This is a genomic window from Paenibacillus bouchesdurhonensis (genome assembly GCF_900155685.1).
Taxonomy (GTDB): Bacteria; Bacillota; Bacilli; order Paenibacillales; family Paenibacillaceae; genus Fontibacillus; species Fontibacillus bouchesdurhonensis.
The window spans coordinates 4,565,343-4,680,685 of the sequence record NZ_LT732548.1; the positions used below are offsets into that span (position 1 = coordinate 4,565,343).

The 115,343-nt window shown below is 46.7% G+C and carries 82 protein-coding genes and 5 pseudogenes (2 of these 87 cut by a window edge); 15 read left to right on the forward strand and 72 right to left on the reverse strand.

All coding sequences use genetic code 11. From position 1 onward, the window contains the following. The 4 genes from CZ379_RS24750 to CZ379_RS24765 all read right to left on the reverse strand — a co-directional run. Positions 1–457, reverse strand: partial view of an FHA domain-containing protein gene (locus CZ379_RS24750; RefSeq protein ID WP_110934056.1) — the 5' portion only. 86 nt of this gene lie to the left of the window's left edge; 457 of the gene's 543 nt are visible here — the first part of the coding sequence; it begins with the start codon at positions 455–457; its stop codon lies beyond the left edge, outside the window. Positions 458–492: 35 nt separating this feature from the next. Then, positions 493–957 (reverse strand): J domain-containing protein, encoded by a 465-nt coding sequence (locus CZ379_RS24755; RefSeq protein ID WP_110934057.1) that lies wholly within the window; start codon positions 955–957, stop codon positions 493–495. A 129-nt stretch (positions 958–1,086) separates the two neighbouring features. Next, entirely contained in the window at positions 1,087–1,518 is a 432-nt protein-coding gene (locus CZ379_RS24760; protein ID WP_110934058.1) for a membrane-associated protease 1, read from the reverse strand. Positions 1,519–1,779: 261 nt separating this feature from the next. Further along, entirely contained in the window at positions 1,780–3,948 is a 2,169-nt protein-coding gene (locus CZ379_RS24765) for a transcriptional regulator (RefSeq protein WP_110934059.1), read from the reverse strand. A 407-nt stretch (positions 3,949–4,355) separates the two neighbouring features. On the opposite strand from CZ379_RS24765, the gene CZ379_RS24770 reads away from it, so the two are divergent. Continuing rightward, on the forward strand, positions 4,356–6,464 hold the full coding sequence (locus tag CZ379_RS24770) for a VWA domain-containing protein (RefSeq protein WP_110934060.1): 2,109 nt from the start codon (positions 4,356–4,358) through the stop codon (positions 6,462–6,464). Here the strand turns inward: CZ379_RS24770 and CZ379_RS24775 are convergent. From CZ379_RS24775 to CZ379_RS24890, 24 genes are all read right to left on the reverse strand, one after another. Next, complete coding sequence (locus CZ379_RS24775) at positions 6,427–7,377, reverse strand: serine/threonine-protein kinase (protein WP_234405012.1); 951 nt, start codon at positions 7,375–7,377, stop codon at positions 6,427–6,429. The genes CZ379_RS24770 and CZ379_RS24775 overlap by 38 nt on opposite strands. Positions 7,378–7,604: 227 nt before the next feature. Then, positions 7,605–10,454, reverse strand: coding sequence for a hypothetical protein (locus CZ379_RS24780; RefSeq protein WP_110934062.1), 2,850 nt, complete (start codon positions 10,452–10,454; stop codon positions 7,605–7,607). 8 nt (positions 10,455–10,462) lie between these two features. Continuing rightward, entirely contained in the window at positions 10,463–11,275 is an 813-nt protein-coding gene (locus CZ379_RS24785; RefSeq protein WP_110934063.1) for a copper amine oxidase N-terminal domain-containing protein, read from the reverse strand. A gap of 26 nt (positions 11,276–11,301) precedes the next feature. Continuing rightward, complete coding sequence (locus tag CZ379_RS24790) at positions 11,302–12,123, reverse strand: copper amine oxidase N-terminal domain-containing protein (protein ID WP_199925766.1); 822 nt, start codon at positions 12,121–12,123, stop codon at positions 11,302–11,304. Between the two features lie 13 nt (positions 12,124–12,136). Beyond that, positions 12,137–14,134 carry an Mbeg1-like protein gene (locus CZ379_RS24795; protein ID WP_110934065.1) on the reverse strand — a complete coding sequence of 666 codons (1,998 nt, stop codon included), beginning with the start codon at positions 14,132–14,134 and terminating at the stop codon, positions 12,137–12,139. Continuing rightward, the gene (locus tag CZ379_RS24800; RefSeq protein ID WP_199925767.1) at positions 14,127–14,795 is read right to left on the reverse strand and encodes a hypothetical protein; all 669 of its coding nucleotides are present in this window, start codon (positions 14,793–14,795) and stop codon (positions 14,127–14,129) included. The genes CZ379_RS24795 and CZ379_RS24800 overlap by 8 nt, the downstream gene beginning before the upstream one ends. A 123-nt stretch (positions 14,796–14,918) precedes the next feature. Continuing rightward, positions 14,919–16,919, reverse strand: coding sequence for an Mbeg1-like protein (locus CZ379_RS24805; protein ID WP_110934067.1), 2,001 nt, complete (start codon positions 16,917–16,919; stop codon positions 14,919–14,921). Further along, entirely contained in the window at positions 16,919–17,650 is a 732-nt protein-coding gene (locus CZ379_RS24810; RefSeq protein ID WP_110934068.1) for a hypothetical protein, read from the reverse strand. The genes CZ379_RS24805 and CZ379_RS24810 overlap by 1 nt, the downstream gene beginning before the upstream one ends. A 23-nt stretch (positions 17,651–17,673) precedes the next feature. Then, positions 17,674–18,837: a hypothetical protein gene (locus tag CZ379_RS24815; RefSeq protein WP_110934069.1), complete on the reverse strand. Its 1,164-nt coding sequence runs from the start codon at positions 18,835–18,837 to the stop codon at positions 17,674–17,676. 15 nt (positions 18,838–18,852) lie between these two features. Further along, positions 18,853–19,173 (reverse strand): WXG100 family type VII secretion target, encoded by a 321-nt coding sequence (locus tag CZ379_RS24820; protein WP_199925768.1) that lies wholly within the window; start codon positions 19,171–19,173, stop codon positions 18,853–18,855. Positions 19,174–19,256: 83 nt separating this feature from the next. Then, positions 19,257–19,547, reverse strand: coding sequence for a WXG100 family type VII secretion target (locus CZ379_RS24825; protein ID WP_110934071.1), 291 nt, complete (start codon positions 19,545–19,547; stop codon positions 19,257–19,259). Positions 19,548–19,583: 36 nt separating this feature from the next. After that, positions 19,584–19,892, reverse strand: a complete 309-nt coding sequence (locus CZ379_RS24830; RefSeq protein WP_110934072.1) for a WXG100 family type VII secretion target — start codon at positions 19,890–19,892, stop codon at positions 19,584–19,586. 38 nt (positions 19,893–19,930) lie between these two features. Beyond that, positions 19,931–23,845 (reverse strand): type VII secretion protein EssC, encoded by a 3,915-nt coding sequence (gene essC, locus CZ379_RS24835; RefSeq protein WP_110934073.1) that lies wholly within the window; start codon positions 23,843–23,845, stop codon positions 19,931–19,933. Positions 23,846–23,852: 7 nt separating this feature from the next. Beyond that, positions 23,853–24,671, reverse strand: coding sequence for a DUF5050 domain-containing protein (locus tag CZ379_RS24840; protein WP_199925769.1), 819 nt, complete (start codon positions 24,669–24,671; stop codon positions 23,853–23,855). Positions 24,672–24,685: 14 nt separating this feature from the next. Continuing rightward, a complete protein-coding gene (locus CZ379_RS24845) occupies positions 24,686–24,916 on the reverse strand; it encodes an EsaB/YukD family protein (RefSeq protein WP_110934075.1) in 231 nt (76 codons plus the stop codon). An 18-nt stretch (positions 24,917–24,934) separates the two neighbouring features. Next, positions 24,935–25,438: a hypothetical protein gene (locus CZ379_RS24850; RefSeq protein ID WP_110934076.1), complete on the reverse strand. Its 504-nt coding sequence runs from the start codon at positions 25,436–25,438 to the stop codon at positions 24,935–24,937. After that, complete coding sequence (locus CZ379_RS24855) at positions 25,435–25,944, reverse strand: hypothetical protein (RefSeq protein ID WP_110934077.1); 510 nt, start codon at positions 25,942–25,944, stop codon at positions 25,435–25,437. Before CZ379_RS24855 ends, CZ379_RS24850 begins: the two co-directional genes overlap by 4 nt. Before the next feature lie 33 nt (positions 25,945–25,977). Then, the gene (locus tag CZ379_RS24860; RefSeq protein ID WP_110934078.1) at positions 25,978–26,205 is read right to left on the reverse strand and encodes a hypothetical protein; all 228 of its coding nucleotides are present in this window, start codon (positions 26,203–26,205) and stop codon (positions 25,978–25,980) included. A gap of 29 nt (positions 26,206–26,234) precedes the next feature. Further along, the gene (locus CZ379_RS24865) at positions 26,235–27,116 is read right to left on the reverse strand and encodes a hypothetical protein (protein WP_110934079.1); all 882 of its coding nucleotides are present in this window, start codon (positions 27,114–27,116) and stop codon (positions 26,235–26,237) included. Next, positions 27,113–28,096 (reverse strand): 6TM ABC transporter family protein, encoded by a 984-nt coding sequence (locus CZ379_RS24870; RefSeq protein WP_110934080.1) that lies wholly within the window; start codon positions 28,094–28,096, stop codon positions 27,113–27,115. Before CZ379_RS24870 ends, CZ379_RS24865 begins: the two co-directional genes overlap by 4 nt. Next, positions 28,074–29,543, reverse strand: coding sequence for a TadA family conjugal transfer-associated ATPase (locus CZ379_RS24875; protein ID WP_110934081.1), 1,470 nt, complete (start codon positions 29,541–29,543; stop codon positions 28,074–28,076). The genes CZ379_RS24870 and CZ379_RS24875 overlap by 23 nt, the downstream gene beginning before the upstream one ends. Positions 29,544–29,560: 17 nt before the next feature. After that, positions 29,561–30,388 carry a CpaE/TadZ family protein gene (locus tag CZ379_RS24880; RefSeq protein WP_110934082.1) on the reverse strand — a complete coding sequence of 276 codons (828 nt, stop codon included), beginning with the start codon at positions 30,386–30,388 and terminating at the stop codon, positions 29,561–29,563. Continuing rightward, positions 30,367–31,242: a CpaB family protein gene (locus tag CZ379_RS24885; RefSeq protein ID WP_110934083.1), complete on the reverse strand. Its 876-nt coding sequence runs from the start codon at positions 31,240–31,242 to the stop codon at positions 30,367–30,369. The genes CZ379_RS24880 and CZ379_RS24885 overlap by 22 nt, the downstream gene beginning before the upstream one ends. Positions 31,243–31,246: 4 nt before the next feature. Then, a complete protein-coding gene (locus CZ379_RS24890) occupies positions 31,247–32,629 on the reverse strand; it encodes a P-loop NTPase family protein (protein WP_110934084.1) in 1,383 nt (460 codons plus the stop codon). A 271-nt stretch (positions 32,630–32,900) separates the two neighbouring features. Here CZ379_RS24890 and CZ379_RS24895 point away from each other — a divergent pair, with 271 nt between their 5' ends. Then, positions 32,901–33,347: a prepilin peptidase gene (locus tag CZ379_RS24895; protein WP_199925770.1), complete on the forward strand. Its 447-nt coding sequence runs from the start codon at positions 32,901–32,903 to the stop codon at positions 33,345–33,347. A gap of 173 nt (positions 33,348–33,520) precedes the next feature. Here the strand turns inward: CZ379_RS24895 and CZ379_RS26430 are convergent. The 3 genes and pseudogenes from CZ379_RS26430 to CZ379_RS24905 all read right to left on the reverse strand — a co-directional run. Beyond that, a pseudogene (locus CZ379_RS26430) lies at positions 33,521–34,684 on the reverse strand (right-handed parallel beta-helix repeat-containing protein); the annotation flags it as partial. Positions 34,685–34,852: 168 nt separating this feature from the next. Continuing rightward, a pseudogene (locus tag CZ379_RS26435) lies at positions 34,853–35,413 on the reverse strand (LamG-like jellyroll fold domain-containing protein); the annotation flags it as partial. Positions 35,414–35,698: 285 nt separating this feature from the next. Further along, the gene (locus tag CZ379_RS24905; RefSeq protein WP_110934087.1) at positions 35,699–36,694 is read right to left on the reverse strand and encodes a Gfo/Idh/MocA family protein; all 996 of its coding nucleotides are present in this window, start codon (positions 36,692–36,694) and stop codon (positions 35,699–35,701) included. A gap of 181 nt (positions 36,695–36,875) precedes the next feature. Between CZ379_RS24905 and CZ379_RS24910 the strand changes: the two genes are divergently transcribed. Further along, the gene (locus CZ379_RS24910; protein ID WP_110934088.1) at positions 36,876–38,825 is read left to right on the forward strand and encodes a BglG family transcription antiterminator; all 1,950 of its coding nucleotides are present in this window, start codon (positions 36,876–36,878) and stop codon (positions 38,823–38,825) included. 104 nt (positions 38,826–38,929) lie between these two features. Further along, positions 38,930–40,960, forward strand: coding sequence for a fructose-specific PTS transporter subunit EIIC (locus CZ379_RS24915; protein ID WP_110934089.1), 2,031 nt, complete (start codon positions 38,930–38,932; stop codon positions 40,958–40,960). 63 nt (positions 40,961–41,023) lie between these two features. Here CZ379_RS24915 and CZ379_RS24920 read toward each other — a convergent pair whose 3' ends face one another. The 6 genes from CZ379_RS24920 to CZ379_RS24945 form a co-directional block, all read right to left on the reverse strand. Continuing rightward, positions 41,024–42,376, reverse strand: a complete 1,353-nt coding sequence (locus tag CZ379_RS24920) for a copper amine oxidase N-terminal domain-containing protein (RefSeq protein ID WP_110934090.1) — start codon at positions 42,374–42,376, stop codon at positions 41,024–41,026. 309 nt (positions 42,377–42,685) lie between these two features. Beyond that, the gene (locus tag CZ379_RS24925) at positions 42,686–43,366 is read right to left on the reverse strand and encodes a stalk domain-containing protein (RefSeq protein ID WP_110934091.1); all 681 of its coding nucleotides are present in this window, start codon (positions 43,364–43,366) and stop codon (positions 42,686–42,688) included. A 101-nt stretch (positions 43,367–43,467) separates the two neighbouring features. Next, on the reverse strand, positions 43,468–44,811 hold the full coding sequence (locus tag CZ379_RS24930; RefSeq protein WP_110934092.1) for an MATE family efflux transporter: 1,344 nt from the start codon (positions 44,809–44,811) through the stop codon (positions 43,468–43,470). A 226-nt stretch (positions 44,812–45,037) separates the two neighbouring features. Then, positions 45,038–46,441 (reverse strand): MATE family efflux transporter, encoded by a 1,404-nt coding sequence (locus CZ379_RS24935; RefSeq protein WP_110934093.1) that lies wholly within the window; start codon positions 46,439–46,441, stop codon positions 45,038–45,040. Between the two features lie 142 nt (positions 46,442–46,583). Beyond that, the gene (locus CZ379_RS24940; protein WP_110934094.1) at positions 46,584–48,539 is read right to left on the reverse strand and encodes an elongation factor G; all 1,956 of its coding nucleotides are present in this window, start codon (positions 48,537–48,539) and stop codon (positions 46,584–46,586) included. Further along, positions 48,536–51,508, reverse strand: a complete 2,973-nt coding sequence (locus tag CZ379_RS24945) for an EAL domain-containing protein (protein WP_110934095.1) — start codon at positions 51,506–51,508, stop codon at positions 48,536–48,538. Before CZ379_RS24945 ends, CZ379_RS24940 begins: the two co-directional genes overlap by 4 nt. Before the next feature lie 182 nt (positions 51,509–51,690). Between CZ379_RS24945 and CZ379_RS24950 the strand changes: the two genes are divergently transcribed. Next, positions 51,691–52,275 (forward strand): GNAT family N-acetyltransferase, encoded by a 585-nt coding sequence (locus CZ379_RS24950; protein ID WP_110934096.1) that lies wholly within the window; start codon positions 51,691–51,693, stop codon positions 52,273–52,275. A 114-nt stretch (positions 52,276–52,389) separates the two neighbouring features. On the opposite strand, the gene CZ379_RS24955 is transcribed toward CZ379_RS24950, so the two are convergent. Both CZ379_RS24955 and CZ379_RS24960 read right to left on the reverse strand, forming a co-directional pair. Continuing rightward, positions 52,390–53,616: an RtcB family protein gene (locus tag CZ379_RS24955; protein WP_110934097.1), complete on the reverse strand. Its 1,227-nt coding sequence runs from the start codon at positions 53,614–53,616 to the stop codon at positions 52,390–52,392. A 61-nt stretch (positions 53,617–53,677) separates the two neighbouring features. Beyond that, positions 53,678–54,502, reverse strand: a complete 825-nt coding sequence (locus CZ379_RS24960; RefSeq protein ID WP_110934098.1) for a nucleotidyltransferase domain-containing protein — start codon at positions 54,500–54,502, stop codon at positions 53,678–53,680. 239 nt (positions 54,503–54,741) lie between these two features. Between CZ379_RS24960 and CZ379_RS24965 the strand changes: the two genes are divergently transcribed. Together CZ379_RS24965 and CZ379_RS24970 are read left to right on the forward strand one after the other, a co-directional pair. After that, positions 54,742–56,052 (forward strand): helix-turn-helix transcriptional regulator, encoded by a 1,311-nt coding sequence (locus tag CZ379_RS24965; protein WP_110934099.1) that lies wholly within the window; start codon positions 54,742–54,744, stop codon positions 56,050–56,052. Next, a complete protein-coding gene (locus tag CZ379_RS24970; RefSeq protein ID WP_110934100.1) occupies positions 56,039–56,863 on the forward strand; it encodes a WYL domain-containing protein in 825 nt (274 codons plus the stop codon). The genes CZ379_RS24965 and CZ379_RS24970 overlap by 14 nt, the downstream gene beginning before the upstream one ends. A gap of 98 nt (positions 56,864–56,961) precedes the next feature. On the opposite strand, the gene CZ379_RS24975 is transcribed toward CZ379_RS24970, so the two are convergent. From CZ379_RS24975 to CZ379_RS25020, 10 genes are all read right to left on the reverse strand, one after another. After that, positions 56,962–58,230 carry an anaerobic sulfatase maturase gene (locus tag CZ379_RS24975; RefSeq protein ID WP_110934101.1) on the reverse strand — a complete coding sequence of 423 codons (1,269 nt, stop codon included), beginning with the start codon at positions 58,228–58,230 and terminating at the stop codon, positions 56,962–56,964. A 74-nt stretch (positions 58,231–58,304) separates the two neighbouring features. Next, on the reverse strand, positions 58,305–59,684 hold the full coding sequence (locus CZ379_RS24980) for a sulfatase family protein (RefSeq protein ID WP_110934102.1): 1,380 nt from the start codon (positions 59,682–59,684) through the stop codon (positions 58,305–58,307). 78 nt (positions 59,685–59,762) lie between these two features. After that, positions 59,763–60,587, reverse strand: a complete 825-nt coding sequence (locus tag CZ379_RS24985; protein WP_110934103.1) for a carbohydrate ABC transporter permease — start codon at positions 60,585–60,587, stop codon at positions 59,763–59,765. Further along, a complete protein-coding gene (locus CZ379_RS24990; protein ID WP_110934104.1) occupies positions 60,587–61,483 on the reverse strand; it encodes a carbohydrate ABC transporter permease in 897 nt (298 codons plus the stop codon). The genes CZ379_RS24985 and CZ379_RS24990 overlap by 1 nt, the downstream gene beginning before the upstream one ends. Before the next feature lie 14 nt (positions 61,484–61,497). Beyond that, entirely contained in the window at positions 61,498–63,009 is a 1,512-nt protein-coding gene (locus CZ379_RS24995) for an ABC transporter substrate-binding protein (protein WP_199925771.1), read from the reverse strand. 299 nt (positions 63,010–63,308) lie between these two features. Next, on the reverse strand, positions 63,309–65,201 hold the full coding sequence (locus CZ379_RS25000; protein WP_110934106.1) for a beta-N-acetylhexosaminidase: 1,893 nt from the start codon (positions 65,199–65,201) through the stop codon (positions 63,309–63,311). 88 nt (positions 65,202–65,289) lie between these two features. Further along, positions 65,290–66,138, reverse strand: a complete 849-nt coding sequence (locus tag CZ379_RS25005) for a helix-turn-helix domain-containing protein (RefSeq protein ID WP_110934107.1) — start codon at positions 66,136–66,138, stop codon at positions 65,290–65,292. 100 nt (positions 66,139–66,238) lie between these two features. Then, positions 66,239–66,961 (reverse strand): alpha/beta hydrolase, encoded by a 723-nt coding sequence (locus CZ379_RS25010; RefSeq protein ID WP_199925772.1) that lies wholly within the window; start codon positions 66,959–66,961, stop codon positions 66,239–66,241. Positions 66,962–67,077: 116 nt separating this feature from the next. Beyond that, the gene (locus CZ379_RS25015) at positions 67,078–68,310 is read right to left on the reverse strand and encodes a GGDEF domain-containing protein (RefSeq protein ID WP_110934109.1); all 1,233 of its coding nucleotides are present in this window, start codon (positions 68,308–68,310) and stop codon (positions 67,078–67,080) included. A 123-nt stretch (positions 68,311–68,433) separates the two neighbouring features. After that, positions 68,434–69,603 (reverse strand): aminotransferase class I/II-fold pyridoxal phosphate-dependent enzyme, encoded by a 1,170-nt coding sequence (locus tag CZ379_RS25020; RefSeq protein ID WP_110934110.1) that lies wholly within the window; start codon positions 69,601–69,603, stop codon positions 68,434–68,436. A 265-nt stretch (positions 69,604–69,868) separates the two neighbouring features. Between CZ379_RS25020 and CZ379_RS25025 the strand changes: the two are divergent. Then, positions 69,869–70,326: pseudogene (locus CZ379_RS25025) on the forward strand (amidohydrolase family protein); the annotation flags it as partial. 67 nt (positions 70,327–70,393) lie between these two features. Here CZ379_RS25025 and CZ379_RS25030 read toward each other — a convergent pair. The 3 genes and pseudogenes from CZ379_RS25030 to CZ379_RS25040 form a co-directional block, all read right to left on the reverse strand. Continuing rightward, positions 70,394–72,979 carry a metallophosphoesterase gene (locus CZ379_RS25030; protein ID WP_110934111.1) on the reverse strand — a complete coding sequence of 862 codons (2,586 nt, stop codon included), beginning with the start codon at positions 72,977–72,979 and terminating at the stop codon, positions 70,394–70,396. Between the two features lie 3 nt (positions 72,980–72,982). Beyond that, positions 72,983–74,250 (reverse strand): annotated as a pseudogene (locus CZ379_RS25035) (class I SAM-dependent methyltransferase). 241 nt (positions 74,251–74,491) lie between these two features. Further along, positions 74,492–75,277 carry a YheC/YheD family protein gene (locus tag CZ379_RS25040; RefSeq protein WP_110934112.1) on the reverse strand — a complete coding sequence of 262 codons (786 nt, stop codon included), beginning with the start codon at positions 75,275–75,277 and terminating at the stop codon, positions 74,492–74,494. A 159-nt stretch (positions 75,278–75,436) separates the two neighbouring features. On the opposite strand from CZ379_RS25040, the gene CZ379_RS25045 reads away from it, so the two are divergent. From CZ379_RS25045 to CZ379_RS25055, 3 genes are read left to right on the forward strand one after another with little or no spacing between them, the layout of a single operon-like run. Further along, positions 75,437–76,660: a phenylacetate--CoA ligase family protein gene (locus CZ379_RS25045; protein WP_110934113.1), complete on the forward strand. Its 1,224-nt coding sequence runs from the start codon at positions 75,437–75,439 to the stop codon at positions 76,658–76,660. A 17-nt stretch (positions 76,661–76,677) separates the two neighbouring features. Further along, complete coding sequence (sbnA, locus tag CZ379_RS25050) at positions 76,678–77,658, forward strand: 2,3-diaminopropionate biosynthesis protein SbnA (RefSeq protein WP_110934114.1); 981 nt, start codon at positions 76,678–76,680, stop codon at positions 77,656–77,658. Between the two features lie 14 nt (positions 77,659–77,672). Then, positions 77,673–78,662, forward strand: coding sequence for a 2,3-diaminopropionate biosynthesis protein SbnB (locus CZ379_RS25055; protein ID WP_110934115.1), 990 nt, complete (start codon positions 77,673–77,675; stop codon positions 78,660–78,662). A 60-nt stretch (positions 78,663–78,722) separates the two neighbouring features. On the opposite strand, the gene CZ379_RS25060 is transcribed toward CZ379_RS25055, so the two are convergent. Further along, positions 78,723–79,559 (reverse strand): YitT family protein, encoded by an 837-nt coding sequence (locus CZ379_RS25060; RefSeq protein ID WP_110934116.1) that lies wholly within the window; start codon positions 79,557–79,559, stop codon positions 78,723–78,725. A 267-nt stretch (positions 79,560–79,826) separates the two neighbouring features. Then, on the reverse strand, positions 79,827–80,009 hold the full coding sequence (locus CZ379_RS25065) for a hypothetical protein (protein ID WP_110934117.1): 183 nt from the start codon (positions 80,007–80,009) through the stop codon (positions 79,827–79,829). Positions 80,010–80,108: 99 nt separating this feature from the next. Between CZ379_RS25065 and CZ379_RS25070 the strand changes: the two genes are divergently transcribed. After that, positions 80,109–80,312: a helix-turn-helix transcriptional regulator gene (locus tag CZ379_RS25070; RefSeq protein WP_110934118.1), complete on the forward strand. Its 204-nt coding sequence runs from the start codon at positions 80,109–80,111 to the stop codon at positions 80,310–80,312. Positions 80,313–80,455: 143 nt separating this feature from the next. On the opposite strand, the gene CZ379_RS25075 is transcribed toward CZ379_RS25070, so the two are convergent. The 3 genes from CZ379_RS25075 to CZ379_RS25085 all read right to left on the reverse strand — a co-directional run bounded on the left by CZ379_RS25075 (position 80,456) and on the right by CZ379_RS25085 (position 83,494). Then, positions 80,456–81,319 (reverse strand): formylglycine-generating enzyme family protein, encoded by an 864-nt coding sequence (locus tag CZ379_RS25075; RefSeq protein ID WP_110934119.1) that lies wholly within the window; start codon positions 81,317–81,319, stop codon positions 80,456–80,458. 200 nt (positions 81,320–81,519) lie between these two features. Continuing rightward, on the reverse strand, positions 81,520–82,155 hold the full coding sequence (locus tag CZ379_RS25080; protein ID WP_110934120.1) for a glycoside hydrolase family 11 protein: 636 nt from the start codon (positions 82,153–82,155) through the stop codon (positions 81,520–81,522). A 484-nt stretch (positions 82,156–82,639) separates the two neighbouring features. Continuing rightward, positions 82,640–83,494 carry a helix-turn-helix transcriptional regulator gene (locus tag CZ379_RS25085; protein ID WP_110934121.1) on the reverse strand — a complete coding sequence of 285 codons (855 nt, stop codon included), beginning with the start codon at positions 83,492–83,494 and terminating at the stop codon, positions 82,640–82,642. Positions 83,495–83,618: 124 nt separating this feature from the next. Between CZ379_RS25085 and CZ379_RS25090 the strand changes: the two genes are divergently transcribed. Next, a complete protein-coding gene (locus CZ379_RS25090; RefSeq protein WP_110934122.1) occupies positions 83,619–85,559 on the forward strand; it encodes a glycoside hydrolase family 127 protein in 1,941 nt (646 codons plus the stop codon). Positions 85,560–85,690: 131 nt separating this feature from the next. On the opposite strand, the gene CZ379_RS25095 is transcribed toward CZ379_RS25090, so the two are convergent. The 10 genes and pseudogenes from CZ379_RS25095 to CZ379_RS25145 form a co-directional block, all read right to left on the reverse strand. Further along, positions 85,691–87,205, reverse strand: a complete 1,515-nt coding sequence (locus CZ379_RS25095; RefSeq protein WP_110934123.1) for a response regulator transcription factor — start codon at positions 87,203–87,205, stop codon at positions 85,691–85,693. Then, positions 87,177–89,021, reverse strand: a complete 1,845-nt coding sequence (locus CZ379_RS25100; RefSeq protein WP_110934124.1) for a sensor histidine kinase — start codon at positions 89,019–89,021, stop codon at positions 87,177–87,179. The genes CZ379_RS25095 and CZ379_RS25100 overlap by 29 nt, the downstream gene beginning before the upstream one ends. Before the next feature lie 96 nt (positions 89,022–89,117). Next, positions 89,118–91,010 carry a beta-N-acetylhexosaminidase gene (locus CZ379_RS25105; protein WP_199925773.1) on the reverse strand — a complete coding sequence of 631 codons (1,893 nt, stop codon included), beginning with the start codon at positions 91,008–91,010 and terminating at the stop codon, positions 89,118–89,120. A gap of 38 nt (positions 91,011–91,048) precedes the next feature. Next, positions 91,049–91,879, reverse strand: a complete 831-nt coding sequence (locus CZ379_RS25110) for a carbohydrate ABC transporter permease (RefSeq protein WP_110934126.1) — start codon at positions 91,877–91,879, stop codon at positions 91,049–91,051. Then, positions 91,879–92,760 (reverse strand): carbohydrate ABC transporter permease, encoded by an 882-nt coding sequence (locus CZ379_RS25115; protein WP_110934127.1) that lies wholly within the window; start codon positions 92,758–92,760, stop codon positions 91,879–91,881. Before CZ379_RS25115 ends, CZ379_RS25110 begins: the two co-directional genes overlap by 1 nt. A gap of 67 nt (positions 92,761–92,827) precedes the next feature. Then, positions 92,828–94,183 carry an ABC transporter substrate-binding protein gene (locus tag CZ379_RS25120; protein ID WP_110934128.1) on the reverse strand — a complete coding sequence of 452 codons (1,356 nt, stop codon included), beginning with the start codon at positions 94,181–94,183 and terminating at the stop codon, positions 92,828–92,830. 329 nt (positions 94,184–94,512) lie between these two features. Further along, positions 94,513–95,220 (reverse strand): DNA alkylation repair protein, encoded by a 708-nt coding sequence (locus tag CZ379_RS25125; protein WP_110934129.1) that lies wholly within the window; start codon positions 95,218–95,220, stop codon positions 94,513–94,515. 68 nt (positions 95,221–95,288) lie between these two features. Next, positions 95,289–96,458 carry a DUF4317 domain-containing protein gene (locus CZ379_RS25130; protein WP_110934130.1) on the reverse strand — a complete coding sequence of 390 codons (1,170 nt, stop codon included), beginning with the start codon at positions 96,456–96,458 and terminating at the stop codon, positions 95,289–95,291. Between the two features lie 253 nt (positions 96,459–96,711). Continuing rightward, the gene (gene srtB, locus CZ379_RS25135) at positions 96,712–97,479 is read right to left on the reverse strand and encodes a class B sortase (protein WP_110934131.1); all 768 of its coding nucleotides are present in this window, start codon (positions 97,477–97,479) and stop codon (positions 96,712–96,714) included. A gap of 22 nt (positions 97,480–97,501) precedes the next feature. Then, a pseudogene (locus tag CZ379_RS25145) lies at positions 97,502–102,714 on the reverse strand (DUF7601 domain-containing protein); the annotation flags it as partial. A gap of 1,757 nt (positions 102,715–104,471) precedes the next feature. Here CZ379_RS25145 and CZ379_RS25150 point away from each other — a divergent pair. Beyond that, positions 104,472–104,873 carry an HIT family protein gene (locus CZ379_RS25150; protein WP_110934133.1) on the forward strand — a complete coding sequence of 134 codons (402 nt, stop codon included), beginning with the start codon at positions 104,472–104,474 and terminating at the stop codon, positions 104,871–104,873. A 104-nt stretch (positions 104,874–104,977) separates the two neighbouring features. Here CZ379_RS25150 and CZ379_RS25155 read toward each other — a convergent pair whose 3' ends face one another. Further along, on the reverse strand, positions 104,978–107,233 hold the full coding sequence (locus CZ379_RS25155) for an ATP-binding cassette domain-containing protein (protein ID WP_110934134.1): 2,256 nt from the start codon (positions 107,231–107,233) through the stop codon (positions 104,978–104,980). Positions 107,234–107,262: 29 nt separating this feature from the next. Then, a complete protein-coding gene (locus tag CZ379_RS25160) occupies positions 107,263–108,276 on the reverse strand; it encodes a tRNA dihydrouridine synthase (protein ID WP_110934135.1) in 1,014 nt (337 codons plus the stop codon). A gap of 507 nt (positions 108,277–108,783) precedes the next feature. On the opposite strand from CZ379_RS25160, the gene nhaC reads away from it, so the two are divergent. Further along, positions 108,784–110,160, forward strand: a complete 1,377-nt coding sequence (nhaC, locus tag CZ379_RS25165; protein ID WP_110934554.1) for a Na+/H+ antiporter NhaC — start codon at positions 108,784–108,786, stop codon at positions 110,158–110,160. 334 nt (positions 110,161–110,494) lie between these two features. On the opposite strand, the gene CZ379_RS25170 is transcribed toward nhaC, so the two are convergent. The 3 genes from CZ379_RS25170 to CZ379_RS27030 all read right to left on the reverse strand — a co-directional run. Next, on the reverse strand, positions 110,495–111,292 hold the full coding sequence (locus CZ379_RS25170) for a sensor domain-containing protein (RefSeq protein ID WP_110934136.1): 798 nt from the start codon (positions 111,290–111,292) through the stop codon (positions 110,495–110,497). 310 nt (positions 111,293–111,602) lie between these two features. Continuing rightward, positions 111,603–112,547, reverse strand: coding sequence for an S-layer homology domain-containing protein (locus CZ379_RS25180; protein ID WP_234405013.1), 945 nt, complete (start codon positions 112,545–112,547; stop codon positions 111,603–111,605). Between the two features lie 125 nt (positions 112,548–112,672). Continuing rightward, positions 112,673–115,343, reverse strand: the 3' portion of a protein-coding gene (locus CZ379_RS27030; RefSeq protein ID WP_199925775.1) for a stalk domain-containing protein. 785 nt of this gene lie beyond the right edge of the window; 2,671 of the gene's 3,456 nt are visible here — the last part of the coding sequence; its start codon lies off the right edge, out of view; its stop codon occupies positions 112,673–112,675.

Consider the following 115,343-nt stretch of genomic DNA (forward strand, 5'->3'; position numbering starts at 1 on the left):
CATCGCTGCGTCCTGCTTTGCGGATGGCTGTCCCGCTGTGCGATTCCGCATCTTCTATGAACCATTGATCGCCGACGCGATTCAGGACAGCATGCTCAGAGCTGACAAGCGACGCATACTCGCTGTCCGCCAAATCTATGTCAACCTCGCCGCCCTGCGTGTTTTTCCCAATTAGAACCGAGATTTCTCCCTTAACGTACCATTCCTTTACGCGCTCTCCGTCATCATCGAGTAGCACGATCTTCGCAACCGCTTCCCTCGTTAGTGTTGTCTTAGCACGAGGAGGACGGCCTCCGATCCAAATCAGCACGCTAGCAATCACGGCCGAGCCCGCGACGATGGACATTTGCCATGTATAATGCAGAGGACGGAGCAGGGCATACAGCACCATACCGGCTAAAATTCCGTATATCAATAGATCGATGAGTGTAATCCATTTGTGTTTCTCCGGTTTCAAGTCGCTCCCCCCGTCAACGTATGTAGAAAAATCTGTTATTTTTTATAGCCAAAAAATTGATTGAACATCGCTGAAGTATCCAGCGGATTCTTCTCATTTGCTTCCTTGCTCTGTGCATCGGTCTGCCCCTTGGGCGACATGCCGAAAAACTGCTCGAATTGCTTGCGCATTGCGGCAGGGTCGAATCCCTCCGCCTCTACCTTCCCCGACGACGCGCCAGACGTCCTCTGCTTGCCTTGCCCTTGCTGCGGACTGCCGCTTCTCTGCCCCGAAGCCGTGTTCGGGTTGGCCAGCTTCTCGTCGTAAGCCGCTCGAAGCTGCTCATCGCTCAAAGTCTCATAAGCCTCGACAATCAGCTTGAACCTCGCTTCCGCTTCCGCATTCCCCGGATTAACGTCAGGATGATAACGCTTGGCCAGCTTGCGGTAAGCCTGCCGAATCTCGGCCGACGCGGCCTGCCGGGATACGCCGAGCTGGTCATAGTAATCGGTAACGTTCAACACGTTCCCCCGCTTTCGATTATGCTTGTGCTTGTGTCTGTGTTTGTGATGCGGCTGCTTATACGTATAGTAAATCTCAAGGGGCCAGGCCCCTTGAGATTACTTGCTACCCTTGTACTATGAGTGCAATTAGTTGCTTGCGTCGTAACCGCCGTTGAGCTTGGCAAGCTCTGTTTTGTCTTTCTTCTGCTTCACGTACAGCTCGAAAGTACCAACGCCTTCCGTGTCGCCGAATGTTTCTTTGTAGTCCACCACAAATGCGTTAGGGAATGTAATTTCCCGAACGACTTGATCCGCGGCGATCACTTCAAGCGTCAGCTTGCGGTAGCAATCCGCCTTCTCTGCAGGAACCAAAGACCAGAGTGCCAGCTTCAGCGTATCGTCTGCCTTGTCTCCATCTGTAGCCGTAATGATTTTACCGCTGATTTTCAGTGTGGAACCAACATCTGTAGATCTAGCGTTGGAATCATCTGGTGTATCCGTGTCATAAATAACCTTCTGAATGTTGTCCATTCCGAGCTCGATTGTTTCGGCTCCTTCTACTTTCAATCTGAATCCCATAAGTAAATCCTCCTTGAAATAAATGAAATTTGGCTCGGGCAGAAAGGCTCGCCCGAAATTTATGTAACGAGACGAACCGATGATGGATCGCCTCTCACATACAAATTATGTTAATGCTTCCTGATAAAAGTGGCACCTATCAAATTCAATAGGTCTCAGTCATTGTTTTCCTAATTCAAAAGTTGCTTTTCGTGATCATTGAGCATCGGAAGTTTCGACTGAATTCAAGATTCGATGCCCACTTCGTGATCAAAAGTTGCCTTAGGCTTTAACTGGACTGGTGCCTTTCGTGATCATAACCTCCAAATTCTTCACATTGCCGTTATAGATCAGATCAATGTGGCAGAGGTTGTTCTTCTCGTCGATCACATAGTTCATGTCATCGCCGTCATGAATAATTGAATTTATGAAACCGCGCTTGGCCAGCCACATGCTCTTCTGGCTGCTCGGATTGTTACTGAAAAATTTAATGATGTTCTCATGCTTGAAATCGGCCGTCTGGAAGCGAAGAATTCGCTCTATGTATGTGCTGACCAGCGTTTTGTATATCGAGTCGAACCCGTCCTCCGACGCAGCCAGGCTTCTCGCCTTGTATACCGTAATCCGGCGAATATCCTTACCTTGAAGCTGAGCGTTCTCCGATGAGAAAATAAAGCCGAAATTTTTCCGGTTGATCGAATCCTTAATCGTATTCGTAAATCCGGTAATTTCTTTAGCCATCGTCGTTACCGCCCGCAGGCTGTTCTCTCCAGCTTCAATGTCGAAGCGAACGCCAGGGAATTCTTTACTCGTGTTCTTATAGGACTCTTTCAAATACTCCGGACATTGATATGCCGAGACGATTCCAGCCGCCACATACGAGGCGCCAACATACACGCCTTCGATCCAGAGCTTGAGAATATCTTCCTTCTCCTTGGAGAGCTGGGCTCCATTCTCGGTTTGAACCATCCGACTGTCGATGACTACGCCCGACTTTTCTTTCGGGATAACCGTAAAGTTCGGAATGCACGGTATGGCGTATTCGCTGTACTCTTTACGGATAAGCGGCGCGCATTTATCGATGTATTTGTCAATTCCTGCGGTTGCCATATTGTTGAACGTCGTTTCTTCTCCCGATTCGAAGCTAAAGAATATTTGCACCTTGAAGTCTTTGACGACCTGCATGAGCATCGACAAGGATTCCATCGTGTTGCCATCCTGCTTGGCGATCTTCTCATTCCCTTTGAAACGCTCGCGAGTAACCTTTACCTTGCCGGCCGTTTCCAGCTCTACGGAAGGCACGATGCCGAACCAGATCGTGTCGGAGAAGTCATTTTTGGAGTTCACTGTGTTCAGATAGGTTTCCAGACGCGGGATATTCGCACTTTTCACGATCATATCGAGCTTCGTATTCGTCACGAGCAGCGAAGGCGCCATCCCTTTGTTCTTGACCGCATATTGATCAAAAAACATTTTGACCCCAAGAATTTTCTCAACCAGCGGCTTCACGGTTTTGACGAAATCATCTTTAGCCGTTTTGTAGAATTCCAGATACGTGTTGTAGTTCTGCACCTCAGTCTCAAGATTCACTTCTGTGCTGACCGCTGGGAGCGGGCTAAAAGTACGTACAACCAGATCCTTCACATAGCCGGATGGCGACTCGGTGATCGAGTTGTAATCCTCCTCGAAGACAGTCGCCAAACCATTGGAGCTGCTTTCGTCCAAGAGCACGAGCTCCGTGCTGTCCCCTTTCGGAGCCTCGATGATTTTTAGCTCACCGCTCTCACCGATCGTCAGCATCCCGATTTGCACGGCCTCGGCATCGCTTTCCTCGTTCGAGTTACCAAGCAAAAGCCGAGTCTTAATATCCTCGATCGCTAGCGGAAGCATCGCCATCACGTTGTTGTAATTGGCACTCGCTTCCTCGAACATGGCATTCAGCTTGTCGCCCATATCCAGCTTCTTCGGATCCTCATCGTCCAGCTTCTCGTACTGTCCGTACATGTAATGGATTTCCTTCCGAACCTGACGAATGTCGTCCATCACTTTCTTCGGCGAGATCATGTCAAGCAAATGCTCGAACTTGAAATCTACGTTTGTCATCCCTTGACTTCGTTTTGTGTCGATCAACGTGAACAGCATTTTCAGGAAGTCATTGTGCTGATCGATCCGAATTTCCGAAATAGCCTCTTCAGCGATCCCTTCCGGCTTCTTCAGCATGTAGACGACCTTTTGATTAGCCGCGTTAAAAAATGAGTACACCGTCGGCGAAAACTTGTCCAAAAACTCATCGAAGCTCCGCACCAAAAGCTGGCTGTTAATCTCCTTGATTTTGTCGTCGCTTAGGCTGTCAATGCCTTTGACATCACCCACGATGGTAATCAGGTCCAGCTTTTCGGGATTGATTTCTTCGAACAGCATCGTTCGATTGGTCTGATTGATAATATCCATTTGTCGTAATTCCTCCTCCCGTTTCTAACAAAAGCGCTGCCGGCCTGATGAAGTCTTCGGAATCATTTCCATGCCGGACGCTTGCACTACTTTTTTTCGACAGTATCCGACTATTGTACGGGATACCTGAGTCGCATAACCGGGACGATTCAGACTATCCCAGGTCTCGAGGGTAATATTAAACACGCCCTATCAAATTGTCAATATATTGAATTGTTGAGGTATTCAGGGACTAAAGCACCTTTCATCCTGTAATTTAAGGCATTTATATCCAATCAAAGACCTATTTTCTGGAACTATATACATTTAACAAGCACTAATTCCGATATAAGTTTAAATATACATATTTGAGCGACTATTTTCGCTCTATTTCAACACTATATAGTACATAAGGCGGGTATCGGTAAATGAGTCAAAAAAAGCAAAAACAAGCTGTACACGTATTTTTCAGAACTAGGACTTTTATCCTGATTTTTATTTCTGTCGTTTTTGCGACAAATTTTAACAATTCAGTTGCTTTTTCTGCCAACTATTTACAAAAAGATCAAGCGGACGCTTTTGATGCGGTGTTTGTTTTGGATACGAGCTATTCTATGAATCGTGCCGATCCAAACAAAATGGCGAATGAGGTCATTCATATGTTCATGGATATGAGCGAAGCCAGCCGGACACGGGTCGGTTTTGTTGCCTACAATCATCAAATTGTAGCTTCCAAACCGCTTACCTCGATTTCTGTAGCCGCGAACAAAACAGAGCTTAAGCAAAAAATAGGCGGTCTCCGCAGAAGCGGATATACCGATTTGGGCCTCGGGCTTAACACAGGCGGGAATTTGATTGCTTCAAAAACGGCTGAAGGGGAGGGGAGCGGACGCAAGCCGTTCGTCATTCTTCTTTCCGACGGGGAAACGGATTTCGGACCCGGATCGCTTTCCAAAAGGACTGCCGCAGATTCAGCCAAGGATGTGGACAAAGCCATCTCCAAAGCACAGAAGGACGGATACCCGATCTACACGATCGGACTAAACCATGACGGCACGGTGAATCCCGAAGAACTGGAGCGCATTGCGAAAGAGACTGGCGGCGCATCCTATATGACGAGCAGCGCTGACGATTTACCTGAAATTTTTAATCGGATTTTCGCGGCGGAGATGAGATCGGTTTTGCTTCCAGTGGCTGGCGTTACGGCTACGGGACAGCTGCAAGAGGTAGAAGTCGAGATTCCCAATTCCAGCATGCGGGAAGCCAACATCATTTTACTGTCCGAGCATTCACTTAAGGAGACGCAGTTATTCTACAGTTCGGAGAACATTCGCATGTTCAAGTCGGGGAGTTATACGCTAATCAAGGTATCTCAGCCGAAAAAAGGTACAGCTAAGCTTAAATTCAGGGGAACGCCTGGGGATCTTGTAAAAATAAATCTGCTCGGAAGCTACGAGTTTGAAGCCAAAACGGCCATTACGAGCAAAGCCGCCATCAAGGGGCAGCCAACCGGAATTGAGGCTTACCTTATACACCCGACAACCAATGAACAGTTAATGGAGCAGGAAGTGTATCAATCCTTGGAAGGTCAACTTATCGTCACCGATCTGGAGACGAATAAGGAAGTTCTTGTAGATATGAAAAACGAGGGCGCTCGCTTTTATGCCGAATATACTTTTCCTGCCTCAGGACAATACTCATGGCAGGTAAAAATGGACGGCCCCAGCTTCTACCGGCATGGCTCAGTTCATGACCAGAATATCGTGAATATTGCTCCTTCCATCCATGGCAGCGAGCGGATCGAGGTCATCAAGGAAGACGGGCAGGTCGTACTGGAAATGAATGATTTATTCCTCGATGAGAACGGGGATGATTTAACCTATACCATGCAAAGCGGAGATCATCCAAACAAAATACTTAACCCTGAGCTTAAGAGCGACAAGCTAGTCTTATCCCCGCATCAGACGGGGCAGACTCAGATCACGCTTACTGCCACCGATTCGGAGGGCGGTTCGGCTACGGCAGTGTTAACCTTTATCATCAAGTCGAAGTACACGGTGCTCAAATGGTCCATCGCTGGAGGCGTTGTTCTCCTTGGCGCCGCTGTCGGTTTGTTCCTTTGGCTGCGACCAAAGCCTGGCTTTGCCGGCAAGCTGGAAGGCTACTTCCTCGCTACGGCTAGCGGCAGTGAAGTTCCGGTCAAGTCGTGGCCGCTCACCTCGTTTGAGGGACGCAAGGTAAATCTGCTGGAGCTGTTCGTAAGCCTCGATGTGCACGAGCCGCTTCCTGAAGCCGAACAAATTATCTTTACTCCGGGAAAAGGCGGCAAACTGATCGTAAAGAACACTTCACGCTGTTCTCTTGTTCGCAACCGCACGCCGCTGCCGAAGAATAAAAAAGAAATCCTCGAATATAATGACAAGCTGTACATTACATTCGAGGACGGCATCACCGAAATCGAGCTTCGCTATAAGGCTATTAAGCCGACGACTAATATTTTTATCCGGAGCGACTCTTCCGGCGAGCAGACGGGCTAGTCACATACTCCATCGTAATCGCCGCCTTGAACCATTTAAGAGAGGTGCAGCGCTTGTCCGGCGCCACGATCAGACCGCGCCGGATCGCTCGGGAGAGAAACGGCCAACGGCGCTTCAACCCCGCGTGAATCGGCTCCAACCGATCATCGAACAATCGTTTGCGGACATCCGTGGGAGCCGTGCCGCGGCAGCAGTAGAACAGCACTGCCGCCAAGCTGTAAATATCGCTTACCGGACCTTGCCTGGACTGCTCGGAATAGAGTTCCAGCGGCGAATACCCGGCGGTGGTCAGGATCGGGTGACCACCGCTGCCGTCAAAACGGACTGCCGAACCGAAATCGAGCAGCTTCGCGTTTCCCTGCCGATCGATCATAATATTGCCCGGCTTCAAATCACGATGAATGATTCCTTGCTTATGGAGATGTTCCAGCGTCTCAATTAGAGGAAGCATTGTCTTGTACAGGAATCCGGGCTCTATTTTATCCGGACGCCCTCCAATCATTTCTGCCAATGTAACTCCTTCTATAAACTCCATGACAATATACACGGTATCATTTTGTTCAAACTGATCAATACAACGTACAATGCCCGGGTGCTCACAGGCCTTCAGAAGCTCTCCTTCATTAATAAACGCATCCCTTAGCGCTTCATATTTGTCATCCGGCATGCCCGATAAACGACGCACGGAACTTCCATCCTTGCCTCTTCGTACTAACGACTTTGGATAGAATTCTTTGATTACGCACTTTATCTCTTGCTTTTCGCATCTGCCCGCATATACGATAGCTAGTTCGCTAGCGGAAATCTTACTACGAACCCTGTAAGTTCGGTGCTCCTTGCCAGACCCTCCGTTCTGCAACCGCGCATTTCGGCGCAACCCTCCTGCCTCATTCCCCATTAATACTCTACTCACTGTCAACCTCCGCGAACGTTTTAAAGAAGCTTGCTAGTATGTTTTTTTTCGATCAAAATAAAATAAACCTATGTATGTTATCCTCATCTTATCAATTTCTCAACTAATTGACCATGCATGCGCTTGATTTCTATGTTTTAAAAAAATGAAACACCCTCCACCTCCCCCGCTTCTTTCTTGGACTAGAAAGAGACATGGGTATAGGTGAAGGGTACATTCGGATAAGATTAGTTATTTAAATCGTCAAACATGGAGCCGGCCACGGTCACTTCGATTTGATCCAGGACTTGAATTCCATTGAGAGTGTTCAGTTTTCTATATTCATGCGTGGAGAGTTTGATATCCTCTACCCAAGCCTTCACATAGTACTTGCCGTTCTGCATGCTAGCATGCGTGTAGACGGGGATATTCTCAGGGTTAATCTGAATCGTGACTTCCGTCGTTTCCGTGATTTTGTACATTTTAGGTTCCGTGTTTTTCACGAACTCCCGATATTTATAGTACATATGGCTGCCTGCTGTAGAGGATTCGCTATAACCCTCGAGTACTTTTTTCCAGAATGCATGGGTCTTGCTCTCATCCTGATCCTGGGAGAAATAGATCGGCTCCACTTCTTTATTATAACGGCTAGGTTCGCTTTTCCGATCCTTTACCTCAAGCAGTACCGCATTGTTTACGCCACGAGGATTCTCGGCCTTCAAGACGCCAGGAACTATTTTAAAGCCTCCGCGCTGCGGATAAAGTTCAACGTTCTGAAGGTTAACCGCCTTCTTATCGCTATTAATATAGATCAGATTCGTCTCGTATCGGAAGGCATTGATCACGGCGTTAACCAGGTCGCGATGATCGGCCGTGTCGTTTTCCGACTGCTTGAAGGTAACGGTCTTGACGGTAAAGGTATAGCTGCCCGCCGGATTGAAGTAATATCCCGATTTGATCGGATAAGCATATTTCTGCAACTCCCGGTCGCTGGCGAATACGGCCTTATCATACATTTTCTTATTGTTGTTGCGATCCTTGGCAGCACTTCTGGCCATCTCATATTGCCGGTTCATAAACACCGTTCCGTTGGAGGACGCTCCCTGATCCTTCATCCACTCGACATTGGCGCTCGCCTGCTGAGTGAAAGAACGAGGATACTGACCCGGCACCGCTACACCATGATCGGCAGCATCGGTCTTCACGCCTTCAGGCTTATAAGGCTTGCCTTCCTCATTCAAATGGTACATCCAGCGGATGACATTATACTTGTAAGACTCATTTTCCCAGTACAAATCTTTCTTGAAAGAGTCTCGCGTGTTGTTGTCGATTTTATTTAAAAAGGTCGGCTTTGTAATGGTCTCTTTACCATTATATACGTAAACTTCGTATGCCTTGGTGTCTAGTCCATTCTGGAAGGAAGCTGTAGCTGTATCGCTCTCGGTCTTCGTGGTGCATACGTCTTTGCCATCTTCACCTTCACTACAGGTCGTGACATTGTAACTATAATTTTTCTGAACACTGCCCTCCTGCGATACCGTACCGATTCTCTGAATCGGAGTGCTCGGACTTGGCGCAGGTTTCATCCATTTCCGGTTCAGCGGGTCATCACCGAAGTCCTCTCTTTTGATGGTCGTCAGGAAGATCGGGCTTCTTGTCACTGTCTCACTTGGCTCGTTGACGGGCGGATTATTCAGAACTTGATGAGCTCTAAATAAGGTAGGCGTATTATTCGTAACCTTAAGAGCGCCCGTCGTATTGCTAGTCCACCAGGCGTCAGGCCTTGGCAGAGTAACTGTTGCCGTATTCGTAATACCCTGATTCAGCGGGAATTTCTCCCTCTTCGATAATACATCGTAATCGAGCCCTACGGGAACGACAAGCTTTACCGCCCTCGGGTTAGAATCCAGGATATTATTACTTAAATCCGCCTCTTCCGGCGACTTCCCGTCCTTGTTAATGTTAAATTGGATCCGTACCTCGCTATCGGGCATCTGAAAATCAGCATACAGAATCCGGCTTTGATTCCGGTTCAGCTTGACAGTGCCCGACTCTGCGGTGCCATGCCCGCTGAATTTCAGCCCTTCCGCGCTGGTCATTCTTCTTCCATCGCTCACGCGAGTGATGATCCATTCATACTTCGAGTTAACTTCCTCGATAAAGGTAGAGTTCACCTTCACGCCCACCCGTACCGGCTCCCCGCGCACTACTTCGACAGGCAGTTCCTCAAACTGGGCGGAAATGTCGTCTTGCAGCATATTGAACGGAGCGATCGGGATATCCAAGTAAGTTATACCAATCGAGCTATCGATATACACCGTGCCGAATCCCCAGGAAATTTCAGTTGGGGGCTGGAGCACGTGCACGTAATCGATCCATCTGCCGGTATTGGTTTTTGTCTTTGGATCCAAGGGTTTGGCGTTTTCGTCATATACCACTTTATCTGCCAAAGTTGAGTTTTGGTTGTTATACATGAATTCCTTGTATGGTACGCCTGCGAAATTAGTATTTAAACCTGCTATTATAGCCGCTTCAAAAGTGCCATCGGGCAGGAATTGGTTGAATGGGTCTTTGTATGCGTCATAACGATTTCCAGTAATCCTATACTTGTCTTTTACACTCTCATCAGTCCAAGGTTCCGAGATTAAGGGAAAATTTTGTATCTTTGTTCCACTCCATCCAGCAAACCAAGGTACATCCTCTGTGGAGATAGCATGACCATCTCTAGAATACCCGCTGTACTCCATCATTTCCTTACCCTTATGATTTAGTTTTCGGCCATGTGATTCCCCATAGACTATTTCATAAGTGTGCAGCTTGATCTTATCTTTTTCTTCTAAACCCTTAATAGGTTTCAAGGCTCTATTCAGTCTATCTCGGATTAAATCCTTCCTGAGATTTAATCGCTTGCTGTCCTTATTAATGTGATCTTTGTAATAATCCTTCTCTCCATATAATTTCTCCATATCTAGATTAATTTTAGCAAGCACTTCTTCAACTGTCTTAGGCACTAGATCATCTGACGAGTAGATAAATTGGTAAGGAGATAAACCGAAAAGAAGTATCACAGCTAATATTATTCTTATAAATCTATTCATGAATACACCTACTTATAATAAATACTAATATCTATACTCGAATTAATATTAGAAGCAACTCGAATTCTATATGTATCATCAGTAAATACCTTTGTTTTTAATTCTGGCTCAGGTGTTTTTTTAGTTTTCACATATTCCATAACAGACTTAACAGTTTTTTCGTCCACTTTTTGCAACAGAATTTCTTCCACCTCTTCTAATTGCATTTCATAGTTCGCCCCTATAACGGTAAACTCTATAAGTAACACCATGAGAGCTTTTGTACCTTCACCTCTTCCTTCCTTGATGCCTAACTGTGAGCCAGTATTGTATTTTATTTTAAAACCATGTAAGTTTTTTTCGAGGGTTTGCTCCGACTCAGGTTTAACTTCACTAGGATCAAAGCCGGCCGTATTAATATAAACCGTTCTAACCGCGGAATCCCATTTGACAGAAGCATCCAAACCTTCGCTAATAAAACGAAGCGGAACGAAAGTTCTTCCTCCAACTCGCGCTGCAGCTGTATCCATTTGTTTCTCCACGCCATTCACTGTGTACTTTTTGCTACCAAGTACCAGAACTACTCGGTTCGAATCCAAGTCTACCGTGACGGTTTTGGTTGCAGCGTTCCAGCCTACTTTTGCTCCCAATGCTTCACTAACAAATCGTACAGGAACCTGAACACGCTGAGCCTTATCTACATATGGCTGCTCGTCCGGGAAATAAATTCGATTCGTATTTACCTCGACTCTCAGCGGTAATGGTTTTGCAAAAGACAAGGTTGGCATTAAGCTCATCAATAAAAGCAGCATCGTAAGTGCTGTTGCAATTCTTTTTTTCATATTTTTTAAACCTCCTATTATATTGTCTACTTATAAAAAACAGTTATTGATATACCGGAATTAATATTTGAACCAACATATATTTTATAGGTCTCGTCTGTGTATATTTTTGTTTTTAATTCCGGTTCTCTGCTAGTCTTTGTTTTTACATATTTCATAATTGAATTTACGATTTCTTCATCTATTTTTTGTATCAGAATTTCTTCTACCTCTTGGATTTGTTTCTCATAATCATTACCTTTAAATGGATAATTTATCAAAAGATCTATTAAAGCATAATTACGTGTTGAATTTGGTTCATATGATTCTCTCGTTATATGTAGCCCTGATCCCGTATTTTGCTTCACTTTGAACCCGTAAATGGACTCCTCTACAATCTGCTCCGCCCCAAGTTTAACTTCACTAGGATCAAATCCCGGCGTGTAAGCTCGTACAGTTCTTACGGTAGAGTCCCAGTTCACTTCCGTTCCCAAGCCTTCGCTTACAAACCGAAGCGGGACAAAGGTTCTACCGCCAACCCGCGCTGCTGCCTTGTCCATTTGTTTGCTTTCCCCGTTCAGCAGATACTCCTTATTACCGAGCACCAAGGTAATCCGGTTATCCTCCAACTCAATGGTCACTGTCTTGGTTGCGGCATCCCAGCCTACCTTTGCCCCCAGCGCTTCACTTACAAAGCGTACGGGAACCTGTACCCGTTGGGCTTGATCCAGATAGGGCTGCTCGTCCGGAAAGTAAATTCGTCCCCCATCCACTTCCACCCGCAGCGACGAAGATTTAGCCATCGTCGCTGCAGGCAGCAAGCTCATCAATAGTATGAATGAAGCGAGCATCGCCCCTGTTTTTCGCAACTCATTTTTCCCCTTAAAAAGATACGCCCGTTGAAACATCCTTCTTAATCATCTGCTCAATCCTTCTATATTGCTCCTCAGCGTGTGTCAGGAATTTCGCTTTACTTTGCAGCTCCGAAGCCACTTTCTTATGGCGCTGTCTCACTTGCTCGCAGGCTCTATGAACCTGGTGAACTTGCCTTTGCACGTTGGACTCACTGTAAGCCCGCCCTGTACTAGAGGCCACCCGTTCCGCCTGAGTGACCATTTGCTGCACACGAGAACCGAGGTAATTCTCAAAATTTTTAAATTTCAATTTCAAGTGGTTTAGGCGGCCGAAATCAACGGCTAACCGCACAGAGGTATGCGAACTGTATCCTTTTATGATTTTATTTCTATAGCTCTTGTTCTTCCCTGAGGACTTCTTCGCCGTAATAAGTCCCGCCGCTCGCTTCGGCAGCTGAGCCAGCAATTTGACATTGCTTTTAAAAGCTTTATAACTTTTGGAAATTTCTGATTTGGCTTTTGTAACCGCGGTACTGACGCCTTTCGAGACATTGTTGACGGTCTTATCCCAGGCTTGCTTAATGGCTGTAAGAATTTTTTTCGTTTTCTCGGCCACACTTTTGAAGAAGCTAGTCACTGCATTCCGCAGCTTTTCTTTAAAACGCTCTATAGCCTGAGCCGCTTTAACTCCAGTAATGACTACATCTTTGGCAAATTCTTTAGCCCGTTCCTTAAATTTCCCCCATTCTATCTTCACTTGTTCCACAAATCTAGTAAAAGCTTCAGCTACCATCTTCCCAGCCTTTACTAACTTGGCAGCGGCAATCGTCAATTGCTTCACAATCCAATCGCCAAACTGATTCAGCTTATCCATAGCATAATTAATGGCGTTCATGATGTTCTTACCCAGAGATTTCAAAAAATCATCGGCAAATAGATAAGGGAAAAGACTTGCCGCTATAAACGTGACCACGAGCTCGGCCTCATCCCCATATTCCTCTGCAATCTTGTTGAACGCGTAATCGTCCAGATGGCTTAGCACCATCACCGTACCGACCCATTTTTGGAAATCGCCTTCTTTTTCAAAGCCCTCCGCTCCGCTTTCCATATGGGCCAACACGCCGTCCAGTGCGTAGCTGCGATACGGCTCCTCCATCGTCTCATTAATATAAATCGTGAAGTCATTAATGAATTTAGGAATATCCCCTCGCTCGGTGAGCTCTCTCATCTGGCCCTTCTCATCAAGCACGATATTAGGCCGGTGGTTATAAATAAACTGCTCCTGCTTCTCTGTATCGATATATTTGATCGTTCCAGCGATAGGATTAAGGAGACAGTTCACAAAATCATCCTTGGCTGAAATCGACGTGATTTTATGTGCATTCGCAGCAATCTGATCTTTATATTTCTCCAGAAATTCCTTGGAAAAACCTTGTCCGTCAAACGATAAAGCCCGGTCGACCTTATCCGACAGAATGGCTACATATTGTGTCTTATTCCCGCCTTTGGAGTGACCCGTCACGGTAATATCGTCGTATTTCAAGCTCTCGATATAGTCCAATGCGGCTTTTTGCTGCTGTGTATCCGATAGATAACCGCCTTGCCCGTTGTCATGCCATTCATAGTCGCCGCCCGTCCCCCGGAAGACGACAGTCGCATCCCCTTGGGGATCGACAAATGTGGCTGCACGCATTCCTGCCTCAAGCGGCTTGCCGTCACTGCCTCGAATCGTCTTTCCGCTCTGGTCGACCATAGCTCCCGTTCTACCGTCAGTGACTTTGAGTGAACGCAACTGCGGATCCTTCTCGATCGCCCGTAAAATAACGAGCCATTCCTCCTTCGACATCTTGCTGGGATATTCGTCGTCTGTGCCGATCTTACTGAGGTTCCGGCTTTTATCGAGACCGTTGCTATATAAAAAAGAATCAACGATATCCCCGACCTTCTTGTCGTTGCTATCAGCCACCCCTTGGAGGTAAATCAAGTTGTTCAGCAGCAATAATTGATTCTCTTCCAATTCAGCCATCCACTTGTACCTCCTCTCCGTTCTGCCTGATCGTCATATCCGGAGTTACCATGACCGATTTATATTCTCCTACAAAATAACCTTCATCCTGCAGGGCACTTAAGTTTTGAGGCCCTGATCCGATAGATTCATATTTGTCATCCACCACGACATACAATCGTACAAACCCAACCAACTTTTGCTCACGCATTTCCCCGGCGATTTGCCGCAAACTTGCCTCAGCATCCTGATCGCCTACCTTGGACTGCTTCACAAAAATGACCGTATCCGAGGAGAAGTTCTCGTCTTTGCGGTAAATCTGATCCACCGTCGTCTCCTTGTTCAAACGATCCGGCAAAACGCCTTCGCCAAATTCCGCATACAATTTAAATTCGTCATATGTGCTGCTGACAATATTAGAGAGAACCTCTTCATATTGAGGCCGAATGAATATTCCGAAATAACCGTCGCTGATGTTATAGGAGCCGTCTTCCATTTTTGTGCCCCATACCTCGAAATGATCCTCTTCAGTACCCTTTTTCGGATAAGCTATTAATCTGTCATAACTGTATGCCCAACTGCTCAAACTGAGGGATTTCGGAACGAACTCCTCCCCATATTTCTCTTCCAGATGTGTCATCATTTGCTCTTTGATCGCTTCCGGGTTCGGTTTCTTATTCATACATCCACTCACTCCCCATAAAATAATGATGCCTAACAAACTTAAGATGATTCGTTTCGTCCACAGGTTCATCATATCCCCCCTCTCTATTGGATTCTAATCCTTCCATTTAGGTAACATGCATTATATAAAAGAGACACCCGCTGAAAGGTTGCTCGAAATCATGCTCTCTACTTTTCTATACTGTTGCTCGGCTAGCTGCAGAAACTTCACTTTACTCTGTAGTTCGGCAGCCACCTTATAATTTCTCTGCCTGATTTGTTCGCATGTCCGGTTAAGCTGGTGAATTTGCCTTTGGACATTGGGCTCACTGTAGGCACGCCCTGTGCTGGAAATCGTTCTCTCCGCTTGAGACAGCATTTGCTGGATCCGTGATCCTATCCGTTCTTCTAAGCTTCTAAATGTCGTCTTTAAATGAGCTAGCCGGCTGAAGTCTACAGTCAGTTGGGCTGAGGTGTACGAACCATATCCCTTAACTACCTTGGTGGCATATTTTTGTTGGCTCGCATCAGGGACTGCTTTCTGAGCACTCAGAGCGCGCTTCCCTCCCACCTGCTTTTGCAACTCTCTAACTAAAGTAATATAGGTTAAAAACACAGCCAACTTGGTGGGATGATCATCCTTCGCTTTGTTGAGCATGTTAATCGCACCCTGCTTGGCGTGATTTACTGCCTTATTCCATGATTCCTTAATGGCTGCAAGAACCTTCCTGGTTCCTTCGGCGACTTGGACACAGAAGTTGGTAACAGCCTTCTTCAGTCGATTCATAAAGTGTTCAATGGTCTGCTTTGTCGTGTCTACAAGCGTGCGTGAAAAAACGACCACACCTTCCTTCAACTTCTCCCACTCGCTTCTTACCCGTTCCGCAAATTTCGCAGCCCCAACAGCTACTATATTTCCCGCCTGCTTGAGTTTGGCGATGGCTTTGTTCAACAGGCTCATCAGCCAATCACCGAATTGCTTCAGCTTCTCAGTGGCATAATCGATAGCATTACTCGCATGTTTAATCAAAACTCTAGCTGCATCATCAGTAAACAAGTAAGGATGCAGCGCGCTTGCGATAATGACAGCGACGAGTTCCGCTCCATCCCCATGCTCTTCAGCAATCCGGGAAAACGTGTAATCATCCAGATGACTTATAGCCATTACTGCGGCAGACAATAGATGAAGTTCACTCTCTTTTGGAAAACCCTCGTCCCCTTTTTTCAATAAGGACAACAGGCCATCAAATGCATAACTACGGAAGGGTTCTTCCATCGTTTCGTGGACATAAATCGTGAACGAATTAATAAATTTAGGGATGTCCCCTTGTTCGGTCTCCCCTCGTAGCTGACCATTCTCGTCTAATAGAATATTGGGACGGTGGTTGTACTTAAATCTCTCTTGTTCCTCTGTATCTATGTATCTAATCTTTTCGGTAATGGGATAAAGGAGACAGTTAACGAAATCGTCCTTGGCAGAAATCGAGGTAATCTTGTGAGCATTCGCTTCAATGCGGTCTTTATACTTGTCCAAGAATTCCCTCGAAAATCCTTGTCCATCAAAAGAGACTGCTTCCTTCACCTTATCCGACAGAATCGCGACATACTGTGTCTTATTACCACCTTTGGAGTGACCGGTAACGGTAATGTTGTCATATTCCAAACTTTCAATGTATTCCAGAGCAGCTATCTGCTGCGGCGTATCTGCTAAATAACCGCCTTGACCGTTATCAAACCATTCAAAGTCGCCGCCCGTTCCCCGAAAAACTACCGTAGCCTCGCCATCTGGATCGACAAAGGTAGCGGCACGCATGCCGGCCTCAAGAACTCTGCCATTTTTCATGATTGTCTGTCCGTTCTTATCGGACATTTCTCCGGTAATACCATTAGTAATAATCAATGATTTTAATTGCTTATCCTTGCTGATTGCTTCTAATATGGCGATCCATTCTCCCCTGGACATTTTACAGGGGTACTCATCTTCTGTCCCTGCTGCTTCTTCATCTCTGCTTTTGTCGAGTCCGTTATGCATTAATAAATCATCAACAATTTTTTCAACATATCTACCATCTTTGTTTGCTACTTCTTGTAGATAAATTAAGTTATTAAGAAGTAGAAGTTGATCTTCGCTTAATTTAGACATCACTTCCACTCTCCATATTCTTTAATTTCTAAAGAGTTTACTTTTACCCAAAGCGTTATCTGGTTTTGAGTGAAGTACTCTTTCTTCTTGACAGGATTAATATTAAGATGTTCAAGCCCTATGGACTCAAATTGATTTTCCTTAACAAGAAATAAATCAATACTTCCCACCAGCTTTTTTTCTTGCATTTTTCTACCTATTTCTCGTAGCGATTCATTTATGTCCTTGTCCACAGCAGATTTTTGATTCACAAATAGAATTGTATCCGAAGTAAAAAGTTCGTCTTTATTATAAATATCCTCAATCTTGGTATCTTTGTTCAACCGATCAGGCAGAACTCCTTCACCAAGATCCGTGTAGAGCTTGAACTCATCAAGAATCTCACTTACAAAACTAGACAAAACAGCCTCATATTCCGGCTTAATGTAGATCCCAAAATAACCGTCACGAATCGCGTAAGTACCGTCATCTTTTTTCGTTCCCCAGACCTCAAAACCGTCATTCTCTGACCCTTTTTTCGGGTAAGCATATAAAGTATCATGACCATAAGCCCAATTACTCGAGCTAAAAGAGAGCGGAACGAACTCTTCCCCATACTTTTCTTCCAAATGCGCTATCATTCGATCTATGATCGCTTCCCGGTTCGGTTTCTTGTTCATGCATCCACTCACTCCCCATAACATGATCAGGCTCATAAAAACTAGAATGAATCGTTTCATCCAAGGCTTCATACTATTTCCTCCTTCAGAGCGGATCACCATTCTAATGAGATTTCGGGAAACATCAGCATATTGTCCATATAATTCTGGAATTCTTGCTCTATTGTATTCGTTATAAACACGATCTCCCTGTCCAGTAGTTCGCCGGTTCTTTCATTAAAGCTCTCCATCACAGGAATGACCGAAATTGTATTCTTATTCATGGCAAACAAAGCAGCTCCCGCTAAAATGGACTCGACGCTTCGATAAATGTCGTATACCATGTCCACCGCTTGGTTCGTCAGTTGCTCTCCGCATTCACGGATAAAATCCTTGATTTGCTCGACCTTGATATGAATAAACTCGTTTTGTAGCGTGCTTCTGTTCTTCTCTAACTGTTGCTCCGTATATCTAATCACTTGTTCGATGGAGCGTCCCGCGCTCTCTTCCGTTAATCCATCCATTTTTAAAAATAAAGAATACAGCCCGTAATCCAATACTGGCTCCTCTTCCCTATTCTCTCCGAAGAAAATATGCCACACATCTGGCCGGATCGTCCCGACCGTATTGTAAAACCAACTTACGAATTTAGAATAATCGCTTTGAACACTTGGAACGGCATTGCCTTCCGAATCAAACTCAACAATTTTGAAATAAGCTTCTTCCAAATCGGTTTCTTCCGTCTGCTGCTTCACGAAAGTCACCTTATCCAAGTAAGCCCCAACCGGATCATGCTCGGCGACGAGATTTCGCACTCGCCCAGGAAGCTCGTCACTCGTAGGCACAGCGAATACAGTCGCCTCCATATCCAGCCGCTCAGCAAGATACGACACGCAGTAGCCCCCGGCTCTCATCCCGGTCAATACACAGTTGCCCTTCTCCTTCCAAAGCTCCACAGATTCCATGACTTCATCCAAAAAATGATGGATATCCAGTTGAATATCCGGGTGCTCCAGCGCATGTGCTACGACTATGCTATTTTCCTCGCAGTCTGCGAATACATACAGATTCATATATTCCAGATTCTTATGCTGCTGCAAAGATAAGCTATGCAGTGCGGGACTCGCGGTAATTTCGCTTGCCAAAAGCTTCAAATCCGGGTTTTCGCCCAGTTCCTTCCCCCAATCGGAGATTTGCTCCAAGGGATGATGAATGAATCGCGTGATATCCCCCGTACTCGCCAGCTCGCATAACAAAATTTTATCCTTATCCCTCAACACGCTAGGTACACCCCTTTATTTCTTCGCATTCCTCTGCTGCTCCAGTCGCAACGCCTTCTCTTGAGCTTCGATGCGCCTTTGTTCATCCGCTCTTCGAACCTCGCTGGCCAACCTTTCCAACCCCGATTGCAAGTCTTCGACTTCCGCATATAATCGATTCAATTCATTTCTCGTTTGAGAACGATAACTGTCCGTCAGCGCTTTACCCGCGCTGCCCTTCCACCAGGAGGTTACTCCGGCAAGCTCCGCTTGATGTCTAGATTCCTCCCGTTTCAAATCAGCCAGCTCATTGCGAATATTTCTGGCCGTGCTGCTGATCGCGCTTGGTGTGCTCATCTCCTCACCTCCATTAAAAAATGACATTGGATTTAGAAAATGGCGTGATAACAGCCGTAAACTGTATACCACGCCGATCTTCATTATTTGCGAAGCGCGCTAGCGATATCTCTCTCGCTTTGCTCTTTGATATCAGCGATTTTATCGAGGTTTTTGCTGATGTTCTCCACGCATTCAACCAACTTTTTCAGGTTTGGCTTCAAATCTCTGAACTCTTGAACGAAAGCCTGGGAAGATTCCCCTTTCCACCAGCCCTCAACAGAATTAATTTCTCTGTCCAGTTGCTCGACGATTTCATTCGCATTTCTGCCCTTGTTCAGAATGGATTTGGCCACGCTGCGGGCTTGTCCAGGACTAAACGTTAAATTTGACATAATCTCACCTCCTTTCAAGGGTATTATTCCGCTCAGCTACTGTTTCATTGCGCTCATGCGCTGCCTCTCCATGGCGTCTCGCCTTCTCTGCTCTTCCGCCCGTTCAACGGCGTTAGCCAAGCTATTCTTCATGTTGGACTCCAGGCTATCCAAATTCCGAAGCAAATTCCCGATTTCATGCTGAATCCCTTGGTATCCCGTCTTGAAGCTCGTTCCAGCCTCTCCCTTCCACCAGGTGGTCACATCGTTGACCATGCTTTGATACTTTGATGATTCGCGCCTTATATCTTCGGCTATCACATAAACCCCCGCTGCTTTTCTGCGAATTTCTCCTGCTGAAGGCATTTACACCCCTCCTCAACTGATTCGTTTGCTTGGATGTTTTATATCATGACCTTCTCGTTTTGATGCAGGAACGTGGCCGTGCGCAAGCCCGTAAATTTGTTCTTTACAATGAAGTAGCCATCACCGAGTTCCATTTCCTTCTCCTGGCTTCCGTAAGGAAAGCGTATGTTAAACAGATTCTGATCCTTGATGCTGCCAAGCAAAAGACCAGTTTGCTCCTCGCGAAGCACTTTACCCAAGCTATCCCAGTTATTGGCGAGCTCCGAAGTCTGATCTGCTGCCATGACGGCGACCTTCATGTTGCGCTCTTGCTTGGCGATGCGCTCAATCAGTTCTTTAAGTGAGTATTGATCCCCGTTCGTCAGCTCGCTTAAATTATCGATGACAAATATGATTTGCTTCCAGGAACGCACGAGTGCGTTCAAGTCGCCGTTAGCCTGTCTCGTAGCCAGAAACCTTGCGCGCCGATCGTCCAGCTCCTGCTTCATCGCATCGATGAAATCATACATATCCTCGATCTGCGACAAGTCTGTCACACTCGGCAGCTTCATCACTTCATAGATTCCCATGGAGCTGGAATCCAGCGCGTAGACATCCAATCGATCCGAACCCAGCTTCTCGTCCAGCATACTGACCCACGAGACGAGCTGCGTACTCTTGCCCGTCATCGCATCTCCCGCAATCATAATAACCGGAGTAAGCGTCAAGTCCACGTAGACCGGCATCAAGTCGTGGTCGGCAAGTCCGATAGCCAGCGGCTCTCCCTCTCGGTTAATCTCCTGCATATCAATTTTGCTAGGCATAATCGGGATCGGGGTCGCCGTAGCGATCAGGTTCTCCCTTACAAAGTACTCGAAGTCCTGAATCATCTCTTCCATATTCCGGGTTCTGAGCTCCGGCACGGCCGTCTGGAATTCCAGCGGCGGCTTACCGCTAACCAGGCCCCTTCCTGGTACTTTGGCCGGTTCCAGCCCTTCCGTCCGCCCGACGATATTGGCGTATTCCCCTTTATCGGTCAACTGCAGCGCCACCGCCATTTTAAAGTTCACGGACAGCTTGTATCGGACAAGAGACGCATTCGTTGCCGTCACAACCATATATATTCCGAATTTGGAGCCTTCCCGGGCCAACGTAACCATCTTCTCGTCAATATCTTCATAGGTCTCCGACAAAGCAAAGTAATTGTCAATGACGAGGACGATAGCAGGAAGCTTCCCGCCATGGTGCCTATAGTCGTTAAATCCGTCGCTCTGGCTCTCTTCAAACAGCTTCTTGCGTTCGTCCATGACTCTGAACAGGAACAAGACAAACTGCTGAATCGTCGATTCCTGCTCCAGCGTCATCACTCCGCCGCAATGCGGCAGCCGCTCGAACAGCTTGAAGGAAGAACCTCCGAAATCCATGACGTACAAATGAACATCCGACGGCGAATATTTATAGGCCAGCGACATGCACAGCGCTCTCAGCAGGTAGGTCTTCCCCGTTCCTGGAGAACCGTAGACGAATAAATTCCCCTCTGCGGCAAAATCGATCGCCAGCGGCTCCTGCAGTTGCCCCCGTGGATCATCCACCAGGCCAATCGGCGCGCTCAGAAGTGCTTCTTCCTTAGCCCAGCCGCTCTCTGAATTCAGGCCTGATCCCGGGGCAAATAGGTCTTCCAAGTACACATCATCCGGTAGAGGCGGCAGCCATGGGCCTTTTAATGCTTGAACACGGCTATGCTCCGAGAAAGAAATAATGTGCTCGACCATGCACTTCAACTGGGAAGGCATCTCCTTCAGCGCAATCTTCTCTTCTTCCAGCGGATAAATTTGTTCCGATCGACCATGAAGGGAAACTTCATAAATGCGTTTCGAGCGATTCTCGCTCTTCAGCATTTCACCTTCCGGGTCGTAATCCGCTCCCGAATACGCCGATTGGAACAATTCAAAGATCTCATCATTGCCCACCTGGATATAGGCGCGGCCCGGCTCTTTGATCATGGCCGCATCCGGCCGTTTGATCACGTCTTTACTGTCTGCCTCATCTTGAACCTTCAGACAGATTTTGAATTTGGAGTTGCTCCAAATCTGATCATCGACAACCCCTGCCGGCTTCTGCGTGGCCAGAATCAGATGGACGCCAAGGCTTCGGCCGACCCGCGCCGTACTCACCAGCTCCTTCATGAACTCCGGCTGATCCTGCTTTAGCTCGGCAAACTCATCGGCAATCATAATCAAGTGAGGAATCGCTGGCATTCGCCCACCGTCGTTATCGCTATAATACAGCTTCTGATATCTGTCTATGTTGTTTACCCCGTATTCGGAGAACACACGCTGTCTTCTCATCAGCTCACTCTTAATGGATAAGAGTGCGCGAGTCGTCTGATTTCCGCCCAGGTTCGTAATCGTACCCACAAGATGCGGCATGCCCTTGAAGATGTCGGCCATACCACCGCCCTTGTAGTCGATTAATACGAAAACAACGTCATGCGGATGATAGTTTATTGCCAGGGAAATGATGATGCTCTGCAGCAGTTCACTCTTCCCGGAGCCCGTCGTTCCCGCGACCAATCCGTGCGGGCCATGCCCGGTCTCGTGCATATCAAGATGGAACAGGCTGCCCCCAGCCTTAACCCCGATCGGTACGCTCATTCCCTTGAAGGGCTTATTCCTTGACCAACGGGACAGCAAATCGACTTCCGCGGTCGTTTTCGTCTGCAGCATATCCAGCAGTGTCAGGGAGGTCGGCAGTGAGAAGCTGGCGCTCGAGTTCTTGATCCGCAGCGGCGCCATCAAGCGAGCAGCCTGCTCCAGCTGCTCCATATGCACTTGATCCGGGATAAACGTCGATTTCTCACCAGACTCGCGATCAGCAAGCTCGCCGTTCTTCCCCTGCATCACAATGACCTGTTTACAGTTCATCGGCAGATAAGCCTGATTCTTCGCGATGTATACGGAAGATACCCCAAGAGCAGCGCATTTGTTATACAGATATTTGTTTATCGGCTCCTCTTCGAGAAGAGACGGATCTTCAATGATGAAGACGAAATGCGGAAGCGGGCTTCCCCCTACTTCTTTGCGCTCTCGTTCCTTTAGCACTTCGTTCAGCCCGCCAAGCACCTGATGGGCGATCGCCTTGCCGCAAAGCAGGAACCTGGCGTCAAATCCGTCCGTCCACAGATGCGGCAGCTGCCGGAGCCAATTCCATTTCTCCAGTCCGTCCTCGGCGGCCAGTACAACGACGCGAACATCATCATATCCATGATGGGTCACAAGCTGCAGCAGCATTTGCGTTACGACGGCGAACGTCCTCTCTTCCTCGCCGGCGATGCCGCAAATTTCCGAAGTCATCAGATTGATCGATACGGGGACATCCTGCACCCGCTCGAACTCAAGAGCAAGTCTTTGCGGCTCCATAATGAGCGGATCGCTCTCCATGATGATAGCCTGCTTCGTATATTTGATCTCCAGCGCCGAAGGAACGCTGCCGACTCCGAGTCTAAGGGATAGAAAATCAGGAGAAGAGGGCGTTCTCTCCCACAGCCGATGATCGATTTCCCGAATCCGCTGCAGGCAAGCCGCAGGCTCCGGGCTCATTTCGTTCATCGCCTTAATTTGCTGTTCTCTTGCCAGTGTCAGCTCGCTGCGGGTATCCGCAATAAATTGCAAATACTTCTGCTCCCGCTCTTTCTTCTTCTTCCGATATTTCTTAATTTGGGAAGCAGCGGTAGCAAGCGATACGACCAGCGTCGTCACAGTCATCGCGATGGACAGCATCATGAACATGGATTGGTGCGTTAATGCGAGCAACAATGTAATGACCAGCATAACCACGGGCGGTGCCAGCAGCGTGAACCAGGAAATTTCCGGTTTCTCGTAGGCATGAGGCGGATTGGGAATTTCAATTTCTCCGCTGGGCATCTCCGGCAAAAAACGGGGCTGGCGGCTAAATACATATTTTTCGTTTATCATATTTACCTCACGACAATGTAATGACTTTCTCCGCTTGTCCACCGTTCAGCGACATCTTATACCATTCGAAACCGCTGCTGAAATAGAGGGTGTCGCCTAAAATATGAATATGATCGGCGCGCTCTCCGCAAATGCGAATTTTATTGCCCGTATCCAAATCAACGCGATATACCGAGCTGTCATTATTGCGGTTGGCACAGTAGACGTAACGCCCATCGCTGTTCAGACTATTTGGCGACACATCAGCATATACGCGAGCTTCGCCCGTTTCCAAATGCAAAGCGGTCAGCAGGTACTGGTTCTTGGTATCCGCAAAGATCAGCGTATCGCCGATTTTAATCAAGTGGATCGCAACGGATTCCGAGAGCTGCTCCCGGTCTTTCCCCGTGACATGGCAGGATCGAATTCCCTGCTGGGTACCGTAATACACTTGATCCCCTTCGACGACAAAGCATTCGACCGGTTCGTCCGTAACCCGGGATTCGTTTCTCCCATTCAATAAACAGCGATACAGCTTATGATCATTCTCGCTCTTGTAATACAGCCAGTCACCGCTTAAGGTTAGGCCGTAGCACGGCCGATCCTGAAGCCGCTCCACGCTTTGCGTGGACAGATTCATTCTATACAACCGATGGCCCTGCAGCTGATCACTGTAATAAATGTCATCTCCGGCTCGGTTCATGAACCAGAACATCCCTTCCAAGAGCGGCTTATCCTCAGAGGACGCGGCTAGCAAGTAGGTGCCGGAATAATGGCGAATATCGGCGAAAAGCAATTTGCCGTCCGCCTCGCAAATCAGGCCGCCGCTATTGATGTTGTAATTCACGATATCCACTCCTCCTAAATGAGAGTCAGCAGCGCCCCGAAGGCAACGCCTTCCTCATGCAACGTTCGGGCGGGATCAAGTATCCGTCCGAGCGGCTCCGCTTGAAGCCGCTGCTCCGGAGCAATGGACAGATTTAGCGCCTCAGACAGCATCGTCAACAATTCCTCAGCCGTAACGAAAGTCGGCACCTTCAATTCCTTGACGAGCCGTTCGCCGGCTTGAAACGTAATCATGATATAGTCCATCCTGCTTCCTCCCTTTCTTCAGTTCTTGACCGACAGAGTGAACTCGCGCTGCGACTCCAGCTGATAAGCAACATCCTGTCCGGCATCCTCGGCAAGCCTCAGATATTTCGTCTGGAACTTATATTCCGATTGCGCCTTGAGCTCAACTTTCGTAGTAATGAGCTCGGTTATTTCATTCTTCTCTTCCGTAAACTCAACAGTTACTGTAAATTCATTGTATTTGTCGTTCGTGGATTCGAAGGTCAGCTCGCGTGTACTCAACCCTTCATTCGTCCAGGTCAGCTTTAGAGCATCACAGAACGCCTTCGCGAAATACGCTACGAATTTTTCTTCATCAACACTCGCATCCAAATCTCGTTGAGACCCATAATTCAAACTGCGATCCCTCGCCGAGCGCGCAGCATTGCTAAGCGCCGAGCCCAGAACGACCTTCTCTTTTCCCAAATACATAAGCTCCACCACAGGCTCCAGGAACACCGACAGCAACAGAAGAAGCAGCATCGCTATAGCTATATTTTTCATAGTCCCTCATCATCTAACCCTAGATACTCACGGTAAACTAAGTCTTTATAATGCTTGAGCCCTGTCGTTGTGAGAGAGAAGGAGACAGGAATCTCCTGCTCGTATTTCTTCCCCCACAGCTTAATGCTTAGCGGGTACACCGCCTCAATCCTTACCGTGACCGGGTTTCCGCGCTGCAAGTAAGGCTTCTCTGCATCCGTGGGAGCGTCCTCATATAACGATGCAGGCCCACCTTCAGCAGAATGTTTGCCCCCTCCATCCTTCTCGGCGGAAATGACGATTTGATCGGCTTTGTCCCGATAAACCGGGCGTTCCTCCAGCCTTTTGAGCGCATAATACTTGTTGTCATCCGTTAAATAATTATCGCTGGCTACGGCCTGCGACAGATGAAAGGTCTCCACCACCAGCGTCATATACCAGGGAAAGAAATAAATGAAATTCGTAAACAACAGGATGGCTACCGAAACGAGAATAGAGATAAGAATCGATTTTGCAAATGCACGCATTTCACTCACCTGTGTCCCAATTAATCGGCTGCTTTAAACCATCATGTCTTCAATCGCCTTCATGAACATTTCCCAGACTTCCTTAATCCATTGCTCTAGAAAAGTGTTGCGAATTAACGTCACAGCTACGGCGATAATGACAATGACGCCGACCGTTATTGCGATTTGCTTAACCCCGATATCCCCTTGCTCATCGCGCCAGAAAGAGAGCTTCTTCTCATCCTCGCGCTTACTGAATTGCTTGCGCTTTTGATATTCCATAAACATAAACCTCCTCAATGAATCATTAATTATTGGAACATTTTGATAGAATCTAAAATTGTGAATAAGTAATAAATTGCGATATACACGACTAGTACCAGGATCAGAACGAGCTGAATGCGGGAATTGATCCGCTGCCTCTTCTCCAAATCCTCCTCCAAGGCGATGATCCGGTAGCTGTCTACCTCGTTTTTTAGATAAACCATCTGCGAAATATTGTCATAGCCTTTAAGCCGGGTCTCCATCAAATCGCAAAACTTGATAATGTAATGGATCGGTACCCGTTTTTTGAGCTGCTTCAGGGCGTACTCTTCGCCATATTCGATATTGTCGAGCATGACGCCGAGCTCCTCCGCCATATCGTTATTGGCATTCGGCAGGTAGTCCCGGATGACGTCCGCCAGGTAAATATTGACCGACTTTGAATATTGGTAGTACACCATGCTGTAGAACGCTGGAAAATCAAACGCGATGTTCTTATTTTTGCGCTCTATCTTCTGTTCCATCTCCGAGATAGGGTAGAGCCACCCCAGAATGATGAAAATTGCCGTCACATAGCCGAGCAATTGATTGGCGCTCATGAAAACAACAGTTACAATCAATCCCGCAGCTGCATAAAAGATCTGCTCCGCCCGAAGCTCCTCGGGCTTCATCGGCAAATCGAGACGATCGATCATTTTCTGATACCGCAAACGTTCCGCATTCCCTAGCAACCTAGTAACGTATTTCGTAGCGAACGTTCTTTTGAAGTCTTGCAGCTTATGATTAAACTGGGCATTTTTACGTTCCTTCAGGTATCTTCGATTACGCTTCTTCTGCTTCCCCTGCACGGGCTTAAAGAATGGGTAAATGAACACCTTCACCAAATAGAGAATGGCGGCAAGAGCACTGAATTTAGCTATGATCGTCATTTCCTATCACTTCCCGGCCCCAGATTGCCTTGAAGCGCCTGCGTGCGGGCGAAGCTCAGACAAATAATGCTGATCATGACCGTGTTGATCATTTTTCCAAAGCTGCTGTACAGCATGAATTCCCTGAAGTCATCGACCGATAAGGCATATAGAAAGAACAAAATGATAATGACAGTCTTTAATAGAAAATCCCGATTCATCTTCCGGAAAATTCGATCCTTGCGAGCATTAATCTCGCGAAGAACTGCATTCTCATCCACGATATCGAGGAAAATATCAGCCATTCCCTTCCGTTCGTTATACTCGAAGACGATGGCCTTCTTGGCAAAATTGTCGAATTTAGGCCCAAGCTGCCTGTTGAGCAACTGAATGGCCTGCTTGAACGAATATCCATTATTCTCGCAATTGTCAATGAACTGCTGGAAGTATGGGCGAATGCCCGGCTTAATGTACTCGTCGCTTTCCATCACCTTCTTGATCGCCACCAGCACGCCTTCCCTAGCCAATGGACAAAGGATGTCCTCGGCGTCCATGATGCTCTCCAGCTTCTCGGCTTTGATCGCCTTGGACTGCATGACGAAGTACGTCAACAGACCAATGAATATGGCTACGGTAATAACTACAGCCAAGGTGACATTCTTCATGAATACCACCACAATGAGCACGACAATAGCGAATGCGATGCATAGCAGCGAGGTGAAGCTCTCCAAGGTCAACGGCAAGTTGAAATCAAGGATCAATCCCTCCACAAGCCGGTTGTATTTGGCGTACACATTCTCTTTCTGCTTGACGATGCGCTCCTTCTTGACCCGTTCCACATATCGCTTGGTATTGTATCTTCCGAGATGTTCGGCCAACGTATCGAGTATGCCAAGAAAGAAGCGGCCGGTTCCTTCGAAGAACCGAACCTCGAATATAGCGTTAAACACGATGAATGCAGCAATCCCTAAAGATAGACTAATGATTGAAGTGGTATCCATCGAATCCGTACTCCTCTATTTCATCTTCGCCCGGCGGTTTCGTCAGAAACTCAAAGCGGCTGCGCTTGATTCCCGCTTTAATCATTGTCTGCTGCACCTTATCGGACAGCATGCCGACACGCTTGTGCTTGCCGATGATTTTTAGCACGCGATGAGTCCCTTCCTCCTCCAGCACGTCCTCCGATACGAACTTGTAAATCGGATTAACGATGGGCTCCAATCCCTCGGAGCCCAGCACCTCCGAGATCGAGGTGACTTTTCTTGTGCCATCGGCCAGCTTCTCCTGGAACACGATAAACTTAACGGCACTGCATATGTTGCGAAGCGCCAGTTCCGCTGGTTCGTTGGAGGCCATAAGGTAGGCAGTCAGGAAGCGATAAATCGCCTCACGGTCGCCCTCCGCATGGAGCGTCGTGAAGAAGAAATGACCGGTCTGTGCGGCACGAAGCGCAGTCGCAAATTCCCCAGGCGTTCGCAGCTCGCCCGGGCCAATCCAATGGGGTGATTGCCGCATGGCATTGATCAGCAAATTTTCCATTGTCGCCGGACTTGCGTCATCGTCATCCGGCACAGACTCGTATTGCAGCACATCGTTTATAACTCTGCCATGCTCGCTATTTCCCTCTCTCTGCAGCAGACGCATCTCCGAAGGATTCTCAATCGTAATGATGCGGGACAGCGGATTAATCTCCTTGACCATCATTTCGTTCAGTGTCGTTTTCCCGCTGCCTGTCGGCCCAATCGTAATCCACGACAAATCGGCTTTGGGCAGCAAGGACAGCAGCTTGAACATATTGACCGAGAAGGATTCATTACGCAGCATCATCTCCGGCGTGATGCTCTTCTTGCTGAATTTTCGAATGACAACCGCCGGCATGTCATACGGTGAAATATCGGCATGGGTGGCGTTAACACGATACCCTTCGATCGTTCGGGCGTTAACCATCGGGATCTTCGGGGTAAGCCGAACCTTCGAGACCCCCAGCAGCTTGGAAATAATCCGCTCCAAGTGCTCCCGGTCGATGAAATGCTGATCCCATGGAAGCGTCTTTCCCCCGCTCTCCACAAAGATTTGCTCCGTGCCATTGATGCGAATTTCATCGATCAACGGGTCTTCCATCGCCTTCGTAATCGGCCCGTAGTGCGTAATCTCATTGATCAACGCCTGCTTCAGCTCAACAAGCTCCAAATATCCCTCAACGACCGGCTTCTGCGCATCGACGAATTCGTTAATATAGGATTTGGTCATTTCGCGTTTGCGGGACGGATCATTCTCGCGCCGGAAGGCATGGGTAGCCACCTTGGTTATGTATTTCTGACACAGCTCCAGCGCTTCCTCGAACTGAATGGTCGTATATTTATTCTTCAGTTCCTCCATGTCTTCTGCTTTGTTGATCTGATGCGTCACTTTCTGCTGCATGTCGCTGATTTTTGCACGGGTGAGCATTTTTTCCAATCCCTCCCTTACTGATTGCCGAGAATGTCTGCCAATCTGCGCATCTCTCTGAGAAAGTATTTATTCATCAAAGGGTTGTCCCTAACGTACAGCTTCCCTTCAAGCGAATACGCGTAGGCTGCTTTGATCAGCGGCAGGGACGCCACGATATTGAAGCCAAATTCTTTGAATCCCTTGTAGTCGTAGTTGATGTCCTGAGTATTCATCAGAATAACGCTCGTGAACTTCGCCGTACTAATCCCCACGGAAGAGGCAAAGTCCAGCATGCGAATCATATTGCTAGGCGCTTCGATTCGTTCCGTAGCCGTGAAGAAGCCTACGTGCGAATATTTCATCGCTCCCAGGCAGAATTCGAGGGGCGGATTATTCGGGATATCCAGCAGAATGATGTCAAACATTCCTTTTAACGTATCAATGACTCGTTCCAAATGATCGAATTCGAAATCAAAATACTCTTCAAGCAAGTCATGCGGACTTGGAGACAGTACATATAAGCGTTCGTATTTCGTGGCCTGGATTTCCTCCCGGAAATCGACCTTATCGCTTTTCAGCACTCGAATCAGACCATGTCCTTTTTTGCTAGGTTTGACATCCAAGTAGTGGTAAATGTTCGGGTTAAATACCTTCAAATCGATAATGCAGGTATTAAGGCCTTTCTGAGCCAGCAGATAGCCTAAATTGCTAATCACCAAAGCATTGTCTACCATGTCGCATGCAGGTATAAAGCCGACAACACTGTAGATCAGTCTGCTCTCCTGCAAATCCGCTCCCATTAGTTCTTTCGCTGAAATTTTGCTGAGTACATCATCGAGCCTTAGTCTTTCGTTTTGATCCATGATTCCACCTCTCTTTGCAAAGTAGGCAGTTGATCCAATATAACCTGGCTGTTCTTGCGGCTTAGAATCGTAATTAAATATTTCTTCCCATCGTAGCCGTTAAATTTGGCAAATTTATCGATCTGCTCCCTCGTCCCTTCCAGAAGCAGCGACCTTGGCTGAATGCTCTTTAGAAAGTCATTGCTCTTCATGACTTCCTGTCTCTTATCTTCACTGAGCTTGAGTACCTCTTTATACACCTCATAAATCGAGTGGCTGCTGGAGTTGAGCATGTCCCGGACTTCGATGCTATCGAACAGTACTTCCGTTTTCATTTGAGTTTTCGTCGAGCCATAGCTAACATTGGGATTCCCCGCGCTGTCGGATACCTCTTGCTCATAAGACACGCGAATTCTCACCCTGTCTCCCGGCATTAAAATGTCCCCGCCCGCCTCCAGAAAGTTATATGGCAGTGTCAGCACCTCATGCTCTTCACCCAGCTCATATAACCATTCATTCTGCAGGGGCTTCTCTTCCATCAGCTGATCCTTGTACAAAATACCTCCATCCCGCAAATAATACTTCGAATATTGATTTGTAACGGAAGACAAGTCTTCGGCCAAAACCATATCTTCGGTATATTCCTTACGGATGATAGAGTATTTCTTGATCTGTTTTTCCGTTATAACGGCGTAAGCCTGTATCCCCCCGGTTTGATTTACCTTAAGCACCTCTACCGTATCCTTGGCCGCCTCATTGGCGTTGTTCAATACGATAAAAGACGCGACGATCACGGCGATACTAAACAGTAAAGCCAATATTTTTTTGAACAATTTTTTGTTAGGGGAGACGCTTTTTACTGTACTTAAATCCATGAGCCTACGCACCCTCCATTAATCTTAGAAGCATTTGTCCAAAAGCCTTCTCAAATTCCGCTCCCGTGTTCGTCACGGGAATGTCCGTCTCGATTTGCGCATCAAAACTATCGCTGTGCGGCACAACTCCAGCCGTCTTCATCTCGTAATGAAAGGAGTCGCTGATTCCCGAGGCAAGTATCTCGTTCACCTTTTCCGAAGAAAACAAGGAGCCCTGAAAACGCGAGCGATCATTGTATTTCGTAACGATCACCTTTGACTTGGCATTGAAATAAGAAGCCTTCTCTCGATCAAGAACCACCTCCACATTACGAGCTGTACTGAGGATTGCATGTAAATTGTTCGGTATGCACAGGCCGAATACATCGATATGAATCATCGTTTCTTGGAAGCTTCTGAATAGATCTAGCGGCATGTCTAATAGGACGAGATTGAATTTGGTTCGCAAAACGGAAATCAAGCCTACCAATTTCTCGCTGTTATAAAATTGATCCATCAGCTTGCGGTCATTGAAGGAATAACCCAATGAAGAAAGCCAGAAATGATCCTTGATATTAAAAGCCGTCGTCATATACTCCTGAGGTCTCGCCAGCGTGCGGATCAACGATGCGCTCATTTGCTCGTCTTTATTCGTCCGTTCGTGGAACCGGCTGAAATACATATTCATGCTGCGATACTCAGCATCCATGTCGATAATGATGCTGCTAAGCCCTCTTTTGCTAGCTTCATGCGCCAAATTAACCGTCGTACTGGTCAATCCGTTTCCGCGATGGCCGGTAATTGCAACGACTCTGCTGATTCCTCGGCTTATATTGGCTATGTCCCTCGTCAAGCGGTCGGTGGCAGTCAGTTCAGCCGACGCCTCTGGCTTCGAGCGAAAACGGTCAAAGAAGGAGCGCTTCTTCACGCTCTGTCTTTGCCCTAATTCCTTCGAATCCCCGCCTACAATCTTCGTTTCTGTTCTTACGTCTTTATGTATGGGGCCAGTATCTTTCTTGCCCATCTGCTCTAGAGAGCGTTGAAATACCTGCGCCGGTATTCTTACCGTATCGCTGATGATTATCTTCAAATAATCAAATCTTTGCGTCAGCATTTCCAGTTCAAATGGTTTCATGAAGTCTCGAGTAATGAGAACAACAGGGATAATCGGGATGCTGTTCACCTCAACCCATTCCAGCAGCTTAGTCAATTCCTCCTGATCGAGGCTCGGTTTTTGCGTAAATGCTTCATCTGTGATAAGGACACCATCGCCTAGGGGGTTGCCTCCATCCAGATAATCCGACAAATTTCGCAATTCGAGTGTCTCAGAATGAATGACCGCTGTCTTCTTAGGCAAGTACTGCGTCACGATTCTATGAAACCCACCACTGACGATAAGCAGCTTCATATATTCACCTACTAAAGAAATAATCTATGTAAATCTCTGTATTAGTAATATTTACCTCGCTAATGCAGAACATTATACAAGTAACCTATAGAGCACACAATACCTTATTTGTATAAATAATCCTTAATATGGACTTATTACCCACCTTCAAAGGTCTTAAGATTCACGGTATTTCAAGAACAGGAATAAAGTAGGAGGTTGTTTTTTTGACAAAATACGGGAAACAGGAGAGAATATTGACGTCTTTAACTAAATGAAGGAGAGGTTGTCTATGAAAATATCGTTCGCAGTTGTCTTCTTTCTTCTTCTCCTAATTTGCAGTTTTGTTGATCAGAAATGTCGGATCATCCCGAATCGCGTGGTTATTCTCGTGCTTATATTAGGATTGCTGAACAGTTGGCTTTATACATCGCTAGAAGATTCCTTTATTGGTATTGTTGTTCCTTCTTTACTGCTGCTCATCGCTAAATCCAAATGGAATTTCTATATCGGTGCCGGGGATATCAAGCTATTATCAGCAATTGGGGCTTGGGTCGGCTGGTATGCCAATATTTATGTGCTTCTGTCGGGCGGAGTACTTGCCCTAATTTATGTGGGGGTAATAAGAGGCTTGCACCGTGAAAAGATTTTGTCCGTGCCTTTTGCTCCGTTTCTGTCCGCGGCAGCCATAATCATATATGTAGGAGACGTTATTCTACAACTATACTTTCTCCCATAACTTTAAATAGAAGAGTCACTTCCCTTAAGGATTGAACTATTACTCAGGGTATATTAACCGTTCAGTAACAATGTGATAACCTCCAGCTTCGAATACACTGTACGAAAAAAGCCCACCTCCACTCTTCGGATTAAAGTGGAAATGAGCTTAGGAAAGCTTATCAATATTTGGGTCTAACGCGCCCCAATATTCGTTCCGCTTGGCGTGCCCGAGCCGATTAAGTCGCTGCCCGCCGCAAGCTTCAGGAAATTGCCGAGATTTGGAGAACCGTCGCCATTCCGCGTCAACGAAGGAGTTAAGCTGACGAAATCCTCGGCGCTGGCCAGTAATCCTTTGGCATTTTCGCTTTTTTTGTTCTTCCACCATACGTTCGTGCTGGATACATCAGTGCCGCTTGTCTTGTCGCTTGATCCGCCTTGGAAGGATAAATTATTCGTGAAGATATGCGTGCCCACATCGAAAGCGAAATTGCTCTGTCCGTTCGACCAGGATGTGTTATTCTTCATTTGGATGGAGCCTGGATTGCTATTATAAGTGAAGCCGTGCTTCTTGTTCTGGAAAGCGATGCTGTTCTCGACAATATGGTTGACCCCGATTTTCTCCCCGCCCAGCTTGAAGCCGTTCCCATCGCTATTCGTCGTCGAGGTGCCATCGGAAGTCTGCCCATTATGATGAGCTATGCTGTTGCGGATCGTGACCGCTCCAATCGGGCCAGTATCGGATTTGGTGTACAAATCCCAACCGTCATCGACATTATAAGCCGCGATACAGCCGTCAAATACGTTGCCCGGGCCGACGGTCAACTTCGCTGCGAAGCCATCCGCATCCTCCCCATCATCCGGATCATAGTTGTCATGAGAATATGAATTGATTACGAGGTTATAGCTGGGCCATTCATCGAATTGCGCGGTTGAAGCATAGCGTCCGATTTGGATGCCCGTATCCCGGTTATGATGCGCCTCGATCTGCTCGATCCGATTGTAGTTGCCGCCGATATACAACCCGTTATCTCCAGCGCCTTTAATTTCAAGCCCTTTGATGAGCCAATAGTGTCCGAATAGTTGAATGCCGCGATTCGTTGAAGCAAAAGCCTGGGCCGAGAAATCGAGAACAGGCTTCTCACTGCCGTACGCAACCAAATTTTTGCGGGCGCTTGAGGTACCGTTATTGCCGCGTTCAATCGTGATGGTCGAGTCAAAGCTGTACGTTCCTCCACGCATATAAATCGTTTTGCCTGGAGCGATTCTGGTAATCGCAGCTGCAAGCGTGGTTGGTTTATCCAAGGTTCCAGGGTTGCTGGCAGAGCCATTCGCCGCTACAAAGAGATCCCCCTCGGCAGGAGCGGGTTCCTGCGGATCCGGGTCAGTCGGGGTCGGATTTGGGTTCGGATCTGGATCTGTTGGCGTTCCTCCTCCTGCCCCTTCCGATACGATGACGTTATCGTATTTAGCTAAAGACTTGCCTGTAACGAAGCCAACTGCTCCCGCAGACAGGCTGGAATCAGTGGCTGTCAGCTCCAGCGTATTGTTCACGTACATTTTGAGGGTAGATCCTGAGAGCTCCAGCTTGACGTTATACCAAACACCCGTTGACAGCGCATAGTCCTTAGTAACGAGCGTCGAGGAGGAACCGCCTACCTTCTTGCGAATTTCCAGCTTGCCACCCCCGCTATTGTACAGAGAAGCTGCATAATAATTGTTGCCGTCCTTATAGCGCCCCGCCACATACGTACGGTTGGTGCCATTGAAATTATCTACTTTAACATCAGCTTGTATCGTATAATTGTCCCAGGATGCACTTCCGGCGGATGTACGTCCTTCGCTTGTGCCCGTCTGGGCATATACATTAGAGCCCCCATCCTCCACTACGGACCAAGTACCAGTAGTATGCGTCCAATTGCTGCTGTTACCGCTTTCAAAATCATCGCTAAAGAGAGTTGCCGCACTGGCCTGACCTCCAGGCAGCCATGGAAGCATAAGCGCAATACATAAGACGATAGCAATAACTTTCCAAGGATGGATATTAAAAGATCGGCTAAGCTTAATAACGGATGATTTAGAGTTCATGACAGAACCTCCATTAATAAAAGATATTGTTAGCACTTTTCTTGACACACCCGGAGCAATACGAATATTCACCTCCCCTTTGACACAGCATCACACTCGGTGCACGCGAGTGCTACTAGTTATGGTAGTTTTTTAAAGCGGTTACATCAATAATCATTTTTACATATTATAGTTTTATTACCTTAATAGGGAGTGTCTAGAAGCTGCTTATTAATTAAAAAAACCTTGAGGACATTGAGTTCCGTCAAGGTTCTTATCGAAGTCTTTTGAAATATAGCCTACCCCTTATTCAAATGGATACTTTATTCCCCACTGGGCACGCACTTGGTCAAGCAGCCGCATAATGCCTAGCGATTCCGCCAATGTTATTGTGCTGCTCTCCGTTTCCCCTGCCAGCAGGCATCGGCCTACCTCTTCCGCTTCAAAGGCATAACCCACAGCTATCCGGTCATCCGTAACCATCTCTGCCTCCTGGCCTCTCACCAGAAGAGTTGCTGTGTTGGCATTCAAGAAAGACGGAATGTGAATCGAGCCTTCTGTTCCGTAAATATATGCTTCATTTGTAAGGTCAAGCCGAACCGCCCCGTGAAGCGATGCCGAACGTCCTTGTCCATAATCCAGCAAAATTGAAAAATGCTCATCTACCCCGGTCTCGCCGATGTGGGCAGTACTCCAAACTTCCTCTGGGTCCGCACCAAAAATCATCGAGGCGAACGATACGGGATAAATCCCCGCATCCAACAATGCACCGCCTCCAAGCTCTAGATTCAGCAATCTTCCGCTTGGATTCCAGTCGCTGCGAAAACCAAATTCCGCCTTGACCAGCTTCACTTCACCGATCCGGCCTTCCTCCAGCCACTTTCTGACCTGAACGATCGGCGGCAAAAACCGCGTCCACATCGCCTCCATCAAGAACAAGCCCTTCTCTTTAGCCAATGCAATAATCTCTTCAAGCTCCCGGCTGTTCACCGTAATCGGCTTCTCGCACAACACGGCCTTTCCTCCCCGCAAAGCGGTTATCACATTGTCTCGATGAAAGGGATGCGGTGTTGCCACATAGATCGCATCGATCTCGGGATCATTTGCTAATTCCTCATAGCTCCCATAGGCACGGGGAATACTGAACTTGGCAGCAAACTGCTCGGCACTATTGCGGGTACGCGAGCCAACTGCAGCTCCTTCCCCATTGCTGACATACGTTAAATCTGCGGCAAACTTCTCGGCTATCCAGCCTGTCCCCATGATGCCCCAACGAATTGTCTTCCTCGTGTTCTCTTTCATGCCATTCCTCCATATCCCTGTTATCACAAGCGAGTAATATTTTAAAGTCCTCTCATCCCATACTACCAATTTTTAGTCGCGATCACCATGCTGGTTGGATATCTATGTCGACTGAGCTATAATGAGAGCAATTTAAGCATGATCATGAACAAGAATTTTGAATGAGGTGTTGATCCGAACGATGAATACACGTCAACGAGAGATTTTGCGAATGCTGCTAGGCGAGCCTGGCCGCTCCTTTGTCGTGCGCGATTTGGCTGCGAGCTTGAGCTGCTCGGAGAAGACGATCCGGAACGACTTCGAAGCCATCGATGCCTATTTGGCCGAACAGGGAAAGGCAAAGCTGCTGCGGAAACCGGGAATCGGGGTCGATCTGGACATTGAGGAGCATGAGCGGGTCAAGCTGTTCGATCAATTATTCCGCTCCACCGCGGATACCGGGTATGAACGGGATGATAACCGAATTGCCGCCATCGCTTACGAGCTTCTTATGAATACCAAACCAACTACGCTTCAGGAATTGGCAGAGAAGTATTATGTCAACCGAGCCATCATCAAAAGGGATCTGGACTCCCTAAATCCATGGCTTCATAAACGGCGACTCGAGATCGTCTCCAAGCAAAGAGTAGGCATCCTCATTGAAGGAGCTGAGAAGGACAAGCGGGCTGCTTTGTCCAAAGTATCCCTGCTAATCGAAACCTCGACCAACGATTTTATAAAAAAGAGGTTCGAAGCCTATGAGATAGACCTCGTTACCCGGGAATTAAAACGGCTGGAGAGGAAGGAGGCCTTTCATTTTACAGATGAAGCTTTCGAGAATCTGCTGATTCACACACTGCTTATGATCCGCCGAACGAAGCTGAATCAACCGATTTCCTTTTCGGAGCAGGAGCAAGCCTTTATTCGGGAGAAAAGAGAGTACCAATGGACGCTGGACTTTATTCGACAGCTGGAGCGTTACTTCTCGGTACACTTCCCTTCAAGTGAGGCCGCTTATTTAACAGCGCATCTCCTCGGAGCGAAGATCCGTTCCCGAACCCGGCTGGATAGCGGCAGGCTGACGGAACACCCGCTGAAAATTACCGCAGAGGTCACAGAGGTCGTGCAATCGCTCATGAGGAAAATGTCCAGCCTTACATTCATCGATTTTGAACGGGATCTTACGCTGAAGGAAGGGCTGAGTATTCATTTAAGCTCTACGATCCATCGATTGAGCTACGGCCTGAGCGTAACGAATCCATTGCTGCAGGATATTAAGAAAATGTACCCCTATATGTTCAGCATGGTCATTTATGCGACTAACGAGCTAGGCCATAACTTTCAGTTCACCGTTCCCGAGGATGAGGTCGCTTATCTAACCCTGCATTTTCAGGCAGCGATTGAACGGTTAAACAAGCAGACGAGGCTTATTAAGAATATCGTTACCGTGTGCCATATGGGAGTTGGCATCTCGCAAATCCTGCGTACGAAGCTGGAACGAAAATTCAGCGGAATCCAGGTCATGGATTCTGTCAGAAGAGCCGATTTAAATACATACCTGGAGCATCACCCGGTGGATTTTATCGTATCCACAATCCCACTGAACGATATAGACGCAATGGACATCCCCCATATCGTGGTATCTCCTTTGTTAGAGCCTGCCGATGTGAAAAAAATTACAAATTTCCTCGAACGACTGGAAGAACACCCGCTGGAAGCATCGGCCTCTTTTTTGCAAATGTATACGAAGCCTGCACTCATTTTTTCTCAGGTCGAGGTTTCCCACCGCTTTGAAATTATTGAGCAATTGGCTAACAGCCTACATGCCAAAGGTTATGTCGAGCAGGATTATGCCCATCAGGCCCTGCTTAGGGAAAGAGTCTCGGCGACGACCATTGGCGGCGGAATTGCAATTCCGCACGGCGATCCCAAGCTTGTGAAACAATCCCAAATCGCCATTGCTACGTTGAAGGAACCGCTCGAATGGGAGCAGGATAAGGTATCAATCGTGTTTATGCTGGCGCTGCGGAACCAGGAGCAAGAAAATACGAAAAAACTATTTCATCGCCTCTCCCTCCTGAGCGAGCAGCCGTCTCTTATTCAACAATTGATCCGGGCCAAGGAAGCTGAGGACATCTTCTCGCTCTTATAAAACACTTTTTGCCGGAAGCTGCGGTAAAAATTAAAACTTTTCCTCTGTTTTATTAGGTTAATATTTAATTGTAAACGATTTAAAACACAGGGGAGGTTCGCCAAATGAAATTTCTAGCCATTACCTCATGCCCTAACGGCATCGCACATACTTACATGGCTGCTGAAAATTTACAGAAAGCAGCTGACAAACTGGGCGTCAGCATGAAAGTGGAAACCCAGGGCTCCATTGGAGTAGAAAATGAATTCTCAGCAGAGGACATTGCACATGCTGACGGCATCATCATTGCCGCAGACAAGCACGTGGACAAAAGCCGATTCGTTGGCAAAAAACTATTAATCGCCGGAGTACAGGACGGCATTCGAAATCCAGAAGCCTTGATTGAGAAGCTCATCCGCGGAGAAGCGCCTCTGTATCAAGAGCAGCCGGGACAAGAGACGTCCGGCGGCAGTGAAAAGCAACCGGTGGCTAAGCAAAACCAATTCTACCGCCACTTGATGAGCGGAGTATCCTACATGGTTCCGTTTATCGTCGTAGGCGGCCTTCTGATCGCGATCGCTTTATCCATCGGAGGTGAGCCAACCCCAGGCGGGCTGCAAATCCCGGAGGGCTCCTTCTGGAAAATCGTTGAAAGTCTCGGCGGCGCATCTTTTACATTTATGGTTCCGATCTTGGCAGGATTTATCGCCTTTAGTATCGCTGACCGCCCTGGCCTCGCCCCCGGTATGATCGGCGGCTTCATCGCCGCGAATGGCAGCTTCTATGGCAGTGAAGCCGGCGCCGGATTTATCGGCGGGATTATTGCCGGTTTCCTGGCTGGTTATGTTGCGCTGTGGATCAAGAAATGGAAGGTTCCTAAAGCGCTTGCCCCTATTATGCCGATCATCATCATTCCGGTATTGGCATCGCTGATCGTGGGCTTAGCCTTTATACTACTGCTCGGCGGGCCGATCGCGAAGTTCTTTGAATTCTTGACCTCATGGCTTGCAAGCATGCAAGGCACAAGCTCGATCCTGCTCGCTTTGATTCTTGGGGCGATGATTTCCTTTGACATGGGCGGTCCGGTGAACAAAGTGGCTTTCCTGTTCGGGTCAGCCATGATCGGCGAAGGAAACTATGAAATCATGGGCCCGATCGCCGTGGCCATTTGTATTCCACCGATCGGCCTAGGACTCGCAACCTTCCTGTTCAAGCAGAAATTCCATGACACCGAGCGGGAATCGGGGAAAGCTTCCTTTACGATGGGGTTGTTCGGAATTACAGAAGGGGCAATCCCTTTTGCATCGCAGGATCCGCTGCGCGTCATTCCCAGCATCATGATCGGCTCCATGACTGGCTCTGTCATCGCTATGCTGGGTCAGGTCGGTGATCGGGTAGCACACGGCGGGCCAATCGTTGCCGTATTGGGTGCGGTAGATAACGTGGTTATGTTCTTTGTAGCCGTCATTATCGGCTCGCTCGTCACAGCGCTTATGATCAAGCTGCTCAAGAAGGATGTGGCCCCGACCCACCTGGCTGCTGCAGGCGCAGCGACTGAGAATGGAACTGTAGCCAGTAGAGCAGCCACAGATTTCAAGGCTGGAAAGGACACTAGTGACAAATCTAAAACTAGGGGCGACGCTCAGGCCGACGTTGAAACTTCCGCAACGGTTGAGCCGGCAACCCAACATCAATCAGTCAGCAAGTTAACGGATATTATCAGTCTTGATCTGATTGAGACTGAACTCAAAGCAACGTCCCGTGACGGCGTTATCGATGAACTGATCGGAAAGCTTGAGACGGATGGCGCAATCAGCTCTGCCTCTCAGTTCAAACAAGCGATACTTAGTCGCGAGCAGGAAAGCTCGACCGGGATTGGCATGAACATCGCCATTCCTCACGGGAAATCAACTGCCGTCATCAAACCTCGTGTCGTATTCGGAATGAAGCAAGACGGCGTTGATTGGAACAGCGTAGACGGTACGCCGGCTAAGCTCATCTTCATGATTGCAATTCCTGCGGAGAATCCAGGTAACGAGCATCTTAAAATATTGCAAATGCTCTCCCGCAAACTGATGGATGATGATTTCCGGGATCAGCTATTGAAGGTGCAAACGAAACAGGAGGCTTACGCGCTTCTGGATCAGATTCATTAAAGTTAGAAGCAAACAGCCCCCAAGCAAGGATCAATGATTCTGCTCAGGGGCTGTTCAACTATTTTATTCTATTGTTGTACTGTCACTTCCTGTTCCAGGTACCGCTTCCTCCGTTTCGGAAGGCATGATGTCTCCAGACTCCGCGGCCGTTGTTGTAATATAGACGGTCTGCGTTGCACTATCCCACTTCACGCTAGCTCCTAGCGATTCACTAATAAAGCGGATCGGTACCATCGTATGCGAGCCCACCAGTTGCCCGGGAACATCCAGGTTAATTACCTGTCCATTCTTCTTCGCAGCTTTGCTGCCCAAGGTTAGCTCGATTCTTGTGTCATCTTTCGTTGCGACAACGGATTGGGTCTGAGCGTTCCATTTCAGAGTAGCGCCCAGACGTTCGAATATAGCGCGCATCGGTACAAGCGTACTGCCATTTCTCATGACTGGCGGCTGTTCAAAGGCCATTACTTCCCCATCAATGATGACTCTGATCTTATCGAAGCTGATTTGCAGCTTATTCGGCGTAATGCCTTTGCCGAAATTTCGTTCTCTGATCGACGATATTTCTGCAAGGCTGCTGGCCCGCTGCTGCAGCAATTTCTCTGCGCTGCTATTGCGCAATGCGATAATGGACGATTCCGTATTTGCCTTAAGCTTATTCATCTCGCCTACGGATTGATCCCGGGATGCCTGAAGATCCTTTCTCGCGTTGGCGAATATCGTAGCCATTTTGTCTTTCGCCGTAGTCAGGCTAATGCCGCCTCGTGCATAGTTCCACATTGTGCTCGAGGAATAGGAGGGATTGCTCTCATTATCAAGCTTCCACATTAAGCTGCTGCTATAATTCGGGTTCATCGTATTCGCATATTTCCACATGATGCTTGAGGAATAGGAGGGATTGACATTGTTGCTGTATTTCCACATCAGGCTGCTGGAATAGTTAGGGTTAATTTCATTGTTGAATTTCCAGTGGATACTCGAGGAATAGCTCTTGTCGCTTTCCTTGTTATATCTCCATAACGGGCCGGAAGAGTAATGCGGATTAATCGCCCGTTCGTATTTCTGCAATTTGCTCTGATAGCCAGATTGCTTGCCATAAGCCGCTTGCAGCTGTTTATGATCCTCCTTCAGCAGTTGTGTCAGGTAAGCCAGATCATCATCCAGGAGCTTCTCCAGCGTACTTTGATCCTCTCTGGATTTCTGCAAGAATTGTTCAAAATCTCCCTGAATTTGTTTCAAATCGGATTCATACTGACCTCTGAACTCATCGCGAATCGTCGTATACTGCTTATTTATTTCTTGAATGAATGAATCGCTAGCATTTGCAGCTTGCAGATTCCCCTGCGGCCATGCAAAAACACCCGTAAGCATAGCCAGAACGACAAAGAGTATGTAATATTTACTTTTAAAATTTTTCATTCCGCCTTCTCCTTCTTCACTGTGATTGATCTTTTGTCTAACGAAATTTCGCCAATATTGCGATAAAACCTCTAAATTTGTCGGAAATCAGCCCTTTACGACTAACTCTTTCATTGTCAACCAAACCAATGTCCAGGGAATTAATCCCCATGACACACTATTCATCAATTACAAAAGTCACATATTACGCATTTTTTCCCTGCCATAAAAGGTATTGAACATAGAACATGAAGCATTAAAAATGCCCCCTGCTCACTTAGCAGAAGGCGTTTAACTGAAGCTCCTCATAAAGGCGAAGCTCTCAATTTTTTATTTATAGTAGGAAGTTGTCAAAGGAATCATATAACCCGCATCCCTATCCTTCCTAATATCAATTGTAATGGTCTTCACACCAGTGATGTCGACTTCGATTGTTTGCATCCCGTTTTCCGGCGTAATCCCTTCCACCTTTTTCAACAGAGCATTTTTGTCGAGGTCTTTAATTTCTATGTGTTCCACGTCCTTGTCGATTGCCGCGAATTGCAGATACAGCTTCGTGTACTTTCCATTCGGAGTTAAGGCCGTGTAGTTTATATTCTTCCCAGGGGCACTGTAAAGCACCTCTTTATAATCCTGCCCATTAAGCGTGGTGTGGCTCGGATCCTTGGAATACAACGTATTACTAAATTCCTCCCGCTTGATCGGAACACCTTCCGATTGTTCTCCCAAGAGCACCTCGTTGGCCTGGGCATCGTATTTCACAGCTACGCCCAGTACATCTGCTACAGCCCTTACAGGGAGATATGTAGTACCATCATACGTAATCGGCAGCACGGCTTTGCCGTTTGCATCCTTAAGCTGAGCGATATTTCCATCGACTCTAACTTTAATGCCTCCATTCAGAAATGCCTTGACCTCTTGAAGCTGAGAGCTAGCCGCAGCCCCCAAACTCATGCCGCCGAATAACAACATAGCTCCACCGAGGATAAGAGCTAATTTCTTCTTTTTCATCAGATTCTCCTTCCACCTTTTAGGTAAATTTTAAGATATTATAGCATTAAAGTACTTTAGAAGGTATAGTATATCGGAACTATATGACAACCTTGTAAACCTTAAGTCTCGGTCTTTATGAACAGGTTCTTCGTCCGCCAGCGTCCGAATCGGTAATAGGCATAAGAGATTACACTGCTAATCATGAAGCTTAAGCCGAAACCTGCCGCAATTCCCTTCTCGCCAAGCAGACCGGCAAAGACGTAAGTCAGCGGATACCGTAAAATCCAGAACGAGATGATATTGAGGACAAGCACCTGCAGCATTGCTCCCGAAGCCCGCACTACGCCGTTAAAGATAAAGTTTAATCCCAAAAAGGGATAGAAGAAAGCAATCATTTGCACATAAGAGGCTCCAAAGGACACCGCTCTCGGCTCAGAGATAAACATGGCAATTCCCGGCTTAGCCAAAATAAAAATGATGGACGAAATAAATAGCATGATCGCTAAATTAAGCAAAATCGCATACCCCGTAATTTTTCGCACGCGCTGCCACTGCTTCACTGCAATATTTTGTCCCGCCATACTTGTCACAGCCACGCCAAGTGCTTGAGCCGGGAGCATGATGAGGCTATCCAGACGCTGCGCCGCGCCAAAGCCAGCCACCGTATCCTTTCCAAACGACGCGACGACGCTCATAATCGCCGCTGAACCCGCAGAAATGACCATCATTTGCAGGCCGGAAGGAATACCTTGCGTTAATATAAGCGTAACTTCCGCTTTCTTGGGCCACCTAGGCATCGAGAACGGAATGAACTTGCGGCGTATGCTCAGCACAAGTCCATAGAAGAAGGCCACTCCTTGGGCAATGACCGTAGCATAGGCCGCGCCTTGAATCCCCCATTGAAATACATAAATAAACAGTGGATCGAGCACCGCATTCAAGACCACCGCAATCATAACGAAACGCAGCGGCGTTTTACTATTGCCAAGCGCCCGATACACCGTACTAATAAAGTTATAGCCGAACAAGAACAGAATGCCCAAAAAATTGATTTGCAAATAACTTGTAGCCATGGGAATCATCTCGCTTGGCGTTCCCAGCAGAAGCAGAGTTTTCTCCGCAAATACAAATCCGATCACGCCTAGCACGATAGCGATCATGCCTAGAATAATGGAAAATGCATTCACATAGCTTTTTAAACCCTGCTCGTCCTGTTTGCCCTTAACCTGTGATAGAACGGTGAGTGCCGCATTATTGACCCCGATGATGAAGGACAGAACCGTGAATATGACCGTGCTAGATATTGCCACAGCTCCCAGCGCATTGGTTCCCAGCAAATTGCCGACCCACAGACTATCGATGAATTGATAAGATACCTGAAGTAAATTCGTAAGCAGCAGCGGCGCGGAAAACGTGACAAGCTGCCTCCAAATATTCCCACTCGTAAAATCATGCTGCTTCATATCGCAACCTCTCCTCCCCCATCCCCTATCATAACAGACAAATAGAAAAGGGATTTCTTATAAACTTTAGTCCAGCTTATGCAGTTCGAAATAGAACAAGAAAGCAACAAGAAATCGCAAAAAAAGAGCCTCAGGAATTATCCTAAAGCTCTACGCAAACCAAACATTAACGGTACAATCGTAACATTACCAATCTATATCTTACATTACAGCGTTCCTGGCTGCATTAGATCAATTTATGCGCGTACCACTTCTCTCCCTTGAATCTCCAGGCGAAAACTAGTCCGCGAATGCCCCATTCTGCGACCATAGCTACCCACACGCCCATGATGCCGAAACCGAGTGTAACCCCCAAAATATATCCCAAAATAACACGGAACAGCCACATCGATAGCAGGGACGTGACCGAAGTAAAGTTGGAATCTCCCGCTGCACGCAAGGCTGCCGGTAGAACGAAGCTAAACGACCATAAAAATGGCTGTGCTATAGCAATGAGCAAAATCAACCCGAATATCGTAGGAATAATTTCCACCGGAGGCGAGAACATTCGCACCATTAGCGGAAACAAAGGCAGTAGTATGAGCGATGCAATTACAAACAGTACCGTCGATAGCCCTAAGAACGACTTAATGAATTTCCGTGCATCCTGGATATTTCTTTGGCCGATGCACTGGCCGACCACCGTTACAATCGCGATGCTAAGCGCGCCGCCTCCGATTTGAAAGACTAGCGAAATCGAGCCGCTGATGGCATTTGCCGTCATAGCCAGCGTCCCCAATTGCACGATAAAGGTCTGCGTTAGAAGCTTGCCTCCGTTGAAGAACATCTGCTCTGCGGCAAACGGAAGGCCGATGAACATAATCTTCTTCTGTATCGAATAATCAAACTTCAGCGTATTTTTCAACTTTACGCGCAGGGTCGTGTTATATTTCAACAAGTAAACGAGCGAGCAGATCATGCCCAGAATCCGGGCCAGAAGCAAAGAAATAATGAGCCCGATCACGCCTAAATCCATAACTGTAATCAATAGTATGTTTAAGCATAGAAAGGTAATATTCATGATCAAAGACAGGTTCAAGCTGGCCTTCGTCTCCGCCACGCCTCTAAGCACACCGTTCACTGCTTGGAATATCGCAATGAATGGGTAGGAAATACAGCTCCCGATCAAATATATTCTGGCATTCTGGAAGACTTCAGCCTCCGCCTTGCCAAATAATAGATTCAAGGTAGGCGTATGAAAAGCAATGATCAAAATACTGATCAGCACAGAGATCACCGCCACAGCGGATAAGGCCTGCGTAGCCGCTTTTGACACCATTTGCTGATTGCCGCTGCCCTTATATTGCGCAACGATGACGGTACCGCCGGTAGCTATGGCCACGAACACATTGATTAAAAATATATTGAGCGAATCCACCATACTCACTGCACTGACGGCTGCCACCCCGGAAGAACTGATCATCGCTGTATTTAGCAGACTCATTAATACGATAAACCCCTGGTCTACAAAAATAGGGATAATGATCGCGATGATTTGCTTATAATCCATCGAGGTTCCGGTAAAATAACGATTCAATAAGGATGCGCTGCCTTGTCGTATTCTTGGCCCTATACTATTCACCTGTGTCATCACTTCTTTGGCTGAATTGTGTATCTATTGCAATGTTGATATAAATTTTTGCACTACTTCATATCATTATATCATTCTTCTACGAGAAGAGATTGAACGATCATCAACAAAGATACAATTTCCATCAATTATTGTAGCATCATCACAAGCAGTGCATTTTGCCCTCCGCTTCATCCCAAGGCACCGTATACCCCTGCCCTTTGGCGCAAAATATCGATGATGAAGAATACGCCGGGTCGGCATCCTTATTGTAGCCGATCCGTTCAATGACCTCGTGCTCGTTATGACACCGATCATAACCAGCGAACGTTAAGCTTAGCGCCCCTCTCCCATGAGTGAACGAGGCCAGCTCGCTGCCATAATCCATAAAGGTGGCAACGGGTACTTTTCCTGTCAAAATCGCCTTGTCCCCTTCCGTTCGGGGAGCATCATAGCTCCCATGAGCCTGCTGGAGATCCGAAATAACTCGCCCCAGCTGATCCAGCTCAACTTTAATTTTAAATTGATAATAAGGCTCCAGCAGCAGATTATTTGCTTTCTCAAGCCCCTGTCTTAACGCACGATAGGTCGCTTCCCTGAAGTCGCCGCCGGACGTGTGCTTATTATGAGCCCTCCCGGTAAGCAGCGTTACGATCACATCCGTCAGCGGCGAGCCTGTTAATAGGCCGTGATGATCCCTTTCAAAGAGATGGTGCCGAACAAGATTCTGGTTACCAAAGGACAAATCGTCGGCATGGCAAGCATTTTCAAACTGGATTCCACTATCCCGCTCGCCCGGCTGTATGCGAAGATGCACCTCGGCATAGTGCTTTAGCGGTTCAAAATGACCATAGCCTATCGTCTCCGTCTCAATCGTTTCCTTATATAAAATTTCAGGCTTATCGAACGATACAGTTAAATTAAACCGCTCCTTAATGAGCAGTTCCAATACCTCAAGCTGAATTCTCCCCATGACGTGAATTTGGATTTCCTGCAGGCTTTCCTCCCAAAGCACATTTAATGAAGGATCCTCGGCATTCAATATTTTGAAGTATCGCAAAGCCTCCTTCTTGTTCACTGACGGTTCCAGGATTACCTTCGACTTCAAGGTCGGCAGCAGCTCGTAGACGGACTTTTCCTTTAAATTTCCTAATCCATCGCCCACCGCAGCCATAGATAGACCTGTGACGGCGAACAACTCCCCCGCCTCAATCCGTTCCACTGCTCTAAACTCACGGCCATTGTACACACGAATCTGGGTTATTTTCTCGCTCACCGGGTTCTCCGCATCGCCGTACTGTAGTGTATCCCTAACTTTTAACGTCCCGCCCAGCGCTTTGACAAAAGTGATTCTCGTCCCCTGCTCGTCATGGCGGATCCGATAGACCCGGCCGGAAAATGGTTCTTCACTAGAATAATCGGTGATGCTAAGAAGATCCAGCTTCTGCAGAAAGCTCTCGATTCCGATTCCTTGCAGCGCAGAGCCGGACGCATAAGGATATACGGCATTGTCCTGGATCAGGCGCCGCAGCACAGCAAGCCAGGACTCTCTGTCATAACCGGCTTCCATATACCGCTCCAGAAGAGCTTCATCTCGCTCGGCCACAAACTCCGCCAGCTCCTCGTTCATAGCTCCGTTTTCGGTTAGAGCATCCGTAATATCACATACGTCCACGCCGAAGGTGCTCCGAATATCCCGCACCGCTTGTTGGACATCTGCTCCTATGCGATCTATTTTATTGATAAAAAAGAAACAGGGAACGCCGTGCTTGCGCAGAAGCTCCCATACCATTTCCGTCTGCCCCTCGATTCCCTCGACGGCGCTGATGATGATCACCGCATAATCCATCGCCTGAATCCCCCGCTCCATCTCGGGAGAAAAGTCAGCATGTCCCGGCGTATCGATGAGATAGTAACGGGAGTCGCCATAGCTGAACATCCCCTGATCCGTAAACACCGTAATTCCCCGCTGCCGCTCGATCTGATGGCTGTCCAAAAAGGCATCCTTATGGTCGACACGCCCCCGCTGTTTAATGCTCTTCGTATAATAAAGCAGCTGCTCCGAGAATGTCGTTTTCCCGGCGTCAACATGCGCTAGTATTCCAATTGTCTTGTTCATCGTTGACCCTCACTATCGAAATCTTTCAAGAATAATATCATATCTTCCTGCGGCATCGGCCTGCTGATAACGTAGCCTTGGATATTGTCCACGCCAAGCTCCCTTAGAAGATGCATTTGCTCCAAAGTTTCCACCCCTTCCGCAACTACCTTCAGGGACAAAATCTGCGAGATTTTGATAATAGCATGAACTATGGCTGTGTTCTCTTCGCTTGCGGTCATATCTTTAATAAAGGATTTATCAATCTTAAGCTCCGAAATCGGAAAGCTCTTGAGCAGCGACAACGAAGAGTAGCCAGTACCAAAGTCATCTATGGAAACAACCACTCCCAGATCAATCAGTTCCCTCACTATTCTCATACTGTAATTTATATCCGTCAACATCATGCTCTCTGTAATCTCCAGGCAAAGATCATAAGGGTCGCAGGCAGTTTCATTTAGTACACGCCTTACTGCATCTACAAAGTTAGCATGATTTAGCTGACGTGCTGATATATTAACGGATACTTTAAGAGCATCGCCCTCTTGGTGCTTGTAGGAGCTGCTAAATCGGCAGGCTTCTCTTAACACCCACTCTCCAATCTCAATAATCAACCCCGTGCTTTCAGCAATCGGAATGAACACCTCTGGACTAACAAGCCCATACTTTGGAGAATCCCAGCGGAGGAGCGCCTCAACGCCAAGTATTTTACCCTGATTCAAATGATATTGCGGCTGATAATATACAATGAGCTGCCTGCCGGCTAGCGCTTTGCGTAAATCAATCTCAATATCCAATAGATGGCTGCTAGGGATCTTGGTTCCTGGAACAAACACCTGGCAATTCCCCCCAACCTCTTTGGCTTGATACATGGCGAGATCCGCATGTCTGCTAAGCGTTTCAACGTCAGCCCCATGGTCGGGATATAGCGCGATGCCAATGCTCCCCGAAATATAATACTCCCGCTCTCCGTCGAAGAACGGCTCCCTTAACCGCTCCAGTATTTCTTCCGCTATCTCTACAGCCTCTCTCGCATCTTGCACATTGGGTACTACGATTTCCAATTCATCCCCGCCAAGACGTCCTACCAAATCATCCGCTTTCATTTGTGAGGTTACCTGCTGGGCTACATATCTAAGCACCCGATCTCCCGCTTGGTGGCCATAGCTGTCGTTTATCAGCTTGAATCGATCCAAATCCAAAAGAAGAACCGCGAGTCTGCTGTTGTTTGCCTTAGCTTCATTCAAGAGTACAGTATATCTTTGCTCAAAGGCTAATCGATTAGCCAGCCCGGTTAATGGGTCGCAGTAGGCCAGTTGATGAATGCGCTCTTCCGTTCTTTTTCTCTCCGTAATATCTTTAACAGAGCCTACGACGCGATAGATTCTTCCTGCGCTATCGAATTGCGCATTCCCGTTGACTTGAATCCATATAAAATGGCCATGCTTATGGCGGCAGCGGAACTCTACCTCAAAGGCTGGCATTTCCTTGCTCAAATGTCGAATGAATTCGGCCCTTGCCTTCTGCAAATCCTCTGGATGAATTATATTCGTCACAGCATCCAAAGTCATCGGAATTTCGGCTTTTGTATAACCAAGGGCTTTAAAGATGCCTCCTTTGCTAGTTACCTCGCCATGTTCTACATCGATCTCCCAAATCCCGTCATGCGTAAGACTGGAGATGATCTCCAACTGCTCGGAATAGGACTGGAGCTCGCTATAAATCGCTTCCCGCAGCAAGGCCGAGGCAAAGAAGTTAGCCAACTGAAATGTCGTATTAAATGGCATAAGTTGTGTAGGCACATCACCCAATCCGACCAGCGCCATACTCCCCAGAATAAGTTCCTCCTGTGCAATCGGAACGATCACCATTACATTTTCCTTTCCCAGAAAAGATGGATCTTCCCACACCTCACGAGGAGGAAAAGCGGACGAAGGAACATGCCTCATCTCTTTCTTTCCCTTATCCTCATCCAGACTAAACTGATATACACGATAAGCATCTTTAGATTTCGGGTCGTTTAGGCCTACTACTCCTCTTCGAAAAGGAGTATGCATAAGCCATTCCATTTCTTTAGTTTCATTATTCTTATAGCTTTGCATAAGAACGCCAAGGTTAAAGTTGCGCGACATCATATTGTTCAAGTATTGAATGGTGTCCGCAGGATCCACTATAGCCTGCATATTTACGCCAGCATGGCAGCCGCAGCTATTTCGATAGACGGGCTTGGCCGAAAGCTGTGGCGGAATCTCTATATCTTGATCTAGAATGACTTGCACCAGCAGCTCCGCTGCTTGGCATCCCAATTCATCCACTGGCACTTGAAATGTAGTTAGAGGAGGGTTAATCGAACGGGCCATGGGCACATCATCGATACCCACGATCGCAATCTCTTGAGGCATATTAATATTAAGCGCCTTAAAGTGATTGATGAGTTCAATGGCAATGATATCATTTACAGCAATTACCGCTGAAAATGGATGTCCCTGTTCTGCCAAAGTCACCGCTGCATCCAACGTATTCATTTGCATAATGTCAAAAAAAACATTGCCCTCACTATCAAGACCATTCTTTCGAAGCGCTTCCATAAATCCGATGTATCTTTCCTTAGCATCGTAAAAGCGAGTATCTCCTATATAAACGATTCGGGTATGTCCATGGCTTAACAAATGCTCAACGGCTGTATTCATAATTTCTTTATTGTTGATCGTCACCCTGTAGTCGACATCAATCAGCGTATTGATTCCAATGATCGGCCTATCCAAACTTCGCAAATGCTGAATATAACCCTCATCGACGGCATCCATAATGACGATCCAGCCATCCACGTAATCAGAGGCATAGTAATCCGAATAATAGCGTGCGGATGTACCGATCACTAATACACCCACACCAAGCTCCTTAGCCTTTCGAGAAATACTTGTTAATAGTTTTCCGTAATAGAAGCCATCCAGAACAGGAGTTAGTACACCGATAATTTTCTGTGCCATTGTTCTCACCCGCTAGGTCTCATTATGTGTATTCTCAAGTACTTATGACTGATGTATTCTCACATGCTTACAACTAATTATAGTATATTTAGCCAAAACTGTTGAACGATTAACGATACATCTTGTTCCTAGAGCTCCTCCTATGCTATGTTTACAGGAAAATATTCACGGGAGGCACTCCTATGAGCATGAACAAAACAAATCCACTCTTGTTAGATATCCCTGATTGTTTCGAAAGCGAACGGTTGATCATCCGGGCTCCCAAATGGGGGGACGGCACCGAGTTAAACGAAGCCGTTAAAGAGAGCTTCGAACAATTGCGTCCTTGGATGCCCTGGGCACAAGCGCTGCCTGCGCCCGCAGACTCGGAAAGCGTCGTCCGGCGCGCCCACCTAAGATTTATGGAACGAACCGATCTCATGCTGCTTCTTACTCTAAAAGAAACCGGCCAGCTCGTCGGCTGCAGCGGTCTTCACCGGATCGACTGGGAGGCTCGCAAATTCGAAATTGGCTATTGGGTGCGCACCTCCTTCAGTAAGCAAGGCTTCATTAAAGAGGCTACAGATGCCATTACAAATTACGCCATTCAAGAGCTGCAAGCCAATCGCATCGAGATCCGCTGCGATGAACGCAACACGCAAAGCGCCAAAGTAGCGCAGCGTCTCGGCTTTGCACTGGAAGGCATTCTGCGAAACGACTCCTCCGACACGGATGGCACTTTAAGAAGCACGATGATCTTCTCCAAAATTCGCGGAGTCGAGTTTTAAAACGACATAATAATTTAGAGCTGACGCAAAGATGCTGTCCGGCCGTCAGTTTTCACTGAGCTTTCCGGACAGCACCTTTCTTTCGCGTGTAACTCCGAAATATTATGCCGTTCGCTAATCTTTGTAGGGGTCGAATTCGTTTGCCCCGGCCATACATACCCCAATCGGCTTAAGTACATGCAGCACCTCAAGCGTTTCGCTGTGCGCATCCAGAACCTCTTGCAGTTTGCGATAGACGAATGGACTTTCATCCGTTCCCGCACCGCGCAGTTCTACTCCGAATTCCCGAATAGCATCCAGCATTTGCTTCGGAGTAATCTGTCCGCCCCTTCGGCTGCGCGTTTTCCAGTTCATTTTGCCTGCTGCTTGTGTTCGGCTCATAATGCGGCCTGCCCCATGCACCGTACTGTAATAGGCATCTCCGTTCTCCTCCGTGTCCTTCCCCCGAACAATGACGGAGATGTCGCCCATGCTCCCGCCGATAAAGCCAAGCTGACCCGGAGCGGACGGCGTTGCCCCTTTGCGGACAACAACGACATCTTTCCCATTGTGCACTTCTTTCCAAGCATAGTTATGATGGTTGTGCACCTCAAAATCCGCTTCTGCCCCGAGAATGGACAGCACCTCTTGCATGACATAATCCCGCCCTGCGTAGGCGTAACGTCCAGCAAGCTTCATCGCCCGATTATACATATCGCCAGCTTCGCTGTTCAAATCCAGCAATAGCGGCGGCTGGTCCATCGATTCGCCCGGCGCCTTATCCGTGAAGCGTCTGCCCGCTGCGAGATTCATGAATCCACTGGCCGTCTTATGACCGAAGCCACGACTCCCGAAGTGATTCCCGACCCATAGCCGCCCCGTCTCCGGCTCTTCGAATAGGTCGACATAATGGTTGCCGCTGCCTACCGTGCCGAGCTGACTGCGGGCCAGCGCCTTCAGCTTGTCATGCTCCTGCTGGCCAAAAGCCTGATAAACACTCCAATCCGGATCATCGAATAATTCATGATCGAGCCTGTCTTTGTTGACCCGGCCGACCCCAAACGATATTTTCTTCGCGATTTCATCCATGATCTTCCCAAGTCCCTGCCGAATGTCTCCTGCGTACAGATTCGTTCGTACCGCCTTATTCCCGCAAGCGATATCGTATCCTACGCCGGACGGGGATATTTGCCCGTCATACACGACAACACCGCCAATCGGCTGGCTGTAGCCTTTATGATGATCTGCCATCAGCAGGGACTGCACAACATTCCCTGTTGTTGCACACATTTTTGCTTGAGCTACCGCTCCTTCGTCTGGCTTCCCCCAGACGCGCACACCATCAATGTTCTGATATGCCATGATGCTCTCTCTCCTCTATTCCATGATTCTACGATCTTTTGTCATTTTGATTACTTCATGCTCACATCTCCGCCGGTTCCTCGTGATTACTTCCTCCTCCGGCCTTACCCCCAGCTTCCTTTATTAACGTCCGGAACAGTTCGTCGAGTTGACGATCTTGTTCGTTAGCAGACGATGGCATTCCCTTCGCAGCTTGCTTGTAATGCTGAATTTTCTCATCCAAAAACGCGTTAATCGGACGGATCTGCGGTTCATAATCCATTTCATCGCCGGATTTTTTGCGCGCGAGGAGACAATCGACGGCTTCCTTTAGCTCGCCTTTTCCCGGCAACAGCTCATCTGTAAGCGTAGTAAATTCGATCGGTGGCATCGTGCCGTGTTTTTCGATCCACTGGCAGGCCAACACTGGCCGCAGCACATAGAAATACTTCTTGATCCTCACCTGTTCCCCCTGCAAGTACTCCCGATAGTTCCCCTCAGCCATATGCAAGTAATGATACATGCAGGCCTTCGGCGAGAATGTTGCCGAAGAGAGATTGCGAATTTGCTCTGCCGCAGAATAATCCTCCATGTAAACGATGGGCGATTGCAGCCACTCCAATAACGGCGGATTGGATTTGCGGAATAAGTTCAGTGCCTTTTTCAAATCCCAGCCGTTAATATCGAGCAGATCGCTGATCGGGCGCTCAATGACATCCCTTTTTTCAAAAATCGATAAATACCATTCCATCGGCCTGACATATATGAATCTTACATCATAATCACTGTCCTTTGAAGGAAAGCCCCATGCTCTGCTCCCCGACTCGCAGGCATATAAAATCCGCACCTGCTCTTCCTGCTCAATTCGCCGCAATTGCGCTAATATTTGTTGCCGCTGCTCAGACATGTGTTTCTCTCCTTTCTAAGCATACATGTATATGCAAGTTACAAAATTGGATCTGCAAGGCCTGACCGTTCAATTGAACCAGCCGTACTCCATACTCCCAGCATGCCTGAACTCAGAGCAATTGAACATGGCACAAGTATTACAACCCTCGATGAACCGTAGATTTCCTCCCCCCTTTTCTCTTATTATTGTTACAATAGTATCTGCACATATCTTGGGAAATGGGGGAATTAACGGCGATGGCCAAAGAAAGCTTCGATAAAGAAATCCAGTTCCTGCGCATGCTGGCGCTCACCAGTGGGGCCTACAGCAGGCAGCAGTTCGCGGAGCGGCTGGGCATCTCCGTACATACTTTTGATAAGACGCTGCGGCGACTCAAGGAAATCGTTTACTCGACGTACGAGCAGTTGCCGCAGGAACAGGGCAAGGAGTTCGCGGAAACCCTCCGCTTCAACTACTATGATTCGAGCGATCCAATGCTGCTCTTCCTCTATCGCGCCAAATCCCTGAAGGAATCCGAATCGCAGAGGATTTCGCTGCTGCTTGCTGCCTTGAATGAGCATGCGCTGACCGCGATGGAACTAATGGACGTTTGCTGCAGCCGCCTTGATCCCGAACTGCCCCTGCCTGACGAGAAGACGATCCGTTCTGATCTGAAATACTTAGAAGAGGTCGGTGTCATCCGTAAAGAGAATGCAGCACGCCCCTACCGCTACAGCCTACGTAACGATCTGGTTCAAGCCCTATCGATGGAGGAGTTGTATGATTTGTATGACTTCATCGATGTCATGGCCAACACGCAAGTACCATCGGTTCAAGGTTATCTTCTCCGCGATGGATTAAAAAAACATCTCCTGCGGAACGATGTCGAGAAACATGCGATTGAGCCATTCTTGTATAAGTATCACTTTTACTCGAGAATTCTGGATGAGGCCCATTTATTCACCCTACTCAGCGCCATTCGCAACCGCCGTAAGGTACAATTTCTGTATTTCTCACCGAAAGCGGAGAACAGCTATACCTCCCGAAACACAAATCCTCTGTTCGAACGGGATTCCAAGGGCAGCCTAGTGCAGACCCTTCCGCTCAAAGTGGTCTACGACCACCAGTACGGCCGGTGGTATCTGCTGTCGAACAGCAGGGTGGGCATTCGTAAATACCGGATGGAAGGAATAACCCAAATTGAGGAGACGGCATTCACCACACCGGAAGTCTTCGATGCCAAGCGGGCTGAACTGGAGGAGAAACTCCGGCACAGCTGGCTCATTGACACTGGACGCCCCGTAATGGTACGGGCTCGCTTCTTTAATCCGGGGCGCTTTGAACCGAATTTTGTGAAGCAGCGCGTTCTTTTGCAGGGGCAATGGGGAGAGATCGTGGAAGAAGATGAAAACTCTTTTATTTATGAGATCATGGTCAACGGGACGACGGAGATCAAGCCGTGGCTGCGCAGCTTCGGGTCGAGCTGTGAAATTCTCGAACCCGCCTATTTCCGGCAGCAAATGATTGACGAGTGGAAGGAGATTCAGGCGTACTATGCATCTTTTTGAGAAAATTTTCAATTACCAGGTCATCTCCCGGCTGGAAGACTCGGGGATCTTCATGGTCACCTCGCAGGAGCGGGCTTGGCTGAAGACGATGCTGCAGCATCCTGCAGCTGCAGAAGCCTTCACTGCAGGGACAAGGGAGAAGCTGAATGCGCTGCTTGAGCAGGACGCTTGCGTGGAATTCTCCGAGCATCTCATCCACAAGGCGCGCAGCCTGGAAAAACAAGTGTACCACCCGCTCCTCCGCACTTTCCGCCAGTATATCACACAGCGCAGCGGGTTTCGTATCAGCTATGAGCTCAAGAACGGCCGCACACGGACAGAGCATTCCGGGTTCCCCTATAAGCTCGAGTACTCCATGGTCAAAAGGGAATGGTATCTGCTGTGGTATCATCACAGGCAACGCGCGCTCATGAGCACAAGATTGAGTAAAATTGTGACGGTGTCCGCCGAGACGATCAAGCCTTCCGATGCAGAATGCATCCTGGAGAAAATCCAGCAGGTGCTGGAATCGCGAAAATCCGAAGCCGTAATTCAAATCGTGCGAGAATATAACAGCGAATTGTCGCGCATCCTCTATGCCTTTTCCTGCTTTGAGAAGGACGTCCATTATGATGCTGACACCGATACTTATCACGTCAGAGTCTGTGTACTCGGCGACGAAGTCGAATACTTGCTCTCCAAAATTCGTTTTCTCGGTAAAAGAGTGCTGGTGGTGGAAGGGGATTATTTAAAGAAACGCATGCTGGAATCATCGGCAAACGCGCTGGAGAGATACGGCATCGTTGCTGCCAAGGAGGAGCTGTCGTCATAACGCCTTACAGCTTCCGGCAAGGCGCGTTGCTCCCTCCTTTTTACGAATTACATAGCATAAAGCGCGAATGCCGGGATTGCCCCAGCACTCGCGCCTTTTTAATGATGAAGTGACGATTTCAAAGCCGCACAGCACTGCTTATACTTCTTCCCGCTGCCGCAAGGACAAGGGTCATTTCGTTCAGGCAGTTTCCCTTTGAAATATCGAATGACGTTCTGTTCAAATAATCGGGCCCTCACCTTGTTTCCTAGCTGCTTCATCCGTTCATCCGCATAGCTGTACACCTGCTTGTAGCTGGAGCAGAAGTAATCGACATCGGATGTGAGCAGATCCGTGCTCCATTCCCGGTTGCGCGGGCAGCCGCCATGGCAGAGCTTCTTCCAATCGCACGTCCTGCACGGCTCCGGCAAATTCGGCTTCATTTTGAGGAATTTATCGTATAAAGGGTGCGCCAAGATTTCTTCGATGGAATCCGTCCCCACATTGCCCACTTTCCAATCGGCATGGATGAAAAAGTCGCAAGGGAACGCATCCCCGTTCTGTTCCAGGATAATCGTTTGCGGACAAGCAGCACGATGAATACATAAGCCAGGCTCCCGATTTACATAAACATTTAGCATTTCATCAAAAAAGCGGATCGAGGTTTGGGGCTCTCCATCGTTATACCAGCAATCGAAGGCCTCGCAGAGGAAATCGCCATACTCTTCCGGCGTAATATCGTACACCCCGGGACGGTTAATTTCCTGCGCCCGAAAATCCATGCATGGAATAAATTGCACAAAGGCAAGGTTCTCTGATTCAAAGAAGCGCATCATTTCGGCTGCCTTGTCGACATTTCCTTTATGGACTACAGTCAATATATTAAAATCAACGCGATGCTTGCGAAGATGCGCTATTCCCTTCATCACCCGGTCAAAGCTGCCTTGTCCTACGGAATCAACCCTTCTTGCATCGTGAATTTCTTTAGAGCCATCGAGGCTGACGCCGACCAGAAAGTTAAACTTCTTTAAAAAAGAAGCCCATTTATCCGTGATCAGCGTCCCGTTCGTCTGCAACGAATTGCTGATTATCGTATTTCTTGGTGCATGCTTGGCCTGAAGCTGTACCACTTCCTCGAAGAAATCCAGGCCGGCCAGCAGCGGTTCCCCTCCCTGCCAGGCAAAGGTGGCCGCCCCCCTCGATCTCTCCATGTATTCCCTAATGAATTTCTCCAGGATGATCGGATCGATCCGGTTGATCTTTCTTCCCGGCTTTCCGCCGCAAGTACTGTAATAACAATAATCACAGGCTAAATTGCAATCCTCCGAAACCGTCTTCCACATCACACTGATGTTTCGATGTTCCGCTGCCGAACATCCGCTGCTCATGCTTCTCCCTCCTTGAGTTCATGCTCCACTTAGAAGGCCCCGATGAATCTTGCATCATCAGGGCCTGGCGATAATTACACTTTAAATTCCTTGGCGTGGAACGGACCGCCTTCCTTCATCACCGTCCACAAAGGATCAACATCATGCTCCATCGTGGACATCATTTCGTCATGCCATTCGTTCAGATAATATACAGCATCTTTGCAAAGATCTCGTCTTTCCTCAGCAAGATTGTGCTGCTCATAAGGGTCCTCCTTCAGATTGAACAGCATTTCCCTCGGAAATCCATGATGACCGTCATGATAAGTGCGAATATAGAGCCAATCGCCGAATCTTACGCTTCTCTGACAGACATGGGCGCATTGGGAGAATACCAAGTACTCTCTGCCCGTTTCCGCTCCGCTTAGCACGCTGTCGGCATAACTTCGCCCATCCCAGGACGGTGCTTTCTCGCCGCCCAGCAGGCTGGTTAACGTAGGGGCAAGGTCAAGATGGTAGTGCAGCCCTTCGTCCACAACGCCTTTCGCGCCATTAGGCCAGCGGATGATCATCGGAATTTGGCAAGTGCCGCGATCCGCGGTACCATGCTCGGAATAAATTCCGAGCTCGCCCATATTCTCGCCATGATCCGCACTGATCAGGATCGCCGTATCCTCCAGGATGCCCATCTTCTCCAACTTGCGAAGCACTTGGCCGACATGAGCATCCATGTAGCGGATCGCGCAATCGTAGTTGTCGATGATCGTCCTTAAGTCCTCATATTCCTCAATCGGCTTGCCGTGTCGGGGCCATCTGAAATAATGGGTCTTGGCTAACTCGTTCATATGGTCGATGCTGTGCTGCCCGACCTTTTGCTTATGCTGGTTGAATACCTCTTCGGTAAGCCATTCCGGCATCGGGTCTTCCGCAAAGGGCTGGCCGAACTCCTCCGGCGTTCTGTAAGGAGTGTGGGGATCCCAGAAATTGAGATGCAGGAACCAGTTATCCATGCTGCCGTTATCCTCCAGCCACTTGAGAGCAACCGGGAGCACCTGTTCTGCGGATTCGTGGCCCTTCGCCCCGATATTGAATACTTCATTGAAGCCGGCGTTAAAAGTCCAGGCGGAATGTCTTTCCGCGAAGGTACTAATCGTGGCCGTCTTATATCCCAACTGGCGTAGGGAGCCTGGAAGGCTCTCGTGCACCAGCTTGTCGTTGAAGTCCCGGCTTGGCCCCTCCCGCCTCATATCCGCTGCGGTTCCTCCATGGCCGACGATGCCGGTATGGATGCCGAACCTGCCAGACATCAGGGCAGATCTGGATGGCAAACAAGGTGCATCGGTACAATAATAATTCGTAAATATGACGCCTTCCTTAGCGACTTCGTCGATATTCGGTGAAGTCGTGCGATGGTAGCCATAGCAACCCAAATGATCGGGACGAAGAGAATCTAGATCCAAATATAAAATTCTCATTAGCAAGTAACCTGCCTTTTAATCGAAAATTTGAATAAAAATGAGTGTCGTTTTTACGCCGATTAGGTACGATAGAAATTATCCTTTAACTGAACCCGCAATGCCATCGACGAAGAATCGCTGCAGGAACAGGAAGATAACGACAATCGGTACAATGGCGATAGTGCCTCCCGCGGCAATCCCTGTCCAATCGACGATGTTCTCCCCTTGGAGTGCATACAAACCGACGGAGAGCGGACGCGCATTCGGTGCGCTCAGCGTCAATATCAAAGGCAGCAGGAAGGAGTTCCACGACCAGATGAATTGCATGATCATCACGCTGCCGATGACGGGCTTGGACAGAGGCAGCATAACCATGATAAAGGTTCGGAAGAAACCGCTGCCGTCTACGATGGACGCTTCTTCAAGCTCATTGGGGATTTTAGCGAAGAAAGTGGCAAACAGCAAAATGAAAATCAGATGATTTCCACCAGCTTCAGCCAGGATCACACCCATCTGCGTATTCACCAAGCCCAGCTTCCGGATCAAATCGTATATCGGAATTATAGCGAACTCCATCGGTACAAACATGCTGGAGATTAATAGGGCATAAATGATCTTCTTCCCTTTGAATGAATATCTTCCGAGCACGTAACCGCAGGTAGCCGTCGTAAAGAAAACAATCGCAATCGTGCCTACCGTAATAATTACACTGTTGATAAAATATTGTTCAAAATTCGCTTGGTTCCATGCCCGCGCAATATTATCGAAAGTAAAGTGCTTCGGAATTAAAGAAAGGCCATTCGCAAAAAATTCGTTTTGCGTCTTGAACGAGGCCGTTACCATCCATAGGAACGGATAGATCCAAACTAGACAAAAGGCGGTCATAACAATATAGAATATCGAGCGCTTAATCATCCTCATTACTTATTACCACCTTTGATTCTCTTTTGCACGAAGGACTGGAAGATAGCCAGGAGTATTATCGTCAAGGCGAAGAACAATCCGGCCGCCGAAGCGTAGCCCAATTGCGGCAGTCCCATCTCGCTTGTAAAGGCGTAACGATAAATATAAGTAGATACGACATCTGTGGCAAAGAACGGCCCGCCATTCGTCATTGTTTTAACCAAGTCGAAGGCCTTCAACGAGTTGACCACGTTCAGCAGAAGAATGATCGTTCCAATCGGAATCAAGAGAGGCACTGTAATATGCGTGAATTTCCGAATTCCGGTGGCGCCGTCCACTTCAGCCGCTTCATACAGCTCCTGCGAAATCGATTGCAGGCCGGCTAGCCAGTAGACCAGATTGACGCCAAGGTTTTTCCACACCGAGATCAATACGACCGTGAACATCGCCCACTTGGCATCGCCCAGCCAGTTGATCGGCTGATCCAGCAAGCCCATGCTCATCAGTGCCCCATTGACGGCACCATCGCTTCCCCAAATGAAGACCATGATGATCCCAACGATCGAAGTCGTCGTTACGACTGGAAGAAAGATGAACGTACGGAATAAATTCGCTGCCTTTAGCCCTGGACGATGCAAAATTACCGCAAGGATGAGCGCAAAGATCAGATGGAAGGGCACCGTGCCCGCCATGAATTTGAAACTGTTCTTGAACGCGTTCCAGAAGTAAGGATCCTGAGCCACTTTAATAAAGTTCTGCATGCCCACAAACTTGGCATCAGAGGTCAAGCCCGACCAATCGAGTGTAGAATAATACCAGCTGGCCACAATGGGCCAGCCTTGAAACATCGCGAATAATGACAACGTAGGGAACAGGAACACCCAATACCAAACTACGTTTTTCGAATTCTTCATTTTGATATTACTCCCTATTTTTTAATTGCTGCATAATCCTCGTTCGTGTAGTCCTTATCCGCGCTCCAGTTGGAGAATACGAAATCCTCTTTATCGACCTTCGCGCCGTTCGCTTGCGCCTCCTTTAAGGCCTGATCCATCGCGGTATTGACGTTGTTGGACAAGAACTTCAAAGCATCCTTCGGATCTTTGATCGCACCAGAGATTAAGCCCTGTACGATATCGCCAAGTCCAGGCTGAGGATCCTTGTAATTCGCGAAAACTGCAGAGGTTTCCGGATTTTTGATTTCCACGCTAGGAACGAGACGGGAATTCTCCATTGCCACTTCGAAATACTGTTTGAATTGTGGAAGCTCGGCCGCTGCTTCATTTACGTCTTTCAGCATCGAGAAACGATCTCCCGCTTTAACTAATACGGATTGATAATCCTTGTTGAAATACTCCTTCAGATACAATGCCGCCGCTTCCGGATGCTTCGTTGTTGAAGACATGCCGACCCAAGGTTGGAAGTTCGGTCTTGGCAGGTAGCCCTGCTGGCCGCTGTCCGGAATTGGAGGAGCCATCACGCCGAAATCCAGTTCAGGATTCTCTTTCGCCCAGACGCCAATCGACCATTCACCTTGGATAATAAAGCCTGCTTGGCCTTGTCCAAATAAGGCGCGTGCTTCCGGCGCGGAGATGCTCATTGTCTTCGGATGATAGCTGCCGTCATCCTTCATGCCTTTGAACAGATTCATCACATCAATCACTGCCTGTGAATCGTAATTGGCATCGTTCGTAGCCAAGGATAATGGCGAATGCGGATTCAGGCCGCTGCCGCCCAGAGCAGACCAGTCGATCACCGGGTTCTTCCAGCGGACAATCGTCTTACCGCCCTCGATAATGCCGTAAGCCTTACCCTTGGATACCTCGGTGATTGCTTTCGCTGCTGCACGGAATTCGCTGTGTGTCTTGGGCGGATTCTCGGGATCCAGGCCTGCTTCCTTGAACAAGGTTTTATTGTAGAAAATAAGCGTATTCGGCAGAGGCAAATATGCCGGAATCGTGTAAATCTTGCCGTCCTGCATCGTTGCGCCTTCTACGAAGACCCCATCAACAAAGCGGCTCTTGAATTCATCATCCAGATATTGATCCAGCGGCTGGAACCAGTCTCCGGCGACTGCGGTGCTCAGTTTCATCCCAGGCGGGATCGGGAACAAGTCTGGAGCGTCTCCCGATTTAATCGCTGTCGTAATCGTGTTTTGGAATTGATCGCTTGTTAAGAGCGTATACTCGATTTTGATCTCTGGGTGTCTCGCTTCGAAATCTTTGATGAACTGCTCACGGTACGGCTTCTCGCTATCCGCCCAGTCCATGACGCGCAGCGTGATCTTTTCTCCCGGCTTTTGCTCTTCTGCCGCTTCTTGTCCCAACGAGTTCTGTCCACTGTTCTCTGCTGTAGAATTGGAGCTTGAGCAGCCTGCAAAGATTTGTATAATTAGTACCAGCATCAGAAAAACACTAACCATTTTAAACTTCCTGTTCACACAAAATCCCCCTTTGATTTTATTATTTTTCTCTACTCTACAATTCCAACATTCCCCACAAAGACTGAATTTGAATACGATTACAAAATCAATCTTTTGTGATTTGCTTTTATATTATCTAATTTCAACATTGTTCGACAATGTAGGGAAGCAGCTTGTTTTTGTATTTTTGATACTTTTACATTTGTGATGCAATTCGCAATTGAAGTATCGGTCTATCTTTTGTTTTTGCCAAAAGCAGCAAAAAACTCGCCAAATCTGTTTGGCGAGCTTTAAAGTTTATCTCGTATTTTCTATGGTTAAACTCCGGCTATAACCGAAGGCGTCGCAATCGTATGCCACAAATTGGCGCTCATCGCCTTTCTTTCTTCCTTATTTTCACGTCCGTCAAAATACAGAATCTCCTGCTCCAGCTCCTCAAGCTGCGTCAGCTCCCCCGACAGATAACTCTCAATGCGGCGGATTGCTGTTTCGATCCGCTGCAGCAAACCGCCCATGCGAAGGTCAAACACATCGAGACCAAAAATTTTGTTCTCATCCAGCCACTGCGCATGGTAGTCCGTGATGAACTGCTGCGCTCTTTGCTTCAATTCAGGCAGTACCACCTGGCCGTATTTTGCCAGAAGTTCCTGATTTTTGTTCAAATAAGCCATACGGATATTTATTCCCGCTTCGCATTTCAATTCCAAGAGACTGCTTAAGGCATGCTGCGTTTGGAAAATTTCCTGCCACTCCGGATTTCTTGACACACAATCAGCGAAAAACTCCGCACATTTCTTGAAATGAGCGGCATACACCTGAGGAATAACGTGCTTATCGAATAATCCGTACAGGACATCCTGGTACAGCAAATATTTGGGTGGATTGATCGAATGCGCATCGGACGAAGCATTATCCGGTACCAGCATCGTCATGTCCAGGTTCATAAAATCGTCATAGCTTCCGCCCGTACAAGTATTGAACCGCTTCTGTAGATACTCTGTATCGGCACGATTCGCATAACCCAGTTCCGCCCACAGCTGCAGCGCCGGCAGAATCGAATAGACTGAAGCTTCAGCCCCATTATCTCCCCAGGCCGTGATCAGTACTTCGCTTATGCCATACTTTACGCAGCTCGCATGGGCCATTTCGCCGATATAATTGCTGAAATGGCTGTTCGGCGAGAAGCCCATCCACTTCCAGGCTCCGCCCGCAAAAATAATCTGATCGCTAAGCTGCTTATGCTTTTTCAGCATGCCTTCGTATTTCTCCGGCTCCACCGAGTAATAATCCCAATACACGAGCGAGATATCGTCGGGAATCATGTCGATCACGTCCTGCCGGATCGGGCTGTCCACATCGTAATATTCCCCCGCACTGGCCAGGCGGAAGAACATATCGCTCCACATCATTGGCTTGTAGCCATATTTCCGGGCGATCTCCATCACTTTGTGAAAATGCTTCAGCATCAACACCGATCTTTCCTGGTAGCCATGCTTGTCAAGATATTTGCCGAGTCCCATCATATGGGCTTCATCCATCCCGATATTGATTCTGCGGCTCGTTAAATTTTCCGACATCGTCCGGAACATTGCGTCAATGAGCGCATAAGTCTTGTCTTCATTAATCAGCAGAATGTCGTTGCAGTCTACGATATCGGCAAATGCGCTCCACTTTAGCGCCGCACCCAAATGAGCCAGCGTCTGAATGCAGGGCACAAGCTCGATCCCGAACAAACGCGCATAGCGATCCATCGCCTGCATTTGCTCTCCGGTATATCTGCCACGCATATAGCCAAAGTAAGGATACTCCTCGATTTCATAAGTATCCTCGGTGTACAGCTGCACCGTCGTGTATCCCATCAGAGCCAGGCTTCTTATCAGCCTTTGGAAGGTCTCCACCTTCAGCACCGCATTTCTCGAGCAGTCGAGCATGACCCCAAGCTGTTCATAAGCAGGACATTCCGTGAGCACAAACGCCTCGCCCCGCTTCAGCCCCTCGATCATTAATCCTAACGCTCGGCAGATTTGAGAGTCATGCTGATATTTAATCGTCCCTGTCATACCATCAAAGCGTACATCGATGGATACCTCACTGGTTCGAGAAAATTGAACCGTTATCCCTTCATCCACAAGCTCTACGCCCAATAAAGGCATTATTTCCTTAACGCCCTCAAGCTGCGTTTCATTTAGACCTGCTAATTCCACCTTCATTGATTACGCCTCCCTAAAGAAGAAACCTGCAGCGTCATATGATATCGCTACAGGCCATCCGTCCTATCGTATTAACAATCGTAATCAATTATGAATGATCTAACAATGTAGGGATGACTCCCTTTTTTGTACTTTTGATACTTTTGCGGTATTCGCTTGGAGAGGTGTTGAATGAGCCTCGAAAAGTGTGGTTTAAATGAGGCGAATCACAGAACCCGCACTTTTGGGCAATTTGCTCAATGGTGTCGTCCGTCGTTTCCAGCAGTCTTTTTGCATGCATCAACCGCAGCTTTTTCACCATTTTCATAGGAGTGAGCCCATAAATCTCTTTAAAGACACGGCTAAAATAGACGGGATTCATATGGTAAATTTGCGCCAGCTCGTCGCGGGTAATATTCTCGTTCAGACGGCTCTCGATATAGTGAAGCACATTGTTGAAGCGGTCGGTAATGTAAAATTCATTCGGCGACCGTTTCCCGCCCAGTTTGGAACTCTCAATAATCTCATGAAGCAAGGATAAGGCCAGGAAGCTGCATTGCACGGATCGGTAATCGTTGCCCTCCTGCAGCCACATGCTCCTTAGTTCATCGAATTTCTTCTCGTACAGCTCTGGATTTCTAATCGTTACCACCTTGCCCATCGGATAGAAGCTAAAGAAGTCCACTTCCTCCATCACCTTCAAATCGATGTTGAACAGGTAGTGGATTCCATCCGTCTTCGAAATGACGTTAAACGGGAGATCGGGGCGGTGGATCATCACATCCCCCGTTTTGGCGATGTATTCCTTCCCCTCAAAGGTCGTGCTGACCTCCCCTTTTTTGATATAGGCAACCGTGCAGCAGGACTGGACATAATCAAAGATCACTCTAGACTTGTACTGGATTTTCTTCACATCGAACAACGTAATTTTCAGCTGATCGCTTACACTATACGACAAGAGAAGGCCTCCTTTGATGCGTGAAATAAATTAGTTTGACTATTAGGCTCTATCTACAAGTTTCTGCAATTAGAATAACACGTTTTTGCCCCGCAATCATTCACTTCTCTTCTTCTAAAATAAAAGTTATTATTCCCTCTACTGTCTGCCGCTGCTGTTCTTCCCGCGCGATCGACGCCATACCGTCTCCATCCTGCTCCCCGTAGTTGCCGAAATAGGCATGATTTCCTCCCTCGATGACATACTGGTTTGGGACATCGCCCAGCTTGGTCGTATCCAGGATCATGTCCTCGCTGCCATAAATAGCGAGCATGGGAAGCTCGGTTGGGCCGACGGGGTAAGCGCCAAGGAGTATCATTCCTTCCAACTTGTCAATATGTTTGCTGGCATAGCTGCTCGCCATCGCCCCGCCCAAGGAATGCCCGCTGATATACCAGCGCTTCACCTCGGGAAACTGCTCAAATACGTGATCCGCGGCATTAATATCAAATACAGCCAGGTTAAAGGGCATTTTCACTAGAATGCATGTAATTCCTTCCCGGGACAACTGCTCTAGCAGCGGAGCATAGGCTGTTGCCTCCACCTTGCCGCCAGGGTAGAAGATCATAGCGGTATCGCTGGCTTGCTGCTTCTCCGGGTAGAAGATCCACATCTTGTCCTTGCTAACAACGCTGTTCTCTTCGCCTGCTATAGCTTGTACTGCCGCTTCATCCGCCCGATAGTAATCGAGTGTATAAATATAAAAGACTCCAACGACAAGGAGTAAAAAGGCGAGAATACTGATTGCCGTAATTTTGAGTCTTTTTTTTGCTTTCGATTGCATAGTTAACCTCCCTATATTTACCAAATAAATCATTCATAAATTGAGGGTTTCGCCTTTCAGAAGCTTAAGTAACCATTCATTGGTACAATCGAAATGTGCTACTATCAATGAATTTGCTATTTACTCACACAGTTCCGGCCTTTTTTCTTGGCCCGGTACAAGGCCATGTCCGCCGACTTCATGACGGCATCCGGTTTCTTATGCTTCTCGCTCTTTTGAGCTAAGCCGATACTCACAGTGATGTAAATTTGCTTCCCGACTCTATTATTCCTTGCTTTACGCCGGGATTTGCTCTTGCCCTTCCCTTTCCGATTGCGCAGCGTAAAAGGACGTTTAGCTATCTGCTCCCTCAGCTGTTCCAGATGCGGCAGCGCATCCTGTACGCTTTTTCCCGGAAAGAGAATCGTGAATTCCTCACCGCCGTAACGGTAGGACTTTCCTCCGCCGGTCACGTCCTTGATCACCGAAGCCACCAGCTTAAGCGCCTCGTCCCCCGTGTCATGCCCATAGGTATCATTAAACTTCTTGAAATGGTCGATATCCAGCATGGCGATGACATAATTCATGCCCAGCTTCATCATATCCTGCTTCAGAGCTCGCCGCGATGGCAGGCCTGTAAGCTCATCCGTAAATGCCATCGAATACGAATCCTGGATGATCGAAGTTATCAGTACAATGCCAGAAACGGCAAAGAACACAGCGTACATCATCGGGTCGCGGTTCTCGTGCAGCACATAGAACAGGGCGCATAACACGGCAATAAACGAAATATCCTGAGATGATTTATATTTGACCTGCCTGATGATGAGTAGGATTAAAGCGATCAGGAAGATCGCGATGGACAGCTGGGTTACCGCTGTTATAGAAGTAAGGCTGACAGGGAGCACATCTTTTTTGATCAAAGAGAGAAGCCCGCCTTGCTCGGGACGCAGCAGCCATACTGAAATCAAGCCCTGAGAGAGGATGATTCCAATGCGGAGTACCCCCCATAGGCTTAATATTCCCCGTTCCCTAAATAGAGAGAACAACCCGATGTTCAGCGGGATCAGCAAGGAGATGATCCTATAAATATCATTCGCAGCAATCGGGAAAGACAGCTTCGTCATACCGGGCAAATATTCCATGGACGCCAAAACAAGGGCAAGTACGACGAGGATAAAAAGCTCCCTGCTCCGGTTGAATTTCCACGAGATAACTGCGCCCACGGCAAAAATTACATAGGGGGAAAGCTCGATAATATCCAGCTGCGCCTGTGCCAGCGTACTGGTTTCTTTATAGAAATAATAGGCCCCAGCCATTAGAACAAATGGGAGAACAAGCTTAAGGACGTTCTGAACCGTAGTCTTCAAGTAAATGATTCCCTTCGTGATGTTTTACTTTTGCTTCTATATATATCGGCTAAAGCAAAGCACCAACTTAGGAATGGCCTAAATATAACCGACCTAGAGCGGCCCCTCGGGCCCTTCTGGAATCTACACTTCTAAAATCCCGCTTTGGCGAACTGCCTCAACCGCCTGCTTCAGGTTCTCTTCCTCTTGAACTAAAGCCATTCGTACATATCCTTCCCCCGAAGGGCCAAAGGCGCTGCCCGGTGTGATGATAACCCCCGCTTGAGTGACCAAATCCATGACAAAATCCTCGGATGTGTCGTAATGGGAAGGAATCGCCGCCCAGACAAACATCGTTGCCTCCGGCTTATCTATCTTCCATCCCAGTGCATTCAACCCGTCGCAAAGAACATCTCTTCGGTACTCATAAGCTTTGCGCGTCGTCTCTACGCCGCTCTGATCCCCCGTTATCGCAGCAATCGCGGCTTGCTGGATTGGCAGAAACATGCCATAGTCCATGTTCGACTTTAGTATTTTCAGGCGGGAGACAACCTGCTCATTCCCCACACAAAAACCGATTCTTGCCCCTGCCAGCCCATAGGTTTTGGATAAGGAATTAAACTCGACACCGACCTCCTTCGCACCGGGGAAGGAAAGAAAGCTGCCGCAGCTTTTACCATCAAACACTAATTCGCTATAGGCATTATCATGAAGAACGATGATATCATATTTCTTTGCAAAAGCGATCAGATCAACGTAGAAGCTGTCCGGCGCCATCGCGCTGGTCGGATTGTTCGGATAGGACACCAGCATCAGCTTGGCTTGCTGCGCCACATGCTCGGGAATATCCTGCAAGTCGATCACATAGCCGTTTTCTTTTTTCTGCGGCATATAGTGAAGCTTCGCTCCGGCCAGCAGCGGCCCGTCTGCGAACACAGGGTAGCAGGGATCCGGCACCAGCACGATGTCTCCCTCATCCACAATGGACAATGAAATATGCGCCAGCCCTTCCTGCGAACCTAATAACGAACAGATTTCCGTCTTGGAGTTCAGCTCTACCTCATATCTTTCCCGATACCAGTCGCTTACCGCTTCCTGTAAAGCGCTTTGGTCGCTGAGTGCATACACATAGTTCCTTTCATCTGCGGCGGCCGAGCATAAAGCTTCGATGATATGCTTGCCCGGTGGAATATTCGGCGTGCCGATGCTTAGATCAATCACCGTTTCTCCGCGTTCCAATCTGCTGCGCTTTATATCTGATAATTTAGTGAAAATGCCTTCACCAAACCGATCCATTCTTTTTGCGAATTGCATCTTCTTTGCTCCTTTTTGGCTTGAACTATTATTCCTAAATCTTCATTCTTTTGCAGAATACCTCTAATTAATAAAAGGTTATCATAATAGCGGAGTCGAAACTATCCGTTATTTTGATAATAGACTTCTCCTGTTCAACGAATTATAATACAAAATACATTTAAAATACGAACATTAAGGCGGTATTTATGGATAATTATATGCAAATATTTCAAGGCACTGCTTTTTCCAGCAAATCCCCCCAAGAAATTCAAATCCTTAAGGATCAAACGCGTATTTTGCCAACAGCGTCATCCCAATCGCTCATCTTCATGCCAAAAACGTCGAGATCGGATTAGGCTCCGATATTTCCGGAGGCTTCTCGCCTAGCCTGTACGATAACATCAGACAAGCGGTCATCTCTTCAAGAATGCTGGAGGACGGCGTGATTACCTCCCTTCCGGCCAGTGAGCGCGGCGTACCCGGATCACGGATTACGATCCATGAGGCATTCTATCTGGCTACTGCCGGCGGCGGTGAAAGCTTAAGCCTGCCCATCGGCCGGATCGAGGAGAGCTATGACTGGGATGTACAGCTGATCGATACGAAGCTGCCATCCGCCAAATTACCGATTTTAATGATAAAGAAGATTTAGACGATGTGTTTCAGAAAATGATGTATTTGGTTAGACCTGAGCACATCCGCGAGGTGTGGGTGCAGGGTGAGAAGGTGCATTCGCGTTAGGAGACAGGGAACCCTCTATCCTATAAAAAGGTGTCCGAATCTTTTGTAGATTCGGACACCTTTGCGATTATAAGCGGGGATCGATTTCCCGCTCCTGCGCGACTTCAAACAGCAGGTTAGCAGCAATCTCTTGATAAACCTCGTTTTCTGGCGCAATCTCGCCAAACGGCACCGCGAGCATTCGCATGCCAAACTTATATTCGCTTAGCGAGGTGCGAAGCTTTGAGTGAATACTCTTTTGCTTGACCAGCTTGCGGTACTTATGCGGGAACTTATAGTCATATCCGTAAATGATCGACAGATAATCCGGATTCCGCACCTTCATATAAGGCACGGTATTTCCGCTCCATGCCTCTGGTTTGATGACGACCCCTTCCATATGGTTATCCAATGTCAGCTTGGAAAAGAACTTTTCTGCCTGCTCCAGATAGCCCGTCTCAGACAAGTTCAGCATGAGCGCCTCGTCCTCCGACACAAAAGCGTACATCTCAGAGGTTTTCCAGTCGGGAACTTGTTCCTTTCCATCCTCATATACAATTTTCAGAACGGTAAACGGCTTATACTCCATAGCCTCGTCTTTCGCATACAATTCCAATTGCCTTTTGTAAGTTTGATAGGCCGCCTGATGTTCGGATAGAGGAACGTAAGTATCCCGGATCTCATGGACGTATTTATAAGTTTGATACACACTGGAACCATATTTGTCGCTCAAAACAGACTTGGCCATATGGTGGTGATCCTTCTCAAATCCACTGTTCTCATATTCGGCTATGAGCTTATGGCAGGCATCCTCAAAACCGTTTTGCGCCAGGAATGCAAGCTCCGTCTCCAGCGCTCTCTCAATCGGTTTGAATTGCCGCTCGATCAATCCCTCGCCCAGCGCCTTCCACGGCATAAGCTCTCCATCAAGAACCAGCATGGCTATCTTATGCTCTTCCATATAACAGCCGAACTTCAGCAGAAGCCTGCCGTATATTCCCGTTAAATCCGCACGCTTGATTTTATAACCGTTCCGGCTCACTGCGAAGCACTGCTCTAGTTCCTTGTGCAGATAAATATTGCACCTTGATCCCATATATTTAGGCTGCAGGACAACCTGCTGAATACCGTGCTCCCTAAAATAATCGAGCCCACGCTTCAAGGATTCCAGTTCATTTGTCTCCATATTTTTATCTGCCGGGGACATCGTGCCCGAAATGAAATTGATTTTGTTTCGTGAGCAGTAGCGGAGTCTGCGGATGTCATCCTCCCCAAGGTCTCGTATGGTTACCTTTCGCTCCTCCTTGAACAGCGTTTGGAGTTCCTCGGTAATCACCGTTTGACTGGACTTCCGGGACTTCATAAACAGTCTATCCGAGATTCTGACCGAAGTCAGCAGGTTGCCGTGCACACTGCCCGTGTCGATGTGAATTTTATTCTTCATGCGGAAAGCCCGCTTGGCAGCAATATGCCCGAACACATGGTAAGGGTGATTCTTGACGGATTCCTTCTGCAGAAAAGCCAGCTGCTCCTCCAGCGGCGCTTCTCGATCAATTCGAAAGTTCCGTTGATTGCGGACGGAATTCGCATCCAGCTTCCCGATGTACTTATTGCGGCATGGGGCATGGGTCACATAGAAGGACGGCCCTCGTACTCCCACATATCGATAAAATGGCTTTGAAATCGAGACTAGATACTGAAATTTTTGCAGCAATTCCAAGTCGTTCATCAGAACTGCAGTCGAGTCAAAATACGTATGGAGCAGCTCCTGATCGACGCCAGCAATGTCCCCCTTCAAATATTTAGCAACGAAATTCTCGTGATTCCCCAGCACAAAGTAAAAATGCTCCTCGTTATTATGCAGAAAGTGAATGATTTCTTTAGTTTGTTTGCCTTTGTCGATCCAGTCCCCGAGCAGAACAATTTTGGTGCGCTTCAGCTTATCCGTCACAATAAGCCTGCCCTCATCGATCTTATACCCATAATCGAGCAAGAGCCCTTGCAGATCATCCACACATTCATGAACGTCGCCAATAATAATATATTGTTGATCCTGAGGGAGTATCGTTGCCAAGTAAGCGTCCAAATCCTCAATAATAATGTTGTATTCCGGATTGGCCTTGCCTTCTTCAATCAAATAAAAATCTTTAGCGCGCACCTTATGGATCTTGCCATATCCCTCTCGAGCCAACGAACCAAGAACGTCCTTCTTCAACCGATTGATATGGTTCGCAATCAGCTTCTTGGAGCGCTCCGATGCATAATAATCATCTCGCCGTCTATAATCGAAGACAATCACTTCGAGATTATAGTTATTCTGAAACGCAATTTCCTTCACCTTTGCCCGAAAATCCTCAGACAACCCGGTTGTATCAACAACGACAAACTCCGCATTGATCGGAAATGACGTCGCCATCTTCAATCTTTCAAATAGCAAATGAAACGCTTGCTCGCTAGCCTCAAGCATGAGCTGATCATACTTATCGTATTCGTACCCCAGCACCTCCTGGCGAATCTGGTCGGAGGACAAATATTGAATGTTGGCCTTAGCCTGCCGACTGCCATCCTCAAAACGCAGTCCGGGAATCAATACTTCCGTGGCAAATGTCGTCTTGCCGCACTCTGTAGACCCGATCAGCATGAAAATCGTATGAACCCTCGTTTGGATATCCACTGGTCAGGCCCCCCTTTTCTTAATAATTACGCCCTGCGTAGTCCTGATATTGTTGACGCCGTCTCCAACAGCTACAAATTCGGCATGTAGATTTGTCCCCGTCTTCTGAACCACATCACACATCCATTGCCGAAAAATTCCCCCATCTCCCACTTGTGATCGTCATGCCGGAAGCCGCTTAATTCGTAATAACGGTTGAAATCAGCGTTGGGCGTTGTAATAATGAAGCGATCAAAATCAACATGCCTGCAAATTTGATGAATCAGTTGTTTTGCCTCGGCTTCATTCATATGCTCGATCACCTCTGTTAAAATCACATCCACGACTTCATCGTTGTAGCATTCCAGGAACTGATCAATGGAGCCAAGGGTAATGATGTTGTCAAGCTGTTTAGCTTCGGCTTTATGCTTTACCTTCTCCAGCACCTCTTCGTTGATATCGACCGCATAGTAGCTGCCCTCGATTTTGCCGGCAAAGGAAATGGCATAGTAGCCTTCTCCACAGCCCACATCTAAAATCGGCTTATCGAAGGTCAACTCGCTGCCGATATAATTTCTCCTTTGCAGCGCTGTTCCTCCATAAGCAAACTGAATATCGTATCGCTCCGTTTTTTCTAGCTCCGCCTTATACTTTTGAAACCGAGCCCGAGAAGACAAGAAATTGCGCACAAACAAGCTGCGAATATAAAACGGTGCATCCATCACATTCACACTCTTGATGTACTTATCCAGAATGCTGTCCGAAATATCAATGTATTCGTTGCCGAACATCGAGAGGAATAGGCACAGCACACTTACGGCATGAAGGAGTTGATACAGGCTTTTCTTCGTTGTAACTGTAAGCGAAAAACTCTTATGAGCCCGATGTACGATTTCGAAAGAAAAATCCTTCAAATGCTTCTCGAAAAACTCAACATACCGCAGCAATTCAATATGTATCATGTTGATGAAGAAGGTATGCTCGTACCCTTCTATGTCTCTATCATCCTGAACCTTTAGGGGCGCTGAGAAAAATTCATTTATCGCATTTAGCGGAAATAAAGGCGTGTTATATCTGGATACATTCAAATATTCAAAGTTCTCCTGCTCATGCTGCTTGTAGGAAATTTCATTATCGGCATCCTTGAAATATACGTTGTAGCTCTGCTCATTAGAGTACCAGCCGTAGGCCATGCCCTTGCGGATCGAACGAAGCATCATGCCGGAATGCGGATTTTTCTTAATCAAGAATGAAAACTGGGGGTTGGTGGAGCTCACCTGCACTATCGCCATTTGAACCTACTCCTAACTTACATATTAATAACCTTGCTGCGTCTGAATGTATTGTCGTTGATTTGGAAGCTGGCGAACAGGGCGAAAGTATTACGAGCAGGAACGCAAGCACGATTATATAGACGGAAAGAAGCCAGAATCTATCGCCCCGGCTTCCATTTACAGGTATGTTGAAATTATCCTTCTTGGCGTTGCTTCTAGATGTTTAAGGACAGATTTATTCTGCCGTAAACTCCGGCGGCTATAGGCCGCGTTTGGCTTTTTTGCAAACCAGCTTATAAGTCTTACCGTATGCTTTGCCATACCGGACGATCCGCCGAACGACACTCTGATCCTTCAGCAGCGTGAATGGAGCCGCATCAGGCAATGTGTTCACTTCAAGAATCCACGGCTTTAGGCTGCTGTCGATGGCATAATCGAGGCCAAGCTCCTTAATGCCAGAAAATGCGCCCCGCAGCCGCTTCACGGTTCGGTGGGCAAGATCATCCATGCGGCGGTACAATTCCTTGCGTTTTACCGCTCCGGCAAACTGGCGCAATACGTCATCGGTTGCATAAATCGTACCGCCCTGACTTCCATTCGTCACGATTTTACGGGGATGTGCCACTCTGGTAAACGTGCCGGTCGTTTCAAACCCGCCCCAAGGCGTCCGCTGAATCATCAGCCTGATATCGAATGGACGCCCTCTATGCTTAAGCAGCCAAATCCCCTTCTGAACGACATACCGCTCGCCCTTCATCTCCTTGCTTATAGCGGCGTAGGCCTGGTCATAGGTTGCGAATGCCCGCTTACGCTCGCCAAGCTGGTATGCATATCTCCGCTCTCCGAATTTGCGCATCTCTACCCTCATGACGCCCCGTCCCTTCGACCCGCTAACTGGCTTCACGTAGACCATGCCGTACTTCAATAGCATGCTGAGCAGTCGCTCCTTCGTGGCGATTCTTGCCGGCGGCATATGCTGCCGCAGCATGGTTTCCTTCCGCATAATTACGTCCTTGCTCCATTTATCCTTCCGGCGATGCCTCATTCGATCCCTCCATTTCTCATTTACTCCTAGCATACGTACCAATCAAAAAAATGGATGTAGGCTGTTGTCGGCACCAGATGAACCGAACCGCCATATGCTTTACTAATTGGCAGCTGAATGAAGCTGTGTCCATTACTATGTTTAGGAGGTCTAGAGAAGATGCTCACTCCCTCGCTTCAACAACAACTGGCTCGCATCATTCAGTTGCATCCCGGTTACGGCGATTTGTTAAATGAGCTGGGCATTCCGCCCCAGAATACGGCCTTGTTCGGGCTCCCGCTCCTGACCGAGGATCGCCTATATAAGATCTATTATCAACAAGAGCCGCGGACAGAGGCCGGCCTTACAGCCTACCGGACATCCGGAACCTCTACCGGAATACGCAAAACGATCTATTATTCCCCGGAGGATGAGAAGCACTATCGGAATGCCAAGATCGCCTGCTACCGTACATGGCTTGCATCCAGTCCTTTGCGGATAAGCAAGGCTTTTTCGGATGTGGGCACCGGACATGCGGCGAGCACCGCCAATGCGATTTTTCGCGAGTTGGGCCTGCAGACGGAATCCATCTCCTTCTCGGTGCCTATTGAAGAGCATATCGCCCAGATTAACGCATTCAAGCCTGAGCTGCTGTATACGATGCCTTCCATTCTGGAAGCCATTGCCCGGGCCGCCCAAAACCCTGCCGCGCTTGGCATTCGCAAAATCATTCTCGTCGGAGAAATGGCTTCCCCCTCCTGGCAGGCCAATATGGCAGCTCGCTTCGACATCGGAGCGCAGGATATTCTCGATACGTATGGCTCCATCGAGGTTGGGGCGATCGCCTCCTATTCCCATCAGCATGGGGCCTATCTGTTCGCTGACGGGATCATCGCGGAGACGATCCCCTCCGAACAGCTCGATCCAGGCTTCGAGCCGCTGGAGGACAGCGAGGGCGTACTCGTATTAACCTCCAGCAAGCGCAGCTTGTTCCCTGTCATCCGTTATGTCACCTACGATGTAGTGCGCGATTTCCGCACCATGGAAATTGACGGCGTGATGCGGCAGGCATTTACGTGTATTTCCAAGCGAATCGGCAGCGAGCTCAAGCATGGCGAGAAAATCAGCTTATACGACATCGAGCATGTCGTGCACAGCTACGTCCAGGATGCCGAACTGCGCGTCAGCGTAAGTGACAACAAGCTGACCGTCCGCATACGCAGCGAATCGCTTAATAATGAACTGCTAAGCTCCATCCGTCATGCGATAGAGCATACGATTGAAGCGATCGGACTGATGATCGAAAACCATATGCTTGATCGTATTGAAGTAATTTCCGTGAATGAGAATGAATCCTTTCACCAAGCGAACTGTTCGGTGAAGTCTAAAAAATTGTATAGCTAGGAGGCGTAATGCCATCCATGACCAAAGATTGGCTTTCTTGCATCGGCAATACCCCGCTTGTCCAGCTCTCCCGGTTGTTTGCGAACGAACGCGGTATTGCCGTCCATGCCAAGCTTGAAATGCTGAATCCAAACGGCAGCGCCAAAGATCGTCCTGCAGCGCGTATGATTTCCGCTGCGCTGGAGAAGGGCTTGATCGGCCCAGGCTCGGTCATTATCGAATCCAGCTCGGGCAATATGGCGATCAGTCTGGCTGCCATCTGCTCCCAGCTCGGTATGCGCTTTATTAGCGTTGTCGATCCAAAAACAACGGCTCAAAATATTCGCATCATGCGAGCCTATGGGGCCGAAATCGAATTGGTACAGCAGCCTGACCCCATAACCGGCGAGTTTTTGCCGGCCAGGCTGAACAAGGTCAAGCACCTTGTTCAGCGTATCCCGAACAGCTTCTGGCCCAACCAATACGGGAATGAAAACAACTACTTATCACATCGGGACGGAACAATGCGGGAAATTGCCGCCGAGCTGGGCCAAGTCGATTATGTTGTAGGCGGCCTCAGCACCTGCGGGACAATGCTGGGCTGCGCAACCTTCATCAAGGAACAGCGGTTGGATACTAAAATCGTCGCCGTCGATGCGGTCGGAAGCGTCATACTTGGCGGAACAAAAGGCAAGCGCTTCTTCCCCGGCCTTGGCGCCGGCATCGTTCCCCCGTTTAACCAAAGCAAATTTACCGACTACGCCATTCAGGTCAAGGAAGCCGATATGGCTGCGGGCTGCCGCATGCTTGTACAGCATGAAGCCATCCTCGCTGGCCCTTCTTCGGGTGCGGTTATATATGCCCTTAAAGAAGTGTTGTTCCACGAAATACCGGATGGTTCAGTATGCGCCGTAATTCTTCATGACCGCGGCGAGCGGTATATGGATACGGTGTATAACGAAGAGTGGGTAGCGCAGCATCTAAACGCAGACCTTTCTTCATTCGATCTTCATAAATAGAAAGGGGCAGGCCCATGCTATATTTGGACAATAACCATCTGCAGGCCATCGGGCACTGCTGGGGGGAACTGGAGAGCCGTATTGTCGCGGCGCTGCGCCTTATGGATTCAGGCGACTATGCGCAGCCCATTAAGCCTTATCTCCGCTACGGCAATCCGGCTAACCGAATCATTGCGATGCCCGCCTACGCTGGGGGAGCAGTACAGGCAGCAGGCCTGAAATGGATCGCCAGTTTTCCCGGCAATACGTTGAACGGACTGCCCCGAGCCCATAGCGTGCTATTGCTGAATAAACCCGATACAGGCGTTCCTTACGCCATGCTGAACTCCCCGCTGCCGAGCGTGGCCAGAACGGTTGCCGTGAGTGCGGTCATGCTGCGTCATTTTTTGCAAGCACGCCCTGTTGTAAAGCGGATACGAATTGGCATCATTGGCTTCGGACCGATTGGCCAGCATCATTATGACATGTGCGGAAAGCTGTTCGGAGAATGGATTGACGAGATTCTTATCTACGATATTAAAGCGCTTAAGCCGGAGACGCCGATTATCCAAGAAGCCGATGCAAGCTACCGCAGGCGCACACGGCTAGCCGAAAGCTGGGAGGAGCTTTACAGCAACTGCAACGTCATCATAACGTGTACTGTTAGCGATGATCGTTACATCGACCAGCCACCGCTTGCTGGCAGTCTGTTGCTTGATGTGTCGCTACGCGATTATAAAGCAGCGGCTCTGGAGCAAATACAGTTCGTTGTCGTCGATGATTGGGATGAGGTATGCCGTGAAAATACCGATATTGAGCTGCTGCACCTGGAACGGGGACTTACGAAGAACGATACATGTTCGCTGGCCGATGTCGTGTGCCGAGGTGCTCTGGGGAAACTTGCCGCGGATGAGTCTGTTTTATTTTGCCCAATGGGGATGGCCGTGTTCGATATCGCCACAGCAGCCTACTGGGTGGAGAAAGCAAAGTCGCTCGGGGTGGGATTGGATTTAGGGATGGCTTAGAACGCAAGCTATTGGCCGCTATCCCCCTCTCTATAGGGGGAAGCGGCTGGGCATAATCTGTTACTTGGATAGCTTAAGGAAGCCCTCACCAAAGACATCGCGAACATCCTGGATCGTAATAAATGCATTCATATCCTCGGCGCGGACAATCTCTTTGAGCGTAGGAACCTCCTTCTTGCAGATGATGATATACAGAATTTCTTTGGTATCCTTCGTATAATATCCGTATCCGGACAGCACGGTTACCCCGCGATCCATCTTGTCAACTACATGGCGCGCAATTTGATCCTGCTTGGCAGAAATAATGGTGACCGCCTTCTTGGGATTGAGCCCTTCAATGATAAAATCCATCACTTTGGTAGCGGTAAACAGCAATACAATCGTGCTCATCAAGCCTTTGGCTCCAATAATGAAAACCGAGGAGCAGGCTACAATCAGATCAAAGAACAAAAGCCCATAGCTGATGTTCCAATCGAGATACTTGTTGGTAATCCTCGCTAGAATGACACTTCCTGCCGTTGTACCGCCCACGCGGACAATCAGGCCGATCCCAGCCCCGGCGAATATTCCGCCGAAGATTGTGTTGATCCACAGCTCATTGGAATCAATACTCCACCCCGCCGTCAAATGCAGGAAAATCGAATTGAGCACCACGGCAATAATTGTATAGAGCATGGTTTTCTTATCCAGGAATTTATAGCCGACAATGAGCAGTATCCCGTTCAGGATCAGGTTCATCAGCCCCGGTGACCAGCCGAACAAATAGTAGAAAATGATGGTCAGCCCCGTAACCCCGCCTTCGCCCAGATCATTGGGGATGACAAATAAATTCACCGCAAGCGCAAACAAGAAAGCCCCCACGATGAGTGAGGACATGTCCGTAATTCTTTTTTTCATCTAACACTCCGTCCAATCTCTCTAAGAATCAACCTATGCTGTCATTTGAATCACGTCAACAGGTTGTGCACTTCCTGATTCTATCATGCGGCTCACGAATTTAGTATATGGTAAATCATAGTATGTATAAATGTTCATTTTCTACTCCTCTTCGTTCGATCCGCACCAGAAAAGATAGCCTCGAAAGCCAAGCCTTCTTCACTACGAAGCTTACTCAGTTTAGGATAACGCTCGATTCCAGCCATACCCCCCTCTAACCATTCGAGTTTATCTTGAACGCCGTTTAAGTCTAACCCGTTTGTGTAGCTGGACAATCAGTTCATCCACTCTTCTACTTTGATCTTGTAGCGCGTCGTTTTCGTGCAACGGAATTCCATCCGTCAAAGATTCGTTGCCTAGTTGATTTAACTTTTGTTTTTCAACCTCAAATAATTCACTCCACTCTTTCATCCACTCATCTCCTTATTTAAATCAAGACGATGATTATCATTGATTAATTCGTATGAACATACGTATTTGTACAAAATCGGGGAAACACTAAGAGTAAATATGAGTGATTACGATAAAAAAGCTGTAGGTGAACGTATCCGCTCTCGGCGAAAGGCTCTGGAGATTTCTCAAGAGGATTTTGCAGAACGAATAGGTCGTGTCCCTAAATTTTGCGCCGATATTGAACGTGGCCAAACTGGAATGTCGATTGAAATCAAAGATGCCTATGCCCTATTGAGACTCTTCCTTACGGCTATTCGATAGGTAAGGGCTCCCAAACAACCTTATCCAGGTTCTCCTTTGATTTAGGATTGATCTCCTTGTGAAAGGAACGATCTAAAGACGCTCAAATTCATTTGTCGAGCGTCTTTATTATTTTATTGATTATCAATGTAGCTCATCCCCGTCTACTCTCCACGCACTACGCGGAAGCCTTGATCAGGCCCGAAGCCGCTAGCCTCGAACTTGCCCCGAAAGGATATTTCATTGTTCTTGACGTCACCGATCCAACCACCGCCCTTCACCACTCGAAAAGCTCCATTATCGCTATCCAAATTATCCTCTCCGTACCAGTCCCAGCACCATTCCCTGACATTCCCTGACATATCGTAAAGCCCTAGCTCGTTGGGCTTCTTGCCGCCCGCAGATTTTGTTTTGTTTTTGTTGCTTTCTATTTTGGGCCAATTCCAATCTCCGGATAAGTACTTATCGCCTGCATTTCTCCAATACCATGCCACTTCATCTGCATTATTGTTTCCGCTATAGGTGTAGCTTTTACTAGCCTGGCCTCCACTTGCCGCATATTCCCACTCGGCTTCCGTCGGCAATCGATAACCATTAGCCTCTACATTGATCGTTACTGTCCATTTTATAGGATCATGCTCACTCTTATTATTCCGATCCACTTTATTCTTGTTTATATTGTAATAAGGTTCCAAGCCCTCTTGAATACTGCGTTGATTACAGTACTCAACAGCGTCGTACCAGCTTACCATCTCTACCGGCAAATGATCGCCTTGGAATCCTGAGGGGTTGCTTCCCATGACCTCCATCCACTCTTTCTGCGTCACCTCATATTTACCGATATAAAAACTTGATATAGCTTCCTTCCTGCCATAATAGTTGGAATTTTTATTTATAAAAGCTCCGCCCTGAACGAATATTAAACTATCATTCTTTACAGGCATTGCATTCTTTTCAGGTTTTTCTTGCGAACAAGCGCTAAGCACAAATATGATCGCTACTAAAGAGGATATGAATTGTTTTCTCATGGATAGGTCTCCTTTAAACATAGGGAAAGTGATCGTACGTTACAGTCCATAAATCGCCGAATCCTTTGTTGAAATATATAAGGCCGCCGTCTTTGGAGACGGCAGGCCTTTGCATTATGAATGATCATTGGAATTTCTCAACATTCTAGAAACGGCCTAATGCCCGTCAATGATCCTGCTTGCAATTAGCAGTTGAGCTATTACCATACCGTTACGTTAGAGCTCCCGCTACTTTGATATCCCTCTGTTGCCAGCACCTGATAAGACCAGTTGCTTCCCAGATTCATTCCTTTGCTCTTCCATGCGTTAACATGATTGCTAAACGTGATAGCGACGTTGTTTCCAGTCGGTCTCTTCGACTGTCTTACACTCCAATACTGTTGGAAGGTCTGTGTACCGTCAATGGAAGGCGCATTGTACCGCATCGTCGTATAGATGTCATACGTGCCCCCATCGCTGGTCACAGTGCCCTTATGCGTTCCGGTAGGCCGATATGTGCCCCAGCTGTCAACTACGTAATACTCGATGAGCGAGTTTCTCGTCCATCCATAGAGCGTCAAATATCCATTGCCGGACGGCGCCCAGACACCGGCATTATAGTTGATTACCCTATTCGGCGATCCTGTATTCCAGCCCTTGCCAACAACAAAATTCCCGGTATTTGACCATGTCACACTGTAATTGCCACCTGATCCATTGACAGCATTCACGGTTCCGCCGCCGTCGGTCCAATTTTGCCAATAATCTGTCGCTGCATTTGAAATGGCTGCAAACATGCCAAAACTCATTGAAGCCGCAAGAACTGCCGTGAGGATTTTCTTTTTGAACTTAAACATATAAATTACCTCCCAATATTTTTTGCTTGTCTCTACTTGCCGATTGCTTCTGTGGTGCCTAGCTTGTCCTGTGTCGAATTGCACAGCGTACTCCCTATCACCTCCTGACTTAGTAAATTATAGAAGGTAAGCGTATTCATAACTATTACAAAATTAAAGGTCTTCCCTTACTTTTTTTGCATGTTTTATCGCGTAGAACGCACCAGATTATATCGAGGGTTCCTATTAGAAGCCTGAAAACGGATTAAACAACTGGAAATAACTTAAGCTTAAATGCCAAATACGCCATCCCTTTGGCGAAAAGTCTGCAACGTCAGGCGTCGCGCACTCGTCTCCTTGGGATGACGTATTTGTATTTGACTTCTGCGGGTCGCACCAGCGGCTCTATCGCTAACGCAATAGCCGTGTTTGTGCAACCCATTGTATCCGCCTTCTCGCGACTCCCTGCCGGATTTTCACCATTGGCAAGGAGCTTCGGCTGATACTAATAGTTAGCTAAATACTGCTTGCGAAACTGGAACGGGGACAGCCCCTCAATACGTTTAAAGCAGGTAGAAAAATACGGCCCAGTAAGAAACCCGACCTCATCCGCTATTCGTTCCATCGACCAATCCGTAGTAATAAGCAGACGCTTCGCACGCTCCACACGATATTGAAGCAAATAAACACTAGGACTGCAACCATACTTGGCTCTCATACATTGCACAATGTAATTGGGATGAAAATGCAACGCTTCTGCGATTTGTTTATTTGTAATTTTTGATCGATAATTTTCCTGAATATAGGCTGCCACACTTTCTGCTAGACGATCCGTGACTGAGATCGCACTTCGATTAGGCTCATCCTCCAGGATGGCGAGTAAATCTAAGAACAGCCGCTGTTCCTTTAGAGAGGCACTCCCAATGGGTGAATTAATTAACTGCTGCAGCAGGTTGAAAGCAGCTTGCGGGAGAGCGAGCCGTGTTGTTTTGGGCAAACATAATGTATCCCTAACGGAGGGATATAGCTTATCCTCAATGCTGTTATCGCCCATTATTAGTGGCTTCTCTCTTCTCACATGCCCGAAATGAACCCAGTAGAATATGGTGTTTTGGTCACATGGTTTTACCGAATAATGCTCTCCATCCGGCAACAAGAGCAGCGTTTCTCCAGCACTTAATGTCCATTGCTGATTATTTTCACCTATATGCAATTCTCCTTTTAACATGATCAATAAATCAAAAAAACCTAATTTTTTTCGATTAGGATGGTGATCCCCAACTTGAAAATTTGAACATCCAGAATCCAAATAGTAGGGAAAAGGTGGGGTTTTCAGCTCTACGATGCTTTTTTCACTCAAGACCTCTTCCTCCTTTTGTGTTATTTTTCATAAAAAAATGTTTATATTATGGCTTTTATATCACTACTGTAAAACAGATAATTAATTACGAAAAGATCTATTTTGCTTATAGGAGGCTTTTAGCATGCAGAAAATACAGACTCAGCTTACAGATAAGTTCTGGACAGAATACTCTGAATTAATACGTACAACCGTCATTCCATATCAGTGGGAAGCACTAAATGACAGAATTAAAGATGCTGAACCCAGCCATTCCATTCGTAACTTTAAAATTGCAGCAGGGCTAGAGGAGGGTGAATTTGGCGGATGGATTTTCCAGGATAGTGATCTTTATAAATGGCTGGAAGCCGTCGCCTATTCTCTTCGCAATCATCCAGACCCGGAGCTAGAAAGAATCGCCGATGAAGCGATAGATCTAATTGGTCAAGCCCAGCATCCCAACGGATATATTAATACCTATTTTACGATTCAAGAGCCCGGCAAACAGTGGACGAATATGTATGAAGCCCATGAGCTTTACTGCGCCGGCCATTTGATTGAAGCTGCGGTTGCCTATTATAAAGCAACGTCTAAACGTAAACTGCTTGATATTTCTTGCCGTTTCGCCGATCTGATTGAAAGTATGTTTGGCAAAAAACCGGGGCAAATTCGTGCATATTGCGGACATCAGGAAATCGAATTGGCGTTGGTCAAACTGTACGAAGTGACGGGAGAAGAACGCTATTTGGAGCTTAGCAGCTATTTCATCGATGAGCGCGGAAGCCAGCCTAGCTATTTTATTGAGGAATGGGAGCGTCGTGGCAGAACGTGTATTTGGGCAAAGGGAGAGCCTAATCTTGAGGTGTATCAATCCCATTTGCCTGTGCGGGAGCAATCGGTTGCTGTGGGCCATTCCGTCCGTGCCGTTTATATGTACACCGCAATGGCTGATTTAGCGCGGCTTTCGGGTGATGAAGAATTGCATGAAGCCTGTATTCGACTGTGGAAAAATACGACAGAAAAGCAAATGTACATCACAGGGGGCATTGGTGCGACGCACTTAGGAGAAGCCTTTACATTTGACTATGATTTACCTAATGACACCGTATATGCGGAGACCTGCGCTTCGATTGGCTTAATCTTCTGGGCACAGAGAATGCTAAAATTAGAGGCAAAAAGTGAATACGCCGACGTCATGGAAAGAGCGCTATTTAATAATGTGCTAGGCAGCATGTCGAAGGACGGAAAACATTTCTTCTATGTAAATCCGCTTGAGGTATGGCCGGAGGCAAGCGCTAAAAGCCCGGATAAATTCCACGTGAAAGCTGTTCGTCAAAAATGGTTTGGCTGCTCATGCTGTCCGCCTAACGTGGCACGTCTGTTGAGCTCACTAAATGATTATATCTATGACATATCGGAAGATGGCACTGACGTCTATGCTCATTTATTTATTGGCAGTGAAATAACGTTTAATACAAAAGGAAGCCCTGTGACATTACGTCAGCAATCCGAGCTGCCATGGCATGGCCAAGTTAAGTTCCGAATATCGCTTGCTGAGAAGGACGATCGCGTTGCATTCAGATTAATGCTTCGGGTGCCTAATTGGTACCATGATATACAGCCGGAATTAAAGGTGAATGGAGTAACACAATCTTACAATGTCATAAATGGATATGCAGAAGTAGCGCGTACTTGGTCTAATGAAGATACGGTAGAATGGATCATCCCGGTAGAGGCAAAATTAATAGCCGCGAACCCGCTAATTAGAGCGAATGCTAGCAAAGTAGCTATTCAAAGGGGACCGCTTGTATACTGTGTAGAGGAAGTGGATAACGGATCGCCATTAAGTTCCCTATCTCTGGCTCATGAGCCCAACTTAACAGAATACTTTGATGAAAATGTCCTTGACGGCTGCATCGTCATTGAAGGAGACGGCATGTTCATTGACGACTCCAACTGGAAAGAAAGCGGCCCTTATCAAGTATATTCTGACAAGAGAGTACCTGTCCGCTTCAAAGCAATTCCTTATTACCTATGGGGGAATCGACAAGCCGGTGAAATGAGCGTTTGGCTGCGTTCTAAATAGCTGATCAAGCAGCGCGTGCTTTGCCATTGTAATTGCTTGCTTTAGCGAGGCTAACCCTATCAATAGACGTGAAAGAAGATGACCCTAGCAAAAGTAGGCGTCATCTTCTTTCATGCAGTATCCTCAATTATTTATTGATGCTCGGATAATGCATGCATTCGATATTCCGAAGGGTACATACCTACATTTTTTTTGAACGTTTTGGAGAAATAAAGAGAATCATTATAGCCAACAATTTCCGAAATATCTTTGGACAGCATATTCGGGTTTTCTACAAGCATTTTTTTCGCTAATTCCATTCTTAGGGTTTGAATATATTGTGCAGGCGATACGCCTTTGTATTCTTTGAATAGTTTGCTGAGGTACGGGGCTACCAATCCGAATCTTTGAGATAAGGATTTCATCGAAATGTTCTGAGACAGGTTTGCATTGATGTATTGATCCACACTTCTCATCAGGTCATCTTTATCCTGTGTTTCAAACCCGTTATTATTCATCACATCTTTGCAGACGATTAGAAAATCCTCGAATAACCCATCATACTCATAATTATTCGTCAGTAGTTCATTCACATTTACTTCTGTTGAATCCTGCTCACTCACTTCCAATTCATGATGCATGATCAGCAATAATTGATCAAGAATATGCATCAAATTTTTGGGAGAAGGTAGAAACTGCATAAGCTTCTCCTTCAATTGTACAATCTCATCGCTGAATAAAGGGTAGTTTCCCTTTTTAACCGCATAACCGATTCGTAAGCTAGCCTCCTTCTCAAGTATATAATCTACGCGCTTATTCTTGCTTTTGCTAATTACGGAGGAATGTCCGTATACAGAATAATCATACATCTGCCTGCGAAGTTGACTATAAATTGGATACATACTGCTCATTCGAGTAATCTCTTCACTGATGACAACCGTAATAGGAATAGTATCATCGGTAACCAAATATGATAATATTTGCTCCTCGATGATCTGAATTTTCTCTGGATCTTGCAATTGAAGCACTACAGCATATTCAGCTAATGAGAAGGAATGATACACCCAGGCTGTGTCCTGTTTTCCGATCATTCGCTTTATGTCTTCCAGTAATCGGCTTTCTTCATAGAAAACTTCCCCGGCAAGTCCTTCCTCGCCGCTTATTTTCAGAGGTATGGAGCCTGCACACACATATAAGATGAAGGAATGCGGCTCCAACTGATTATATTCCTGCAGCTGGTTTGGATTAAACAAAGCATTGAAGTATTGAAGCTTTCTTTGCTCGTACTCCGTTTTGATGAATTGCTGCTCTAGTATGTTGAGTAATTCTGTTAGTTCATTCACATCCACAGGCTTCAAAATATAATTTTTTGCTCCATACTTCATGGCTTGTTTCACGTATTTAAATTCGTTGTATCCGCTAATAACAACAGAATAAGTTTCTGGATGTCTCGCAGAAATATAGCTCATCAATTCAATGCCATCACATACTGGCATATTAATATCTGTAAATACCACATCAATAGGATGGTCTTCTAAGTAATGCATCGCTTCCTGTCCGTTTTTTGCCAAATAGACGACATCAAACCGCGGATTTAATTTCTCGATCATCCGTTTAATCCCTCTTAATATAGGGAGCTCATCCTCTGCGATCAATACTCTTAACATTTTCGATTTCTCCCCCTAATACAACTGTAGCGCCGTCGGCATCATTACGTAAAATGAATACCATTCCTTCTCCGTAAATCAGCCTTAATCGCATATAAATATTAAGGATGCTTAGACCGCCAATTTCAAGCTTCTCTAATGCTGCCTTCGCATTCTCCATACTAACGTTCTTACGCATGAGCTCAACTTTATTTAGAAACTCCTCATTAAATCCCTTTCCATTGTCTTTTATCTCAACAAACCACTGCTTATCCTTCGAATACGCTTTAATATTCAATTTCCAATCAGGTTCTATCACTTTAAAAGCGTGGTTAAAGCTATTCTCACATACCGGTTGAATAATAAGCTTAGGAATATGGACGCCTTGAATTGACTCATCAATCTCGATCGTATATTGGAACAGTTCCTCATAACGCTCTTTCATAAGTGATAAATAATTTGAGGTGTGCTTCAGCTCCTCCGCCACTGTAGAGAATCCATCTCCCATAGAAGAGGAATAATGCAGCATCCTGGACAGTCTTGAACAAATATTCATTATTTTTATTTGATCAAACTCTTGTGCTTCCATCGAAATAATCGTCAGTATATTATGGATAAAATGAGGGTTCATTTGGGATTGCAGAGCAAATAAATGAGATTGAAGCTCATTCGTTTTCGCATCTACCATATTTTGGATGGAAGCATCCAATTGCTGCAGCATCCGATCAAAAGCGATATTGATTTGCTGAATCTCGTCATTTTTTTCGTAAGTCAGCATATCCAATTCAAGGTTATCAATGGATACTCTTTTAATCGACTTATATAAATCCTTCAGCGGCCTAGTAAGATGGCTAATGATGGCCTTTTGTGCAATAATAGCGACTAACAGAATGATGACACTAACGGTAATTAAGATGCTGCGAAATTGCGACAAAGGCTTTAGTATAGTCGATTGATTCTTTAAAAATATAATTCGGCCATCCGTTTCACGAAGCGCCTCGTTCGCCAACAGTTTGCCATCCCCCGACGTGATAGCGCTTTCTATTTCTCCTTGCTGAACTGCATCGAAATACTTAAGAAGTGTTTCGATGTCCGCCGCTTTAGTTAAAGCTGGGCTATAATATACGATTTGATGATCACTATTTAATATAATTCCGAAGCTATCCTGACCCAAATCTCCAAAAATCTCGTCAATCCGCTCCACCGATTGCTGTACTTCCACGTAACCATTTTTGAAACTATTAGAGGTGTAGTCTTTAATTTCTCGAATAACAGAGAATACTTCCGGGCTTTGCAGTGTTGGTGAATCGTTCAAAAAATCCTTTTGAGGCGGGCGGTGCATCGAATACACACCTTCTTGATTAAAGTGATCCCGCACCTCTAAAAAATATTTGCTGCTAAAGAAGCTATTGACTGCCGTAAATGTCGTATTGACTGATGATGAATATACAAAATCATTGTATTGATTATACAGATTAATTCGAGAGTAGGAATCCTTCTTGAAATTATACGAGTTCAACAGCTGAACGATCTGCGACGCAACAATAGGCTCCTCAATGAAATAATTGGTGCTCTTGTCTTTGTCCACCTTTGAGAAATAGCGTACAATTTGGGGATTAGCAGCAATATTTAAAGCGGTCACGTCCATATTATATATAAGTGAATCATATTGAGAAGCGGTTTTTGATGCAATGGCACTGAAGTTTTCTAATTCACGCTCATTAATCATGTCCACGACAATACTATAAAAGAAACTGACTACACCTGCCATAATAACGATGACCAGAATCGTATTCCATATCATTATTTTAGTTTGAAATTTAATGTTTTTAAGCAAATTAACACCTTCAAATATGCCAAATTTGAAGCAAGGACATCATCTTTAATACAAGATCCTGCCCTTGCTACAAGCTTCACACTAACTTTATAAATATTATAACATGCCCGCTAGTACAGACGGCGTTGCAATCCGACTCCATACATTGGCACTAATTGCTCTACGTTCGCCATCTTCTGCACGTCCATCATAATAAAGGCGCTGAACTTCAAGTTCTTCAAGCTGAGATATTTGCCCGTTAAGATAACTTTCAATCCGATCAATTGCCACATCCATTCTTTGCAATAAACCGCCCATACGAATATCAAATACATCAAGTCCAAAAATTTTATTCTCCCTGTTCCACTGTACGCGGTATGCAGCAATGAACTCTTCTGTCCTTCTCTTCAACTCCGGAATAACCTTTTGTGCAAGTTTCTGCAAGGCTTTTAGATCTTGCTCCAAGTAGGCTCTATGGATATTGAGCCCGATATCGCATTTTAACTCTAACACCTTGCAAAGCGCATATTGCGTTGTAAACAACGATTTCCAATCGGAATTCCTCTCCATGCATTGCTCTATGATTTCGGCACTAATGCGATAATGCTCGGCATATTCGTTCGGTATGATGTGCTTGTCGAATAATCCGCATAATAAATCCTGGTATAAAATATACTTTGGGGGATTGATTGAGCTCCCTCCAGGCGCTGGGTTATCGGGTACTAGCATTGCTAAGTCCAGCTTCATAAAATCATCATAACTGCTTCGGGTACAAGTATAGAATCGCTCATTTAGATGCGCTTGTTCAGCCTTATTCTGATAACATAATTCTGCCCAGAGCTGCAGCGTAGGGAGAATCGAAAACGTCGATGCCTCCGCTCCATTGTCGCCCCATGCCGTCATCATTACATCCTTAATCCCGTTTGCTATGCAGCTTTCATGAGCCATCAAACCTACGTGCTTACTAAATTCATTGTTTGGTGTAAAGCCCATCCACTTCCACGCGCCACCTGCAAAAATAATCTTTTCGCTAAGCTGTTTATGCTTCTTCATCATGCCATCATATAGTTCGGGCTTTTCTGAGTAATAATCCCAATATACCAGTGTGACTTCTTCAGGAATCATTGTAATAACATCTTCTCTAATTGGAGAATCCGCCGCATAATACTCGCCTGCACTTGCTAGGCGAAAGAACATGTCGCTCCACATCATCGGCTTGTAGCCATATTTTCCGGCTAGCTCCACCACTTTTTTAAAGTGCTGTAGCATAATTGTTACTCTATCTTGATACCCATGCCTTTCCAGGTATTTGCCCAGCCCCATCATATGGGCCTCGTCCATACCAATATTTATCCTTCTGCTCGTTAAATTCTCCGATAAAGTACGGAACATCGTATCGATAAGCTGATAAGTTTTCTCCTCACCCACAAGCAGAATATCATTGCAATCTTTCATGTCCTGGAAGGCAGCCCACTGCAGCGGCTGCTCTAAATGTGCCAATGTCTGTATACAAGGGACAAGCTCGATGCCAAATTGCAAAGCGTAATTGTCCATCTTTTTCAATTCCCCACTTGAATACCTACCGCGCATATGTCCGAAATAGGGGTACTCCTTCATTTCAAAGGTATCTTCTGTATATAGCTGAACTGTAGAGTAACCCATCAATGCTAGATGTTGAATAAGCTTCTTGAATCCATTAAAATGTAAAACTCCATTCCTCGAACAGTCGATCATGACGCCTAAGCTGTCATATACAGGAAGCTCCTTCAGATCGAATGGCACTCCCTGTTCCCATTTCTCAACAAACAACCCAAGCGCTCTCATGCACTGGTGATCATGCTCATATTCAATCGTTCCTGCTTGTCCATCGCTCTGTATATGAATGCCTCGTCCTGCTTTCACAAAATCGACGGGAATCCCTGTTTCAGACCATTCAATATTCAAAATACCTGCAACCTCGACCGCTGCTGCCTTTAAACGAGCATTTAATCCAACTGCGTTTATTTTCATAGCAAACACTCCGTTCATTCCATCCTATTGTAAGTCCATTACCCCTTCACAGCCCCCGCTGTCATTCCTTCAACAATAAAGCGTTGTAGGCATAAATAGAGTATCACGACAGGCAGTATCGTAATGGTCAGGGCTGCAAATACAAATTGCCAATCGCGGGCATACAAGCCATAAAAGTTAAATACGGTGAGAGGGATCGTCATTTTGTCTGAGCTGTTCATCAAATATAACGGGACCATGAAGTTGTTCCATACACCTATAGCTGCAATGATTAAGTTAGTTACCAGAACAGGCGTTAAGATCGGCATCAAAATACGGAAAATTAACTTAAATGGGCTGCTTCCGTCGACAATTGCCGCTTCATCAATTTCCCTCGGCACACCTCTAACAAAGCTAGAAAAGGTCAATACAGCAAAAGGCAGATTAATCGCAGCGAATACCAAAATAACTCCAAGGTAGGTTCCATACAAATCTAGCTTGAGCATTAATGCATAAGTCGTAACGGTATTGAAAGTTGCCGTCAGTCCAAATATGAAGTAATAGTACAAAGCATTAGACTTGCGATCGTTTCTGCGTGAAATAATAATGCCTGTCGTAGAGCCGCAAAATAATATTAGAATAACCGCGGACACCGTCGTAATGATACTGTTCATGTAGCCTCTTAGAATCGAACCTGTTTTCAGTACATGGATGTAATTTTCTAATCGAAAGGTAGACGGCAGGCTCAAATCAAGCGAAAGCACTTCACCCTGTGTTTTAAACGAGCCAAGGAGCATCATGAGTATAGGAACGATAAACACCGTCGATACTGCGAGAACGCCCACAAACAAGAGAGTTTTGTTCACCTTCAATCTCGTAGAGTGACTCATTATGCCTCAACCTCCCTTGCCTTCAAAAATTTATTCAATGCAAAAGTGATAAAGACGACCACCACTGATAGTACGAGAACACTGGCGCTGGATTTCCCGAGCAAGCCCATACCGAAAGCCCGATACGTGTACGTGTTTAACACTTGTGTATCCGTGCCTGGCCCGCCGCCAGTTAAGGAATACACCAGGTCGAAAACCTTAAGTCCGCCGGTAATATTTAATGTGGTCACCACTGTGAATGATGGCGCAAGCAACGGCAGCGTAATCGAACGGAATTTAACCCATGCTCCCGCACCCTCAATATCAGCCGCTTCATAGTAGTCTTTGGAAATAGCTTGCAGACCTGAGATGAAAATAAACATACTGAAGCCCGCCCACATCCATATCTCAATCGCAATAATCCAGAACATCGCCGTTCCATAGGAGCCAAGCCAGTCGGTTGCGAATTGCCCCAAACCAAGAGAATTCAGAATGTTATTCATTAATCCTTCTTGCTTCAATATCGCTGTGAACAAAAGTCCTACAATCATCGGGCTTAGAACCGATGGCATATAGAACAACGTCCGAAAGAAGCTGTTGCCGAAAAACTTCTGCACGACCAATAAAGCCAGCGCGAGTCCTACTACCGTCTTCAATATAGTAGTCACGAACGCAAAGAGAAATGTATTCATCATCGAACGGAAAAAGACACCCTCACTGAATAGATTTCTAAAGTTGTCTAAACCGTTGAATGAGGGGGAATCCATGCGATCCATATTCCAATTTGTGAAGGAAAAAACAAATGAAGCAAGGATCGGTACAATAAAAAATAAAGTGTAAATGATAATCGCAGGCGATGTAATCCAGAATGGATATGTCCTGTTTAATTTACGCTGGTTCACAACTATCGCTCCTTCATTGCAAATGGCTTATGCCATGCAGCATAAGCCATTTGATTTACTGCATTATTTAAAATCCGGGAGTGCCTATATCTTTATTGTATTGTTCGAATTCCTTCTGGAATTTCTCCATGACCCCTTTACCATCTAAATCATTCGTTGCTGGTGCAGATACATAGTAGATATAGAGGCTATTCTCAAATAGCGGGTTGTATTGCATAACGTATGCGTTGAACTCAGAGATCGCTTTACCCTGCTGGATATATTTCTCATCAATTTCAGCAAGATAGCTAGGAACCTCCCCGCCATTTACATCTTTAAAAGCGGGGAACGCTGGTCGCCCTTCAAAATATAAGTCGGCATACTCAGGTGTTGACCATAATTCAAACACTCTCTTTACCGTATCAAGATTCTTCGAGTTTTTGTAAGCTACAAAACCAGCAGACGAGGTGTTTGCTGTTACAACATCAATGCCTGGCGTCATGGAAATTTGGAAAATGCCAATGTTAGCCTCAGGATTCGCATCCATTACAGATGCTGCGAAGAAGTCGCCATTGAAATGCATTGCTGCTTTTCCGTTCGCCACTGCTGCAATGGCATCATCATAAACAGCAGATGTGAAATTAGTATTAACATATCCTTTTTGGTAAAGCTCCAAGTACTTATCAATAACAGTTTGGAATTCTGGGACATCTGTCCACTTCATTTCGTTCTTCGCTACTTTTTCCGCGAATTCTGCAGTCTTTTCAACTCCTAATGCTTTGGCAAAATTATCTGTCATCAGGATTTGTGGAACCCATGAATCCTTCGGAATGAAAATTGGAGTAATTCCGTCGCCTTCTGTTTTAATTTTTTCAGAAGCAGCTAGGAGCTCATCCCAAGTTGTTGGAACTGCGATTTCTAATTGCTCAAAAACATCCTTGTTATAGATCATGCCATGGATACCGGGAACTGATTGGAATGGGAATCCATAAATTTTTCCATCCTCATGTTTAATATTATCTGGCATAATTAATTTCGAAATCCATGATTCATTACTCAGATCAGCAAAATTAGCAACAGGATCAATCATGTCATATACAGCCGGGATGTTGTAATCGATCATGTCCACGCTTTCACCGGAGTTAAGCTTCATTTTTATTAAGTTTAAAGATTCAGCATCGGGGACAACCTGTGCGTCAATAATGATATTCTCATCGGTTTCAAGCTTTTTAATCATTTTTTGCAAACCTTCAAAATTTCTTGACTGCTGAATTAGCGCTGTAATTTTAACCGGATTCTTCTTGTCTGTATCCGTGCTATTTGCAGCGCCCGGGGTGCTCGCAGCATCTTTGGTGTTTGCATTCCCGCTGCATGCTACCATTGTGGACAGAATGATAACGATTGCAATCAATAGCGAAATTGAGCTCTTTGTTCCTCTCTTCATTTCAAGACCTCCCAATTTTTTTAAATGAAAGTATAGTTTGTCCTTTATACACATCCTATACTGCACAGCGCACCGCTCTTCGTCTTAAGTCGTAGCCGTATAGACCTGAGCAGAAACGAGCTAAAGCCTTTCGAGGCACGTAGTCAAAGCCCTTTACTTTACGCTTGTGTATTTAAAATATATTCGAGTTAGTCGAGAGGGTAAATGTAAAAAGTTAAAAAGCTGCATGTATAATTTGATAATTCAATCTTAGAAGCCCCATAAATGCAAAAGAGCCAACCCCACAGTCATTGACGTATGACTTGGAGCCGACCCTCTTTAAAATCGTATTAACACCGTACATATCTACGTTTGAAACCAAGCTGGCTTTTAGCTACTGCCTTATGAATATTTTCTGCGGCGTTTAGATACTTGCTCTTTGCCTTGTCCCGATTTACTTCTACCGGGCCTACTGTCTCTGCGGTCTTGAGAGCCTGATCATGAAGCGGCACATAGGACACTCCCACCGTGTACATAAAATTATTCATAGCGTATTTCGTTCGTTCGGGAGAATCGTGAATGGTTCGTTCCACCATTTGGAGCATATTGGCTATTTTACTTTCGGAAAATTCACCGTCCGGACGATTCCCCAGTAGCCAGCAATAACAACTCCAGCCCGCGGACATTCTCAGTTCCTGCCCGCTTGCGATCCATTTATCGGCAACTTCTTGCGCAATATTTGTTTCTGACAAGGTTACTGCAACCACATAATCGGACAGCATATAAAAATAAGCCATATCCATCCAACGATCAAAATCCGCTGCAGTCATTGCTTCTGGATCTGCAATTATACCGGCAAAATACATGGCATCGTAGTTTCCAGTGGCGTAAAGCTGTTCAGCCAAAGGTTGATCTTTTTTTATTTTCTTGGCGATGGGCTTCATTGCCCCTGTAGCTACGCCAAAAAGCGGTTCGTGCGCGCCATTGGATAAATAAATCTTCTTGGTACGCTCTTTGCCTAGAGCTTCAAGTTCCTGCATAACCATTTCTACATTCAATGTGTACACTTCCTTTGACTGTCGCTAGAAATAATTATTATCAAGAAAACCATCATGTTTCATCGATGCTATATCGTCTCTGTACTGAGCGTAAATCCTTCGATAACGGCATCTTCGTCAACCTCAATCAGGATACACCGTCTCCCTTGATAATTCACCTGTCTCACATACTTTAAATCCTGCGGGCTAACCGAAATCGTGGCGACCTTAGTGTCGATCTTAATCGATTTTGACGTAAACTTCGGCATCACACTATTCGCCTTCAATTCATAGTTTTTATCGTCGACAATCGTTTCAAACGCCCGTTCCACTTTTTCAGTCGTTACGTTCTCTACACCACTTACCGTTAGCACCTGCTCCACATCTTTATAATCCAGCTTTGGAGGCTCTTCCTCCTCCTCATGGGTTTCAATCACCCGATGGATTTCCTCATACACATGTGCAAGGGTGCTTGCATCCAACTGTTCGCCCGCTACTTCCTTCACGATGTCTTCGAAGATGGCTCTCTCCTCCCGTGCTGTCACGGATCTTTCGGCATGCAAGACCTCTTCGATGAAATGCGGATTCGGTTCATTCGCTTTACCCGTACAATACAGAATGCGGTTTACATCGGAATAACCGTCCGTTACACTCGGATAAAAGAACCCTTGTTCCGGCGAACTCAGCTTGATAATCGGATCTACATTGACATTGTACTTAAACTCTTTCTCCACATAGTCAAACAAAAGAGTTTTCCTCTGCTGCTCCGTGGAATTCACACTGCACAGAATGAACGGATGCGCGAACACTTCGTTCTTCTCGCTCTCCTCCGATTCTTTATTCCTGTCCTTGGACGGCTGGTAGTATTGTCCACGAACGAACGTGATTACCGTATCCCGTTCATATTTGACATCCGCCAGCATTTTGTCCACCAACAGCAGCAACAGATCCTGCCATTCCTCCGGATCACCGGTCACCAAAGCCTGGTGAAGCAGCACCCGCGCCGGCTCCTCCACTTCTTCCTCCTGAAACTTCAACTCGAACAGCTTCTGATCCAGTTCACCCGTCAGCAGCTTCTTGAAATTGCCTATATGCAGTTCCTGCTTCTCTCTGTCCAATAAGGCAAACGGCCGCCGCTCCCAATGATAGATTTCGTTGCTTTCCTTCATAATATACACGTTAAGAATGTCGTAAATGGTCAGCATATCATGATCCAGCTTAAATTGCTTGCGTATATGCGCGATTTCTTTCTTTATCATGGCTCGTAAGACAACTCCCTAAGAAGTAAATTGATCTTATCAGTATAAACGATATAAAGACCCTTCGCTAGAAGGGCTTTTTAGGTGCTCTACTCTTCTATTAAAAAGGGATTTGCAGAAGGGCCTCAATACAGGCGTTGTCATAACTGTTTCTTGCAAAGCAATCAGGTCATATAGCCGACTATTCAAAAAAAATCACGTCCTCCAAGGGAGAACGCGATATGAATCAGCTTGACTTCGTATTTCAGCATCGTCATTTACTCTTTCGGGCGACCACTGCTAACCGGCCTTCTTCGGTAGAGTATTCACACGTAGACAGAACAATAAGCTTGTCGCCATACCGAGCTGTCACGCCCGTATCGTAAAGTGCGAGTTTCTTGATGTTCTGAATATACAAGTCAAACTCGGCGGATGTTCCTACATTCTCAATCTGGTAGTATTTAAAAACGTCATCCGTTTTAAGATAAACCTTTGAGAGAATAACGGCAACAATTTCATATTCTTCCTTCTCATAAAGCGTACTGAACCGGATCGTAGCATGATCCTTATAGTAGCTTTCTTTCTTGTACTTCATCAGATCTGCAAACATCACGCCGTTTTTCATGTGATGTCCGTGAATCAGCAAAATGTCTGAATCGTCTATCCGACTGTGTTCATCCAAAAAAGGGAGTCCGTTTTTGTTTTTCTTTTTATCGAAATCATGATTGAGATAGTATTGCGCATCCTGTTTGTTCTGCATAATCGGGTAATCAATTCGGGTGCCGTCAATTTCCAGCCAACCGACGATGTCCGGGTTTCTCCTGTAAAGCTCTTGAAATTCAGGGAGCATAACCGGCCCGTTCACCTTCATGATAAAAGGTGAGGGTGTTGCAGCACCCTCGCCTTGTTCCCAGATTTCTATCAATTCTTTCATTTGCCGATGTTCTTCATAATCTCGAAGGAGAATTCTCGCAAGATTGACGAGAGAAAAAAACAACACAATAGTGAAAAAGGCGATAAGAATTTTTTTAATATTGCTCATTTTCTTACCGCCTTCCCTGTTACTAAATGTGTTCTTTCTTCCTGCTGCTAAGCAGACAGAACCCTATTCCAATCAAGGACATTAGAGCCAAAGCCATATAGAAGATTGGCGATATGCTATTATCTCCTGTTTTTGGAACATTATCCAGCTCGTTGTTACTGTGGCCGGCTCCGTTGTTACCGTTGTCGGTTCCGCTATTGCCGTTATCGGCTCCGTTGTTACCGTTGTCGGTTCCGCTGTTACCGTTGTCGGTTCCGCTATTGCCGTTATCGGTTCCGCTGTTACCGTTGTTGGTTCCGCTGTTACCGTTGTCGGTTCCGCTGTTACCGTTGTCGGTTCCGCTGTTACCGTTGTCGGTTCCGCTGTTACCGTTGTCGGTTCCGCTGTTACCGTTGTCGGCTCCGTTGTTACCGTTGTCGGCTCCGCTGTTACCGTTATCGGTTCCGCGGTTACCGTTGTCGGTTCTGCTGTTATCGTAGNTCCGCTGTTACCGTTGTCGGTTCCGCTGTTACCGTTGTCGGAGCTGCCACCGGAGTTGCCGCCGGAGCCGCCACCAGAACGGATCGGCTTCATTGGCACGTCGTATTTTACAATGTCAAAATCAACAGAAATCGTATCACTCCTGTGCGTCTCGTATCCGTCCTTCGTTACGATCAGATAGTAATCCGCTTCAGGAAACACCATGTACGCATAGAAGCCATTTGCGTCGCTATCCTGCTTCGGGCTCTCGTTGTCGTGCTGCGGAAAATTCGGAACCGGAGGAAGCGTTACTTTCGTATCCGGAATACGCCCGTTATCTCTATTCCGCTTCGTATCCGCATAATACAGTGTAACTTTGGCTCCGTCAATCTTCTTGCCAGTGACGGCATTTCCTGTCGTCTCATCATAAACCGTACCGTATGGGTCGACCAATTCCTCGGAAATATTCAGCTCTCCGTTTGCTTTCACATTCAGCTGCGTCACTTTAAAGAGCAGTTCCTCGCCGGTCTCAGCTTTATAGCGAACTTCCATGGTGTACTTCTGCTCGCTCAGCCCTTCCACAGAGAAGGTGCCGTTCGAAGCCATCGGAAACGCCTTGGGCTTACCGTTCTCCTCAATATACTTGTCGTTCTTGTCCTTCAAATAGATATACATATTGCTGGTAAATGATTCGTTGAATAACGCTGTTGTTCCATCCAACTGCTTGAACAGAACGATCCCTACCGCCGTAATGTCCGCCGGAACGGTCTCATCCGTCACGCTGCTGTCCACATTGGCCTTTTGCGTGAACTCGACAGGGACATCCTTCCCGCCTACCTGATACAACTTCGTATACGTGATCGTATAGTCGGTATCTGCTGCGGCTGGGACCGAATATTCACCCTTCTCATTCGTCCAAATCGTCTGCTGTTCGTTGGTCTTCTTGTTCGTCACGATGATTTTCGCATTCGGAATGACTTCTCCTGTGTTGTTGTCACGCAGCACGCCTTCCAGATACGGGTGGGTATTGACAAAGTGTGCTTCGGCCACTTTTTTCTCCGGAATGGTACCTGCGCGAACGAGACCTTCAGGATTCGTCACATAGCCGTCTTCCGTATAATCATTCTGGGTCACCGTATACTCGAGATACGTCGGAAGTCCTTGCACAACGAACGTCTGGCCATCTGTAAGCTCGAAGGTCTCTCCGCTCTTGATCGTGCCCTTGCTGCCGTCCGACTTCTCATAGGCGTAGGATTCGTTCGCTCCCTCGCCTGTGAAGGTTACCGTGTACTTGAACGGCTTCTTTTTGTCGTCGTCTTTCCCTTTAACCGTGTTGCTGATGAGCAGGCCGCCCTTCAAGACTCGCACGTTCGTGAACGGGGCATCTTCATCTTTGCCCTCCATGACCCCAGTATAATACCGTTCCTCTGGAATGGTCACGTATTCGTCGGCTGTGTAGTCCTTCTGGGTAACTGTGTATTTCAGATCCTTAGGCAGACCCACAATTTCCAGCGTCTCTCCATGCTTGAGTGTGAAGGATTCTCCAGACTTGATCGTGCCCGGTGTACTCGTCTCGCCATCCGACTTCGTATACGCGTAGCTTCCATCCTTGCCTGCTTCTTCAAAGATGACGGTGTACTCGAACGCCTTCGTCTTGTCGCCGCCGTTGCCCATGACCGTGTTGCTGATCGTCAGCTTGTTGACGGTTCGTTCATTGGTGAAGTCCGCTTCACGATCGGCGCGCGCCATGACTCCCTCATCAGACAATGCCACAGGGGTGGTCGCGTAGCCGTCGTTCTTGTAACCGTCCTGGGTGATCGTATACTTCAAACTCTCTGGAAGATCCTTAATTTTAAAGGTCTCACCATGCTTGAGCTCGAAAGAAGCACCGGATTTGACCGTGCCCGTCGTGCCGTCTGAATGCTCGTAATTGTAATCTTGACCCTTTCCTGTACCGTCAAAGGTCACCGTGTACTTAAACGGCTTGTCCAGTTCTGCGCCGTCCCCCGTGACGGTATTGCTGACGGTCAGATCGTTAACGTATCTCTTGTTGACGAAATCCGCCTTGTGGTCGCCTTTATTCAAGATTGTGCCGGACAGCTCTCTTGTCTCCGGCAAGGTCGTGTAACCGTCAACGGTCGTATAATCGGCCTCGGCTACGGTATAGACCAGATCCGCAGGCAATGCCGGGAGTGTCACAGATTCCCCATCCTTGAGGGTAATCTTGTCTCCGCTCTTGATCTTGCCGATGCCGGTTGTACCGTCCGGCTCCTTGTAGGTATAGGTGTATTCTCCGTCCTTGCCTTCACCGGTGAAGATCACGGTGTATTCAAAATCCTTGGAAGAATCGCTGCCGTTTCCTTCCACCTTATTGCTGATGGTCAGCTTTCCTTGCGCCGGCGTAGGCACGACCAGCGGATTATTCGCATCTACCTTTATGCCATCTACCCAGATGGGCTTTCCTGGCGTATTTCCTACATATACTTGATAAATTCTTGTAGTTGGCAGCCAAGTATTTGTGTCAATATAAGTTTCCTTCAGCTCATAATACCCCGGATCCGGGAATAGCAGATTAAGTTTCCCTCCGCTATCGGTTTTTCCTTTGGCGATTTGAGTTCCGTCGTCTTTCTTATACAACGTAAACTCTACGTCCTTCAACGGATTGCCATTAGGATCTTCCTTTTTCAGGGGAAGCAGGGCATTGGAGCTTGAACTGCCGGCTACGTCCGAACTGTCCAGCGTGCTTTCGCTTCTGGCGCTGACAGACTTCAGATTGTCATCGCCCGCCAGCTTTACCTCGTTGCCCATTTTGTCTCCGGCTTTCGCTTTAGAGGGATCAACCTCTGTTTGATACACAAACTGGTAAAACTTATTAGGATCGTTCATTTTGAATTTTAGAACTGTAGTGCCTCCCGCGCCCGGTTCAGCTTCCGCCTGAACTTCAGCATTCGGGTCGTTTAGGTTCAGTGCTGTGCCCTCTCTTTCCAGAGCACCGCCGGCAGTCAGTTTAGCAGGATAAACTGCCATACTAGGCGCAGTCAGCACAAGCTTTCCGTGTTCATCGTAGCGCAGATTCATGCCCGCACCTATGGTATCCTGCAAATAAACACCCTGCTCCATGTTGAATGGCGGGGTATAGTTCACTGTCCATTCCAGTACCCCTGGAACCGGCTTAGTTACCGACTTGCCTAGAGTTTGAATAGGTAAAATAACTTTACGCTGTTCGGTGATGATCTTTTCCATCCCGCCCCATGTCATATGCAGGTCGGCTTTGTTATACAGCACCTGCTTGTCTGTGCCGTTTGTAGTGTATTCCTCCAAATATTTCTCCAGAGCCGCATTGGAAGGTCTTGCCTTCACCAGAATGACATAAGGGCTTTCCAGTTCAGAGAAGGTGAAGGTGCCTACGTTGCCGCTATGGGAGAAACTCACCACATGAGCAGGGTCGTTCGAATCGATGATTGACACGGCGTTGTTTCGAACCCCATAGCCGGTGCCGCTGCCATTGTCCGAATAACCTTTCCAAAGCTCAAAATCCTTCTCCTCGGAAAACGGAACGAATTCCCAGCCCTCCGGCAAGGTATCCACCAGCTTCACATCGGTGATGACCCGACTTCCGCCGTCCTTCGCCATTTCGACCGTGTTATAGCCCGGCATATTGACGCCTAGGCGGAAGGTAACGGTCTTGGTCGTTTGGTCATAACCAGCTAAGGTGTATTCATCGCCGCTTGATGAGCTGTCATAACCGATATAGCGGTGAACGTTGTTCGGAATATACCATGTGTCATCCGTCCCGTTGTTCTTAATAGGATAGGATGCCGCAAGCATATCTTTGTTCAGCATACGCACGTGAAGGTTGATACTGTTTTGCGCTTGTTTTATGGTTTCGCCGTCAAAGAGCAAAGCCCGATTCCAGCGTGTTTTCCCTGCGTTAATATCCTGCCTGAAGAGGACATCCAGGTTGGTTTCAAGTGCACGGAAACTGAAAGATGTAGCTTTGTCGGTGTTGTATTCGGTCACCTTGATCAAATCTGCTACCACTTCACCGTTCACGGTCAAAGGAATAGCCTTCATGTTCAAGCCGGTTGCATTGGTCACACCCTTCAAGGTTCCCTCATGATACTTCTTCCAAAGCTGAGCAGTATTAACATTTGCTTTGATTTTCGCAATCGTTTCTACGCTCACCTCGCCGGTTGCATCCACAGCGTTGTCCAGGACGTTCAAATCTCCGCCATGCACCAGCACATCATATACCACCGCATTTGGCAGGGCATATTGTGGAGCTAGATTGATGATCCAAGTGACGCCGCCGAGGTTGAAATCTTCCATCGAAACAGAGCCTGCTTTTGTAAAAGTGTGCGCGCCGATATTGACAATTGCCTCATCAGTCACTGCGTTAGGTCTTGTACCGGTCATTACATCGTTGTTCTGTATACCATCTGATGTATCCAAATCCCAGTTGGCACGAGGGTCGATTCTGAAGGTGGAACCGCTTTGAACTTTACTCTTAATGATTAGTTCCACTTTACCGTCAACATCGCCAAAAGAATACATACTGTTTTCATCTGGTGTAGTCGCTTTCACTTCAGATGCAATGCCATCCACCCATGTCTGCCATGTAGCTGATTCAAATTCCAGCCCATCAGGTAATACATTTGTAATAGTAAAGTCCCTTAACCCTTTTTTATTATATTGGTTAACAGTGACTTTCCATGTAATGGTTTCATTTGGATGGTCATAAGAGGCGCTTGCTTGAATCCAGTCGGGTGCAATCCACGTTTCCCGAGCTGCACTGGCTTTTACATTAGCACTCGTATCCCTCAGTTGTACACTTGGGTTAAAATTCTGTCCTCCATTACGACCGGGATCTAATGCCACACCCCGATACTCTTTATAATACAAATCCTTATGAAACCATGCTTGATACTCGACCTTTGGATCCACTCCTGTCCCTGGCGGGAAGGTGTAACTCAGACCGCCCTCTGCATCAATGGTTGGCTCTACCGTATCGCCGTTTACCTTGAAGGATCCCGATACATAGACCATACGGTAATCAGAAGGCTTCGAATAAAACGTCATCCCATCTAGCGGCAGCTTGATTGTTGCATCAAGCACATCAAAAGAGGATGGAGTAGACTGGAAGGTCAAATAACCATCTTGATAGGCTGGCACAGTCAGATACCACCAAGTCCAGCTCCCATTCTTTGGCCAGTTGTTTCCTGTCAGGTTGATGCTGTATGCCGCTGTGACGTCCGGGTTTTTTAGCTGGTAAGCTCCCCCGAAAATCCAGATGGGCTTTGACTCGTCATAATCTAAGCCCGTTATATCCGAATTAGCGGTCGTTTCAAAGCCAAGGGCAACTGCTCGTCCAACACCATTGAAAAACCAATCGTCACCATTAAACACAATCTTGATGCTATTCGGGGTGAAATAGGCAGTGCCAAGCTGTTTCGCACCAAATTCAGTTGTTGCCATCAAGGTTTTGGTAGCTGTTGGCAACACCACTTCCTCGAAGTAGTCATCCCTTTTTAGTTCGATCCAGTCGCCCTTCTGAATGTACAGGTCTGGATCCGCATTAGTCGGATCAGCATCATCACCATTCACTGGCACCTTAAGACCTTCCGACTTGAGCGTGAATGGCTGTCTGCCCTGGATGGTGCCGCCGGGAACAACAGCTTGGTTATCCTGCACCACCTCCAGCGGAAATGGCTCGTTTACTCCCATGAACACCGCCGTTTTGTCCGCCGGAATTGCCATCAAAGTTACGGGATTAAGCCCTTTTGGCGCATCGTACACCGCTTCAGTCACCGACGGTTCGGCCGCGTCCGGCAGGCTAAATTCGCTCTCTGCTGCCGTCCCGGAACCGCCTAGCGCACTATCCGCATATGCAGCACCAGAGAACGTCACCGTCTGCAAGACAAGCATAAGCGCCAGGCAGAGAGACAGCAAAGCCTTGCTTACACTGCGTTTTCGTTTCATTGCAAGATTCTCCTCCATTTCCCGAAACTTCTTTGTCAGCAGCAAGATCATCTGCCAATATAGCGCACAAGCGAATAGACATTGCTATTGGCTTAACCCAGCGGCCCTTCAACATCATCGAAATCTTACGGAATTCCAGATGACCGGGTAAATACCGCGGGCGTGCAGGCCGTTGATCCATGCGTAGTAACTTTCTTCCCCCTCTCCTTCGACCCTCCTCGTCAGTTATACACTGCGAATTGACAAAATACGCCAAGTTTACACAGTCTATTTCATCATTCTATTGCCACATTCTCAACATTATCTAGACAACCTACCATTTGGGATATTCCTATAAAAAAATAGAATCATACCTCAGTGAAGTGTGATTCTATTTCTTTTCTACTCTCTCGTTGAAAAAACATTAGGTCTGCTCTCTTATTAGAGCCTAACATCCAACCTAAGACTTTTTAATATAATGATCCTTTATGTTTTAGGCTGTTTTCTTGAAAATTGTTGCTAATTAGAGTGGAAAAATGTAAAAATGATACTAAAACATTAAGGTGGTTGTCTCAATGAAGGAATGTCCTTTCTGCAGTCTTGAATTAGTAGAACAACAACAAGTGATAATTCAGAATGAACATTGTCTTTTCCTACAAACCCCGCAAGAAGTTTTAATTGGTTCAGGACTAATAGTGCCAATTAAGCATCGTGAAACAGTGTTTGACTTAACCGAAGAAGAATGGGCTTCAACATATTCATTATTACAAGAAGTAAAATCTATCTTGGAGGAAGAACATCGCCCCAATGGGTATAACATTGGTTGGAACTGTAATGCTGTTGGAGGTCAGCATATCATGCATTCACACCTACATGTTATTCCCCGATTTAGTGACGAACCCTATGCTGGCAAAGGGATTAGACACTGGCTAAAAAGCGCCGATAACAAGCGAAATACATCAGCCCGTTTTAAATGACATTATCGTAGTGAAATTCGGTTTCTGGCACGATGCCAATGAGCGCAAGGCAAATAGAATTTTATGTCTCCAATAGAATGCAGTGGAAGCATCAACATCAAGTTTCACATCAACCATTTCGCTGTCCATGTTTCTGCATGCAACATCTCTTCTGGTCTACCCTCGAATATAATATGTCCACCTTGTTTTCCTCCGCCTGGACCCAGTTCGATGACCCAGTCGCTCGCCACTATAAAGTCTAGATTATGTTCGATGATGATCACGGAATTACCTCTGTTTACAAGCGCTTGAAATACGTCTAAGAGCTTTCCATTATCTTTCGTATGCAGTCCTAAGGATGGCTCGTCCAATAGATAAATCTGGCCTTCCTTTTGCAAGTGGCTGGCAAGTTTCAGACGTTGGATTTCTCCTCCGCTTAGCGAGCTTGTCGTCTGTCCTAGGGTTAGATACCCTAATCCTACATCTTTTAGCGTATTCACTCTTTTTAAGATCTTTGGCATTCGAAAATAGGTCATCGCCTCATCGATCGTTAAATTTAAAATTTCTACAATATTTTTATCTTGATATCGGTATGACAGCGCCTCGTCGGAATATCTCGTACCGGCACATGCTTCACAAGGGATCGTTACCGGATCTGCAAATGCAACGTCTGGCGTGATCACTCCTTTTCCTTCGCAGACAGGACATGCTCCTAAGGAATTAAAGCTGAACAAACCTGCTGGTTGTCCGGTTTCCTTCGAAAATATGGAGCGAATATCATCCATGATTCCCATATAGGTAGCTAGTGTCGAGCGGCTAGAAATTCCTATACTGCCTTGCCCTACCATGATCGTTTCTGGATAACTCTCCGCGAATGCTTCCAGCATTAAGGAGCTTTTGCCTGATCCTGATACTCCACATATAGCGACCAAGACATTTTTAGGAATGTTTACGCTTATATTTTTTAAGTTATTGTGACTTGCTTTTTTTATTGTAAAATAACCTTTTATCTCTCTTGGATTTTTGTTTATGTTGAGGCTGTAGTTTAGGTTGGTTGCAGCGGGAGAGTTTTGTAGTCCTTCTAATTTCCCTTGATAGACCACTTCTCCTCCATGTACACCTGCTCCTGGCCCCATCTCAATGATTTCATCCGCTGCTTTAATTACGGATAGATCGTGCTCAATGACGATGACCGTATTATGTTGTTCTTTAATACTTTGCAGCATCTGTATTAACATGTTTACTTCTTCTGGATGAAGTCCTGCACTGGGTTCGTCGAATATGTATGTGATATTGTTCAGACTGCTCCCTAAATGACGAGCGATTTTTACTCTTTGCGCTTCGCCGCCGGACAGAGTGCCCATTTTTCTGGAAAGGCTCAAATAACCTAATCCCATGTCCACTAGCTGTTGGAGCAGTGGAATCGCTTGGAGCGCGATTGATGCTCCCATAGGACCCTTGATGTTCGTTAGTTCCTCTAGTAATTCTGTCAGCTCTAATTGATCGTATTCTGCTATATTAAAACCGTTTATTTTACATTCCAACACCTTGGGGTTCAGGCCGGAACCTTGGCAGGTTGGGCACAATGCATGTGTGGATACAGCCAAGACGTCATCTTGGGATACTTCCTTGAGCTTAGTGACATCTCTATTAATATAGAGTCGCGTAAATCTGGGCAATAGCCCGTCCCATTCATGGGGTTGCGGCCCGTTCTTCGTGTGAAACGGCGCGAAGACTTTTTCACCTTCCGGGGGACCATATAATAGCAGGCGGAGTTCTTCTTCGGAATAGTCCTTAATGGGTTTATCCGGATCGAATAATCCGCCGGTCATCATCCATCTGCCTTGCCAACCGGAAGGTGATAATGGCTTAAATTTCACGGCATAATCTCGAAGCGACTTATCGTAATCGATCATTTTATTTAAATCAGGGGTAATGACCTTCCCGAATCCGCCACATTGCGGACATCTGCCAAAGGAGCTTTGACTCGAAAAATCACTAGCAGAACCTACAGCTGGCTTTCCTATTCTGGAGAACAACAGCCTAAGCAATGGATGGATATCCATAAAGGTGCCGACGGTTGAGCGGGAATTGCCCCCTATAGGCCTTTGTTCCACAACGACAACCGGGCTTAAGTTTTGCATCAGATCGGCTTGAGGTCTTTCATATCTTGGCATTTGATTTCTGATATAGAGGGGATAGTTCAAGGTCATTTGTCTTCTGCTTTCCGTTGCTAAGGTATCGAATACAACAGAGCTCTTACCTGAGCCTGAAAGACCCGTAAATACGATGATTTTTTCTTTGGGTATGTTTAAATCTATATTTTTCAGATTATTTTCTTTAAGCCCTCTTAAAATGATCTCATCTTTTATTTCTGACATTGTACCATCCCTTCTATGCCGTATATATTTCACCCATTGTCCTTCTGATCAGTATTAACCTCCACATTCTTTTCAAAGTTATCGAGCAGTGCCCGCACTTCATCCGTTGACTTGGTGCTCATCATTTGATGTCTTAATTCACTAGCCCCGCGGAAGCCTTTGACATATACTTTGAAGAAGCGCTGAAGCCCTGACATGGCACGTGGCAGCTCTTCGATATATTGATCATGAAGATCAAGGTGCAGCTTCAGAAGGTCTAGGTATTCTTTCGGGTTATGCTCTTTGGGTTCTTTTTCAAAAGCGAACGGATTGCTGAATATTCCCCGCCCAATCATAATGCCATCTACACCGTATTGCTCCGCAAGCTTTAGCCCTGTTTCACGGTCAGGAATATCTCCGTTAATGGTTAGAAGAGTATTTGGCGCCACTTCATCACGTAATGCTTTAATTTCCGGAATCAGCTCCCAATGCGCATCCACTTGGCTCATTTCCTTCCTTGTTCGCAAATGAATAGAAAGGTTCGCAATATCCTGTTTTAATATATGCGTTAGCCACCCCTGCCACTCGTCGATCTCCTCGTATCCAAGTCTTGTTTTCACACTTACAGGCAGTCCTCCCGCTTTGGCGGCTTGGATAATTTCTGCTGCAACATCAGGGCGAAGAATAAGGCCGCTCCCCTTCCCTCTCGATGCCACATTGGGAACAGGGCAGCCCATATTGATATCTATCCCTTTAAATCCGAGCTCTGCCATCCCGATACTCATTTGCCGGAAATATTCCGGCTTATCTCCCCAAATATGGGCAACCATAGGCTGCTCATCTTCTGTAAACATCAAACGTCCACGCACACTTTTGTGCCCATCGGGGTGACAATAACTCTCTGTGTTTGCGAACTCTGTAAAAAACACATCAGGTCTGCCCGCTTTGCTCACCACATGACGAAACACAACATCGGTCACATCTTCCATTGGAGCAAGCACAAAAAAGGGCCGTGGCAGATCACTCCAAAAATGATTTATCAAATCAAACTCAAATCCTTTCATTATATAGAAATGACATCAAACTCTCGTCCATTATTCTTAAGTCAACGGTTCCACATCTTTTACACTTATAACATGCCTCATCACTTATGATCAACCAGAGGTACTCAGGGATATTACAAATCATAAAAATTTTAAAGTAGCTTTCGGATCTTCGTAAGCTACTTTTATGCATATGGGTTGGTTTAACTTGTCAATACCATTATAATGTGAGCGAAGTGATGCTCTTCATATTTCATGGAATCACCTCTTGTCAGCTTGAACATAAGACAAATAACGAGGGTAATTTGTTACAAACCAGTATGGCAGAGCAGAAGAGCCAAGTTTCTCAGTACAGCTGGGAATTTGGCTTTTTCTTATGGAATGTATTTTTTAACATTGACTCGATCTCAACTTATCGTTTATAGTACCTACGTGCTTCAATGCGAAAAAGCCTAAAAGCATAAAAGTAAAGGACGGCTGGAGACAATATCTTCAACCGAAACCTCATATATAAGGAGCTCCAGCATGATGGATCGACAGCTTAATTTTTTACAAAGTATGATTCTTATCGTTTTCATTCTTGCATTTCTATTTATTTCGATCTTTATATTCAAGGCGGAGCCTCATATCCCGCTTCTGGGTGCAACGATCGGCACTGCCGCCATATTACACTTATACGGAGTTTCCTGGAGCAAGCTTGAATCCTCTATCATTCAAGGCATACAATCCGCGATTATGCCGATCTTGATTCTTTCGCTTATTGGAATATTAATTGCCGTTTGGATGATGAGTGGAACCGTGCCGACCATCCTGTATTATGGACTGGATTATATTGAACCGCATTATTTTGCAGTGAGCGCGTTATATGTCACCATCATTGTATCAACGTTCACCGGCAGCTCGTTCACCACAGTCAGCACGGTCGGTGTCGCCTTGATGGGAATTGCCATGACAACGGGAATTTCACTTCCTCTAGCAGCGGGAGCCATTGTCTCAGGCGCCTGTTTTGGGGATAAAATGTCTCCGTTGTCCGATACGACGAATTTTGCACCTGCAGTGGCCGGCATCTCTTTATTTACACATATTCGTAATATGATGTATACAACGGTTCCCGCGTTAATTATCACAACGATATTATTTCTTCTGATCCCGACAACCGGGTCTATGGATTTGAGCTCTATTCGGTCCATCAAGGAATCATTGCAAAGTGGGTTTCATCTTCATTGGTTAACGCTGCTATCACCCCTTGCGGTCATTGCATGTTCCGCAAAGCGTATTCCGATCCTTCCCACATTAATAGTAGGCATTGTTACTGGACTTTTGATCACAGCATTTGTTCAACAGCAAGCCTCGATAGGCAGTTGGTTCAGTGTGATGCAGGACGGTTACAAGAGTACCATCGTAAATGAGACTGTAGCTGAGATCGTGAACCGAGGCGGCCTGCAATCAATGATGTGGTCGGTGTCCCTGATCCTGATTGCTTTATCATTAGGTGGATTGCTGCAGCACTGTGGAGTCATCGAAGCCTTGTTCCGTAAATGGATTGAGCCGCTAAAACGGCGCAGCAGCATTGTTCTTATGACGGGCGCATCATCGATCGCCGTTAACGGCATGACAGGGGAGCAGTATTTATCTATTCTGCTGCCGGGCCAAATGTTTAAGGATGAGTATACCCGTAGACAAATTCCGGCCAAAACCCTGTCACGAACCTTGGAGGATTGCGGAACACTCGTCAACCCTCTGATTCCATGGGGCGTCAGCGGAGCTTTTTTCGCTGCGACCCTTGGAGTTCCGGTTCTTGAATATGCCCCATTCGCTGCATTCCTATGGTTAAGTCCGATATTCACTTTCGGCTTTGCCTTGATTCCGCAACTACAGAAAAATTCGCTGGGAACAAGTAAGTGATACCAATGGATTGCTGGTCTTGTATCCTGAATATTAGGAGGCAAGGCCGATCGATCGCTTTTTGAATCACCGCTTCGTTCTCGGGGGTCGAGAGAAGCCGTTGCTTCATCGAGGAGAATCTTTGTTCAGAGTCCAACGATCATCCGGCCTAGGATGCTGGAAATTCAATCGTGACGCAGATAAGTTCCTTGATCAAGTCACTTCCAAATAAAGGGTAAAACTACCCCTGCTGGAGCAGAGTAAAAAGAAAGAGGGTGCTTAATCACAAGCCCCTCTTTCTTTTTACTGATTTAATTGTCCTTCTGTTCAGGTATTCACTCCCACAATGCCTGATTTAAAGCTCTCTATAAGCTGGCTGCATGAACTCCGGAGTGGATTGATCCACCGGGGGTTCATAATATGGCGACTGAACTGACGCTTGTGTTTGATCGTGCAATGGCATTGTCGGCTGTGCTTTTTGATAGGGCTCATCTACAAACATGATTCTGCGCTGAATTTGCATGAGCCCATTCACGACGCGAAGTGCGATCCAAAAAAGTACAAATCCCACGCCTACGTAAAGCATATATTGCTGATTATAGGTCCAATCAATATGAAAATAACTGAACAAACTATGTTCCAAAATATCCAACTGCATTTCATTCATCAAAATGATATGCACGACTGGAAGTGCAATAAATCCAAGTCCTAGTGAAATCGCAGTTACCATAATAACAAAGAATACAATGCCTGTTACAAATCTCATGATTACGAGCAGCAGATTTCGAATAAATAGCCCACCGTCAAAACCTCTCACCATTCGCATAAACCAGTTCTGCCCAACATTAGACTGTTGATTATAGTTATACGAAGCAGGAGCAGTCGGTAAACCTAAAATTTGTCTAATCATGCCTTGTTCAAATTTCACAATCCCATCCAACAGCTTAGCTACTCCAAAAAACAAGGGTATCCCGATAAATATTGGAGTTAAAGCGATTGAAAGAGCGAGCCCCGTTATCGCTACTGTAAAATAGATAATCCCTAATGGGAGAGATAGCAATAAATAGAGGATCGTTGCATAGGTTTTTGGATTAAAAAGCACCCAATTCACTTTACCTGTCGGCGTTTTGGCATTCACTTCGGTTGCCTTCATATCAAACACTTCCTTTGATTCATAAGTTCACGTTCTAAGTTATGAATCCTATTATAACCGCCTTATTCGCCTGTCATAACCGTCTTAGGGAGTGTCTGAACCCCGCCTTTAGCCTAGGATCTGTATCCGCTCATTAGAAGTTTCGTTATGTTAATTATGGAGCCAAGTGGGATCGAACCTCTGACCTCATCGCTGCCAGCGATGCGCTCTCCCACAAAGGGTAGTTTCACTGTCCATTAAGGTTGGAGGCGATTTCGATAAGCAAAACGCGAAGATCCCTTTAGAGGTGCCTTCGCGTGAGTATTATGCTCTATGGATTGACTTCCAACATTCTAAGCAGCATCACCGCTGCTTCCGCCCGCGTTGCCGTGTCGTCCGGAACGAAACGGTTCCCGCCGCGGCCATTAACGATGCTAAGCTCACGAATCGCTTCGATCGAGCCCTTCGCCCATTGCGGAATGGCTTCGTCATCTGAAAATCCGGTTGACACATTAGTGTCAAGCTGCAGCTTGAGTGCTCTGGCGATCATTGCTGCCATTTCAGCACGGGTGATGCTCGCATTTGGACGAAATGTACCGTCGCTATAGCCTGTAACAATCCCTGAGGCTGCGGATTGTGCTACCGCTGTTTGTGCCCATGTGCCAATTTCTTGCACATCGCCAAAGCGGAGCTCAGTACTCTCACCTCTTGAATTTATGGCATTCATTAGCATAAGCGTAAATTCCGCACGAGTGACCCTGCTATTCGGCTTAAATGTGCCATCAGGATAGCCGCTGACGGTGCCTTGTTCTACCGCTTGTCTAATCTGAGCTTCTGCCCAATGTCTACTAATATCGGTAAACGTTATTTCTTCCTTTGGCATCTCTGGCACTGATTCTTCATCAATTACCAATACCGCAAATTTCGCAAAGTACTCCACATCTATGCTAATCGTATCGCCGTCCACTTGACCACCTATATTAACCCATTTTTTGTTCTCTTCATCACAATAGGAAATAACAGGGTATTGCCCATTCTCTACTTTAGAAGGGTCATACTTGAACGTCAAGGTGACAGGCTTGTTAAAGTTGCCCGAAATATTGCTAAGTAGTTCAAAGACCGGACTTGCAAATACTTCCCCGTCGTTTTCCAAATGGGCTGTATCGAGCAGTTCCTCTATCGTTATTATGAGTTCTTGGGAATAGTTTACTATAAGAGACGTAACAATTTGGTAACAGTTCAGTATTTTCACGTACTTGCTCAGTTGCCTGACCATGTGTTCGCCCATTTGTCGGTCTTGACGATGCATTCGCCTAGCCTGTGTAAAAAAGCGGAGAACCCAAGTCTAGCCGGCTCTCCGCTTTCATTTATTCGCTGACGGTGAATCGACACTCCTATAGCTTAATCGATAGAACTCGTCGTCACCAAAAGATCTGCGAATCCCATAATCTCTTTATCATAATTAACAGCTACTACGCGCAATTTATAAGCCGTATCAGGCTTTAGATCAACAATCGATATAGTTCCATCAGAGATTGTTTCGAACAGCTCATCATCAATATAGATATGATAGATCAAGTCTTCATCCCAATAATTATCCCAATAAAGAATAATGAACTCCGTCGATACTTCAGCCTCCAAACCAGCTATGACAGAGTAGAGCCCAAAATGAAAGGATGCTTCGGCTATCCCGCCACTGCCATCATCAGCAGTAATCGTGATTATAGTTGAACCCATACCATATGGAAAAACAGTAATAATAGCTCCTTCTGCTTCAACTTTTGCAATATTAGAATTACTCGAATTGACCGTGAACGTTAGCGTGTCACCATCTGCATCATGGAAAACCTCGCTCACATCTATTTCAAAAGACTCCTCTGTGTTTACCATCCGATCTGATAACGGGTTGATGACCGTAGGTGCAGTATTGGACGGTGTTGGTTCTGGCGTTGGTTCTGGTGTCGGTGTCGGTGTCGGCGTTGGTGTTGGTGATGGCGACGGTGTTGGTGATGGTGTTGGTGATGGTGTCGGCGATGGCGTTGGCAATGGTGCTGCCGTTGATGGCGAAGGTGTTGGCGCCTGCGGCCGCTGTGCTGCCGCCTGCTGCTGCTTTTGCCGCTCCAATGCTTGTTGTTGCTGCACGAACCTTTGTCTTTCTTCTTCCAACAGCTGTTGCTTGAATAAATCTGCTGCTCTCTTCGCGGCTTCTTCTTGCTGCTTCTTATTCTCCAGCTCCAGCCGTTGTTTTTCTGCTAAGAGTTTAGCGAGCAACCCAGCTTGTTGCTGCTGCTGTTGCTCACGCAGCTTATTTTGCTCCTCCTGCTGTCTCTTTCTTTCCTGTTCCAATCTTTTCTGTAATTCCTGCTGCTCTTTTTGCTGCTCCGTTAATTGAAGCGGAGGAACATTGTTTAAATCGATATTACCCATAATTTCCTGAAGCCGATCTTCATCTATTTTCTGTTGATCGAGTGCCTGCTTTGCAATATTGGCGAGGAGGTTTTCTAAATTTTGCTGATATTGATTAAGCTCGTCTTGAGATAGACCCAACGGATTATCGCTTGGGTTAGATCCTGAAAGTTCGTTCTTCCATCCCTCCAGCATCTCCGCATTTTCTTGATCGATCTTCTGCATCTCCTTCAAAAACGCTTCGATGACAGCAGGTGAAGCATTTTTAATGAAATCGGCTAGATCAACTGGAGAAGGGCTAGAAGACTGATAATCGCCTGATCCTGGAATAAAGCCCAGCTGCTGAGCAGGATATACGAGACCTGGGTTCTGACCAGTTCCGTTACCGCCAGCTTGAACTAAGCCGCTGACTAGAAAAAGTGTCGACTGGCCCGTAGTAGGAACGATACCGACATAAAAATTTGTTCCGCGAACATCTGTCACAGCCGTAGGAGTCATCAATTTGAATGTATCCTTCGAGTCAACCAGCGAGGACACACTAGCCCCAACCATTCCGCTCCATAGATAAAAGCTCGTATGCTCAACATGTGACGTATTACTTAAATTAGAAATGTATAGATTAGAGTTCTCACTAATCGTAATTTCATCCTTGCGATCAACCGTTTTCAATATCGCGCTTGAACTATTTTCAGTGATGATCTGATCACCATGATTAAGTTTTATGAAATTATAGGCTCTATAGGTCAATGAACCCCCCGCCTCTTTTACCCAAACTGTTCCCTTAATCTGTTCTAGTGTCGCTGTCCTTGAATTTCGATCCGCTACAGGTAGCTTATCGACCGCTTCAGCTATTTCTCTCAAAATAACTGCACTCGTACTGGGTTCCCATTCTACATCTACCCCAAATGCCTCGCTGAAAAATCTAACCGGGACATAGATGCGACCAGCTTTAATATAAGGTGCTGCCTCCATCTCTTTCTTCTCTTGTATATCAGCAGCATTCTGGATAGAAATCATAGGACTTCCAACCTGAAGTGTGATTGTTACCTCACCTTTTGTTAATTCAATAATCCCCTCATTATCATCCAATCCAACTTCATAGTCCATTTTCTCACTTAACGCTCTAACAGGAACCATCGTGCGTCCCTTTACAGTCTCGGGCTGCGCATCAAAGCTAATGATCTGATCCTCGAACACAACCTTCACCTGATCATTTTGTGGCAAATTGCCAGGAAGCTTATAAAATTCAAGCTCACGAATTTTATTGTTGTAGCTGTCCGCAATGAGCAAGTTACCATTTGGCAGAACGGCTACATCTGTTGGTTGATGAAGCAGATTATGACCGTTAATGCCGTCTACTTGACCAAATTGTGCAGGTACACCAGCTATTGTGCTCACTTGTCCATTAACAAGATAACGAATCGTGTGATTAAGACTGTCGGCAATAATTAGCCCTTGTTCCTCTGTTAGGGCAATACCTCTAGGAGACTGAAAGCGTGCCTCTGAGCTGGATCCATCCGCATAGCCACCTTTACCATACAGAGCACCCTTCGCATACACTGGCGCTTCCCCCTGAGACAAGCCTGCTACCGTTGTAACTGTACCTTCAGCCATATCTATATATCGAATAACATGATTGCCAGTATCACTTACATATAAATTGCCT

Excerpts from the sequence above, each read along its gene's own strand:
- CZ379_RS24920 (WP_110934090.1), bottom strand. The coding sequence starts at position 42,376 with ATGAAAAATTTTAAAAGTAAATATTACATACTCTTTGTCGTTCTGGCT.
- CZ379_RS25150 (WP_110934133.1), top strand. The coding sequence starts at position 104,472 with ATGAAGGAATGTCCTTTCTGCAGTCTTGAATTAGTAGAACAACAACAA.
- srtB (WP_110934131.1), bottom strand. The coding sequence starts at position 97,479 with ATGAGCAATATTAAAAAAATTCTTATCGCCTTTTTCACTATTGTGTTG.
- CZ379_RS24805 (WP_110934067.1), bottom strand. The coding sequence starts at position 16,919 with ATGTCTAAATTAAGCGAAGATCAACTTCTACTTCTTAATAACTTAATT.
- CZ379_RS24785 (WP_110934063.1), bottom strand. The coding sequence starts at position 11,275 with ATGAAAAAAAGAATTGCAACAGCACTTACGATGCTGCTTTTATTGATG.
- CZ379_RS24990 (WP_110934104.1), bottom strand. The coding sequence starts at position 61,483 with ATGAAGAATTCGAAAAACGTAGTTTGGTATTGGGTGTTCCTGTTCCCT.
- CZ379_RS24945 (WP_110934095.1), bottom strand. The coding sequence starts at position 51,508 with ATGGCACAGAAAATTATCGGTGTACTAACTCCTGTTCTGGATGGCTTC.
- CZ379_RS24875 (WP_110934081.1), bottom strand. The coding sequence starts at position 29,543 with ATGCTCACCCGTGCAAAAATCAGCGACATGCAGCAGAAAGTGACGCAT.
- CZ379_RS25000 (WP_110934106.1), bottom strand. The coding sequence starts at position 65,201 with ATGAAGGTGGAATTAGCAGGTCTAAATGAAACGCAGCTTGAGGGCGTT.
- CZ379_RS25060 (WP_110934116.1), bottom strand. The coding sequence starts at position 79,559 with ATGAAAAAAAGAATTACGGACATGTCCTCACTCATCGTGGGGGCTTTC.
- sbnA (WP_110934114.1), top strand. The coding sequence starts at position 76,678 with ATGACCAAAGATTGGCTTTCTTGCATCGGCAATACCCCGCTTGTCCAG.
- CZ379_RS24880 (WP_110934082.1), bottom strand. The coding sequence starts at position 30,388 with ATGGATCAAAACGAAAGACTAAGGCTCGATGATGTACTCAGCAAAATT.
- CZ379_RS25155 (WP_110934134.1), bottom strand. The coding sequence starts at position 107,233 with ATGTCAGAAATAAAAGATGAGATCATTTTAAGAGGGCTTAAAGAAAAT.
- CZ379_RS24830 (WP_110934072.1), bottom strand. The coding sequence starts at position 19,892 with ATGCCTTCAGCAGGAGAAATTCGCAGAAAAGCAGCGGGGGTTTATGTG.
- CZ379_RS25075 (WP_110934119.1), bottom strand. The coding sequence starts at position 81,319 with ATGAGAAAACAATTCATATCCTCTTTAGTAGCGATCATATTTGTGCTT.
- CZ379_RS24865 (WP_110934079.1), bottom strand. The coding sequence starts at position 27,116 with ATGACGATCATAGCTAAATTCAGTGCTCTTGCCGCCATTCTCTATTTG.
- CZ379_RS24780 (WP_110934062.1), bottom strand. The coding sequence starts at position 10,454 with ATGAATAGATTTATAAGAATAATATTAGCTGTGATACTTCTTTTCGGT.
- CZ379_RS25045 (WP_110934113.1), top strand. The coding sequence starts at position 75,437 with ATGCTCACTCCCTCGCTTCAACAACAACTGGCTCGCATCATTCAGTTG.
- CZ379_RS24955 (WP_110934097.1), bottom strand. The coding sequence starts at position 53,616 with ATGGCATATCAGAACATTGATGGTGTGCGCGTCTGGGGGAAGCCAGAC.
- CZ379_RS25110 (WP_110934126.1), bottom strand. The coding sequence starts at position 91,879 with ATGAGTCACTCTACGAGATTGAAGGTGAACAAAACTCTCTTGTTTGTG.
- CZ379_RS24765 (WP_110934059.1), bottom strand. The coding sequence starts at position 3,948 with ATGGATATTATCAATCAGACCAATCGAACGATGCTGTTCGAAGAAATC.
- CZ379_RS24980 (WP_110934102.1), bottom strand. The coding sequence starts at position 59,684 with ATGAGAATTTTATATTTGGATCTAGATTCTCTTCGTCCCGATCATTTG.
- CZ379_RS24965 (WP_110934099.1), top strand. The coding sequence starts at position 54,742 with ATGGCCAAAGAAAGCTTCGATAAAGAAATCCAGTTCCTGCGCATGCTG.
- CZ379_RS24960 (WP_110934098.1), bottom strand. The coding sequence starts at position 54,502 with ATGTCTGAGCAGCGGCAACAAATATTAGCGCAATTGCGGCGAATTGAG.
- CZ379_RS25160 (WP_110934135.1), bottom strand. The coding sequence starts at position 108,276 with ATGAAAGGATTTGAGTTTGATTTGATAAATCATTTTTGGAGTGATCTG.
- CZ379_RS24925 (WP_110934091.1), bottom strand. The coding sequence starts at position 43,366 with ATGAAAAAGAAGAAATTAGCTCTTATCCTCGGTGGAGCTATGTTGTTA.
- CZ379_RS24885 (WP_110934083.1), bottom strand. The coding sequence starts at position 31,242 with ATGGATTTAAGTACAGTAAAAAGCGTCTCCCCTAACAAAAAATTGTTC.
- CZ379_RS25080 (WP_110934120.1), bottom strand. The coding sequence starts at position 82,155 with ATGTTTAAGTTCAAAAAGAAAATCCTCACGGCAGTTCTTGCGGCTTCA.
- CZ379_RS24970 (WP_110934100.1), top strand. The coding sequence starts at position 56,039 with ATGCATCTTTTTGAGAAAATTTTCAATTACCAGGTCATCTCCCGGCTG.
- CZ379_RS25095 (WP_110934123.1), bottom strand. The coding sequence starts at position 87,205 with ATGTTAAGAGTATTGATCGCAGAGGATGAGCTCCCTATATTAAGAGGG.
- essC (WP_110934073.1), bottom strand. The coding sequence starts at position 23,845 with ATGATAAACGAAAAATATGTATTTAGCCGCCAGCCCCGTTTTTTGCCG.
- CZ379_RS24985 (WP_110934103.1), bottom strand. The coding sequence starts at position 60,587 with ATGAGGATGATTAAGCGCTCGATATTCTATATTGTTATGACCGCCTTT.
- CZ379_RS24975 (WP_110934101.1), bottom strand. The coding sequence starts at position 58,230 with ATGAGCAGCGGATGTTCGGCAGCGGAACATCGAAACATCAGTGTGATG.
- CZ379_RS24895 (WP_199925770.1), top strand. The coding sequence starts at position 32,901 with ATGAAAATATCGTTCGCAGTTGTCTTCTTTCTTCTTCTCCTAATTTGC.
- CZ379_RS24915 (WP_110934089.1), top strand. The coding sequence starts at position 38,930 with ATGAAATTTCTAGCCATTACCTCATGCCCTAACGGCATCGCACATACT.
- CZ379_RS25170 (WP_110934136.1), bottom strand. The coding sequence starts at position 111,292 with ATGAAGGCAACCGAAGTGAATGCCAAAACGCCGACAGGTAAAGTGAAT.
- CZ379_RS24940 (WP_110934094.1), bottom strand. The coding sequence starts at position 48,539 with ATGAACAAGACAATTGGAATACTAGCGCATGTTGACGCCGGGAAAACG.
- nhaC (WP_110934554.1), top strand. The coding sequence starts at position 108,784 with ATGGATCGACAGCTTAATTTTTTACAAAGTATGATTCTTATCGTTTTC.
- CZ379_RS24795 (WP_110934065.1), bottom strand. The coding sequence starts at position 14,134 with ATGGCTGAATTGGAAGAGAATCAATTATTGCTGCTGAACAACTTGATT.
- CZ379_RS24845 (WP_110934075.1), bottom strand. The coding sequence starts at position 24,916 with ATGGACTATATCATGATTACGTTTCAAGCCGGCGAACGGCTCGTCAAG.
- CZ379_RS24760 (WP_110934058.1), bottom strand. The coding sequence starts at position 1,518 with ATGGGATTCAGATTGAAAGTAGAAGGAGCCGAAACAATCGAGCTCGGA.
- CZ379_RS24950 (WP_110934096.1), top strand. The coding sequence starts at position 51,691 with ATGAGCATGAACAAAACAAATCCACTCTTGTTAGATATCCCTGATTGT.
- CZ379_RS24855 (WP_110934077.1), bottom strand. The coding sequence starts at position 25,944 with ATGCGTGCATTTGCAAAATCGATTCTTATCTCTATTCTCGTTTCGGTA.
- CZ379_RS24860 (WP_110934078.1), bottom strand. The coding sequence starts at position 26,205 with ATGGAATATCAAAAGCGCAAGCAATTCAGTAAGCGCGAGGATGAGAAG.
- CZ379_RS24910 (WP_110934088.1), top strand. The coding sequence starts at position 36,876 with ATGAATACACGTCAACGAGAGATTTTGCGAATGCTGCTAGGCGAGCCT.
- CZ379_RS24935 (WP_110934093.1), bottom strand. The coding sequence starts at position 46,441 with ATGACACAGGTGAATAGTATAGGGCCAAGAATACGACAAGGCAGCGCA.
- CZ379_RS24905 (WP_110934087.1), bottom strand. The coding sequence starts at position 36,694 with ATGAAAGAGAACACGAGGAAGACAATTCGTTGGGGCATCATGGGGACA.
- CZ379_RS25090 (WP_110934122.1), top strand. The coding sequence starts at position 83,619 with ATGCAGAAAATACAGACTCAGCTTACAGATAAGTTCTGGACAGAATAC.
- CZ379_RS24810 (WP_110934068.1), bottom strand. The coding sequence starts at position 17,650 with ATGAAGCCTTGGATGAAACGATTCATTCTAGTTTTTATGAGCCTGATC.
- CZ379_RS24825 (WP_110934071.1), bottom strand. The coding sequence starts at position 19,547 with ATGTCAAATTTAACGTTTAGTCCTGGACAAGCCCGCAGCGTGGCCAAA.
- CZ379_RS25180 (WP_234405013.1), bottom strand. The coding sequence starts at position 112,547 with ATGGTCAGGCAACTGAGCAAGTACGTGAAAATACTGAACTGTTACCAA.
- CZ379_RS24890 (WP_110934084.1), bottom strand. The coding sequence starts at position 32,629 with ATGAAGCTGCTTATCGTCAGTGGTGGGTTTCATAGAATCGTGACGCAG.
- CZ379_RS24930 (WP_110934092.1), bottom strand. The coding sequence starts at position 44,811 with ATGAAGCAGCATGATTTTACGAGTGGGAATATTTGGAGGCAGCTTGTC.
- CZ379_RS25055 (WP_110934115.1), top strand. The coding sequence starts at position 77,673 with ATGCTATATTTGGACAATAACCATCTGCAGGCCATCGGGCACTGCTGG.
- CZ379_RS24800 (WP_199925767.1), bottom strand. The coding sequence starts at position 14,795 with ATGAATAAGAAACCGAACCCGGAAGCGATCAAAGAGCAAATGATGACA.
- CZ379_RS25065 (WP_110934117.1), bottom strand. The coding sequence starts at position 80,009 with ATGAAAGAGTGGAGTGAATTATTTGAGGTTGAAAAACAAAAGTTAAAT.
- CZ379_RS24820 (WP_199925768.1), bottom strand. The coding sequence starts at position 19,173 with ATGAGCACACCAAGCGCGATCAGCAGCACGGCCAGAAATATTCGCAAT.
- CZ379_RS25020 (WP_110934110.1), bottom strand. The coding sequence starts at position 69,603 with ATGCAATTCGCAAAAAGAATGGATCGGTTTGGTGAAGGCATTTTCACT.
- CZ379_RS25105 (WP_199925773.1), bottom strand. The coding sequence starts at position 91,010 with ATGAAAATAAACGCAGTTGGATTAAATGCTCGTTTAAAGGCAGCAGCG.
- CZ379_RS25120 (WP_110934128.1), bottom strand. The coding sequence starts at position 94,183 with ATGAAGAGAGGAACAAAGAGCTCAATTTCGCTATTGATTGCAATCGTT.
- CZ379_RS25070 (WP_110934118.1), top strand. The coding sequence starts at position 80,109 with ATGAGTGATTACGATAAAAAAGCTGTAGGTGAACGTATCCGCTCTCGG.
- CZ379_RS24850 (WP_110934076.1), bottom strand. The coding sequence starts at position 25,438 with ATGAAAAATATAGCTATAGCGATGCTGCTTCTTCTGTTGCTGTCGGTG.
- CZ379_RS25040 (WP_110934112.1), bottom strand. The coding sequence starts at position 75,277 with ATGAGGCATCGCCGGAAGGATAAATGGAGCAAGGACGTAATTATGCGG.
- CZ379_RS24770 (WP_110934060.1), top strand. The coding sequence starts at position 4,356 with ATGAGTCAAAAAAAGCAAAAACAAGCTGTACACGTATTTTTCAGAACT.
- CZ379_RS25010 (WP_199925772.1), bottom strand. The coding sequence starts at position 66,961 with ATGCAATCGAAAGCAAAAAAAAGACTCAAAATTACGGCAATCAGTATT.
- CZ379_RS24870 (WP_110934080.1), bottom strand. The coding sequence starts at position 28,096 with ATGGATACCACTTCAATCATTAGTCTATCTTTAGGGATTGCTGCATTC.
- CZ379_RS25130 (WP_110934130.1), bottom strand. The coding sequence starts at position 96,458 with ATGATAAAGAAAGAAATCGCGCATATACGCAAGCAATTTAAGCTGGAT.